This window comes from Vibrio proteolyticus NBRC 13287, from assembly GCF_000467125.1.
Taxonomy (GTDB): Bacteria; Pseudomonadota; Gammaproteobacteria; order Enterobacterales; family Vibrionaceae; genus Vibrio; species Vibrio proteolyticus.
Window position 1 is genome coordinate 57,672 of record NZ_BATJ01000005.1, and the last position, 115,343, is coordinate 173,014.

Here is a 115,343-nt window from a genome sequence, read left to right on the forward strand (position 1 = left end):
TTGATCTCCATAGCCCCCACATTTCCCCCAAAGGTCCTAGTTTTTCCATCACAAGTAATGTCGTCCCCATAACCTGAAGGTAAACGCAGCCCCCCCAAGCCCTGGGCACATGCAAGCTGCCCTTGCGCCCACGTTAAATTTTTACCCGTGGGGTTAGCATTGTAAATATAATCCACCTCGTCAGGATTTAAACGAATGTCATAATAAACAAGATTACCTCGTTGATCCGTTAACCATTCTCCAGACGCTTGCCCAATCGCACTTAAATCAAGAGCACCTGTTTTTGATACTTGTTGCAAAACCAACGGGCGGTTTTTTGAGGATCTCGCCAAGGCATTGGTTGGTGAGTCAGTAAACACTTCCGATGACTGCAAAAAGCTTTCCCATACGGTTAGATCGCTTTTGGTGGGGTTACCAAAATCGCTAGCGGGTACTTTCGTATTTGGATAACCCGGGTTGTTGGGATCTGCCGCCCAATTTGCATAGATAAATTGCTGCCATGCCGTACAATTTGCATTGGTTTGCACCCTCGAAGAAAAACTGCTGGGCAATTGTGCAGTCAACGATACCGGGTTTGTACCAAAGCCTGTACAGGGGTTGGGCACCGTATCAGCTCTGGCCGTTTGCATAATACTGCTAAACATGGCAAGTGTAACGGCAAGCCAATAGAAAAAAGAGGCCCGTATTATGGGCCTAACATGTCGATTGCTCATTACGAAGTTCCTTATAGCACCTGAATCAGAGAAGCCAGAGTTTGTGGCTGTGCGCCAGAATAACTGACTTCAATCGCTCTCAGACCGGGTTCTGCATTTGGCTGCGTAACAATCTCTAGTGACAAAGAGGTGTAAGTGCCAGGTCCCGAGTTTCCTGGAACGGCATAGGTCACGGTGTTTTGGTCCAACACGTTGATTGTGATATTTGGATCACTTGCACCATTATCTGAGCCAGTAAGTACTTTAACCGTCGGATGAGCACCAGAAGGAAGTTTGTTCACTGTCAGTGCTATATTCGAAGTATTACCAAGCTTCACGACGGCTGGCACTATCACACTATTACTCGCCAGTGAAAGCTCTGATCCAGCAGGATTACTTTCGGTAACACGATAATATGCGTCCCATACATGCTGCTGCATGGCTTGCAACGGTGCGCCAGCGGCAGACGGACCGGTACAAGGTACTTGAGACGGTTTTTCGGTAGCACTCAGTGGCCTTGCAAACAGACCAATGTTAATTTGCTCGGATATTTGAGAGCCCCATTGAATGGGCTCGTTATTGATCTCGATGTCTTCCAGTGTCAGCGTGGGATCCATTGCCAACCAAGACGAAGGAATTTGGCAAATAGCGTGGAGAATAAGATTGCCTGGGAAAGGTGAGCCAGTAACGGGGTCTTGGACAGAAACGTTCCCTCTGACAACCTGCCAAACGTCGGAAGCTTTCGCATCAACTGGTACATTGATGCCTTTCTGTATTCTGTTTGAGAATGTCCATGAGTCTAAACTTTCGGGTTGTTGAATATACAAGCCAAAAGGGTTAGCCAAGTTCACTTTGAAGTACTGATCAAGCATGAACTGTCCGCCCACGATTTGGTTTACTGTTTGACCAATATGTGGGTCGCTATGGCGATACGCTTGGCCAAATTGCCCACAACAAAGAAGCGCTTGTTGGTTGCTATTACCACTCTCATATTGTGGTGTCGAAAATCCAGCCAGGCCAATTTCCGTTTGTAGCGTGTTTGGTGTGCTAGTTAAATGCATAACCCCACCATTCATATTCGTGCTTTGGCGGTTCGAAATAGGGCTGTTATTCCATATATTCAGTGGGTTATAAACAGGGTGACCACTTACGGGATCTATTACCGGATGGTTATTTTCATCTTTAAGCGTTAAATCATCAACGGTCACAGTAATGCAACTGCTGGACGGCGCATCAAAGTTGAGGGTTTCTTGATAGATACTCGCCACCGATTCTGGGCTCACAGACCAAAGCGCATGCCAGTATTCTGGGTTTTCACACGCAAAATCGACACGGGTGATTTTGCCTTCATCATTCTTTTGTACAGCCCATTCGCAGTATTCGTCTTGCCAGCCACGAGGGCCATAAGGCAGAAATGGATTTAAAGCGCCTTGCCAGTCCGCTTCGGGGCAAAAGATCTTAGGTATATCTTGTATAGCCTGTGATTGACCATCTTTGCTGTAACAGCCAGTGTCACCCAACTCACGTAATTGAGTTAAAGACAGTTTATATGGGTTTGGTGGTTCTACTGGGTTTGATGCCGAGAAGTATTGTTGCAAACGCCCTGGAAATGCATTCCAAGTTACCGGTGCAGATTGTGAGTTGCTGGGAATAGGCGTGGTCGCGGGGTTGTAAAAGTATGCGTCATCGCTTGGGGTTGCTTGCTCGACAAACGCGTATAGGTACGTATTCCAGATTGTATTAAGCCGAGCTTGTAGATCAGGCCTATCACTTAAGTCTTGGACAAAAGAAGGTGTGCTAAAAGTAAAACCAATCGAGCTTTCATTTGCGCTGTATGATTTAGTGTCAGTCATCGTAAATTTCCTTATAGGTGAGTCGCACTACGCGGTATTTCCAGCGTTACGGACAACACAGCGGCAAGCTGAAAATGGCAAAAACCAATATGAACATCATTTCATATAATGTAGTGGTCGAATTACGATTTGACTATTAATTTGGGTGATATTTCAGTATGCATTTGCTAAGTCGCACCTATGCGTTTCTTTTTGTTTATATAAATTACGCAACCATATCCTTGGTATGGCCCAATATGTCTCAATTTCGGCGAAAAACAGCGGATATAAGACGGTGCAACCCTCGCCTACGGTGGCGGCGCGGTATTAACAGAAATCGGCAGTTACAAGCAAAGCAGCTACGGTCGCGATAAACCTCTTGATGCACTGGAAAAATACACCGAAATCAAATCCACCTGGATAGAGTTTGACTAAACTAAGGCGTACAAAAAACTGTATGCTTGTCGCAGCACAATTGTACGGGAGGGCTAACTCGCATTTGGACAAAAATCGTTTAGTGGTATTTCTAAATTAGCAATTAATGAATTATTTTGTATAAGGTAAACATAGCAAGTTGATACGCCTTCTAGCAGTGCGCACTTTGCGTCATTATGTATAATCCTTGGTGGCATATGACATATCGCAATAATACTCCTTTTCGGAGTATTGACAGTGAAGTATCACTAGATGACCAAGAATTACATTTTTCGTGAATTTGAGTGCGGCTTGGCACGCGAGCAGACAGCAGAACTTTGTTTTAAAAGTGTGAGAACAGTCACTGAGTGGGATAGGGGCAAACCAATACCTCCTGAATGCAAACGTCTCATGTGAATGTTTAATGGGAAAGAGTTATCATATCTGCCTATGTGGGAAGGCTTCAGAGTATCGAATGGGAAGCTTCAAGTGCCTAATGGTAAATTTATTAGTCCGCAGGAAATAATTACAGGCATAGCGTTCTTGGAAATTGGGGCAGATTTAGAAAATAAGATAAAATGTGAAGTATTGAAATATGCTAGATTGATTTCTAAATTAAAACCATAAATAAAAGGGCTCGTTGAGCCCTTTGATACCATTCAACTTGCTCTAATATGCTTTCCCTTTCTGGGAGAATTTTGTTGTATGAAAAGTTTTACTTTATTGAAGCTTTCATTTGCAGATGTACAAATTTCATTGAAGTCAAAATAGATAGGGCTTATAGACATTGAGTTCCATACTTGAATCAAATAACGTTTAAACTCCAAGGCTCGCTTGTATCGGCTATCTATTGCTAAGGATTCAACATTATATGCAACTCTTTCGCGAGTTTCCTTATAAAATATAGGAGTATCAAAGACCATTGCGTCCAAGTATGCGAATTCACCTAACCATCGACTAATGTGATATACACCGATTGTTGTTACGCGGAAACTTTGTGGCATGTCACCAAACAAAATATTTCCTTCATCTTCTTCGAAGGTCACTCTCAATGATGTCTCGATTAATTTTTTATTGGTTGCTCGCCTAAGGGCGTTTTCTATTTGCTCTACAGAATAACCGTTGTCTTGCATCTCATTTATTAAGGTTGTTGTCTGACAAAATCCATCTTTATTAAGGTGTGACCCATTATGGTTCAAATATGAAATTATCAAAGGGACTAGAAAATGTTCATTTTGGTCTGGAACCGAAACGTCTAGTACATTCATTGATAAAGATGTCTCTGGACTAAAATGCGAGTAATCACCAAGAAGAGCCTGCTTAGTGAATTCATGAAGGGGTATACGATAGCTACCTTCACTTTCTTGTAAATCAATAATTTTTGCCGCTTCTACATTCGGTGAACCAATAAAACTTGTAACAAATTCGATTACAGAGCGTATATTACCACCAGTAATGTTGGTCAGAAATTCATTTATATCTTTGTTGCTATGTAAGGAATTTACTAAAACATCTAAGAATACTGCCAAGTTCTCAGATCTCACGTTACCATAATCAACATTAACTTCTTGGCCTCTGGCTAACCGAGATGCATACCTTAAGCGTTTGGATACAACATCTTCTACTTTAGGTGGGAGTATCGTAAAAATCTTATGAGGGTAAGCGTTTAAAGCTCCCGCACGTTTAGATTTGTAAAAAGTTTGAGGTCTTACAGACAGGAAAACTGTGGCTTTCCATTCTTTTGCAAGTTCTTGAGCGATAATAAAAGCCTGCTGTTGAATATCAAATTCACGCTGATCGGCATTATCGATACAAATAATTACTTGCTTGTTGTGTTTCTTGGCTATTCTTTCTATTGATTCTTTTATGTGGTTTCTCTTGTTACTTTGCAATTCATCAAGCTTTTCGTCCAACTTGTCATTATACTTATCAACATTTGAGTCCTTATATTTCCCCCAAATACCCTCGTCGAATATGGCTATGTTTGATTTATATATATCTTTAATGAAGTCAATGTTGTAAATGTTTATTCCGTACTCATCTAAAAGTTGTTTGTTTATTTGGTCGAGAACCAAATTGTTAATGTCCGTATCAAGTGTTGCGTTGGAACCCAAATCTATATACACATAAATGATCTTTTAAATTCATTATAGGCGCTATTGTGGTATAGGTTTTTAATAAATGATGTTTTACCAACACCTACATCGCCTATTAAAACTATAGGACGTCTTGATAATGCCTCCGCTAGAATTTCAGGCGTAAAATTACTACCTTTCTTCGACGATACAGGCGTTGTAGACGGTTGTTGCTCGGTGTTAGAAAAGATTGATGAATAGCGAGCTTCTAATATATTTTTACTAAGTAAGGAATATCGATTAAGTACGCCACTTTCACAATAGCATTTTTTATAGAAGTCCTTTTCCAATTCTGGATTGTCTACAACATCTTGGATAAATAGCTCTGATAGTTGTCGCAAATTTATCTGTATATCACTTGGATATCTTATTTTAGGATAGTCTATAAGTTTCGTAGATAATTTTGATGGTAGAGACGTGTCACCAATGGTAAGTTTTCGTATAAGGCGCTTGTCATCTACGCCATGTCTAGACAGGCAGTTCCACGCTTCATTGAAATTGTCATACATGTGCAATAGAGAAGTGAATATCAATGCGCTTCCTTCATCTACATTTATACCATCGATGCGAGTGCCTAAAAATGCGACATACTGATGGCCATTCGTAACCACGGCGATAGGAACGCCGCGTCTAGCACAATAGTTTGCAGCTTGTTCCATCGCAGATTTTAAATTCGGGCTTGCTTGATATAGGGTTTGAATAGGAAGAGTGGAGTTTGATGAAATGCCAGCGGGTATTTCAAATCCGATACCTTCTCTTTTTGCTTCAACAATGACCCGACGTGGGTGGCCAAGTTCATAATCAGTGAAACCGTTACTGGACTTATGATGCTCAACTTCTATGAAATCTTCCCAATCAAGACATTCTTTCAAAACCGTATCAATGATATGGAATCTTGTCTGGGCTTCGTTCATATTTGATTCTGATTCGTTGGCTATGAGTTCGCCCAATCGTCTCTTTGCATCGTGTAGTGATAACATAGTATTACCTGCTAGCCATTGTTTTACTTACATAAGTAAAACATCATATACCCCTAGGCTCATAGGGGTTAGCTGAATTTTTGAGCAATCTCAAAAATTCAGAGGTGTATCACCAGCGCAGACAAGAATCGTACATGTTTTAAACGCCTAATCACGGGGGTCACACAGCGAGCAGCATTAGAAAAATGGATAACTTTTAATAGGGCAAAAGTGCATGAACAGTATTTGAATGAGTAAAAGATCTAACGCATAAAGGGGCAAAACCGAGTTATCAACTTAAACTTACCAACCTATCATTTCATCCCACATCACTACGCAATATAGGACATCAAAATCAAAGACAAAGCGCGAGTATCGATTATTTACATATCGTGAATAATGTTCGAAACACAGCGACGCGACGCCGCCATGTATGAAAGCAAGGGTTAAAATGTGGGAGGAGTGGAAGCGCTGATCAGCTCGCATTCGAGGCGACTTTTGTTACGGAAACGGTGCGGCTTACGGGTTTCGAAGTAGTATGAATCACCAGCTTTCAGCACCCGGGTTTGGTTGCCAACCGTGATTTCGATTTCGCCGCGTAAGATAACACCGCCCTCTTCGCCGTCGTGCTGCATAAAATCGGTTCCGGTATCGGCGCCTGGCGGATAAATCTCACGCATGATGGCGAGTTGCCGCCCTTCCCTTTTGGCGCCCACCAGCCACAGTTGGAGGCTGCCATCACCGAGGTCGGTCAATTGTTCCGGGGAGAAGAAGATTTCATCGTGCTGCGTTTCGACATCCAGCGTGAAGAACTCGCCCATGGAGATCGGAATCGCATCGAGTATTTTTTTCAATGAACCCACCGATGGGTTAACCTGATTTTGTTCGATCTGAGAGATCATGGAGTTGGTCACTCCGCTGCGTTTAGCCAGCTCCCGCTGTGATAAGCCACGCATGGTACGTATTGTTTTCAGCTGTTTTCCCACATCCATGTCTCTATCCATGCTGCTACCTTCTCGTTGTTATTCGCGCCCCAGATGCCGGGCAAAAGGGGCGCGTATTGTTATTGTATGTCGATGACTGGCCTTGCCCGTAAGCTATTGAAGACCCATCTTTATCTCCTGCAAGCGGCGTTTCTCGGCTTTTGCCATCACCCACCAGGCTATAAACGTAGCACAGGATACCGCCAGAATGATCAGCGTCGCCAATGCGTTGATTTTCGGGCTCACCCCCAAACGCACACTAGAGAATACCACCATCGGCAAGGTCGTCGCGCTCGGACCGGACACAAAACTTGCGATCACCAGATCATCCAGTGACAGTGTAAACGCCAGCAACCAGCCCGCCACGATCGCCGGAGCAATGCTGGGTAGTGTGATTTGGAAAAACACTTTCCAGGGCGGTGCGCCCAGATCCATGGCCGCTTCTTCAATTGAGCGATCAACCTCTTGCAAACGCGAACTGACCACCACCGTGACGTACGCGGTACAGAAGGTCACATGCGCAATCCAGATGGTCATCATCCCGCGGTGGCTGAACAGGTCAAACACTTGCCCGAGTGCGATAAACAACAGCAACAGCGATAACCCGGTAATGACTTCCGGCATGACCAATGGTGCGGTGATCATAAACGCAAAGCCAGTTTCACCGCGGAACTTGCCAAAGCGGTTTAACACAAACGCGGCGATGGTACCGAGCACCACCGCAGCGCTCGCCGACAAAAAACCAATCAGCAGGCTCAGTTTTACCCCGCCCATCAACAAGTCATCTTGCAGCAGTTCGAAGTACCATTTTACCGAAAACCCAGACCAGACCGTCACCAGGCGGTTTTCATTGAACGAGTAGATAATCAGGATCAGGATCGGTAGATACAGAAAGGTCAGACCGGCTCCGAGAATCACCCATTTCCATCGGGTGTTGTAAACGGGAATACTGTTCATCCTTGTGCCTCCAGCTCACGTTTCTGATAGCGATGGAACCACAGGATCGGCACCATCAGGATAAGCAACATCACCGTTGCCACGGCCGAAGCGACTGGCCAGTCTCGGTTGTTGAAAAACTCCTGCCACAAGACTTTACCGATCAGAATCGAATCCGGACCGCCGAGCAATTCAGGAATCACAAACTCACCCACCGCTGGTATGAACACCAGCATGGAGCCGGCGATGATACCCGCACGGGTCAGCGGCACCAGAATACTGAACAGCGTGGTAAACGGCTTAGCGCCTAAGTCGCTGGCCGCTTCAATCAATGAGTAATCCACTCGCATCAAAGCGGTATACAGAGGCAATACCATAAACGGCAGATAGGTGTACACAATTCCAATGTACACCGCCCAGTCGGTGTGCAAGATGCGCAGTGGCTCATCGAGAATACCGAAAGTCATCAACATGTTATTAAGCAGACCATTGTTTTTCAGTATCCCGATCCAGGCGTAGACGCGGATCAAAAAACTGGTCCAGGACGGCAATATGATCAGCATCAGCAGAACATTACGTGTCGATGGTTTGGAATGCACGATGGCCCAGGCGAGCGGAAAACCGATCAGCAGACACAGTAACGTTGACACCAGAGCAATCCGGATGGAGTGCAGGTATGAGGAAATGTACAGATCATCTTCAAACAGATACTGATAGTTACCAATATTGAGTAGCAGGCGAATTTGTTGTTCTGCGTAAGTGACCAGCTCTGAATAGGGTGGAATGGAGATCTGCGCCTCCGCAAAACTGATCTTAAGTACAATCAGAAACGGCAGCATAAAGAACAACATCAACCAGCCATACGGCACGGCCAGAAGCAGGCATTTTGGCGTGGGAATAATACGCCAAATTTTGAGTTTGGCTGGTTTCTTCATATCTTCAGTACCACGCAACTTTCCATGTCCCAACACAGATTGACTTTCTGCTCCCAGGTTGGCATGCCTTTACGCAGCCGCGACGTATTCTGTAACGTGGCGGTCACCAGCTTGCCCGACGCCAGACGCACATGATAAATGGACTGATTGCCCATATAAGCGATGTCTTCCACCACCCCACTGCAACTGTTGGCGCCGTGATGAATGTTGTCGCACAGCGTCATTTTTTCCGGGCGAACCGCAATCATCACCGGAATACCCGGCGCACCGGAAATGCCATGATTCACAAAGATAGGCTGAGGCAGATCCGGGCTGCGTACAGAAGATTGGTCGTTCTGGTTGGTCTCCAGCGTTCCTTCAAAGATATTCACTTTGCCGATGAAGCTGGCGGCAAACTTCGAGTTCGGGTGCTCGTACACGTCGGTTGGCGAGCCAATCTGGACAAACTGCCCTTTGTTCATGATCGCAATACGACTAGCCATGGTCATCGCTTCTTCCTGATCGTGCGTTACCATCACGCAGGTCACCCCGACCCGTTCAAGAATATCGACTACTTCAAGCTGCATCTTCTCACGCAGGTTTTTATCCAGCGCCCCCATAGGTTCATCCAAGAGCAGCAATTTGGGCTTTTTCGCCAAGCTGCGCGCCAGTGCGACCCGTTGACGCTGACCACCCGACAACTGATGAGGCTTACGTTTGGCGTAATCCGCCATATGGACCAGATCGAGCATCTGCTTGACCGTCGCTTCGATCTCTTTGGCGGGTAAGCCGTCTTGCTTGAGGCCGAACGCGATGTTGCCGGCAACCGTCATATGCGGGAATAGCGCGTACGACTGGAACATCATGTTCACCGGACGGCGATAAGGGGGAATATCGGCCAAGTCTTCACCATCGAGAATGATCTGTCCGGCGGTGGGTTGTTCAAAACCGGCTAACATGCGCAATAAAGTGGATTTACCACACCCTGATGCGCCCAGCAGCGCGAAAATTTCGCCCTGATTAATGGTCAGGTCCACGGCGTCAACAGCAAGGTGGCCATCAAAATCTTTGGTCAGCCCGCGTATCTCCAGCAGCGGTTTCGGCGTCTTTGGCTCAGAATAATTATGAGAAAGGTCGGTATCGATTGACATCACTGTCATGCTGATCTCCAAAACAAAAACGGCGACCAATAACAGGTCGCCAAATTGTGCTGATTAGTCTTTAACGAAGTCTGTCCATGCACGAGTCAGTACACGAGACGTTTTGTGAGGCAAAGGCTTAGAGCTGTAAAGTTTCTCTTGCGTTGCCTCGTCTGGGTAGATGCCCGGATCGTCCAAAATGTCTGCTTCAACAAACTCACGCGACGGCGGGTTCGGGTTGGCGTACCAAACGTAGTTGCTGATTTCAGCAATCACTTCCGGACGCAGCAGAAAATCGATGAACTTGTGCGCATTTTCCGGGTGTCTGGCGTCACGAGGAATCGCCATCAGATCGAACCAGGCCAGCGCGCCTTCTTTGGGAATCGAGTACGCCACTTCAACGCCGTTGTCCGCTTCTGCTGCGCGGTCTGAGGCTTGCAGTACATCGCCCGACCAGCCTATAGCGACACAAATATCACCGTTGGCAAGATCATTGATGTACTGAGACGAGTGGAAGTACGTCACGTACGGACGAATCTGCTTAAGCAGCGCCAGTGCGTCTTTCTTGTAGTCATTCGGATCGGTACTGTTGGGATCTTTGCCGAGATAGTTCAGCGCCGCTGACATGATTTCAGTCGGCGCATTCAAAAAGCCCACCCCGCATTTCGACAGCTTTGCCATGTTCTCCGGTTTGAACACCAGATCCCAGCTGTTGACGGGTGCGTCTTCACCCAGAGCAGCTTTCACTTTCGCTACGTTGTAACCAAGACCGGTAGTCCCCCACAGGTAAGGTATCGCATAGTTGTTATCCGGGTCGACCGAATCCGCGAGGATCTTCATCAGGCGAGGATCCAGGTTGGCGTAGTTAGTGAGCTTGCTCTTATCCAGTTTCTGGAAAGCGCCCGCTTGCGCCTGTCTGCCAAGGAATGAATCACTCGGTACCACCAGGTCAAACCCTGTGTTGCCTGACAAGATTTTCGCTTCCAGCACTTCGTTGGAGTCGAACACGTCGTACACCACTTTGATGCCGGTTTCCTTTTCAAACTTGGCAATGGTGTCTTCTGCAATATAATCAGACCAGTTGTAAATGTTGAGTACCTTATCCTCCGCAGCAAGCGATGTTATCGGGCTCAGCCCTATCGTCATCCCTAACGCTACCCCAAAGTAAGCTTTTAGTTTTCCCATGTGGATCTCCGTTTCCTCTTCTTTGCTTTGGTGTTGTCCTCGTCAACTACTGCTGAACGTCGGCGAGCGTTTTATCCAGTGCGAGTTTTGCCAGATCAACCAGTTGGTCGATCTCTTCCTTGCTGATCACCAGCGGTGGTGAACAAATCATCGAGTCGCCGACCGCACGCAGCACTACGCCACTGGCAAAACAGTGTTCGCGGCAGCGGGTGCCAACATCGATCTCTTTGGCAAAGCGGGCGTGTGTGGCTTTGTCTTTCACCAGTTCTATCGCCCCGACTAAGCCTTTGCTGCGCGCTTCCCCGACTAAAGGATGCTCAGCCAACTCAGCCCAGCGGCTGGCAAAATAAGGGGCAATCTCTTCTCTAACGCGGCTGACAATATTGAGACGTTGCATCTCTTTGATATTGGCAATAGCAACCGCACAGGCCGCAGGGTGGCCTGAATAGGTAAAGCCATGGGCGAACTCGGTATCTGCATCCGTGAGCACCTCGGCAACATGGTCACGCACCATAACACCGCCCAACGGCAGGTAACCGGACGTAATGCCTTTCGCCATGCACATCAAATCCGGTCTGATGTTGTATGTTTGGCTGGCAAACCATTCACCGGTTCGGCCGAAACCACAAATGACTTCATCAACCACCAACAGAATGTCGTATTTGTCACAAATGCGCTGAATCTCAGGCCAGTAGCTGTCTGGTGGAATGATCACGCCACCGGCGCCCTGGATAGGCTCAGCAATAAAGGCCGCCACATTGTCTTCACCCAACTCAAGAATTTTCGCTTCCAGTTGGCGTGCGCGCTCAAGACCAAACTCGTTGGCATCCATACCCTGACCTTCACCGAAGTGATACGGTTGATCGATATGGACAATGTTCGGTAGAGGTAAGCCACCCTGCGCATGCATAAACGCCATGCCACCTAAACTGGCACCAGCCATGGTACTGCCGTGATAGGCATTTTTGCGACTGATGATGGTTTGTTTGGAGAGTTTGCCTTTGCTGGCCCAGTAATGGCGAACCATACGCACCACTGTGTCATTACACTCAGAGCCGGAGCCTGTAAAGAAAACATGATTCATGCCTTCTGGCGTGATTTCCGCCAGCAGCGTCGACAGCTCAACCGCCGGTGGATGGGTGGTCTGGAAAAACAGGTTGTAATAAGGCAGTTGGTGTAACTGCTCGGTCGCCGCATCAATCAGCGGCTGACAGTCGTAGCCCATGTTCACACACCACAAGCCCGCCATACCATCCAGAATCCGGTTGTCGTTTTCGTCATAAATGTACACGCCTTTCGCGCGCTTGATGACACGAGAACCTTTTTGATTCAGTGCTTTAAAGTTAGTAAACGGGTGCAGGCAGTGTGCACTGTCTTGTTCAATCCATTTAGACATAGTTTTTTCCCATCTGACATTTAAATCAATTTTCTATTTAAACATTGAGCAGTAAGAACTCACGTTCCCAGGAGCTGATCACCTGGAAGAAGGTTTTGTATTCTTTACGTTTGATGGCAACGTAAGCGGATACAAAGCGGTCCCCAAGAATTTCACGCAGTTCGTCGCAGCTCTCCAGCAACATCAGCGCCTCTTCTAAGGTGTGAGGCAGTGAATATGGCCCGGTACTCACGTCCTCCGTGCACTTTTCAGTCGGCTTTAGCTTCTCTTTCATACCGAGATAACCACAAGCCAGTGTCAGCGCCATCGCCAGATAAGGGTTGGCGTCAGCGCCGGCATAACGGTTTTCTATCCGGCGTGATTCTTGGTCGGAAACTGGCACGCGCAATCCGACCGTGCGATTGTCTTCACCCCACGCCACGTTGGTAGGCGCCGATTCACCAAACACCAGACGGCGATACGAGTTCACGTTTGGCGCAAAAAAGGCAATCGCCGCGGGCGTATACTTCTGCATGCCTGCGATGTAATTCAGAAACAGTTCGCTGTTGGAACCATCTTCATTGGCAAACAGGTTTTTGCCGCCTTTATCGACCAGGCTCTGGTGAATGTGCATTGCACTGCCCGGCTCATCTTCCATCGGTTTTGCCATAAAGGTGGCGTACACGTCGTGACGCAGCGCCGCTTCACGCACCGTGCGTTTGAACAGAAACACCTGATCCGCCAGGTCGAGAGGTTGGCCGTGGTCGAAATTCAGTTCCATCTGCGCCGCGCCGGATTCGTGCACCAGCGTATCTACGTCGAGCCCCTGCATTTCGCAGTAGTCGTACATGTCCTCAAAGATGGGGTCGAACTCGTTAACCGCGTCAATACTGAACGACTGACGCGCGGTTTCCGGGCGGCCATTGCGGCCGACAGGCGGCTCCAGCGGGTAATCCCAGTCGAGGTTCTTTTTGACCAGAAAAAATTCCAGCTCAGGTGCCACTATCGGCTGCCAGCCTTCTTTCTCGTACAGGCTCAGTACGCGTCTTAATACCGCACGCGGAGAAATTTCCACTGGGTCGCCTTCCACTGTCAGGCAATCGTGAATCACCTGAGCTGTTGGGTCTTTGGTCCAGGGGACAAATCGGATTGTGTTCGGATCCGGTTCCAGCGTCATGTCCTTCTCAGTCAGATCGATCATGCTTTCATCGTCTGGCCAATCTCCGGTCACGGTCTGGAAAAAAACCACTTCGGGAAGACGCATGCCCCCCTCCCGAAGAAATTTTTTCGCTGGCATGATTTTCCCTCTCGCATTACCAGTCATGTCCGGAAACAGACACTCAACCTCCGTAATTCGATTCTCTTCAATCCATTTCTTAATCGTTTCCATAAATCCTTCTTTGTTCAGCTATTGGCGTTTTGTGTGTAAAACTGGCTTCACTTTGTTGGACTACCCTGTTTGGGTATCCACCCTGTGGTTAAAAGAACACTAACGTTCTGACTTTAGGTGAATAAATCTGAAAATCGCGTCTTTTCGGCCCAGGTCGACAATGACGAAAATATCACTATCTGATAATTAGCATTGGCCTCAACCTGTTTAAAAGTCAACCGAGCATGTTAAATATTTTGTAATTAATGGGACTTAAATTAACATTTTAGTTACATTGGTGTTGTAATTTACTAAACATCAGGTATATGGTTAAAAAGCAAGCAATGTCGTCTGCAAGCTCTTCGGAGCCTTATAAAACAAGGAAATGTTTTACGTTAGCGTGGAGGAAGCACTGTGGGTTTAACGAATATTGCCGAGCAAACCGACAATATAAATCACTTGATCAGTAAACATGATCAACGTGTGATTGAACGATTTATCGAACAACACCCAGATGTAACAACCGTGGATTTGATCCTGTTTGACATGAACGGTGTCGTCCGCGGCAAACGCATCAATACACCTCAACTGGGCAAAGTCGTCGAGCAAGGTATTTGCCTGCCGGCTTCCGTATTTGCGCTCGATATTTGTGGTGAAACCGTCGAAGAAACCGGATTGGGTTTTGAAAAAGGAGATGGTGACTGCATCTGCAAACTGGTGCCAGACTCGCTGCAACTGATCCCCTGGCAGGAAAACAGTGCTCAAGCCATTGTCACTATGTATGAACCCGACGGACAGCAGCCGTTTTTCGCCGACCCTCGCCATGTTCTCACTCAGCAACTGGAGAAGCTGCAACAAAGCTGCTATCAGCCTTGTGTGGCGGTTGAGCTTGAGTTTTATCTTCAGGATCAGCAATCCGATGAGGCGGGCAATCCTCAGCCTCCAATTATGCCACTCAGTGGCGATCGCATGACTCAAACCCAGGTTTATTCTCTGGAAGAGCTGGATGAGTTCAAAGCTTTTCTGGATGAGGTGATTTCCGCATGTCACGAGCAAGGCATTCCCGCTGAGAACATCAGTGCGGAATACGCTCCGGGACAATTTGAAGTCAACCTTAAGCACACCACCGATGTGTTACTGGCGTGTGACCAGGCCATGTTGCTAAAACGTGTGGTGCGTTCCGTTGCCAAAAAGCATGGCTTCTACGCTAACTTTATGGCCAAACCCTACACCGACTATGCTGGCAACGGATGCCACATCCACATCAGTTTACTGGATGAAAGCGGATTGAATGTATTTGGCAGTGATGAAAAGCAGTTACTGCACGCCGTTGCCGGGACACTGAATCACCTGGAAGAGTGCATGGCGGTATTTGCGCCGAATGCCAACTCTTATCGCCGCTTGCAACCAAACATGTTTGTGCCACTGCATGCCACATGGGGCTGGGATAACCGCACCGTCGCCGTTCGGATCCCCGCCAGCGGAGAAAGCGACAAACGGATCGAGCACCGCCTATCAGGTGCCGACGTGAACCCTTACCTCACTGTGGCAGTTCTGCTGGCATCTATATTAGACGGAATTGAGCAACAGTCTCAGGCTCCCGAGCCGATCGATGGCGACGCAACCCTACTCGATCTACCGAGCTTACCTATCTCCTGGGATGGCGCGTTGCAGGCATTTGCCGCCAGTGAGTTCTTACGCAAGAGCCTGGGCGAAGAGTTTTGTAAAGTGTATCTTGCCGCCAAAAAACACGAACAGGAGCGTTTTTCAGCTCAGGTATCACCACTGGAATACCAGTGGTATCTCTAAACACCCACCCAACACCATAAAGAAAGGACGCCAACATGAGAGTGAAGCACACCAATTCTTACTACGCGGCATCGAAAAATCAGAGTTTTGAGTTTCCCGAACTTCAGGGGGAGCATACCGCCGATGTGTGTGTGATTGGTTCAGGCATCACGGGAACAACGGCGGCTCTGGAACTGGCCAATCGTGGCTTTAAAGTGATTGTGCTCGAGGCAAACCGGGTTGGCTGGGGCGCCTCAGGACGCAGTGGCGGTCAAGCGATATTTGGCTGGGCAGCCGATCAGCATAAACTGGAAAAAATGGTTGGCTTTTCAGATGCCAAAAAGCTGTGGGATATTTCTGTCGAGGCACTGGCCCTGACCAAAGAGAACATTCGCAAGTACAACATTGACTGTGACTGGCGTGATGGTATGGCTCATCTGGCGATGAAGCCGCGTCAGGATCAGGAGTTGCAGGAATGGCACGACGATCTGCATCAACGCTACGGCTATGAATCGCTGAAAATGTGGGATAAGCAACAGGTTCGTGACAACATTGCCAGTGACAAATACACCTCAGGTCTGTTTGACAGCAACAGCGGCCATCTGCACCCGCTCAACTACACACTCGGCTTGGTCAGAGCCGCCAGTGAGGCTGGCGCTTTGTTTTATGAAGCCAGCAAAGTACATAAAATTGAGCACGGTGAGACCGCTACACTGCACACTCAGGCCGGCACAGTTAAAGCCAAACATGTGATCCTTGCCTGTAACGCTTATATGGAAGGGCTGGAAAGCTCGCTTGAAAACAAGGTCATGCCGGTGGGCACATACATCTGCGCGACTGAGCCACTTGGCGAGGAGGCAACCGCTGCATTAATGAAAAACCATATCGCAGCCTGTGATATTAACTTTGTGCTCGATTACTACCGTTGTTCAGGCGACTATCGCATGCTGTTTGGCGGCCGGGTCAGTTACTCTGGTATGGAGCCACTCAATCTGGAAAAAGCCATGCGCGCCCGCATGCTGGATATTTTCCCGCAGCTGGATCACGCCAAAATCGATTTCGCCTGGGGGGGTAATGTCGCCATTACTATGAATAGGGCTCCGCATTTTGGCCGTCTGAAACCCAACGTCTACTTTGCCCAGGGATTCTCCGGACACGGTATTGCAGCAACCGGAATGGCCGGAACGTTGATGGCAGAGTGTGTCGCCACTACCGCAGAGCGCTTTGCCATTTTTGATAAGATCCCACACCTGCCATTTCCCGGTGGCCGATTACTCCGCACGCCAGCACTGGTGCTTGCGATGTCTTACTACCGTGTGAGAGACATGCTGTAAGCGGTTATACCCATGCACGTCGATTAGAGACCACCTGCTATCACAGGTGGTTTTTTTGTTGTTGCCAATTCTGCAGTCGCAGTAAACGCTGACGGCTCGATATGTCAAAAGGCTGTATCATCCGGCTCACCAAATAGTGAACCATTGATTATCCATACTATTAATATTATGTGCGCATTTATATACAAACCAGATAGTTATAGGAACTCTTTTTGTTTCAAACAGTTATCTCTTTCTCATTAAATGCAGTCTCTCAGCAGTGCTTTTTAGCAAATTTTTGTCATTTTTTTGCCCTGATAATGTGCCAGCTTTCTTTTTCTCACTAGTGAATGCTTTCAGGTTTTTTGCAGACTCTATGAAATATCCAGTACTTTCATCTGAATTTTAAGGGTGTAATTTTTCCTTTACTCTCCGAAATTTAACAATTTCGCGCACATTTTAACACTTTAGTTACACTTACATTGACTGGGTATACCGAGATTCATCACTGGATAGTGTGGCATAGGCAGCAGTATAAGATGCCGCATTGATGATTCGCAGGACAGAATGTTGAAGTCGTCGTTATCGCGAATACCGTTCCTACTATGTTCTCCGGTATTACCTGTGCATTGACAAGTGATCAACTGTCTCAATCGTCAGACAGCATCAAAAGGAGCTTGAGATGAACGTTCAGGCATTACCCATGCATCGGTTTATCGACCATCAGGGAGAACCTGTTGGAACGCTGCCAGCCTGGGCAGATTTACCTACCCTGACCAACTTTTATCGTGACATGGTACTCACCCGTACCTACGACTATAAGGCCGTCGCACTACAACGTACCGGTAAACTTGGTACCTATCCTTCCCATTTGGGTGCGGAAGCCGTCGGCATTGCTGTTGGTCACGCATTGCACAAGGATGACGTGTTCATTCCTTATTATCGCGATATGCCCGCCATGTGGGTACGCGGTATCCCGATGGAAAAAAACATGCAGTACTGGGGCGGCGACGAACGCGGTAGCGACTTTTATCCGGTTGACTTATCCGACCCTGGAAACGTGACATCGTCACAAGAGCACTGCCGGGACTTGCCTTTCTGCGTACCGATCGCGACCCAATGTACTCATGCCGTCGGTGTGGCCGCTGCATTGAAAATAGAGGGACAACACCACGCAGCGCTGGTCACTTGTGGCGACGGTGCGACTTCGAAAGGAGATTTTCTTGAGTCGATCAACTGTGCCGGAGCATGGAATATTCCGCTAGTCTTTGTGGTGAACAATAACCAGTGGGCGATCTCCGTTCCCCGCCGCTTACAGTGCGCCGCCGATTTCTTGTCTGAAAAAGCCAAAGGAGCTGGTATTCCAGGCATGACCGTTGACGGTAATGATGTCGTCGCCATGTACGATGCTATTCACACAGCGATGGAACGCGCCCGCAAAGGGAAAGGTTCAACATTAATCGAGGCGGTCAGCTATCGCCTTAGCGATCACACGACCGCCGACGATGCCAGCCGCTATCGCAGTGAAGATGAGCTGCAACAAGCGTGGCAGTACGAACCCGTGAAGCGCCTCAAAGCGTACCTGATGGCTCAGGGTGCCTGGTCAGAGCAAGAAGAATCCGAATGGGAAGTGCACTGTAAACAACTGGTGGAACAGGCCGTAGAGCGCTACCTGAACTTAGCGCCTCAGGCGCCTGAGTCGGCTTTTGATTATCTTTACGAAACCTTACCGGCTGAGCTGCACCCGCAGCGGGACGAATTGATTAATAAAGCAATGCGCATGCAAGGAGGCAAACATGGCTGAGATGACTCTAGTCGAAGCGGTCAACCTCGCTTTGCATCATGAAATGGAACACGACAATCATGTGATCGTGCTGGGGGAAGATGTCGGCGATAACGGCGGTGTCTTCCGTGCCACCGTTGACCTGAAAGAAAAATTCGGCCTCAAGCGTGTGATTGATACACCACTGGCCGAAGCCCTGATTGGCGGTGTGGCAGTCGGGATGGCAAGCCAAGGGCTGCGCCCTGTAGCAGAATTCCAGTTCCAGGGGTTTGTTTTCCCGGCCATGGAACATCTGATGTGTCATGCGGCGCGTCTGCGTAACCGCACTCGTGGACGTCTGACCTGTCCTGCCGTCTTTCGTGCCCCTTATGGCGGTGGGATCCACGCGCCGGAACACCACTCAGAGAGTATTGAAGCGTTGTTTGCTCACGTTCCTGGTTTTAAGGTCGTGGTGCCCTCTTCGCCACAGCGGGCTTATGGCCTGCTGCTGGCTGCAATTCGCAGCAACGATCCGGTGATGTTCTTCGAACCTAAACGTATCTACCGCACCGTAAAATCGGAAGTGAGTGACAGCGGTATCGCATTACCACTGGATACCTGCTTTACCTTGCGCAAAGGACGCGATCTGACGCTGGTTACCTGGGGAGCCAGTGTGGTTGAGTCTTTACAAGCAGCGAAAACGCTCTCTTCTCAAGGGATAGAAGTTGAAGTGATCGACCTCGCCAGTATTAAACCCATCGACACCGCCACTATTTTCCGCTCACTGGAAAAGACCGGCCGCCTTCTGGTGGTTCATGAAGCGAGTAAAACCTGTGGTGTTGGCTCAGAGATTCTCGCTCGTACCGCCGAGCACGCAATGTGTTTACTTAAAGCGCCACCACGACGTGTGACTGGTATGGATACCGTTATGCCCTATTATAAAAATGAGGATTACTTCATGATTCAGCAAGACGACATTGTCAACGCGGCACGAGAACTAGTGGAGGGTTGGAAATGAAATCTTTTATGCTCCCTGACCTCGGTGAAGGGCTTGCCGAGTCGGAAATTGTTAGCTGGCACGTCAATGTTGGCGACACTGTAAAAGTGGACCAAATTGTCCTGACGGTCGAAACAGCCAAAGCCACCGTCGATGTCCCCGCCCCCTACAGCGGTAAGATTGTCAGCCGCCACGGTGAGGAAGGCGATGTGATCAACATCGGTGCCTTGTTGCTCGAAATCGAAGAGTCCGGCAGCAGTGCTTCAGCACAATCCACACGCAAAAAAGAAGATGCTGCCACGGTAGTGGGCAGTGTCTCTCACCAGTCACATCAGGTAGACGTCGATGACTTCTGGGTTGGCGGCGATCACAATACCTCCTCGGAAGCTCTGCTTTCCGCTATGCCTTCTGCCCGATTACTGGCGCAAAAGCTGGGGGTCGATCTGCATAAAACCCACGGCAGCGGCCCGAACGGTTTGATCACCGATGCCGATGTATACAGTGAAGCCGATAAACAGCTTCCGGGTACTGAAGTACTAAAAGGTGCACGACGCACTATGGTCAGCACCATGGCGGAGTCTCACCACAATGTCGCCGCCGTAACGATCACCGAAGAAGCGTTGCTGGTGAACTGGCAACCGCGCGAAGACATCTCTGCCCGTTTGATTCACGCCATCGTCTACGCCTGTGAACAAGAACCGGCAATGAACGCCTGGTTTGACGCAGAAACCATGACGCGCTGCGTTCACAGCACAGTGAACATCGGGATTGCCGTTGATAGCTCGCACGGTTTGTATGTACCAGTACTGCGTCACGCAGACAAATACAGCTCGCAAGGGGTGCGTGACTGGCTGAACGAAACGGTAGAGGGCATTCGCGAGCGCCGCGTTGGCCGCGAACAACTGCAACACGCCACCATCACTCTGTCGAACTTCGGTGCGATTGCGGGCATTTTTGCGACACCAGTGGTCTCTCCTCCGCAAGTGGCCATCGTCGGTGCAGGGCGTATTCTTGAGCGCGTGATCATGCGTGACGGCCAGCCAGTTCCTGCCAAGGTGATGCCGTTGTCCATTACATTCGACCACAGAGCCTGTACGGGTGGTGAAGCGGCACGTTTCGCGAAAGCCATGGTCGAGCACCTGCAAAAAGAAATGACCTCATAGTGCAAGAAACGAGCAACAAAAAGTAAAAAGCGGCGATTTCGCCGCTTTTCATTTGTCTTCTTATTTGATGTATGTGGTATCGAAACGCCGCTTCGATACACACGTTACCTTCAAACAGACTCAATCAGCGCAGGCATGATCTCAAACAGATCGCCCACTAAACCGTAGTCTGCCACCTGAAAAATAGGCGCATCCGGGTCGCTGTTGATTGCCACGATCACTTTCGAATCTTTCATCCCTGCCAGATGCTGTATTGCCCCAGAAATACCAACGGCAATATACAGTTCGGGCGCGACGATTTTCCCGGTTTGCCCCACCTGTAGATCATTGGAGACAAATCCGGCGTCCACCGCCGCGCGGGATGCGCCAATCGCACCACCCAGTTTGTCGGCCAGTTGTTCCACCAGTGCAAAACTCTCTTTGCTGCCCAGCCCTCGTCCACCTGAAACCACCACGCGAGCGGCTGGCAGTTCAGGACGAGCACTCTCTGTTTTCTGCACATTCACAAACTCAGCGAGGCCTGGATCCGGTTCGATGGTGATGGTGTGCTCTTCAGCCAGTTCACCTGAGGCCACTTGCAAGGCATCAAAAGCCGAGCTGCGCACCGTCATGACTTTCACCGAATCGTCCGAACGTACCCGCGCCAACGCATTCCCGGCATACACCGGACGCACCACCACATCGGGTGATTCAATGGCGACGATATCCGATAGTTGTCCGACATTCAGTAACGCGGCCACTCTTGGCATCACATTCTTGCCAAAAGTAGTCGCGGCGGCGATCAGGTGCGTAAACGCCTTACCTTCTCTGGCAATCAACAGCGACAGCGATTCCGCCAGTGGGTGTTGATATAATTCATCATCGGCGACCAACACCTGTTTAATGCCCTCCAGGCGCTGAATCTGTTCGACCACAGAGTGGCATTGATGACCAGCCACCAGAACTGAAATACCATCTGTAGCCTTGAGATCTAAAGCGGCTTTCAGTGCGCGCAACGTGTCGACGGATACGCTGCTATTGTCGTGCTCGGCGACCACCAGCACGGATACTTGATTCACATCCATTGTTGTCTCCTGCTTCATCGCTTACAGCACTTTGGCTTCGTTCTTTAGTTTGTCCACCAGCTCGGCCACGCTGTCCACCATGATCCCAGCCTGACGTGCCGGTGGGGTCATCACCTCCAGTACCTGCTGTGAGCTCGACACCGTGATGCCCAGATCGTCTGCCGTCATCACCTCAAGCGGTTTCCGCTTCGCTTTCATAATATTGGGCAATGACGCATAACGCGGTTCGTTCAAACGTAAATCCGTGCTTATGATCGCCGGAAGTGACAACTTGACGGTTTCCAGCCCGCCATCCACTTCACGCGTCACCAGCGCGGTGTCTCCTTCCACTTTTACCTGCGAAGCAAAGGTGCCCAGTGCCAGTCCCGTCAGTGCCGACAACATCTGCGCAACCTGGTTGTTGTCAGTATCTATCGACTGTTTACCCAGCAAGACCAGACCATGTGACTCTTGACTCATCACAGCCTGCAGTAGCTTAGCGGCGGTTAAAGGTTGAGGGGCCTGCGCCACGTCAATGTGCAGAGCACGATCCGCACCCAGCGCCAGTGCCGCGCGCAGTTGCTCCTGACAACTGGAATCGCCAATGGACACCACGGTCACTTCGTCTGCGATCCCCGCTTCTTTCAGGCGCACCGCTTCTTCTACTGCTATTTCACAAAACGGATTCATCGCCATTTTGACGTTGTTGGTTTCCACACCAGAGCCGTCACTCTTGACCCTGATCTTTACGTAAGGGTCAATCACGCGCTTTATTGCGACTAAAACTTTCACACAGCCTCCTCACTTATCTTAGAGACGCTGCTCAGGTCATTTATAATATATTGATCTGACTGGATAACAGCTGAATATCCTGACCTGAGCGCTACGGGTTAAGTAAGCGTTAAATATAGAAATAGTTTGCCAGATCGATCTTATCTTTGAGCTTAGTTGAGTTTACGTTTACGTCAACTGGACTATATTTATGATTAAAATCGTTGCGTAGAGACAGGTTTACACCATGGAAAGAGAATCAATGGAATTTGATGTCGTCATCGTCGGGGCTGGCCCGGCGGGATTGTCGGCGGCTTGCAAACTGGCACAGCTTAACCGTGACTCAGGCGGAGAGTTATCGATATGCGTTGTAGAAAAAGGGGCGGAAGTCGGCTCACACATTATCTCAGGAGCCCTATTTGAAACGACGGCTCTCGATGAACTGTTTCCCGACTGGCAAAGCATGAATGCCCCACTGCAAACCCGGGTCAAGCAAGATGAGTTTTTGTACCTCACCACAGAAAACAACCACGTAGTGGTGCCCGGTTTCGCGACTCCTGAACCGATGAAAAACAGTGAAGACAATTATGTGATTAGCCTGGCTGATCTGTGCCGCTGGCTTTCGGAACAAGCAAGCGAGCTGGGTGTCGAGATCTTCCCTGGCTTTCCTGCGGCTAACGTCAACATTGATGCCAACGGCGCGGTCAGCGGCATCACCACCACTGACATGGGGCTGGATAAAAACGGACAGCCTAAAAGCAACTTCGAACCTGGAATTAACCTCAATGCCAAGTACACCATTTTTGCTGAAGGCTCGCGTGGGCACTTAGGTAAACAGCTGATTGAACATTATCACCTTGATGCAGGCAAACAGCCACAGCACTACGCCATCGGTTTGAAAGAGATCTGGGAAGTGCCGAACGCCTCACCCGGACAGGTCATTCACGCTGCAGGCTGGCCTCTGCGCGAAGAACAAGCCACCGGTGGCAGCTTTCTTTATCATCTGGACGACAAACATATCGCGGTCGGCCTGATTGTCGATCTTAACTACCGCAATCCTTACCTCAGCCCGTTTGATGAGTTCCAGCGCCTCAAGCATCACCCCGTTTTTCGTCAGCATCTCAAAGACGGCCAACGCATTGCGTACGGAGCTCGGGCCATCACCAAAGGCGGATTGTCTTCGTTGCCAAAACAGCAGTTCCCCGGAGGGGTGCTGGTCGGTTGTGATGCTGGCACGCTGAATGGTGCAAAGATCAAAGGGAATCACACCGCAATGAAATCCGGTATGCTGGCCGCAGAGGCAGTGTATGACGCTCTGGAAGCCGGTCACGTCCACTCTGAACCGGATTATCAGGGCAAATTTGAAGCGTCATGGTTATACCAGGAGTTACACAGCACCCGTAACTTTGTCCCTGCTATTCATAAGTTTGGCAGCCTGTGTGGCGGCGCGTTGGCGGCATTCGAGCATAACTTCTGGAAACCCGTATTCAAACACTCGTTTCCACGCACGCTAACCGATAAACGCCCTGATCATTCCAAGCTTATGGAAAAAAACCAGTTTCAACCGATTGAGTACCCTAAACCAGATGGCATCCTCAGTTTTGACAAACCCTCGTCGGTGTACCTGTCCGGCACTCAGCATGAGGAGAATCAACCTTGTCACTTGGTGCTCAGTGATCCAAATATCCCGGTCGATTCCAATCTTCCGCGGTTTGATGAACCGGCTCAGCGTTACTGCCCGGCGGGCGTGTACGAAATCGTCATGCACGACAATGCGCCGGCGCTGCAGATTAATGCCGCTAACTGCGTACACTGTAAAACCTGCGACATTAAAGATCCGGCGCAAAACATCAACTGGGTGCCACCGGAAGGCGGTGGCGGGCCGAATTATCAGAGCATGTAAACGCGATCAAAAAAGCCTCTCAATTGAGAGGCTTTTTTCTGGGTAAGCCAGACAACATCAGTTCGGCTGTTTGCTTAACACGCGGTCAATGTCCGCCGCGCTATGACGTTCTGGCACCTGCTCCCACTCCTCTCCCCATGAGCGGTTAACGATGCGACCACGCTTTACAGCCTCACGTTCTGCGATCTCTTTTGCCCAGCGCAGAACGTTAGGATAGCTTTCCACATCCAGAAATTCTGCCGCATCGTAGGCGTTGCCCAAAGCCACGTTTCCATACCAGGACCAAATCGCAATATCAGCAATACTGTACTCATCACCCGCCACGTAATGGGTTTTCGCCAGTTGTTTATCCAACACATCCAATTGACGCTTGGCTTCCATCGCAAAACGGTTGATCGGGTATTCAAACTTCTCAGGTGCGTAGGCATAGAAATGGCCAAAACCACCACCGAGGTATGGCGCAGAGCCTTGCAGCCAGAACAACCAGTTCATCACCCGGGTGCGAGCGGTCAGTTCTGTCGGCAGCAAGTGACCAAACTTTTCCCCCAGATAGAACAGGATATTGCCAGATTCGAACACATTTACAGGCTCGTCACCTGAGCGGTCGACCATAGCAGGGATTTTCGAGTTTGGATTGACATCAACAAAACCTGAACCAAACTGGTCCCCTTCACCGATACGGATCAGATAGGCATCGTACTCGGCTTCTTTCACCCCAAGAGCCAACAGCTCTTCCAGCATGATCGTGACTTTCTGACCGTTCGGCGTGCCCATTGAGTAGAGCTGAATAGGATGTTGGCCGACGGGCAGTTCCTGTTCATGTCTGGCACCTGAATCCGGGCGGTTGATGCTCGCCCACTGACCGCCGTTCTCAGTATCCATCTTCCAGACTTTTGGTGGTGTGTATTCGTTTGCCATCGTTTTTCCTTATCTGTTTTAGGGATCGACTTAATCTATATCTGGGCAAAATTGCTAGATAAAACCCCCACCTCATCATTTGGTTAGAACAAACGGTTATGGGTAGGGATATGAAGATATAAGACAGGCGCAGACCGGCTTTTCTTTCGCGAAAAAGCCGACGACAAGATGTATTTAGTTTGGGCCGCACATGTTAGTTAATTGCTGAATCATCTGGCGCTGGGTGATGACGCCTTTATAGCGTCCTTCTTCCACTACCACCACAGGTAAACTGAGCCGGTTGCTGCGCACAAGTTCGATCAATTCTGACATCGGCATGCTCTTTTCAACTCTGGGGAAATGCACATTCATGACTCCCGCTACAGGTTTGTTCCAGATCGCCGCTTCTTTCGAGGTTTCGAGTTTGGTGCCCATGGCTGGCGTCAGATGCAGGTTAAGTGTCGGGCGGTCGATCAAACCAACACACTCTCCCCGATTGATCACCGGCAGCACCTCAGCTTCCAACGAGCGCTGATACTCGTATGCAAGTGAAATTGGTTCTCCCGGATCCATATGAGGTAGATTTTTTTCGGCCAGCGCCATCACATCCGCTCCTCCTGAGGCATCTCCACACGCAGGTTCGTCATAATTGCAATGCGTAACTAACTTAATCCGCTCGTGTACCTCCGCCAATGAGCGTTTCAGCTCATCCATTTCCAGCGGATGGGAAAAAACATAACCTTGCATATAATCCACGCCAAGGTAAGCCAATAACTGAGCTTCTTCGAGCGTTTCAACCCCTTCTGCAATCACTTCGATGTGGTATTTGTGGCACAACTGAATCAGGAGTTTAACCACCTGATGATGGGTTCCGGACTCGCTGAAATTTCGGAAGAAACTGCGGCTGATTCTGAGCAGATCAAAACACCCCGACTCCAGATAATAGGCAATGTCAAACCCCATGCCCATGTCATCCAGCGCTACTCGTGTCCCCTTATCTTTGAGTCTGGGTAGGACTTCCCGAAATTCAAACGGCTTTGAGTTGGGTTTGAGTTCATTCACATCAATCACGATCTGTGACATATCCAGATCCACCGACGTGGCAAGGAATTCAACAAAATCAAATAATAAGCCGATATTTTCACTGGTGTTGGGCGACAGATTGACGTTGATAAAGTTACCTTCTTCACGCAGCTGACTGACAAAATCGGTAAAACTCTTCTGGTACACCATCAGGTCGATTTCAGACACCAGATCCAGCTCTTCGGCGATGCCAATCATCTCTCGGGTATCGGCTTTGAGTTGTTCTGTTGATGGAAAGCGACACAGCGCCTCATAACCTGCGATCTGCCAGGTTCTGGCATTGATAATGGGCTGATAAGTCACGCGCAGTGCACTGTTTCGGATCACCTGTTGGAGATAGTTCTCCAACACACGCTCGCGTTTAAGTTGGGCTTGTAACGTCGTGCTAAAAAAGCACAGGTGCTGCGTACCATCATCACCAGTGTTAGACATCGTCGCCTGTATCGCGTGAACCACAGCGCTGGCAACCGTATCACTGTCATGACCAAGCGCGGAAATGCCAATGCAGCATTTTTTCGCAGCCTGATGCGCTTTCGGACTGTAGGCCATGAGTTCATCGAAGAAATTTTTGATCACCTGACACATCTGGCGAAACTGATTCTGGCCAGAAAAGGAAGGTTCGCACAGCGAGGCAAGGTAAAGATTACTTTGCACTTTAGCGAATAAGCGCACGCATTTCAGTGACAGCGCCCGACTCTCAAACTTTTCCACATCAGAGGCATCGGCGCTGAACTTAAATGCCACCACCAGATTCAGGCAGCGGTATTTCATGTCTTTGATTTGCGCTTCAGCCGACGCAATAAACGAATCTTTCGAGTGGAGCTGATACTTATCAACGGATCCGGTGTTAGATACGAGCTTTTCCATGTGCTACTCCTGCTCAACCGCTCAACTGAAGCCATTACACTATAAGTTTAATATGACACTTTAAGTTTAATGGCAGAACCCAACCTTTGCGAAATCAGTGGCATAATTAAACGACAAAACGGGCTATAACTATCGTGACGCAGCGCTCTTTTTGACCAATAGGTTTTTCGCCATTTATGCAGAGCACTGCGCGTGCGCCTTCCCTCTGCTTGTGATATCGCGATGCTTAACGTAACGCCTTGATTTCATGACAAGGCTGATGCGCAAGAAATCCTGTCACTACGGCCGCGACCTGTTGTTTGATCTCTGGCTTGCCGTAGTCGGACATGTCCATATGTTTCGAATCCGGGATGGTGACAATGCATCCGTCATATTGCTGTTGCTCGTTGTCACTGAGCAATACCTCTGCCGCGGTCGGATACTCCGTCGCACGCAGTGACAATACCCGTACATCTGAACGTTTCGGCAAGCTGACCCGTCGGTGGTCGAGTGTGATCACCGCAGAAACATAAGGCTGGTTTTCGTTGGCCAGCCACGCGGAAATATCACCGCCGTTAGAGTGACCGATCAACGTGAGATGATCAAATTGGTACTCTGGAAATTTTTTGGCTAACTCACGTTGCAGGTAGTCCAGTGTTTGTGCTCCTCTACGCCAGTTTTCGATCCGGGTTTGATACAGGTCGCCCGTCCGCGATAGCGGCGGATCATTCTCTAGCTCATGATCGACAGCAACGGTCAGATACCCCTGAGTATTCAGTGGCTCAGAAAGAAATTGATACTGCTGATAAGGCACCCGATACCCTGCGCTGATAACGGCCACCGGACACGGTGAGGTCACCAGGCAAGATGATGGGTCAGTCGGATAGCCGATGGTCACAGGAATTACACGCTCTCGTTGACCATCTATTATATTGAGTGTGTCCGCCTGTGTTGCGAACGCTGCCAGAGTCAGCAGCAAACCTGCGAATGTACGCATGCCTTACCTATATAGTTAATGATCTATCAACAGATCAGTATTTGAGTTGGTTGTCCTCAAGCCACTGTTCCCAGTTGGTTATACCGAACTTTTTCTTGGCCGAAAAGACGTCCAGCGCAAGCAACAATCCGGTCGCGACACCAAAAAACAGTGATGAATAACACTGTCCGAGTGTGATCCCCTGCAACTGCCAGACGGACAAGAACATGATCACTCCCCATGACACCGTCCCGAGCACGCTCTGCCACAAAAACAGCTTCCACGGCGATTCAAATAATCTTGGCCGATACTGTTTGCCCGGAATACTCGCCAACCAACACGGATAGGGCCTGACAAGGCGCTCACTGACACCTTTGATCTTGAGATATTCCTGAATAAATTCACTTTTTTGCATATAGTCACCTCGATAGAACAGGATTCTAACGGGCAGCCTTGAACAACAAAGCGCATATACTGAAATTTGTGAAGTTCTATCCAGTGATCGTTCTGTGTATCAACAATCGAAACACTGTGTCAGGTTAGGTGCTGTTCAACTAGGAGACATCACCTCACAATCAGCGCTGACGGTTGTACTCCGCCGCCCTGCGAATCAGTGACTGAAATGCCAGAGCATCTAATTCACCACCTTCAGCAATATCAATCGCCCGGCGAGCTTTGCCCTCCAGACTGGCATTAAACAGTTGCTGAGGATCGTCAATAGCAGCACCATTGAGAAATGTCAGTTTGACTTTCTCCTTATAGGATTCTCCGGTACAGATCATGCCGTCTTGTGACCAGACAATCACGCCCAGTGGATTACTGGGTTTTATCCATTTACACTCTTCTTTAACCTCAGGAAGCGCTTCGTGAATCAGCGTCCTCAATTGGCTAAGACATTCGCCGCGCCAATCACCGAGTGAAGCAATCTTGGTATCCACACTGCTGGCATACCGATTAGAACCAGAATCATTTTGCATTACGCTTTCCCCTCTGTCTCAACCTGGTAGTGGTAACCTATCGTCTGCGCAATAACCTGAAAGCCATACTTCGTGACAATCGGACGGCTCATATCGGACGCATCGATGATCAAATATCGTTTTCCGCGCGCTTTTGCCTCAGCAATACGTGCATTCAACATCGCGGTGTAATAGCCCTGCCCACGAAACGCTTCCAGTGTGCTGCCACCCCAAATCCCGCCAAATGGACTGTTTGGCGTAAAGATGATCCACGCCGATGCAACCGGTGTTCCTTCCACATACACCACGTAGATCGAGATCATCTCTGGTGACAGTCGCTTCATATTCAGCAAATACGCAAACTGGCCATCGAAGTTCTGTCCCCAAACCTGCTCCTGAACGGTAATGGCATCGCGTATGCCACCTTCTTCGGTGACGTCCGTCACGGTGATGCTCTGGGGAGGCACGGATGGCACGAGTAATAAGTCCAGAGCCATGAATGTTTCTGCTTCGGCCGGCACAAAACCGTGCTCGATTAACCGCATACCTATGTCTGAGGGAGAATCCGTCGAATAGGTCTTCCACTCAAAATTACGTTTACAACGGGTAAAAAACTCAATTTCCTGCTGAATGAACGGCCCGGCTTGGTGTGAAGAAAAATCAAAAAAAGAAATGAAACTGCCGTATTCCGTATCCGAGACAAACTTAACCAAGTGTGGTGCAACAATGATCTCACCACCCGCTGGCGTTAATTGCCGACGCTCAAACTGGTTATATGCCTGCATGATCTGCGCTGTATCCATTAATGGGAACTCCCTTTCACACCAATTCTCGGCCTCAGTTTAATACATCACTGCTCTGACTCTGCCATCAGCTTGTGAAACGCATGTAAGTTCTGATCTTTAAATAACATCGTCCAGGCTTCTAACACTGGCTGAGTGTAGACATTCAGTTTGCGGAAAATTTCGACGGCAAACTCGATAGGAGCGACACCGCCCGCCGTTATGATCAAATCAGAACTGACAGCCGGTTGCTGCCGATAATGAGCGCTGCCCTGATAGCCGGTCATCTCCAGATACGCAGCGGCGTTACTGGTGTGTGGCACATTGTCGAGTAAACCTTTCTTCGCCAGCGCTACCGTCGCGCCACAAATGGCGGCGACCGGAACGCCCTCTGCCACACACTGAACGGCTTTGTCGGCAAAATCAGAGATCCCGTCAGATTCAGCGCTATCTCCGCCCGGAAGGATCAGCATTTTCGCCTGTTTGATTTGCAAGTCGTCTAAGCAGAGATCGGGCAGAATCCGAATTCCACCTTTGGTGGTGGCCGGCTCTAAAGTGCGCCCCACCGTTTTGACTGTAATACTGCCAGGATGCTGCTGAAACTCTTTGGAGTTGAGATGAGCCATGACATAACCGTACTCCCAGTCGGCCATAGTGTCGTACACTGCCAAATAAACTGTTCCGCTTTCCATTGCGTTTTCCTTGTTGAATTGGGCCAAAGTGAGGGCCAAAACAGCCCTCTTCGTATGACTGGCTTTTATGATATCGATTGAGTATCGATTCGCCCAGCGATATTTTACTGCCCATCACAAACACAAAAACGCTGACCAGACAGATCAGCGTTTTGCGTCACTCATCGTGAGAGCAAAGCTACATCCTCATGCCACCATCCACTTCCAGAACACGCCCGGTAAAGTAGTCGTTTTCAAAAATGTACTTTGCCGCGTGGGCAATTTCAGCCGCCTCGCCCATTCGGCCGACCGGAATCATTTTCTGTAAACGCTCGATCGCCTCAGGTTTGAGTTGGTTTGCCATTGCGGTATGCACCACCCCGGGGGCGATGGCCGCCGCCCGAATGCCATAGCGAGACAGTTCCTTCGCCCAGGTCGTGGCCATGGTCGCCACGGCAGCTTTCGACGCAGCGTAGTTTGTCTGGCCGATGTTCCCTGCCCGGGCAACGCTGGAGATGTTAATGATGACACCTTTGCGCTGGGTTGCAATCATACGCGCGGCGGCTTCCCGACCACAAAGAAAGGTGCCATTCACGTTGACTTGCATGACGGTATTAAACTGCTCCAGCGGCATCTTAGTCATTTCACCATCTTTCACTTTGATCAACATGCCATCGCGCAAGATACCTGCGTTGTTAATTAAGCCGTCCAACTGACCAAAGTCCGCGACAATTTCATCGAACACTTGCTCAACCTGGCTTTCATCCGTTACATCGACCGGATAAATATTGGCTTTGACACTGAGCATATGACATTGCTCCTGAGTACGTCGCAGACCCTCTTCATTCACATCCAACAGCGCCAACTGCGCCCCCTCGTGCGCCAGAGTAATCGCCATCATCTGACCCAATCCCTGGCCGGCGCCGGTAATCGCAATAACACTTTCATTCAGATTCATTTGTGCTCTCCCTGTTTTGCCCGGTAAAACTCAAACAGGCTCGAGAAATCCAGTTCGTCGTTGCCGTTGGCATTGTGCATTGCGTACAGATTGCGCGCCAGCGCTCCCATTGGAATCGACGACTGACTTTTCAGCGCCGCCTCCATACCAAGCCCCAGATCTTTTAACATCAATTTACTCATGAAGCCGGGTTGATACTGATGGCTTGCCGGTGCGTTCTCCATAACGCCGGGGCACGGGTTATACAATTCCAACGCCCAGTTACGCCCGGAGCTTTGCAGCATGATGTTGGACAAAACGGTCGGATCAAGACCATTTTCTATTCCGAGGTTCAACGCTTCACAGGTTCCCGACATCAGAATACCCAGCATCAGATTGTTGCAGATCTTCGACATCTGACCATCACCCGCTTTCCCGGCATGGAAGATATTCTTACCCATATGGCGTAAGATCGCTTCTGCTTCAGAAAACGCCGAATCGGTACCGCCGACAATAAACGTCAGCGTGCCGGCCTGCGCGCCAGCCACCCCCCCAGAAACAGGGGCATCCACAAAATCCAGTCCTTTCTTTTCAGCCTCTGCCGCAACAATGCGGGCCGATTCCGGATCGATGGTGGATGAATCAATCAGGAACGTATGCTCACTCACCAGATTCAGTAACCCGACGCCACCGGAATGATCACCCAGATAGACGGATCGAACATGCTGACCGGCAGGTAGCATGGTGACGACCACATCGACCCCCTGCACGACCTCTTCCAGTGTGGTGGCAGATTCCGCCCCCCAAGATTCCAGCGCCGCAACCGCCGCGCTATTGAGGTCAAACACCCGGACCGGATGGCCTGCCGAAAGCAGGTTCTGAGCCATCGGTGCGCCCATATTACCCAGACCGATAAATGCAATTTTCTTCATTTCGTGCCTCCTGGCTGAAAAATTAGATGTTTTGACCCAATTGACTCAAGGGATGAGTTTCCGGCGTCCACAACGAAGTAAACAAGGTGTCTATTACACTGCGTTCTACATCATCAATGGACTTGTACATCCAGTCGGGTTGGCCATCTTTATCAATGAGTCTGGCGCGTACGCCTTCCTTAAACTCGCCCAATACCGCACTGCGCACCGACAGCGTCAGTTCCTGACGAAAACAATCCGGCAGAGATAACGAGTGACATTGTGTCACTTGGCGATGGCAGATGTGAGCTGTGATCGGGCTGCCCTCTGCAAAGGTTTTTTTCGCCGCGGCGAGCCAGTGGCTGTCGCCTTCAATCATCATGATATTGTCCTGGATGATACCGAGATCCGAGGCACTGCTTGCACTGATGATCTGTTCACGAAATGGTTTGAGCTGGCTAACCGGCATGTTATCAATGAACTGACGCGACAAACTCTCAAGAATATCGGTCACCACTGCGTGTTGGTTCGCACCACATTGCCAGACATAGTTTTGCAGGCTTTCGAGTAATGGGTCTTTGTGCTCCGCCAGTAAAAAGTGATCGGCAAGATGAATATCCAACGCATCCGAGGCGTTCACTACCGCGCCAGTCAGGCCGAGGAACAATCCAATCCCTGGCTCCAACCGGTTGAGAAACCAGGTACCGCCGACATCAGGGTACAATCCGATACTGATTTCTGGCATTGCGAGCCGCGATTTGGGCGTCACGACTTTGTGGCTGGAGGCCATAAACAGCCCCATGCCCCCCCCCATGACAATGCCGTCTCCCCAGGCGATCACTGGCTTCTTATATGTGTGAATCAGATAATCGGTTTGATACTCAACGCTGAAATAGCGGGTACAAAACTCTTCAATGATGGCTTTGGGCTCTTCACACATCACCTGATGCATCGTGCGAACGTCCCCACCCGCGCAAAACGCTTTTTCTCCGCTACCGAGCAGAACCACGCACACAATCTGTTTGTCGTCCTGCCACTTTTCCAACTGAGCCTTGAGCTGCACCAGCATGTTGAGCGTAAGTGCATTGAGCGACTGTGGATTATCCAGCGTTGCCACCCCAACTCTGAATTCTCCCTGGCTGCATTGCAGCTCTGCGAAACTGACTTGATCAGTCATACGACCTCCTGAAAGCTGTCTGCTTGTTCTTGTCCTGATGTAAACAGCCTCTGGCTATCTGTTTTTCCACACCGGCTTACGTTTTTGCAAGAATGCCTGAACCCCTTCCGTTTGATCTTCGGTATCAAACAATCGGACAAACAACTCGCGCTCTTTTACCAGACCCTGGCCTTGCGATTCGTAACGGTTGTTCTGGATTAATGTCTTGCAAGCGCTGACCGACGACGGTGATTGACTGGCAACGGATTCCGCCAGTGCTACGGCTACATCTAACGCTTGACCTTTAGGCACCACTTCTTCGACCAGCCGAATGGCGAGCGCTTTGTGTGCGTTAACCTGTTCGCCACACAAAATGATGCGTTTCGCCCAGCCTTCTCCGACTAACGCCGTGAGATTCTGTGTTCCGCCCGCACAGGGCAGCAAACCAACTTTCGCTTCAGGAAGCGCCATCATTGCTTGTTCTTCCGCTATACGGATATCGCACGCCAGCGCCACCTCAAGCCCACCTCCCATCGCGTAGCCGTTGATCGCCGCAATAGAAACGCCACGAAACCCTGACAAAGTTTCAAAAGCCTGACCAAAAGTGTGCGCCATTTCAGACGCGACCGTTTTATCGCCGTCAGCAAACAGCTTCAGATCGGCTCCGGCTGAAAAAAACTTCTCGCCCTGGCCGGTGATCACCAGTGCGTACACCTCTCTATTTTCATTGAGACATTCCACCAATTGTTTCAGCTCATTGAGGCTTTGCGCCGTCCAGGTGTTGGCCGGTGGATTATTGATGGTGACAATAGCAACATGATTCTGAATCTGGGACTGAATCGTCTGCTCAGTATATTGTGACATCGTGTTATCCCTTCTGACGTTATAAGATTTCAGCTTCATCCGTGAGTAAGCGACGGGCAATAATGAGACGCATAATTTCATTGGTACCTTCCAGAATCTGGTGCACACGCACATCGCGGAAGTAGCGCTCCATCGGGTATTCACGGATATAACCATAGCCGCCATAGAGCTGTAGCGCCTCATCACACACTTTGAACCCGACGTCTGTCGCAAAGCGTTTGGCCATGGCGCAATACGCCGTCGCCTGAGGATCGCCCCGATCCAGCTTACTGGCGGCGTAACGTACCATCTGACGTGCGGCTACCAACTCGGTCGCCATGTCCGCTAACTTGAACTGCAAGCCTTGAAACTGAGCCAGGTTTTTACCGAACTGTTTGCGCTCCTGCATATATTGCGTGGCATGATTCAATGCCTGTTGCGCCGTGCCAACCGAGCAGGTGGCGATATTGATGCGTCCGCCATCCAGCCCTTTCATCGCGAACGTAAAGCCTTGCCCTTCTTCGCCCATCAGATGGCTGGCGGGAATTTTCACATTATCGAACGTAATCGCTCGGGTCGGCTGACTGTTCCATCCCATTTTAGGCTCTCTGCGGCCGTACGTGATGCCTTCCGCATTCGCCGGGACCACAAAGGCAGAAATGCCTTTCGGTGACGCATCTCCGGTCCGCGCCATCACGACCAACACGTCGGTATCACCAGCGCCAGAGATGAACGTCTTCGCGCCATTGAGGACATAACCATCACCTTCTTTGCGGGCTGATGTGGTCAACGAGGCGGCGTCGGATCCGGCGTTCGGTTCAGTCAGACAATATGATCCCAACCATTCACCCGTAACCAATTTAGGACAGATATCGTCTTTCACTTCTGGCGTCGCAAAGCTGGCGATCATCCAGGTCACCATGTTGTGTATGGTCATAAATGCCGTGGTCGATGTGCATCCCATGGCCAACTGCTCAAACACAATAGAAGCATCCAGCCGGCTCAACGCCAGCCCCCCTTGTTCCTCCGGGGTATACAAGCTCAAAAAACCGAGTTCCCCCGCTTCTCTGAGTACGTCTTTAGGGAAAATATGCTGTTCATCCCATTCAGCCGCCATTGGGCTGAGCCGTTCTGTGGCAAACTGGCGCGCCGTGTCGGCAAACGCGCGCTGATCTTCATTCAGTTCAAAATCCATATGTTGCTCCGCTGTAAGCGCAATCCTGTTTCAGTACTTATTGCAAGTGAATCGTCAGATTGGGTCCGGATGGAATGTCATCCTCGAACCAGCGCGACGTGACGGTTTTGGTCTCGGTGTAAAAACGTACCGCCTGCTTGCCATACGCATGCAAATCACCATAAAAACTGCCGCGCCATCCGGTGAAAGAGAAAAAGGGCAATGGCACCGGGATCGGTACGTTGATACCGACCTGACCTACCTGAATGTTGTGTTGATATTTGCGCGCCGCAGCGCCACTGGCGGTAAAAATGGACGTACCGTTGCCGTATGGATTGCGGTTGACCAACTCAATGGCGTCTTCCAGGCTGTCGACTTCAATACACACCAGCACCGGACCGAAAATTTCCTGCTGATAAATCGACATCTCTGTCGTCACACCACGAAACAGCGTCGGCCCTACCCAGTTACCGTTTGGCAAACCTTCCACAACACACTCACTGCCGTCGAGTTCGCAGACTGCGCCCTGATCTTTCCCTTCCTGTATCAGTTTGAGGACGCGTTCGCGCGCCTGTTGACTAATGAGTGGTCCATACGCTGCGTGCTTGTCGTCCCAGCGACCCGGTTTCATTTTGGCCATGGTCGTTTTCAGATCCGGAATCCAATCTTTGGCACCATCCACAAACACCGCGACTGAAATCGCCATACAGCGCTGTCCGGCAGCGCCGACCGACGCCCCCACCAGGTTATTGATCACCTGCTCTTTGTTGGCATCCGGCATGATCACCATGTGATTTTTTGCCCCGGCAAACGCCTGCACACGCTTAAAGTTTTGAGTGCCCGTCTGGTAGATATAGCGGGCAACAGGCACCGAACCGACAAAAGAAATTGCCCGAATGTCCGGATGCTCAAGCAAATAATCGACCTGCTCCTTACGGCCGTGAACCACCTGGAGTACCCCTTCAGGTGCGCCCGCCCGCTCAAACAATTGCGCAAGACGAATCGAGGTGAGTGGTACCTGTTCAGAGGGCTTCAGCACAAATGTGTTGCCGCAGGCAATCGCCAGCGGAAACATCCACAGCGGAATCATGGCCGGAAAATTGAACGGCGTGATACCACAACACACCCCCAGCGGCTGGGTTATCGAATAGGTGTCGATGTCTGTCGCGACATTCTCGACCATTTCGCCCATCATGTTGGATGCGATGTTGCCCGCCTGCTCGACAACTTCAATGCCCCGCCAGACATCCCCTTTAGCATCGGCGATGGTTTTGCCGGTTTCCTGTGACAGCAAGGTCGCCAGTTCTTCGTGATGCTCTTTGAGCAGATGTTGATAGCGCAGCATCAAACGGGCGCGCTCCGGTACGGCCACGTTTTTCCACGTTTCAAACACGGTCGCCGCATTGCGGATGGCTTCTTCCATCTCGCTCTGGGTGGCACACGGCAATTTCGCAATGGCTTCGTTGGTCGCCGGGTTGGTCACCTCAACCCATTCCGTCGCCTGAGACTGACGAAACTCACCACCAATAAACAGGGGAACTGACTCAATCATAACTGGATCCTTATTCGTCCATGTTGGCCGACCTGTACCACGTGGCCGGTACTCGTTTCATTTACAGGGGAATTTCTATGCCGACTGCCGTCGCTTCACCGCCGCCAATGCAGAGCGAAGCCACACCACGCATGACTTTTTTCTTGGTTGGGTCGCCGTCTGTTCCCAGCGACTGCAATTGACGCAAACTGTGGATCAGAGAGACCAGAATACGGGCGCCACTGGCGCCTATCGGATGGCCGAGTGCACATGCGCCGCCTTTGACGTTGACTTTGTCTTCGTCCAGAGCCAGGTGTTGCACCGCGATCTGCGCCACGACCGCAAAAGCTTCGTTGATCTCCCAGAGATCCACTTCATCCACCGACCAGTCCAGTTCGGACAGCAAGTGTTCAATGGCGTACACTGGTGCCAGAGTAAATTCAGCCGGTTTGCGGGCATGGGTCGCGTGCCCTTTGATGATGGCTAAAGGTTCCAGCCCGTGATGCATGGCGGTTTCCGCGTCCATGACCACCAGCGCGGCCGCGCCGTCCGCAATGGCGCTGGAATTGGCTGGTGTGATGGTACCGTTGGCAGCGAACGCCGGACGTAACGTGGGTATTTTTTCAGGCTTAATCGATTGGGGATGTTCGTCATAATCGAGCAGAATTTGCGAGCCCGACTTGGCATCACTGACATCAACCGGCGCCATTTCGTCCACAAACAGGTGCTGACGCTGCGCATCCATTGCACGCGATGCCGATTTCAGTGCCCACTCATCCATCTGCTCTCTGGTGAAGTGGAGACGATAAGCGATTTGCTGCGCGTAAACCCCCATCAGCTCTCCCTCATAAGCATCTTGCAGCCCATCGAGAAACATATGATCGTAGGTGGTTTTATGCCCCATGCGCATCCCGCCGCGCGCTTCTTTCAGCAAATACGGCGCATTGGTCATGCTTTCCATTCCGCCGGCTATCACGCAGTGGGTTGAGCCCGCTCTAATCAAATCGTGGGCCAGCATGACCGCTTTCATGCCCGAGCCGCAGACCTTATTCAGCGTGGTACAACCGACCGATTGAGGTAAACCCGCCCCTAATGCGGCTTGGCGCGCAGGGGCCTGACCACACCCGGCAGGCAATACGCAGCCCATCAGCACTTCACTGACCATTTCCGGAGGTAACGTTATTGAATCCATCGCCGCTTTGATGGCATGTTGCCCCAGTTGCGGTGATGAGAATGCGCTCAGTTTTCCCTGAAAGCGCCCTATCGGCGTCCTTTTTGCCGACACAATCCATATGGTGTTTTCCATGACCCGTCCTCATTGGCGAACGTTGGGTTCACAGCACCGGGATCATTACTCAGGCTTTACCACTCAATACAACAGACCGGCATTTCGCCGATACAAGCCTGGACTGCAATCGCATGCGACCATGAATCCACACTGTGATTTCTTGACGTTTACGTAAGCATAGCACTAACATTTACGTAAACGTAAAGAAACAGACTGACAACATTTAAATCTCTTGTCTGAATGAGTGTCAGCAGATTTGAACACGTTTTAAATTTTCGTCGCCACACAGCTGGAGGGCATGATCAGGTGGAAACGTATAAAATCAGTGAACTGGCCAAAGAGTTCGATATCACGACCAGAAGCATCCGTTTCTATGAGGATATGGACCTGATCCACCCAACCCGTCAAGGCAAAATCAGGATCTATCAACGGCGCGACAAAATTCGCCTGAAACTGATCCTTCGCGGCAAGCGGCTGGGGTTTTCTCTGGCTGAAATCCGCGAATTGTTTGAGCTTTACGACACCAATCAATGTGACACCCAGCTACTGAAAATGCTGTCCATCATCGATGAGAAACAGGCGACGTTACAACGGCAGATGGATGACATCAATGTGGTAATGAGTGAACTCAATGCTGCCAGGGAGCGCTGTCATCAGGCGCTCAACCGTTCCGAATCGGGCTGAACTTCCGCCGGAAAACATGAAGCCGTTCTTTTAAAGATTCATACAGCCCAGTAATCATCAACAAGCACAACCCAAGAGCATCCGGCCATACGCCGATGCTCTCAGGAGGCGTTATGAAAGTGGATTACCAACCGCTGAACTTTGGTCTTGGGGAAACCATCGACCTGCTCAGAGAACACGTCAATGCATTCGCGGCGCAACACATTGCACCCATCGCCGCTCAGATCGACAAGGATAATCAGTTCCCCAACCCATTGTGGCCATTATTGGGTGAAATGGGGCTGCTCGGCGTCACCGTCAGTGAAACCTACGGCGGTGCTGGAATGGGTTATCTGGCTCACGTCGTCGCAATGGAGGAAATCAGCCGAGCCTCGGCCTCTGTCGCGCTCAGTTACGGCGCGCATTCCAACCTGTGCGTCAACCAGATTTTCCGTAACGGTAACGACGAACAAAAAGCCAAATACCTGCCTAAACTGGTTGACGGCACGCACGTCGGTGCACTAGCGATGAGCGAAGCCAACTCTGGCTCCGATGTGGTCAGCATGCAACTTAAAGCGGAACGCACCGAAGGCGGCTATCGGCTAACTGGCAACAAAATGTGGATCACCAATGGCCCGGATGCTGATGTTTTGGTGGTGTACGCCAAGACCGAGCCCCAGGCAAAATCACGAGGTATTACGGCATTTATTATCGAGCGGGGCTTTGCCGGATTCAGTCATGCTCAGAAACTCGACAAACTGGGCATGCGAGGCTCGAACACTTGCGAACTGGTGTTTGATCGCTGCTTTGTGCCAGACGCGAACGTACTCGGTAAGGTTAATCAGGGTGTAGAAGTATTGATGAGCGGTCTCGATTACGAGCGGGTGGTGCTCGCGGCAGGCCCGCTTGGCATCATGCAAGCTTGCATCGATCTTGTTCTGCCTTACATCCATGACCGGAAACAGTTCGGTCAGTCGATCGGCGAGTTTCAGTTGGTGCAGGCAAAAGTTGCCGACATATACACCAGAATGAACGCCGCGCGCGCTTACGTGTACACCGTGGCGGCCGCGTGTGATCGCGGCGAAGTCACTCGTAAAGACGCCGCTGGTGCAATTCTCTACAGCGCCGAACTGGCCACACAAATGGCGCTCGACGCGATTCAGTTGCTGGGAGGTAACGGTTACATCAACGAGTTTGCCGCCGGACGCCTGCTGCGAGACGCCAAGTTGTATGAAATTGGTGCCGGCACTTCCGAGATCAGGCGAATTTTGATTGGCCGGGAACTGTTTGAGCAGTCCCGGTAACGAATAACCCCATTTAATGGCATAGTGGAAAGGACGATTCATGGCCATCATTCAAACCAAAGCCAAGCTGCATGACGACCTGTTTGTCACCAACCAAAAAGTCATGGCTGAACTGGTTGAACAACTGTATTCAGACATCGAAATCATCCGTCAGGGTGGCGGACCTGCCGCGCTGGAACATCAGCGCAAAAAAGGCAAACTTCCGGTACGCGAGCGCATTGCGGCTTTGCTCGACAAAGACAGTGAGTTTCTGGAAATCGGTCAGTTTGCCGCCTGGCGTGTCTACGAGGAATCTGTGCCCTGTGCCGGAGTTGTGGCCGGCATCGGCACCATTGAGGGAATCGAGTGCATGGTGATTGCCAACGATCCGTCAGTCAAAGGTGGCACGTATTATCCACTTACCGTCAAAAAGCACCTTCGTGCTCAGGAGATCGCGCAGCGTTGTCGCCTGCCTTGTGTGTATCTGGTCGACTCAGGTGGTGCCAACTTGCCGCATCAGGCCGAAGTGTTCCCAGACAAAGAACATTTTGGCCGGATCTTTTTTAACCAGGCTCGCATGTCCGCACAGGGCATCCCTCAGATCTCCGTGGTCCTCGGCCTGTGCACTGCAGGCGGAGCCTACATTCCTGCGATGGCTGACGTGTCGATAATCGTCAAAGAGCAAGGCACCATCTTCCTTGCAGGACCTCCTCTGGTCAAAGCCGCTACCGGTGAAATCGTAACCGATGAGGAGCTGGGTGGCGCTGACGTGCATTGCAAAAAATCGGGAGTCGCCGACTATTATGCGCTCAATGAAGAGCATGCACTGACGCTGGCGCGCCAAGCGGTAATCAGCAGCAACGAACTCCCCACAGCCTCTCCCGCTCACGAAGTGTTACCACCACGCTACCCGGCGGAAGACATGTACGGCATCGTTAACGCCAATTTACGTCTCTCTTTTGATGTGCGTGAAATCATTGCTCGCCTGGTGGATGATTCTAACTTTGATGAATTTAAAGCCTTATATGGCACAACACTGGTGTGTGGGTTTGCCCGGCTACATGGTTACCCGATTGGGATCGTCGCCAATAACGGAATTCTGTTTTCCGAGTCTGCACAAAAAGGGGCACATTTTATCGAACTGTGTGCCAAGCGAAAAATTCCGTTGCTGTTTTTACAAAACATCACCGGGTTTATGGTCGGCAAAAAAATGGAATCGGAAGGCATTGCCAAACATGGCGCCAAGCTGGTGATGGCGGTGGCCTGCGCCGATGTGCCTAAATTTACCGTGATTATCGGTGGTTCTTATGGTGCAGGGAACTATGGCATGTGTGGGCGGGCTTACGATCCAACCTTGATCTGGATGTGGCCGAATGCCCGAATCTCGGTGATGGGTGGCGAACAGGCAGCGGGGGTTATGACCCAGGTGAAACGCGAGCGAATGAAACGCAGTGGTGAAAACTGGGACAGCGACGCTGAACAAACCTACCGTCAATCCATGCTGGATCTGTACGAAAATCAGGGGTTACCCCATTACGCCAGTGCACGCTTATGGGACGATGGCATCATTGACCCGAAAGAAACCCGGCGCACACTCGGTTTTGCGCTCAAAGCGGCATCACGAGCCCCGACTCCAGACAGTCAGTTTGGTATTTTCCGCATGTAAGGAGTGAAATATGTCTCGTTCGGAAACGGTAATCCCAACCCCGGAACAGCTTATCTGCACCATTGACAGCAGCGGTATCGCTAAGCTCACGCTGAATCGCACCCGCAAACACAATGCGTTTGACGGAGACATGATCGAAGCGCTACTGACCTGTCTGTCGTCATTAAAAGCCGCTCCAGACGTGCGTTGCCTGATACTCAATGCGAACGGCGCCCACTTTTCAGCCGGTGCCGATCTGCACTGGATGAAATCCATGGCGGGCAAAAGCCAACACGAAAACTTGAGAGATGCCGGTCGGTTGGCCGCCCTAATGCACCAACTCGATACCTTCCCCCACCCGACTATCGCCGTGGTTCATGGTAGCGCTTACGGTGGTGCCTTGGGGTTGATCTGTTGTTGTGACATCGCCATTGCCGAGCAAGATGCACAGTTTTGCTTAAGTGAGGTTAAGCTCGGACTGATCCCGGCCACAATCGGCCCGTATGTGTGCCGAGCTATGGGGGTTCGTCAGGCGCGGCGATTTATGTTAACCGCCGAACGCATCAGTGCAACTACCGCTCTGGATCTGGGATTATTACACAGCGTGGAAGCCGATCACGATGCCCTGCATCTGCAAATGAATTTTCTCATCCAATCTATACTGGCAAATAGCCCTCAAGCGGTTTCGGCAGCTAAACAACTGTGTCAACGTTGTGAAAATCACCCTATCGACCAGGCTTTGATTAACCACACCAGCGACGCGATCGCAGCAATTCGAGTTTCACCAGAAGGACAAGAAGGCCTGAACGCCTTCTTCGACAAACGGCGGCCATACTGGAATAAGGAGAGATGAGATGTCGGAAGAGAGCCTGCTACCAAACGCAGTACGGATAATTGAAGTCGGCGCCCGGGATGGTTTGCAAAATGAAGCGCAGCTCCCAACGGAAATGAAAGTTAAACTGATTGATCAACTCTCGTTAACCGGACTGACGCACATAGAAGCTGGCGCATTTGTCTCGCCGAAACGAGTGCCGCAAATGGCCGATTCCACGCAGGTGTTTAGCCAGATCAAACGCCAGCCGGGGATCACCTACTCAGCGCTGACACCCAACCTGCGAGGGTTCGAACAAGCCGTACAAAGCGGCGCCTCTCAGGTGGCTGTTTTCACCTCGTCGTCAGAAGGTTTCTGCCAGCACAACATTCATTGTTCGATAAGCGAGAGTCTGCAACGTTTTGAACCTGTAATTGAAGCTGCAAAGCGCCAAGGTATTGCGGTGCGGGGTTATTTATCCTGTGTCGCCGACTGTCCGTATGACGGCCCGACCGACCCCGATCAGGTTGCGTCGGTTGCCAAAGCACTGATCGAACTCGGCTGCTATGAGGTGTCACTTGGCGACACGATAGGCACCGGCACGCCTTATCGGATCGCCAAAATGCTGGAAGCAGTAAGACGTTGTGTACCAGCGACCGAGCTGGCGGTGCACTTTCATGACACTTGGGGTCAGGCATTGGCGAATATCTATCAGGCGTTGAACATGGGCATCTCGACGATAGACAGCAGTGTGGCTGGATTAGGAGGCTGCCCTTATGCGCCCGGTGCTTCCGGCAATGTCGCCACAGAAGACGTATTGTACCTGTGCCAGGGGCTTGAGATTGATACCGGTGTCGATCTTCAGGCAGTCGCGCAAGCCGGTTGGATGATCAGCCGGGCATTGAACCGACAGCCTACATCCAAAGTCTCTCTGGCGCTGCGCCATCAGCAACAAAACCCGGTCTGAGGTCACATATTTCGCTGCCCGTGCCCGTTATGATGAAAATCTGTCAGCAGTATCAAGGCCTAAGGATCAACTATGGATACGCCATCCAACGACGCACCAGTTTTTAATGCGGTCGCTTTTCGCAAAAATCTGCACCGTTTCCCTGAGTTGTCGCTGGAAGAGGTGAACACGTCTCAAACCATCGCGCGCGTGCTCAGTTCATTCGGCCTGAAGCCGGTAACCGAAATCGGCGGGCACGGTTTGTTCTGTATTATTGAAGGTGAAGACGAAGGCGAAACCACCTTGATCCGCGCAGACTTTGATGCCCTGCCAATTGAAGAACAGGCACAACATGATCACGTCTCGGCTAACCATGGAGTAATGCATGCTTGTGGTCATGACGGTCACACTACCTCCTTGCTTAAAATCGCGCAGCAGTTAGCCGAGCATCCTCCTAAGTCCGGTCAGGTGGTGTTACTGTTTCAGCCAGCAGAAGAGATCGGCACAGGCGCCGCTTCGATGCTGACGCATCCGGCACTGCGCGACCTGACCGTCGACAACGCCTATGCTTACCACAATCTGCCTGGCTATCCGCTGCACCAGATCGTCGTCAAGACAGACACCTTTGCCTGCGCATCCACTGGTGTATCTATCACACTCACCGGTAAAACTTCACACGCGGCAAGGCCTGAAAATGGGATCAGCCCAACCAACACGATGATGGACATCATGCAACTGCTGCAAGGAATGCCACAACGCTTTCCCGACGCTTTCAGCTTGGTGACTATTGTGCATGCACAGCTGGGCGAAGCGGCGTATGGTGTCTCTCCGGGAGAAGCGAAAGTCATGGCGACAATGCGCAGCGAATGCAATGAAACGTTTCAGGCGATGCAGACGCTGCTGACCGAGGCACTACAAGAGTTCAGAGCACAAAGTGGGTTGGACATTCATGTAGAGTGGGATGAGCCGTTTAACGCAACCGTTAACTCAGCACAGCATGTCTCAATGCTGGTCGAACAAGCAAACCAGCTCGGACTTTCCGTTCATCAACTCGATGAACCGATGCGCTGGTCAGAAGACTTCGCTGAGTTTCTGCTCAAATGGCGCGGCGCGATGTTTTGCATCGGCAGCGGAACACACCATCCGGAACTGCATAACCCGGATTACGACTTTCCAGACGACATTATGGACACAGCAGCATCCCTATTCGTCGCCCTGATCCGACGTCAGCACGGTTTAACCCAAGACTTGTAAACCGGTGCAGTTTAGGCAGGCAACACTTCTTCAATGGCTTCATAAACCAAAACGTCCCCTACACGTTTGCTCTCCATCAACGCCAACGAGTAAACCGGTAGTTCAGCCATCTCGGCCTTGAGTGAATGTACTTTATCACGCAACGTCATGTTTCTTCCTAAAGTAATATGCGGCGTGTACTGGCGCCGCTCTGCATAAAACCCCATGTCGTTTAGCCTGTCCCGCATCCGGTTTTGCAGTGCCATCAGCTCCGCTTGTTGCTGGACACCTAACCACACCAACTGCCGCCCTTTCACCGAAAAAGCGCCAAAATGATCCACCCGAATGCTCTGTGGGCACTGGTCCAACTGATAAAGTACCTCTGTCAGTGTTTTCTTTTCCGTCGGCGTGGCCTCACCAATGAACTCCAGTGTGACGTGGTAGTTTGACTCGCGTGTCAGGCGCCCCTTGATAGCATGGCTGGCCAGCTGTTTCTGATAATGCGTGATGCGTGTTTTGGTGTCGGTATCAAATGTCAGAGCGTAAAACAAACGCATGGCGTTCCTCCTCAATCACTGCCAGCAAATACCCGAGTTATAAGGAAATTATACTCAAACTGAGTCAGGAAGCGATGTTATGGGCTTACGACCCTATATCCTTATTACGTTTAGGCGCCTGCTTGTTCTCACTTTCAGCATATTTAAGCAACGTATTCCTCCGCCTAACGTCAAACTGAAAAAAACGCCCATCCGGCCCCATATTAAACAAAACTTTTTTTCACACCGCCTTGTCCTCTTTTTGAAAAACACCCACCTTAGACGCGTGATTTAACGCCTTAAAACGGCGATTTGAGCCACTTTTAAATCTCTGTTTTTAAAGAAGTTATTTTTGTAGAAAATCAAACACTTGCAATGTTAGTCTGCACGCAACAAAGGAGACAACATGCTTAAAACCGATCTCACGTTTCTTAAACAGGACTTCTCTGGCCAAAATCTTCAGGGCCACACTTTTACGAACTGCCGATTTTATCAATGCAATTTTCGGCGCGCCGATCTTAGAGATACCACGTTTACCGATTGTCGTTTTATCGAAGCACAAGCCATTGAGGGCTGTGACTTCCGTTACGCCAAGTTAAAAGATGCGAGCTTCACCAACTGTATGCTGGCAATGAGTCTTTTCAATGGTGCTGACTGTATGGGGATAGAACTGCGTAAATGCGATCTCAAAGGCGCTAACTTTCAGCAAGCTAATTTTGCCAACCGCATCAACCATACGATGTTCTTTTGTTCTGCATTCATCACCGGATGTAATCTGGCGTACACCAACTTCGAACGGGTGTTACTAGAAAAGTGCGATCTGTTTGAGAATCGCTGGAATGGCGCCAACCTGTCTGGTGCAAATCTGAAAGGTTCCGATTTGTCCCGGGGTGAATTCAGTACCGAGCAATGGGGAAGCTTTAATTTGGAGGAATGCGACCTGACTCATATCGAACTCGAAGGGTTGGATATCCGTCGCGTGTCGCTTCATGGCGTAAAAATTTGTGACTGGCAACAGGCACAACTGCTCGCTCCGCTTGGGCTGATCGTACTCTAATCTCACAATATATTCGGCGAATAGGGAGATACGGGGTAACTCAGCCTGTATCTTCCCATTCCGATTCATGCTCTCCTCACTTCGCCTGCTTTAGCGCCGCGTCAATCGTGCCGTGAATCAGGTTTTCATAGATCTCAGCCTGACCGGCCGGAATCAACTGACGTTGAATCTCTCGGCGTTTATCTGCGTCAAACAGTCGCTCCGCCACCCACCCGGTCAGGTAAAGCGCCGACAAACAACCACCCGCCGTCGCGATGTTGCCGACAATCACCAAAGGTTCGTCTTGCACATCTCCCCCCATTTCCAGCAAGCGATGTTTAGCATCCGGGTGCGTCGTAAGAGGGGCTCCATCCAGCAAACCCAGTTGATGAAGAATGAACGAGCCCGCACAAATCGACCCAATAAGTTGTTTGTCAGGGTTTAACGTCAGTGACACCATAAACTCAGGATTTTCCAGCACAGCCGGAACGCCTTTGTAACCACTGACAAACAACACCACATCTGAATCACACGCTTCGGATACATGCCCATCGGTTTTTACCGTCATTCCCAAAGTAGACGTATGTTCACTGCTTAGCCCCAATACTTTTACACACCAGTCCTTCTTATTGCGACCCAGAATATCCCGCATCAGGAAAAAATCGACATCAGTAAAGTCGTCGAATACGACAATGGATAGTTGATACATACTCACTTCCTTTGGTTATCAATATGCGCACATTATCATAATCAATGTATAACAAACGGTGCGAACGCTCGCAGAACAGGCGCTTATTCGTCGTGGCAACGCATGTTGTGCGAAATCGAACCCACATTCATCTCAGAAGCGATTTCTGCTACAGTGGAAATACACAAATACAGAACTAACATAACTCACTGATATGGAAGAAATATACCTGGCTGGCGGGTGCCTTTGGGGCGTTCAGGAATTTATCAAATACGTTCCTGGCGTGATATCAACCGAAGCAGGCCGAGCCAACGGCGCCTCAAATACGACCCAGGGTAACTACGACGGTTACGCCGAATGCGTGCGGTTAGAGTTCGATCCCACCCTGATCTCAATCGAGCAGTTGATTGAGCACTTGTTTGAAATTATTGACCCATACAGCGTCAATAAACAGGGGCAAGATGTCGGTACCAAATACCGAACAGGCATCTACAGCAACCATGCGGAGCATTTACGATTGGCGACCGCCTACTTAAGCTCGCGTTGCGATGCCGAACGCATTGCCGTGGAGGTCTTGCCACTGAAGAACTACGTCAAAAGCGATACAGAGCACCAACACCGACTGACACGTCATCCGGAAGATCATGCACTTTGCCACATTCCGTGGAATTTACTGCACAAGTATAAAACCGCATCATAGCCACTCTGGTCAACACACCGCCACAATGGTTATAGCCGCGCCAAGTCACACCGTAGAAACTTCCCTTTCGCACTGGCGCGTAACTCCCCGCCGACTCTCAACTCGGCGCTCATCGTATACATGCCGCGCCGCTCGGACTCACATTGTGCGGTGACAATGACCTGCTCTCCCAGTGTGATTGGTCGGTGAAAGCGCACATCCAGTTGTGCTGTTAATGCTGATATGTCACGGTGCAGTATGCAATGCGTCATCGCACCATCCAACAATGCGCTGACAATGCCACCATGCAAAATTCCGTTGTACCCCTGATGATGTGGTGCCACGGTAAATCTCGCCTGAACACCCCGCTCAGCGCCATACTCGTACCGAACACCCAATGAATGCGGGTTGCTCACCGGGTCTGCACACACTGCGCAACCACCATGCGATGCTAAAATGTTACTCATACAAAATCCCACCATGACACAATTTAATTATTAGCATATGCCAATTACATCAAAAGAGGATGACGGAATCTTTGTTTGCAGCCACGATGTCTTTCAGGAAGCCTTAACCAGTTGCTGCTTTAACCAGGTTAACAACGCTCGGTAACGTTTGGTTTGAGCAAAATCGAGCTTGCATACCAGCCAGCCTCACCAGTCTTATAACCGTTGAACTCCATACAGACGACGGCCACATTACTGGTCTGATGGCTGGAGGCTATGGCCTTGTGATGGCTGAACTGGACATCGTTCTTTGAATTGATTGACACACGTGATTACACAACTGATTTATTCGCCAGTGTTTAACCGTCAGTTTGGCAGGCTTGCATCCGTCGCTGCCAATCGTTCAACGCCTCACGCGTATCGATATCAAACGCTGCCCGCTCTATCGGCACTTCCCGCACACGGGTATCACCACGACGCAGTAACTGCCGGGCACCGTGCTCACCATCGAGTCGCTGCAACTGAGCGAAACTGCTGGCCGGAAACAAAGCGGGGACACCTCGTTTTTCGTGATAGAAAGCGCATACGATCTGGTCTGTTGATTCACTTTCCACCAGACGCTGTAAGTCCTCTGCTCGCAGAGCAATCTGGTCAGCAAGTAAAATCAACATGGCGTCAAAGTCCGACGACATTACCTGTGTGGCGTAGGCAATGGATCGCCCTAATCCCTTAGACCAATCTTGGCAGTAAAGCAGTGGCACCGAGTCCAGTTGACCCGCTTTCTGAGCCTGTTCAATGGCATCATGCCAACGGCCGGTGACGACAAACACCGGCCCGATTTGGCTGCCCAATGCCTGTGTCACAACCTGCGATAAGAATGTGTGGCTACCATCTAACGGATGCAGTGGTTTGCAGCCACCAAAGCGTTTACTTTCCCCCGCAGCCATCACCACCACAGCCACTTTCCTGTCGACCATTCCCATTCAGGATGCCGCCCGAAACAAAGGCAGGACATCACTGAGAGAGCGCCCTGTCGCACGAGTCGTCGCGGCCTGACATTCCGCCAGAATAGACAGTGCGATGGTTTCTGGCAGCTCAGCGCCGATATCTAATCCGGCAGGGCCAGATAGCGTAGCCGATAACTCATCGTGCAAAATACCTGCTAGGCTCATCACTTTGTCACGTCGGTTGGTTGGGCCGAGTAACGCCAGATATTTGAGGGGGACCCCCGCCATCGCGGCCAGCGCCTCAGCGTCCAAGCTCACGTTGTGACTCATTAGTATCGCCGCCTGCACATTATGATCACGGCAATGAGCTGGCAATTCACTGGCCTGGCCGCTGAGCCGATGGGCAAGATGGGGAAAGTACTCCATCCGTCCGTTGGCTGGTCTGGGATCCCACAATGTAACCTGCCACCCAAGCAGATGGGCCATCTGCGCGACGGGCCTGGCATCTATGCCACCACCAACGAGCAAGACATGCAGCGGGGCATCTATCGGCGTACACAGCCAGACGCCGTCTTCTTGCTCGATTAATGTGGCTCCCGTACGTTGATGTTCCTCCGGCATCGCTTCAGTCATAAAACGCGCAGCCACGTCTTTTCTCGACACCTTTTGAAAGTAATGGCCTTTGTGGTGCTGCTGCAGTGCCACCAGCACCAAAGGCAAATCAAGATAACCATTTTCGGCCGTCAGGGGCTGCAACAGAATATGAACCGTGCCGCCACAACCAATGCCTAACTGAAAGGCAAGATCGTCTTCGTCGCTGCCGTCGTAGGTCAGTGTGACGGGCGCCTGATTAAGCATCACCTTACGTGCGTGTAGGTGAATATCAGATTCAAGGCACCCTCCACTGAGCATTCCCAATTGGTGTCCGGCGTCACTGAACAGCATCATGGCGCCAGATTTACGATAAGCCGGACCTTCGGTTTTGTACACCGTGCCCAGAACCCAGTTGGCTTCGTCTTTAAGACGAAGCCATTGGGTCAGCAAATACAACAAATGATTGGACATCGTTTTCACCTGTAGTCATTGTGCTGAAAGAGTCAAACTAAACTCAAATCAGAAACAGCTTACGCCGACGCCAGTTTCAGCGGCAGTACATTCAGGCGTTGCCCGGTGATCGCTGCCACGGCATTTGCCACCGCTGGTGCGATTGGCGGCACACCCGGCTCACCGACACCCGTCGGAGCTTCAGCAGAAGGCACAATATGCACCTCAACTTCCGGCATCTGGTTCATTCGTAGTACCTGATAATTGTGGAAGTTCGACTGTTCCACCACTCCACCTTCACCCAGAGTAATCTCACTGATCAAGGTTGGAGACAGACCAAAACCGATCCCGCCTTCCATTTGCGCGGCGATCACATCCGGGTTGACGGCCACACCGCAATCAACCGCACACACCACCTTATCGACGGAAATCTGACCATTTTTCACAGACACCTGCGCCACCTGTGCTACAAACGTACTGAACGATTCATGTACGGCGACGCCCATGCCCGTCCCTTCTGGCAGGCTCTTACCCCATCCTGCTTTCTCGGCGGCCAGTTTGAGCACACCCTGCCAGCGAGGATGTTTGTCCAGTAATTTCATGCGCATTTCAACCGGGTCTTTACCCGCTTTAACCGCCAGCTCATCAATCATAGTTTCGACAGCAAATGCTGTATGGGTACTCCCCACTGAGCGCCACCATTGCACGGTTGGGCCTTCTTTAACCGTGGTAAGTTCAAGCTTCAGATTAGGAATCGCGTATGGATTGTTGGATGCCCCTTCCACTGACGTCGCATCAATTCCGTCTTTGACCATAAACGATTCAAAGGCGGTATTGGCCAGAATCGATTGGCCGACAATATGCTGATGCCAGGCCGTGATGTTGCCTTCAGCATCCAGACCCGCCTGGACGCGATGCACGTACGCCGGACGGTAGTAGCCAACCTGGGTATCGTCTTCCCGGCTCCACACCATCTTCACCGGAATGCCCTTCTTCTGCTTGGCAATCTCAACCGTTTCAATCAGATAATCGGAATGCGGATTCGCTCGACGGCCAAAGCTGCCGCCCGCTAACAACATATGCAATGTGACTTGCTCTGGTTTGATACCCAGCACTTTCGCAATGTTCATCTGATCAACCGTCTGGAACTGTTCGCCATTCCAGATTTCGCATCCCTGATCCGTGACTTGAGCAACGCAGTTCATCGGCTCCATAGGAGAATGCGATAGGAAAGGAAACTCATAGGTCGTATCAATAACGGTCTCAGCCTGCGCCAATGCACCCGCCGCATCGCCATCATTTCGAGCCACAATGCCGTTCTCCTTCGACAGCGTTTTATACTCGGTCATGATTTGCGCTGAGCTCTTAGTGAACGCGCCGCTCTCATCCCAGCTAACTTGCAGCAAGTCGCGGCCTTTTTTTGCACTCCAGTAGTCTTTGGCCAGCACCGCTACGCCTGTGGGAATGGTCAGAACATCCACCACACCCGGAGACGCTTTTGCCGCCGTCGAATCCAGCGTTTTCAGCTTGGCACCGAATTTTGGTGCATGCAGAATCATGGCAGTTAACATCCCGGGGAACTTAATGTCCTGTGTGAAAATCGCCGTTCCGTCATTTTTGCCGATATCTTTGCGGCTGACTTTCTGTTTACCAATAAATACGAATTGCTCGGGCGTTTTTAGCATCACACTGGCTTCATCCGGCATGGGCTGAGCTGCCGCATCCTCAGCCAGTTCACCAAACTGAGCCTTGTTGCTGCCATGAGTAACAACACCCGCTTTCACCTGTATTTCAGATGCAGGCACACCCCAGCGCTTCGCCGCGGCGGCGACTAACATAGCTTTCGCAACCGCGCCAGCGGTACGCATTTGCATGTATGAGTTGGCGATGGCAGTACTGCCGCCGGTGCCTTGCATCGGGCCCCAAAGCGTATTGTTGTAACGTTTGGCATCGGCTGGCGCACCTTCGGCCACCATCTGATCCCAACTCGCATCCAGCTCTTCTGCGACCAAAGTCGTCAGGCCGGTATAAGTACCCTGACCCATTTCAACGTGTTTGATCATCACGGTAACTTTGTTGTCTGTCCCGATACGCACAAACGCATTGGGTTCAAACGGCGCCTTCGCGGCCTCATCCGCGCGAGCATTGAGTGACAAAGGTAAAGAGAACCCCAATGTTAACCCCGCACCGACACCACCCATCAATTTTAGAAATTTACGGCGGCCGGGTACAACCTCATCCACCGCTGATGAAAAGGACATTCTACGCATGATTGTTCACTCCCTTATCAAACGGCTTTGAGTTGCGTTGCTGCGTCTTTAATCGCCTGGCGAATACGCACGTAAGTTGCACAACGACAGATATTGCCCGACATGGCAGCATCAATGTCGGAGTCTGTCGGATTCGGGTTGCTCTCCAGCAGAGCAACCGCAGACATAATTTGCCCCGACTGACAGTAACCACACTGCGGTACCTGCAGTTCATCCCAGGCTTGTTGCACCACTTTTGCGGCACGACTTTCCACGCCTTCTATGGTGGTGATCTTCTGACCAACAGCAGCCTGAATTGGCGTCACACAGGAACGAATCGGCTGACCATTCAAGTGCACAGTGCAAGCGCCGCACTGCGCCATACCGCAGCCGAATTTGGTCCCGGTCATATCAAGATGATCACGAACAGCCCATAGAATGGGCGTGTCTGGCGATGCGTCGATTTCTCTATCGACACCGTTCACATTCAAAGTAACTGACATGGAGCTTCTCCTGCTCTCTTTATATTGAATTGGCGTGCGATATCCCGCTCAGGTGATGGAGATTGCCGCACGTTGTATAGATAGTTTTATTGCTCATCACTAGCTATAGAGAAAATTATAGAAGTACGCGGATGATGTGTTAGACAGAAAATCCAAATTGTTTGCCTAATGTTCCAGAAAACCAAAAAACGTGGCAGAACGACCAATTAGCAAGCATTCTGGCGGCGATGGCGTTGTCATTAAATAAATTGAGGATTTATAAACACAGCACCCCTAGATGCGCGTGGAGCGAGATTTTTATACGTATAAAGAACGAAATACATTCAAATTTGTCATCAACGTCAGAATAATGGCTGCGTCAAAAACACTGAACACATACCTTACTGAAATTATTGACAAAATTTATTTTCATTTAAAGCGTATATGGTTATCGAAAAATGAATCAATAAGTGATACCTTGCACAACTTGCAGTAAAAATATGGATCAATATCACATATACGGACATGGTTTACTTTGGCTACAAAATAATAAATCAAGGTATATCAAACATATGTTTATCAAGAATCTTTCGATAGCGAAAAAGATTTCTTTTTCATTCCTGATCATTGCACTTATTAATATCGTTTTCGGCGTATTTTTATCTTCGGAACTCAAAAGCATCAAAGTTGAGCTGCTTAACTACACCGACGACACGTTACCAGCCGTTGAACGTGTCGACGCCATCAGAGACGATCTTTCCCGCTGGCGACGTTCGCAATTTGTGGTGTACACATTTGATGATCCAGAGAAAATACGCAATCAAATCTCTCGTAACCTTCGTAAACGTCAGGAAATTGCACGTGAATTAGAGTCATACGGTCAAACTGTCTGGCCTGGTGAAGAGCAACAGACCTATCAACAGGTCATGCGCTACCTAGAGACGTACCTGAGCACCATGGACCGATACAACGATACAATGTTGGCCAACGACAAAAGCAAAGCACAACCTATCCTTGCCTCTTCTTTGCCTGCTTTTGAAGCGGTTGATGCTGAACTCGGTAAGTTGATCAAGATCCTGAAACAGGCGATGGACAACAACCGGAATAATATCCTCAAGTCTATCAATGATCTGAGTTCTTCATCCATCATCAGCAATGTGGTGATTCTGCTGATCATGGTCGCAATGACATACCTGTTGACCCGTCTGATCTGTGGGCCATTAAAACTGGTGGTCGAGCAGGCAAACTCCATTGCTACCGGCGATCTGTCCAATGACATTAACCGTCAGGCCATCGGCAACGACGAACTGGGCGAACTGGCTGACGCCACCAGTAAAATGCAGGACGATTTACGTCAGGTAATCGACAATGTGATCGCCGCGGTTACGCAACTGAGCAGTGCCGTTGAGGAAATGACACAAATTTCCGATATTTCCGCGTCGGGGATGAAAGATCAGCAACTGCAAATCACGCACATCGCCACAGCCATGACAGAAATGAAAGCCGCGGTAGAAGACGTTGCCCGTAATACGGAAGAATCCGCCAACCAGGCGAGCGAAGCTAACCAGCGCACCCAACACGGTGTTCAGGTGACTCAGCATATGGTGGATACCATCGAAGACGTCGCCAACGTAATTGGTAATGCCGGTGACACCGTGACGGAACTTGAACTGCAATCGAGTAAGATCAACGTCATCGTTGACGTTATCCGTGATATCGCCGATCAAACCAACCTATTGGCGCTCAACGCAGCGATTGAAGCAGCACGAGCAGGTGACTCTGGCCGCGGCTTTGCTGTGGTTGCCGACGAAGTCAGAACGTTAGCGGGCCGCACGCAGCATTCCACCAGTGAAATTACGACCATCATTGAGCAGTTGCAATCACTGGCAAAAGAAGCCAAATCGGCCACTGAACTCTCACGCAGCAGCATCACCGAATGCGCGCAGCAAGGCGTTCAGTCTAAGCAGTTGATGGGTGAAATCGAACGTTCCATTTCCGACATTTCAGATATGGGCAGCCAGATCGCAACCGCATGTAATCAACAAGATTCCGTTGCCGACGAGTTAAGCCGCAGTATCGAAAACATTCACTTCGCTTCGCAAGAAGTGTCACAAGGCTCACAGCAAACCGCCCAGGCTTGCCGCGAACTAAGCCAGCTCTCTGTCTCACTTCAGGAAGTGATGGGCCGCTTCAAGCTCAAATAACACTTTCGATGCTCCGGCCTGGCCGGAGCATCAACCCAGAGCGATTCCGCTCAATATAGATACCCATTCAAGAAAACCAATACACCTGCGTATGGAGACTTTATGCGCTTTAAAAAAACTTTGCTCTCATTCTCAATTGCCACCGCAACACTTATCGCCATGCCTGCGAACAGCGCCCCACAACACCTAGTCAGTGCGGATATTCAACAAGAAGACATTCAGGCAACGAACGCCTGGCTGGAGATTAACCTCGGGCAGTTTCGTGAGAATATTGAGCAATTTAAGTCTCACATGAACAGCCATACAAAAATTTGTGCTGTGATGAAAGCAGACGCTTACGGCAATGGCATTCAAGGCCTGATGCCAACGATTATTGAACAGCAGATCCCGTGTGTGGCTATCGCCAGCAATGCAGAAGCAAAAGCAGTGCGCGACAGTGGCTTCGAAGGCCAATTGATGCGTGTGCGCTCAGCCAGCCTTGGAGAAATCAAAGACGCTCTTCATCTCAATGTCGAAGAGCTGATCGGCAGCGCGGCGCAAGCCAACGCGCTGACCAAACTGGCTAAGACCTCAGGTCAAACAATCAAAGTTCACCTGTCACTCAACGATGGCGGTATGGGCCGTAATGGCGTTGACATGACCACCGAAGACGGCAAGCAAGAAGCTCAAAAAATCGCCAGCTCTACAGGCATACGCATTGTTGGTATCATGACCCACTTCCCGAACTATGACGCCGATGATGTAAGACGGAAACTGGCGTCGTTTAAAGAGAGTTCTGCGTGGCTGATTGAGCACTCTCCCCTTCAACGCGATGACATTTTGCTGCACGTCGCAAACTCGTACACAGCGTTAAATGTACCAGAAGCACAGCTGGATATGGTGCGCCCGGGTGGCGTTCTGTACGGCGACCTGCCGACCAATCTGGAATACCCTTCGATTGTGTCGTTCAAAACTCGTGTGGCGTCTCTGCATCACCTGCCAGAAAACAGCACCGTTGGCTATGACAGCAGCTTTACCACCACTCAAGAGAGCCTGATGGCTAATATCCCGGTCGGCTACTCTGATGGCTACCCTCGCAAAATGGGCAACAAAGCGGAAGTCATCATCAATGGTCAGCGCGCGCAAGTCGCCGGTGTGGCCTCAATGAACACCACCATGGTCGATGTTTCCAACATCAAAGGAGTCAAGCCTGGTAGTGAAGTCGTACTGTTTGGCAGCTCGAAAGGCCAAACCATCTCTGCCGCAGAAATGGAAAATAGCGCCGAAGTTATCTTCCCGGAGCTTTACACCATTTGGGGCAATGCCAACCCAAGAATCTACGTAAAATAAGTGTTGGGCAGATAAAACAAAGCGAGCCTTTTGGCTCGCTTTATGTTTATTACGCTGTTGCAGGTTCAGATTGAATCTTGTGCTGAATTTGGTGAATACCCAACTTCGACCTGCAAGCTTAATCAGGCTAAACGCGTTCGACTAACCCAAATTTTTTAAAAAAGTCCGATAAATCTAACGTGGCTAAGTCTTTAAACTCACCCGCATCGTAAAAACGTCCTTTACACGTCGGGCAACTTTCAAACCAAATATGCGGCTGCTTTGGATCCACCAGGCGCAATAACTGATTGTTCGGGCACACTGGGCAATTGATACGGTCTATGGCGTTAAAGGCTTTACCCACTTCTTCATCCCCCGAATCAATTACCTCTGCCAGAGGTTTCATTGCTTCGACTTCATAAGCGTCAATCCACAACCCCTTGCACTCAGTACAACGTTCCACATCACCCAACGGGGTTTGCAGCTGTTCGAAATCAGAATGACATTTTGGACACTTCATATTTATTCCTTGTTGATCCAGTTATATTTAATTGAGTAAAGCAAGCAGCGTCAGAACTGTGTATCACCACTGAACATAAGGCATTATACTCATTGTTTTTCTTTGTACGGCGTATAAATAACAAATTAATCATTTAATGAAGAATATCATTATTATGATGCCATCCAAATAACTACTTAACAACATTAACAACCGAATAATCAGATACTTATTACAATTTGATTAGTGTGTGGATACTTGATAAACGTCACATCTACTCATAAGAAACTATTGATTATTTTGAAAATAAACCACCTATCTATTAGTATTTACGAAAAATCATCCCCCCAAAAAAATTAAAAGGTATATGAATGAATCTCAACTGGATTAACAAAATCCTATTTGGGGTGAGCTTGTTATTTATCAGCGCCAGTGCATTGGCAAAACAGCCTCAGGATCCCTACGTAGAATTCGTCAAAATGGACTTTTCTCCAAAGGTTCAAGACCTTGTCGCCCGTGTATTATCTGAGCAGTATTCAGTCTCTCAGTCTTCTATGGAAACGTTTGTAAAAGAAAACGTGTTTACTGAAGAATTAGAGACTGCACTCATAGCGCGTTACCAAGAGGTTGTGACTCGGGATGAAATGACAAAAATGGTTGATATTAAGCGCTCTGACTCTTGTCAAAAGATGCTGACTGACCCAAATATCTTTGAATTCTTATCAACGAACGTCCTTACCCCGGGTGTCACCGATGACCTTTTAGTCTGTCTTGACAAGTTTCATAGCCTGTCAGGTGGTAAAGAAAAGCTCATCAAAATGACTGAGGCAAAATCCGAGATATTCCAACAAATACTTAAGAAGCATCAACCAGCTTTTAAGCAACTGATCAAGCCTGGTTTTATCTTGGCTGTGGCGAAGAAGATGAACGAACAAGCACCTGTTCAGGTCGATGATGCGCAACGTCTGGACAAAGCGACCGTCCTGAATAATACGTTAGAGATTCAATTTACCTATTTAGATACATTCGCTAAAGATGATTGGTTGGATATTGATTCTGAATTACTGAAATCTAATGTTTGCTCAAGCCTGTCAAGCATCCTGGATACTGGCGCATCGATCAGATACGTCTGGTTTAATCTGAACAAAACCTTTATCACATCGAAAACATACCAACCGAAAGACTGTGTTAGCTCTGATAGTTAAGTGAACAAAAAAGCGAACCGTCAGGTTCGCTTTTTTGTTTCAGGCTGACGCTTCATACCGACTCTTTTGCCCGCGCGATGGCCGCTTCAATCGCAGATTTAGCTTGCGGGCTATTTTTCCAACACGTCGTTCTCAACATCGAAGCCACTCTGTCAGCAATCTCGTCTGCGCGATAAGTGGCAAGCTCTGACAGTGAATCAATACCGATCTCCTCGAATCGTTTGACTACCGTCGGCCCCACTCCTTTTACCGCTAACAGCGCTTGTCGTTCTGAATCTGAAAATGCCATATATTCTCCCAAAAACTAGCGTTATCACTGTGTGCCAAATGCTTTCGCAGACGCCATCATGTGGTTGATAGAATCAATTAAACGCTCGGCTTTATCCAAGCGCCGAGTATAGAAACGTTTTACGATATGATGTTCATCATTTTTCAACTGTACTATGTACCAGTCACGTTTGCTGTAAAGCTCTAAACGGGATAATGAGTTGAAGTAGTAACGTGTCGAGACATCCAGTGTTTTAAGGTTTATCGACGAGAACACTAATTGTGAATTCACAACACCACTGCTTAGTGAGTGACCCTTAACCTCAATTCCGTCTGCTAACCCTAAATAGTCTTTAGTAATCACAACGCCTTCTGGCCGATATTTTAACGGCTGTTCCATAACCACCTGTTCGATGATCTTTGCTGCTAATTCATCACTTTGAACTAACTGGGCTGAATATGGAATCGAGGTTGCAGTACAACCACTTAGTAAAAGGAAGGAAAGTAACAAAAAGCGTTGAATCACCTCAAATGCCTCTACTGTGTTCACTCATATACAACTGGTCAGCGCAACGATTTGCTTTCAAAACGCAGGTTATCACTTTTGATCCAAGATGCTCACAACCGGCCACCATTGTGCCACCTCACTCTATATGCAACAACACAAGTATATTAATAGTTAGATGTTTATCATGCTCTTATGCTTTTCAAAACGATGGTAACAAGATCAAAACAGCGAGCCTCTTTGCTCGCCTTTGAACGCGTTTCTGGATGAATTGCAGTAGCTCACAATCACAGACTCTCGAGCCGTTGACCGATTATGTTATCTTCAACAAAACCGCGCCACGTTAATTATAGGAGAATAGTATCAATAACTAACAGGATATGAGACGTAAATTGAGCCATTAACTCTCTAATATAGAGATAAATTATTTATTTTTTGTGAGGTTTTTTCGTTCAAGCTTCTCCATTTTAAGAGGGGACTCTCAATCCTAAACCGATACTTTTGTATTGTACAATAGAGAAAGTCAGCGACTTATCTAGTTGTTTATACTTTATTCATTTATAAAATATGTCATGTAGTGTGGATTAACTTCAACAAAATTCACTTGTTACTATCCCCCTATTGGTAAATAAATTTTCAATATTTTTAATAAAAAGTAGAAAGTGTCGCCATATAGATAAATAGTTTACTAAAGAGGATTTGAAGAGAACCAATGACGTACCGACTATCTATAATTATGTTATCTACTTTTACGTTTTACACCTACGCTTCTGATTTTGACCTTGAAAAATCTAACATTACAAACGAGGATATATTTTCTCCATATATCATTAACTCCAATTCAAACATGGTACCATCTGGCAATTCGGGGAGTTATATAAAGCCTCATAGTATGTCAATTACAGATAGTGGCAAGTACGTACTATTTCATAATACCTTACCTAGAATACCACTTGCGGATGATAGTTTAGATGGTGGATATTTCCTAAAGAACACAGAAACAAACCAAACAACACGATTGGGACAACCAGCAAGTTTAGCTTACAATGTCAAAATGATAAATCCTTCCATGTCCTCTAACGGTAGATACATTGGCTTTACATATACCGAAAACTCGAGGGATTATAACGGCGTCATATGGGACAGATTAGAAGACAAACTACTGAATGCAAAATACCCTGATGAAATGGAAGGAAAATGTATAAATAAGCAAACCCATTTCAACATTTATCCTATTAATGAAAACTTTTCGTATTATGAATATACTTGCGACACAGGAAACAAGTTAAAAAACGATAAAGAAAAAGTCGTCGGAATAACCGACATACAAAACAAATCCTCTAGAGTAATTAACATTGATATAGACGGAGATTTAGCAAACATATGGTTATCTCCATCAAGAGTTATTTCTAACGATGGACGTTATCTAACGTATACATCAACGGAGCAAATGGACATCAATAATATTTATGATGATAAAAATAAAGAAATAGCCATATACCTATATGATAGAATAAAACATAAATCTATAAAAATAAAGTCGAACAAAACAGACTTTATCCATCAACCTAGCAATTTTTATTCATCTATTAGCCCTGATGGAAAGTTCCTGATATATCCGGCAAAAAAACCAGAAAATCCTGAAAAAAACATAGAATTTACAGAAAGTACATACCTATCATTATATAATATTGATACAGGAATTTCTGAATATGTAAAAGGACCAGATGACAAACTTATTCATAGTGTTATGAGCCCAACCATATCAAACAATGGTGAAAGCATCGCTTTCTTATCAAAAAGTGAAGAATATAACACTGCTGTGAGTTATGGCCCTAAAGGTCCTCAGGCATATTATTATGATCGCATCAATGAAAAAATACTCCACGTAAGTATTTCACAAATTACTGGAGAAAGTGTCACTTCATCAGACGCCCTCGTATACGGTAATGGTAAAGGCATCTTATGGGCATCTTCATCAGGTTTAGTAGACCAAAGAGAGAGTGGAACTAAGCATTTATATACTTTAGGAAAGCCTATTATTCCTGAGATATGTAAGCCTTACTTAGATAATTTAGATGTTCGGAGCAATTTACCATTTTGATGGTGAGCTTGATACGTACTATTGAATGAGATTATTGTTTGTTGCTACTACGGCTATTTTAGCCTTAGCGCAACTTGATAAATTCAAGGCCAAAAGAGTCGCTATTAGCGGCTCTTAATTATTATAGAGTTCTAACTTCTCAAGAATAACATATACGTGCAACTGTTTAATATTGTAACTTTCATGATTTGTAATGTATTATGCCCAACTACACAAACTAAGAAATGGACACAAGTCGGATATCTATTTCATTAGAAGTCCACTATCGAATTGATTACTATCGTTATCTGCATGAGATTGTTGCTGAAAAACTCCGGCCGATTTCAGTCAGTGATGAAGCACTGTCGAAAGCTATTTACATTTTCGAAGGTGACTCAGTGACTACCATAGCTTTATCCTAAACGCTTGACTCAAACAGCTTCTTGATAAAAAACCGGAATGTGGAAATGTTTGAAAGGAGAGTTTTGATGGCGGTAAAACATGTGTTGTTTTGTACGCAATAAAGAGGCCACGTCATTTAGCCAAATTGTTATAATACAAAAATGGTCCCCTTAGTCGTCACCATTCAGATGAAACTAACATGCACACCTGTCTGCAGTGTTCAATGCAGAGCATTTAAGACGAAAAAAAGCGAGCACTAAGCTCGCTTTCAAACATATGATTTCAATAACTACTACAGCAGTTCAACTGATTGTCGGGCGATAACGTACTCTTCGTTGGTTGGGATAACCATCGCCACAGCGCCCAGCAGCTCGGATTGAGCAATAATGCCAGCGCTGCCAAAGCGTGCCTCTTCGTTGCCCTTCTCATCTTCCACAAAGCCCAATAGTTTGAGGTTGTTGAGAATTTCGCGGCGAATTGGCAACGAGTTCTCACCGATACCGCCCGTAAAGATGATAGCGTCCAGGCTGTCGAGCGGAATCAGGTATGAACCAATGTATTTAGCAACACGATACGTGAAGACTTCGAACGCCAGTTTCGCGCCCTCATGTCCCTGCTCCATCGCTTCTAGAATCCCACGTGCATCAGACGTCAGGCCCGACACCCCGAGGAAACCTGACTTTTTATTCAGCGCTTCAAACACCTGCTCCTGACTCCAGCCTTTCTTCATCAGAAATTCGATGATCCCAGGATCCAGGTCACCAGAGCGAGTCCCCATCATCAAGCCAGCCAGCGGCGTAAAGCCCATCGACGTGTCAACAGACTGGCCATCGCGTATAGCACATACCGAGGCGCCATTACCCAAGTGGACAGAAATAAAGTTCGATTCCTCAGCCTTCTTGCCCAACATTTTAGCCGCTTCACGGCTGACGTAATAATGGCTAGTGCCGTGGAAACCGTATCGGCGGATCCCATACTGTTCATACAGTTCATGCGCAATTGCACCAGTGAACGCCTTGCGAGGCATAGTTTGGTGGAATGCGGTATCGAACACTGCGAATTGAGGCAGCTCAGGGAACGCCTGCATCGACGCCTGGATACCCTTCGCACCTGCCGGGTTGTGGAGCGGAGCAAGATCAGACAGGCTCTTAATTTCAGCCAGCACCTTATCATCAATACGAACAGTCGAAGTGAATTTTTCCCCGCCATGAACGATACGGTGACCAACGGCAACTATATCTTTGCTGAACCCTAATGTGTCCATCAGGTCAACGATTCGGTTAATGGCGTGCTGGTGGTGATTGTCAGGGGCGGTAATCGCCTCTTCGGTTTTGTCACCGTCGTATTTCCAACTAATCACCGCTTCTGGCAGACCAAAGCATTCGCCAAGCCCACTGATGATGGCGTCACCGGTTTGAGAATCGATCACTGCGAATTTCAGCGAAGAGCTACCAGAGTTGATGACCAGCACGAACTTATTAGACATGAATTATGTATCCTGTTTCAGACTGAGGGTCGAAGTGTTTCACTTCTTGTTTGTATTGATCCATTATTCAATAATTTTTGAATCTTTCAACTTTGTTTTAATTTTTATTTTCTCTCAAACGAAATTTTCTTGATCTACAGCAAGCAGCGATTTTTTTTATCCAATGAAATATATCGGTGATCACAACGAATGCCCGAACGGTATGCCCGGAGTGGCAACAAAAAACGTATCGTTACCACCCCGTTTGATTAGTCCCAGATCAGCACTATGGTTTCACGCCGGGCAAACATTTCCATGTGCTGCTCAAGCACCTGTTTGAGCATTGCCAGTTGCTTGTCGTCTTCCGCTTCACAAAAAATACTCAGCGTGCTGCGCTTCTCATCGACTTCCATTCTGGCCGTACCAACCGGGAAATGAACTATGCCCTGCCATTCGTCCCATTGTGCATGCACTTTACGTGCAAAATGGCGACACAACACCACCAAATACTTACTGACATGTTCAGAGTGAACGTGAGTTTTTGCATGTAACATGATTTTCTCCAAATGCGGTAGCTCAACGCCAAAAGGCTTGCCAAAAAATGGCAAGCCTGAGCCGAAAAAGGATGATTAGAACTGATAAGCCGCTGAGAGCTTGACGTTACGTCCCGGTTCGTAGTCGTCGGTATTAAGACCACGCGCCAGGCCCGTCCGCGAAGCATGTGACACATAGGCCTCGTCAAAAATATTGTCGATTCCAAAAGTGACAGACAAGTTCTGCGCTTGTGAAGGCAACCATTGTACATACAGGTTGTGGACATTGTAGCCGTCTTTGTCTGCGGTTCCTTCCAAAACGTTGTCTTCATCCAGCACCACAATTGAGGTCCAGCCGAAAATGGTATCAATCGAATCCGCCTGATAATCCAGTGTCAGCGCAATGGAGTCGCCCATGTCTGAACTGCGTTCATTCTCCAGAACCGGACCGCCATTGGTTTTGTCTTTGTTATCCGACTTGGCATAAGAAAGCTTCGAATTAAACTGTTTATATCCATAAGAAGCACTGAACTCAAAGCCTTTGTACTCTGCATCCCCTTGGTTGACTATAGTGTAACCAGCCCCGTTCCATTCCTCAGCGTGATAATCGTCAATGTCCGTTCTGAACAGCGTCAGACTAGAACTGATGAAGTGATCATCAATACGTTTGTTAAAGCGCACACCGCCTTGCGTATTCAAACCGGTTTCCGCTTTGATGTTGTCATCCAGATAGGTCGTGGTCTGATAACGGACAAAGGTTTCCAGTAATTCCGGACCTTTAAACAAGCTGCGCGTGCTGGCAAATAAGGTCCAGTCTGAGTTGATATTCCATTCTGTCGCCAGCGCCCAGGTCATATCGTCGAAACTGTCTGTGCCCGTTTCGGCTTCACGTTTGTAGTCGTCAAAACGCAAGCCCGCTGTCACGCTCCAGTTGTCCAGCAGATACACTTTGTCTTCGACAAACACCGCCGTCGAAATTGCGCTCTCATCCATGTATTTCTTGCCACCGTATTTACTGGTGCTGTTTTTGTTCATGTAATCCAGGCCATATGTCACGTGGTTACTCAGGCCAATAAGGCTAACATCCGAATGGAACGTCGCGTTAACCCCGGTATTGCGGTTGGTGGCGGTGTTGCGCGACGCACGCCCCATGCGTTCCCAACCCGTTTTGCTCTCATCACGATCGATTTCGGTTTGACTGCTGTACACCACCACTTTGCCATTGTGATGTTGCTTATTAAGCGCATAACTTAAAGTGACCGTGTCACGGTCATAATCGGTGGGAATCAGCAATTCACCGCTGAGTCCTTCGTTTGCACCACCGTTCATGTCCGGACGCGGGCTGTAATCACCGCTGTCGCGATAAAGGTCATAGGAGAGTTCAAAACGGTGGTCCATTGAAGGTTCAAACCCGATTTTGCCGAGAATGTTGTATACATCACCAGCTGCACCGAAGGTCTCTTCACCATTGCCATCTTTAAAGTTTTTATGTTCAACGTAATGACCATAAATCATGGCGTCGACGCGGTCGCTTAACTGGCCAAAGGCCGTTAGCGATCCCTGTTGGTTGTCATTGGTTGCGTAACCACCAAACACCCGGGCACCAAAACGTTCGTTGTATCGCAACAAATCCTTGGCATTTTTGGTTTCGAAATAGACCGCCCCGCCCAGGCCATTCTGAGTCACGGAGTTGTTGCCAACTTCAACATCGACCGATTTGAGAATGTCCGGATTGAGCGTCAGGTTGCCAATATGATGAAACATATTGGCATGTTGAGATGCCCCATCAAGACGAATATCCAAGTCGGTTTCCCCTAAACCACGAATGTTAATTCGTTGGTTGACCGAGTGAGTACCACCGACATCAACCCCGGGAATATCGCGTAACAAGTCAGACATGTGATCCGCTTGTTTTACCGACATATCTTCCGCCCCCAGTGACTCTGAGTTACTCGAGACTTTGGTTCCCCATACAACGACTTCATCAAACTGAGTGTTTTCCTCTGCAACAGCCGGAGCCGCCAACATCATGCTGATCACTAAACCCAGTAAGGTTCTTTTATGAGGTGTAGTTTTAACCCTTTTCATGAAATTTATCCCACAAATACAAATGATAACAATTCGCAATTATGATAAGTTTCATTACTATTAACGGGAAGATGAATAGGTTATGCGAGATCGCATAGCTGTTATGAAGAAAGCGCAATATGACCAATAGTGAAGTTCGCGGTACTAGACTGCATAAGATCGCCTTGACCAAAAAAGTCCACCATGACGAAAAACAGCTGATCGTCAGTCAGTCGGCCAATGGCAGTAATCCCATTGCTGAAGGGCACTTCTTCTCTTATCAATGCGACCAGGCCTTCGCGTTACATGGTGGTAACAGCTATGAACTGATGAACTCTCAGGTGGTTTCCACGGCACCACCGGCTGTGATTGTCACCCTGTTGTTGGAGGGTAAGCTCGATTTCGGTTACGACGATCTGGCATTCAAACTGGAAGCGGATCAGCGACCGCAAGGCGTTATGGTCAACCTGGCTAAAGCCGCGAATTTTCGCCGGGCACTGCAGGCCAACGTCCATGTCGTCAAAGTGAATATGATGTTTCATCCTCACTGGATTCAGACCAAACTTGGCCTTCCATGCGGCATGGACTGTTTCCTTGAGCATCACAAAAATCATCTGAATATTCGCATGACACCAGAAATCATCCGGCTTGCAGGAGAGCTGATTGCTCTGCCCTCACCGAAAAGTTTTATTGAGCGTATGAAGATGGAGAGCCTCACTTATCAGCTCATGGCGCATATTTGCCAGCAATCCGAAGCCGGAACAATCCATCAGTGTCACTGCGCACAAACGGCAAATCAGTATGGCGAGCTTGAAGACATGATCAGTTACATCGAAACACACCTGAGTGCCCCCCTCAATCTGGAACAACTGGCGCAGCAGTTTTCGATGAGCGTATCGAATCTGCAACGTCGCTTTAAGCAACAACTCGGTATGACAGTGAATCTGTATATTCGTCAGCGGCGGCTGGAGATCGCCAAGCAGCATCTGGAAAGTGGTTTGGTCACGATCACCGAAGCGGCCTACGATGCGGGCTACCAGCACCCGTCCAACTTTACCATCGCCTTTAAAAAAGCATTTGGACAGCCACCCACGGCTTTTGTAAAACTTTGAACTCTTAGCACGGCAGGAGTAGAATCGGGGCAGATATCGCATTGCGGAGAGCAGTATGAACATTGGGGAAGTCGCCAAACTGACCGGTTTATCCAGTAAATCGATTCGTCTTTACGAAGAAAAAGGCTTAATCGCGCCACCACTTCGCAGTGAGTCTGGTTATCGTGAATACTCCAAACTGCAAATTCAGCAGCTCAACCTGATTTCACGCGCGAAAAACGCCGGCTTTTCATTGGCAGAGTGTAAAGACTTCGTGCACCTGGCCGAAGACCCACATCGACAAAGTCGTGATGTGAAAAGCCGGACCGAAGAAAAGCTCAAAGAAATCGAAGTGAAAATCCGCGAATTAACGGAAATTAAAAAACAACTCAAAAACTGGGTATCCGCTTGCCCGGGCGATTCAGGCAGCCAGTGCCCGATTATTGAAGACCTGACCAAATAAAGCAAAACAGCCGCTCAATGAGCGGCTGTTTTTCGTTAATGGTAAGTACACATACGTTTACCGTCCAGCTCTAAAACATTGAACGGCGTTTCGTAGATGTCACTGAGCACCTTCTCGTCAATCACCTCGTCTACACGTCCACCAGCCACCACTTTGCCGTGTTTCAGTGCCAGAATGATGTCTGAGTAACAAGAAGCAAAGTTGATATCGTGAATCACAACCACTACGGCTTTGTTCATCTCGTGCGCCAAACGCTGAATGGTGCGCATGATCTGGAGCGAGTGTTTGATATCGAGATTGTTCAGCGGCTCATCGAGGAAAACGTAGTCAGTGTCCTGAGCAATCACCATCGCAATGAACGCCATTTGTCGCTGGCCGCCACTCAACTCATCCAGGTACTTGTGTTGAATGGCTTGCAGATCCAGATACGCGATTGCCTGTTCGATGATAGATTCATCCTCTGCGGTCAGTTTGCCTTTCGAATATGGGAAACGCCCAAACGAGACCATTTCCCTCACAGTAAAACGCATGGTAATGGTATTGGCCTGGCGTAGCACCGACAGCCGTTTTGCCAACGCCTGGGTGTTCCACTCCGCCAGCTCTTTGCCGTCGATCACCACCGACCCCGCATCTCGGGGAAGCAGTCGGCTCGCCATAGACAATAAGGTACTTTTTCCGGCTCCATTCGGGCCGATAATAGAGGTAACTTTGCCTTTTTCAAAGTTAGCGCTGGCCTCACTCACCACCGCTTGTTGACCAAACATTTTGGTCAGTTTTTCCAGTTTAATCATAACTATAAAATTTTATTGCGGATCAGCATCGATAAGAAATAGACGCCACCGATAAAGTTAATCACGACGCTGAGCGTGGTTGAAAATGCAAACAGGTTTTCGACAATCCATTGCCCACTCAGCAACGCAGCGACCGATAACATTGAACACCCGACCAGCAGAACGCGATGCTGAAAAGCGTTAAAAAACTCACGAGTCAGGTTGGTCACCAACAAACCAAAGAACATAATCGGCCCCACCAAAGCGGTCGAAACGGCAATCAGAATGGCCGATAACATCAGCACCCGTTTAGTTGTGCCTTCCACGTCAACACCCAGACTCACCGCATTGTCTTTATCGAGCCAGAAAACATCCAGCGTCCGGTGCATTCGGTAAAGCAACCCGCTAACCACCACCAGAATCGGCATACACAGATACACCAGATCCACTTTGACGTTGTTAAAGCTGGCAAACATGTTGGCTTGCACCGACGCAAAATCATTCGGATCCATCAGCATGATGAAAAATGACGAAATGTTGGAGAACAACTGACCCAGGATCACGCCCAGAAGCAACAATGCAATCAGGTTACGCTGCTGTTTCTGGAAATAAAACCAGAACAGCACTAACGAGAATCCCAGCATCATTGCCACAGACAAACCGAAGTTAAGGTATGCATTGAGCGCATAAGCACTCATGCCGCCAAAAGTGGCCACCACCAACACCTGTGTAAACAGGTACAGCGCGTCAAAGCCCATAATGCTTGGAGTGAGAATGCGGTTGTTCGTGATGGTCTGAAACGCCATTGACGACAGCGCAATCGCGGTTCCGGCTAACACCATTGCCAAGACTTTAGGCACCCGACGGGACAGAAAATATTGATAGTTATCCGCATTTAAGCCAATGGCAACAAACAGCGTCGCGAACACCAGTGCGATCGCCAGCAGGCCGATAAGTTTGTATTTATCTTGCATGTTGCTGACCTCGCAGGATAAACACGATAAACACTCCGCCGCCGAGGATACTGATGATCATGGAAATCGGCACTTCGTATGGAAAAATCAGCGTTCGGCCAACCAAATCACACACCAGCACAATCAGAGCGCCCAGAATCGCGGTCAACGGAATGTTACGACGTAGATTGTCGCCAAAATAAAGGCTCACTAAATTGGGTACTATCAACCCAAGGAAAGGCAATTGTCCGACAATCATCACTACTGTCGCGGCCATCACCGACACCAGCATCACACCGATTACGAGCACCTGCTGATAGTTCAGCCCCAGATTGATGGCAAAGTCTTTTCCCATCCCCACCGCAGAAATACGAGCCGCATAAAGGTAACTGAACACCGCTACTGGCAAAGCGATGTAGAGCAACTCATAATCGCCCTGAAGCAGGTTGGCAAAATTGGCCACCGCCCACCCGGACAGGTTTTGAATCGCATCGTATTTATAAGCGATAAAGCTGGCTAACGAGTCCACCACATTACCGAAAATTATCCCGATCAACGGCACAAACACGGCGTTTTTGAACTGAACGCGCTGGATAAACTGGACGAACACCAGCGTTCCGGCCATTGCGACCAAAAAGATCAGCCATAATTGATTTCCGTCCCCGAAGATCACCAGACTGAGCACATAACCCAGCATGGCGCACTCAATGGTGCCGGAGGTTGAAGGGGCCGCAAAGCGGTTCTGACTGATCTGCTGCATAATAAGACCAGCAATGCTCAACCCTGCCCCCGCGAGCAATATGGCCAACAAACGTGGAACGCGGCTGTAAACAAGAAGCTGCCACGCGGCAGCTTCTCCCTGAATCAGTTGTGTTACGCTCAACTCTCCGACACCGACAAACAGGGACGCAGCGCTGAGCAACAGCAAAACAAGCAATAACTTTTTCAAAGCTAACCTCTGCTTGAATTTGGCTTACATCATGCCAACAGACTGTTTCACATCGGAGATCATCTGTTCAGTGGCCGTCACACCAGAAATCGCCAGATACCAGGCATTCAGATCCAAAAACGTCATGTGCTTGTTCTGGTAAGCTTTGGTCGCTTTGATCAGGTCATTTTCAAACTCTTCTCGGGTGTGGCTCTTACCTTTGTTGACCAGCTTATCGCGGTCAATGATAAGCAAAGTTGTTGGATCAGCTTTGCGAATGTATTCGTAAGAAACAAGGTCGCCATGACGGCTGGCTTTAATGCCTTCCACGGTTGGTTTAAAACCAAAATCTTTGTAAATAGCAGAGAAGCGAGACTGCTCGCCAAACGTCGTGATGTTGCCCCCCGAGCTCATGACCGTCAGGGCATCAATGTTGTTGTTCTGGTTGTAGCTACGAATCGAGTGAAACTCTTTGTCCAGCGCATCGATTTTTTGCTCCACTTGCTCGCTCTTGCCAAACACCTTACCCAGGTTTCGCCACTGCTCCTGAGTCGATTCCCAGTAGCCTTTTTTATCATCGGCTGCAAAGACAATGGTCGGGGCGATTTTTTTCAGCTCATCAAAGCTGGTAGCCGCACGTGACCCGATGACGATCAAGTCCGGCTTTTGCATGTAGATGGTTTCAAAATCCGGTTCAAACAAACTGCCAGCCGACGCATATTTGCTGTCATCGTACTTCGCCAAATACGCGGGCAGTGTCGTGGCTTTTGCTACCGCGACTGGCTCGACGCCCAGACTGTCTACAGCATCAAGAGCACCGATGCCAATCACGACAACGCGCTGAGGGTTCTGCTCCAGCGTGGTACTGCCCATTTCATGGGTAACGGTCACCGGTGCCGCCGACACTGTGAATGAAGCCAGCACCCCTAACGTGAAGATTCCGAACGAAGTTTTCATGATATACGCCTTATTAATGAGAATCATTATTATTTTGATTAGCGCAATATAGCGGCTATTATACTGCTGATCAACAAGCAATTTATTTTTCTCGCATTGGCATATAATCATTCTTAAGCCATACTTCATAAGGGTTGTAGTTGTACCGGGGTGGTACCATGGATAAAGTAGAGTTTGAGAAACTGCTCACCGAAGTGGATGACCTGACCATCTCTCAAAAAATGGAACTGGTAGAGAAACTAAGATACCAGGGACACCAAATCGATTACTTCAGTGATCTGATTACCCAGGAAGAGCTTGATATGTTGATGGAGCAATCAGACAGCCCATCAAAAAAGAGACAGAGTGAACAGATGAAATAAAAAAGCCAGTCGCAAGACTGGCTTTTTTACGTTCAGAAGAAATCGATGGAATTTCGGCCGCTGTTCTCGTCTCGACTCGGCTTGGACTTCTGCTCTTTTGGCGCGGTTTTACTGTTGGCTTTTTTGCCAGACTTGTCACCTGCCCGTTTGTGCTTTTTCTCTGCAACAGGCTTAGCTGCCTTTGACGCTGGCTGTTTGGCCTTAGGTTCTGGCTCACTTACCGGCGCATCGCACAATACAACGTAGTATTCCTGATTGAATTCAAAGAAATCACCATCGTACAGCTTGCGGCGCTTGCGTGTTTCCAGCTCGCCGTTGACCGCAACATAACCTTCTGCGATGGCATGTTTGGCTTCACCGCCGCCACTCACCAGGTTGGCGATCTTCATTACTTTGTACAGCTCTATCGGCTGAGCAGAAACCTCAATGCCCTCGGCCTCGATTTCAATTTCCTGCTCATGTTGCTCGTTCAATTCTGTTGTCATAACAAACCTGACTTTGTTTTCGTTGCCGCAGTGTACCGCTATTATCAGGCAGGATACAGTTTTCTCAACATACGCCGGCGTGAAAAGCGCGTTGTGCGATTTCTGCCGCCAAACAACCACCACCTTTCTAGCAAGGTATCCGTTTGATACGCTTAAGAGTGCTTATCTGCGAAGCGCTCAACCCGTCAGACAACGGCGGACACCATCGAATCAGGATTGAAACGCCGGTCGGGCTGACACACATTCAAACCACTTTGCTATGTGCGTAAAGCGGTTCAGCACTTCAATGTTCAACCCCTTCATCGCAAACCCGATAAAGATATAGCTTGTGATATCCACGATGGTGAAGTGTTCACCAGCCACATATGAGCTTTCCGCCAAGCGTTGATCCAGTTGTGGCAAGAACGCCTCAACCCTGGCCTTCGATTCTACGCCCCACGCTTCCACACAATGCTCCCGGTCTTTATACATACCTGTCAGGTTGCGAAACGCCTGAAAACCAGCCACCAACCCTTGAAACTCAACCACTCGATGCCACATCTCCACCTGCGCTTTTTCCAGTGCGTTGCGACCAAACAACGCGTGGTCATTCGGAGTCACTTCATCGAAATAACGGCAGATAGCGACACTTTCACATACGGTCGTACCGTCATCCAGTTCCAGCAAAGGCACCTTACCATTCACACACTTGCGTAGAAATTCGTCCGTCAGATTTTCTCCTTCACGCACATTAACCTGAACTCGTGGCACATCAACTCCCAGCTCTCTAAGAAACAGGGAGACGCGTCGGCAACTCGGGGTCATTTCAGTTTCATAAATTTTCATGTCACTTCCTTATATGACTTTTTCAGAACGATCGTTTAGATTACAATCTAGATAATTTCTAAACGTTCAGTCAAGAATTATTTTAGTCAGGAATTCATCTCTGCATGGCACGAAAAAGTAACTTTGACCGGCAAGAAAAACTGCTGGAAGCAATGGAATTGTTTTGGCAACGAGGCTACGCCAATACAGCCATCTCCGATTTGGTCGATACCCTAAAAATCAACCGCTTCAGTCTGTACAACACATTTGGTGACAAGCAGTCGTTGTACTACGAAGCGCTCGATGCGTACCTTAACAGTGTCTCGTTCCCGTCCGCACAAACTTTGGACACTTCCGACGCTGACTGGACAGAGCTGAGAACGTTCCTGATCAGTTTTGCCAAACTACAGCGCCGCCGACCTTGTGGTTGTTTCATGCAAAATGCACTGGTGGAGCATGCTGGCCAGGACGACCAGGTTCTCAGTAAAGGGCATCATCTGTTCGACTTTCTGTTGCAACGCATCGAATGTGCGCTGCACAACGGGCAAAAGAACGCGAAAGTGCGGGACGATCTCTCCTCACATCAGTTGGCCTGCCTGATACTTAACCAGATGCAGGGAATGCGGGTGCTCGGTAAGGCAAAGCGTTACCAGGATCTCGATAATGCGTTAGAATGCCTGCTGTTGTTAGTCGAGAACCCGAACTATGAGCGACATTAAAGCCTACGCCATCCGACTCACCCGAGGGGATGATCTGAAACAGGCAATCCAACGTCTTGTAGTTCAGCGTCACATCCAGGCGGGCAGTATCGCATCTTGCGTGGGCAGTTTATCGCAATTGCATGTGAGACTGGCGGGCGCCGAACAGAACATGCGACGGTGTGAATCTTATGAAATCGTATCACTGATGGGCACACTGACCCCTCAACATCAGCATCTTCACATCAGTGTTTCTGACGTTAACGGTCAGGTATGGGGAGGGCATGTCCTCGACGGATGCCTCATTGATACGACCGCAGAGCTGATCATTCATTATTATCCAGATTACGTTTTTGACAGAGAAGACGATAAGACAACAGGATACAGTGAGCTATCTATCAAAAACGTCAGCTCGCCCCAGTAAATCTCTAAAAATTAAGTTATTTTTTATAAATTGTCGCCTAACTAAAGTACCATGCTTCATAAATGTTTCATCGACAGCCGTTATGTTACTCAGACCTCAAACTTATTTAGTCTATCCAAACAGTAACGCTGATTCCGCAAACTGATACGAAGCGCAAACAGTCACAAGCCTGGTTGGATGGCATTCACTCTTCCACCTGGTTATGTTGGCGAAACTCGACTTAATGGAAACTTCTCCCGTCGTGAGAGACTATTACGATCAAATGATGAAGGACAGCTTCATCAACATTCTGGATGTATTCAATGAAGGCATTTTCTGTGTCAGCGTGCAGAATGAAATGTCCTTCATGAACCCCAATTTCTATCGCCAGTTCGGGCTGGGCACTGAATTTGCCCACATACAGGACTGGCTGGCATTGGTGCACCCAGATGAACGTGATGTCCTTGCCGGGGAAATACATAAGTTGCTGGAAAATCAGGTCAGCCGAATCACCAATCAATATCGGGTACGCCATTTAAGCGGACACTATATCTGGATAGAAGGCACCGCCATACTCAAGCAGCAAAACGGCAAGCGCTTTATTCTGGGGAGTCACCGGAACATTTCCGCTCAGAAGATGATGGAAGAGTATCTGCGTCAGGCGGCGCTAACCGATGTCCCATCCGGACTTGCGAATCAATCAAAACTGACCATAGAACTGGAACGCCTTGCCAGACAAGAAGAAAGCGATTACGCCCTTATCTACATTCAAAATGATGAGATGCGCTTTTACCTCAACCACTACGACACCAAACTGCTCAAACGCATGCTCAACTTCCTGTTGCGCACGCTTAACGATCTCCCTTACGAAGTATCCGAACTGTACCGTTTGCGCACCGAAGATTTTGCTCTTTTGGTCAAAGGGGATCTCTGCGACGACGAGCTGTTGTCTCTGGGTCGACACATCATGTCAAATTATCAGGAAAGCCTGTCGGCCAATAACCTGGCGTACGGCAAAGACATCAGTGTCGGGATCTACCCTCGCGTTGACCGCAAACTTTCCCCGGAAGAGGTCATAAAAATCGCCGCACGCACCTGTCAGTTTGGCCGCGAGCGCAACAGCCATCGCCTGGAGATATACAGCAGTGATACCAGACGTAAAGTGGAGCGCTTTTTCTTCATCGAGCAAGGCCTGAAAAGTGCCATCGTCAATGGTGAGTTGAACGTAAAATTCCAGCCGATCGTGGATGCACAGTCACAGCAAGTGGCCAGTTTTGAAGCATTAGTACGTTGGCGTTCTAAAACCTTCGGAGAAATTTACCCGGATGAGTTCATTCCGGTGGCGGAGAAAAAAGGTCTGATTGTCGACCTCGGCTATGTGGTGTTTGAAAAAGCCTGCAAGTTCATTCACCGTTATCACCTGATGCACAACTGTGATGTCAAAGTGAACGTCAATGTCTCCGTGGTGCAGTTACTGACGCCGCAGTTCCCGGAGCAGGTCAACAATATCGCCACGCGGGCCAATGTTCCTACGCGTAACATCGTGCTGGAGCTGACGGAAACCGTTATTCTTGATAATAACGAGTACGCGCGACGTCAGCTAAAAGAGCTGAAACAATACGGATTTAACCTGTCGCTGGATGACTTTGGCGCCGGCTACAGCTCACTCAACAGCTTTTTCGAGCTGCCCCTGAGCCAAATCAAAATCGATAAAGCGCTGGCCTGGCACTCGCTTAAACATCGGGTATCGTTCGACTATCTCGAATTCATCACCCAACTGTGCCGTACAAATGGCGTAGATGTAGTAATCGAGGGTATTGAAGATGCTCAAATGCAAAAAACGTTTGCCGAGATGGGCGCGACCTACCTGCAAGGATACTGGTTCTCCAAGCCACTGAGTATCGCCAGCGCCAGTCAATTCACCCTATGAGAGGGAGCATCATAGCGCCGACGGCTACCGATAGGGCTGCAGCCAAGTTTTTAGGTTTTCACCGCCATCACCTTAGAACTTGTCACTGCGAAGTCTGCGGTTTTTTCTGAATGCTTTTCACCTAATCACCAAACCGGCAGTGCTGCTAAAAACTGGATAAGCTCACGAGCTGTTGGGTGTATTCCTGTTGCGGATGACTGAACATGGATTGAGTTTCACCCTGCTCAATCACTTCGCCATTACGCATTACAATCGTGTAGTGACAGAGCGATTTAACCACATTCAAATCGTGACTGATAAACAGATAGGTCAACCCGTATTTTTCTTGCAGTGACTTAAGGAGATCCAATACCTGAGCCTGCACGGTGCGGTCAAGTGACGAGGTCGGTTCGTCCAGTAAGATGAACTCGGGCTTGAGAATCAATGCCCGCGCAATCGCAATACGCTGTCGCTGACCACCGGAGAATTCATTCGGATAACGGTGCCGGGTCTGCGGATCCAAATCCACCTCTTCCATCACCTCGCATATCATACGATCGAGCGCATCTTCATCTAATTGCTGGTGATGAACCCGCAAACCTTCACCAATCACCTGAGCAACTGACATTCTCGGATTGAGCGCCGAAAACGGGTCTTGAAATACCACCTGCATTTTACTCCGATACGGCAGCATGCCTTTTCGATCCAATGCCTGCAAATCCGTTCCGGCATAAACGATACTGCCTTCAGATGCGACCAACTTCAGAATTGCCATACCGGTCGTGGATTTTCCTGAGCCACTTTCTCCAACCAGGCCAATGGAGTGGCCTCGCTTTAACTCAAACGCCATGTTTGTCACCGCTTTTACGTGTGACATAACCCGCTTAAATAATCCACCAGTGATCGGGAACCAGACTTTCAGTTGTTCCACGCTCAGCAGCGTTTCATTACCGAATGGGACATCCACCGGCAATCCTCGTGGATCGGAGTTGATCAACTGACGCGTATAGGGATGCTGTGGATCAGAAAACAGAGCCTGACATTCTCCTTGTTCAACCAATTTTCCGTCCTGCATCACCGCCACACGATCCGCGATGCGGCGCACAATCGACAAATCATGGGTAATGAACAACATCGCCATCCCCAACTCTTGTTGCAACGATTTCAACAAATCGAGAATCTGAGCCTGAACCGACACATCCAACGCCGTGGTGGGTTCATCGGCAATCAGCAGCTCTGGTTCATTGATGAGTGCCATGGCAATCATCACCCGTTGCCGCTCGCCACCTGAGAGCTCGTGCGGGTATGCATTGATTTTGACTTTAGGATGGCGGATGCCCACTTTGTCGAGCCAGGTAATCGCTAACGATTCCGCTTTGTTGGTGCGCATGCCGCGGTGAACCGCCAGAGTTTCCACCAACTGCTTGCCAATTTTGTGCAGTGGATTCAACGACACCATTGGCTCTTGAAAGATCATACCAATCCGCCCGCCACGAATACCGCGAAGCTGACGTTCTGAGCACGTGAGCATGTCAACGCCATCAAACTGGATCTGCCCATTCAGATAATGCGCTGATCCTCGGGGCAACAATTTAAGTACCGAGTTGGCCGTCACCGACTTACCCGAGCCGCTCTCCCCAACTAATGCCAGCGTTTCACCCTTATTGATGGAAAAAGAGACCTTGTCTGTTACTTGTTCGATGTTGCTGCTGCGGCCAAAACCAACCGACAGCTCCCGGATTGTTAATACTGTTTTCGTCATCAGGATCTCCCTTGTTGGTGTGGGTCAAACGCATCCCGGACCGCTTCGCCAATAAACACCAGTAGCGTCAGCATCAAAGAAAGCACCATAAACGCTGAAATGCCCAACCAAGGAGCCTGAAGGTTCGCTTTGCCTTGCGCCAGCAGTTCACCCAGCGATGGCGAACCGGCCGGCAATCCAAAACCCAGGAAATCCAGTGAAGTCAGTGTCGTGACAGAGCCGGAAAGAATGAACGGCATCATGGTCAGTGAAGCGACCATGGCATTTGGCAACATATGTCTGAGCATGATGCGTTTGTCATCCACGCCCATTGCCTGCGCGGCTCTCACGTAGTCAAAATTGCGGCAACGCAGAAATTCCGCGCGAACGATACCGACCAAACTCATCCAACTGAACAGCACCATAATGCCCAGCAACCACCAGAAGTTCGGCTCAACAAAACTCGACAAGATGATCAGCAGAAACAAGGTGGGCATTCCCGACCAGATCTCAATAAAACGTTGCCCAAACAGATCCAGCCAGCCCCCGTAGTAACCTTGTGTCGCACCCACCGCAACACCAACCACACTCGATACAATGGTGAGCACGAAACCAAAGAGCACCGAAATACGAAAGCCATAGATAATTCTGGCCAAGACATCCCGACCTTTGTCATCGGTTCCCAGCCAGTTAACGGCATCCGGTGCCGACGGTACTGATCCCTGGATATTGTAATTAATCGTGTCATAACTGAAACGGATCAACGGCCAAACAACAAATCCCTTCTCTTCAATCAGTTCCAGAATATACGGATCCGTGTAATCCGCGGCAATGTCGAATTCGCCGCCAAAATCGGTTTCTGCGTACTCATGAAACACCGGGAAAAACCATTGATTGTCATAGTCGACAAACAGCGGCCGATCGTTAGCAACCAGTTCGGCAAATAAACTGATGATAAACAATACAGAAAAAAACCATAACGACCACCAGCCACGTTTATTGGCACGGAAACGTTGCCAGCGCGCTTCATTTAACGGGTTTCTTCTTCTGGATGACACTAACTTCATTAACGCGCCTCAAAGTCGATGCGAGGATCGACCCATGTGTAAGTCAGATCGGAAATAATACTCAGGATTAATCCCAGCAAAGTCATGATATACAGTGAGCTGAACACAACCGGATAGTCGCGCTGAATCGTCGATTCAAAACCCAGTAGGCCAATGCCTTCGAGCGAAAACATTACTTCGATCAACATAGAACCGGTAAAGAAAATACTGATAAAGGCGCTGGGAAAACCTGCAATAATGATCAACATGGCATTGCGGAAGACATGTTTGTATAAAATGCTGCGCTCATCCAACCCTTTCGCTCTGGCTGTGACAACGTACTGTTTATTGATTTCATCGAGGAAAGAGTTTTTCGTCAACATACTCAGGGTTGCAAATCCGCCAATCACCATCGCCAGGATAGGCAGCGTTAAATGCCAAAAGTAGTCGGCAATCTGCTGATACCAGGTCAGTTGTTCAAAGTTGCCAGACACGAGCCCGCGTAGAGGGAACCAACTGAAATAGTTCCCACTGGCGAACACAATGATCAGGATGATGGCAAACAAAAAGCCCGGAATAGCATAACCGACGATGACCACCGCACTAGACCAGATATCAAATCGCGAGCCGTGGTGGATAGCCTTGAGAATCCCCAAGGGGATGGAGATCAAATAGATAATCAGCGTACTCCACAAGCCAAGAGAGATGGAGACCGGTAAACGCTCCACAATCAGGTCGATGACGTTCCCACCTTTGAACAGACTTTCACCAAAGTTAAAGGTGACGTAATTACTGAGCATGTCCCAGTAACGTTCAAGAATGGGCTTATCAAAGCCGAACTGTTTGCGTATTTCAGCGACCACTTCAGGATCTAACCCGCGAGAACCCTTGTACCCTGTCGGAGAGCCATTGTCGCTGGCCGACGGTAAGTCGACTTCACTACCGCCACCGGCAAAGCGCTCCATGATACCCGAGTTATGCCCTTCTAATTGGGCAATGGCCTGCTCTACCGGCCCACCCGGCGCAATCTGGATAATAAAAAAGTTAATCGTGATGATCGCCCACAACGTGGGGATCACCAATAACAGACGCCTGAATATGTAAGCTGCCATTTATCCCTCTTTTCAGCGACGCTTCTCTGGTAGCTTTTGCGCTTTCTGCTTGTCTACCCACCATGTGTCCACACCGAGGTCGTACTTCGGTATCTCATTAGGGCGACCAAATTTGTCCCACATTGCAACCCGGTACATGCTGGTGTGCCATTGAGGAATGATATAAAAACCCCATTGCAATACCCGATCCAGCGCACGGCCCAAGGTCAGTAGCTTCTCCGGGTCCTGCTGATTTTTCGCAATTTCTTCGGTCAACTTGTCAACCACAGGGCTACGCACACCGGCAGTATTGTACGTGGAATCAATATAATGAGAGTTCCAGATAATCAATAAATTCGGGCTAGGATACGGGTTGGGTGAGTAGGACGACGAGACCATATCGAAATCACGTTCTCGCAGACGCTTGGTGTACTGCGTCGTATCGATAGAACGGATCTTCATGCTGATCCCCATTCGCTGAAGGTTTTTCTGCACCGGTATCGCAATCCGCTCGGTAGTTGGGCTGTAGATCAGCATTTCAAATTCCAGTGGTTCACCTGTTTTCACGTTGGTCATCACTTTGTCTTTCAGTTCCCAGCCCGCTTGCTTGAGCAAGGCAAACGCTTTGCGCATCTGGCTCCGAATCCGGCCACTGCCATCGGTCACCGGCGGCTGATATTCTTCCGTAAACAGTCGCGGCGGCAGTTGGTCTTTAAATGGCTCTAATACGGCGCGTTCACCCGCTCCGGGTGTCCCTTTCGCTTCGTAGTCCGTGTTTTGAAAGTAGCTGCGCGTGCGAGTGTACTGGTCGTAGAACATATTCTTGTTCATCCACTCGAAGTCCATACCATAACTGAGAGCTTCACGAACTCTTGGGTCTTTGAAAACAGGACGTTCGGTATTGAACACAAACCCCATTGCAGCGGCTGGCTGTTGATGCGGGATCTCTTGCTTTTTGATGAAACCTTTATCGAAGTTCACGCCGGTGTAAGACGTTGCCCAGAACTTCGCTGAGGCTTCCTGACGAAAGTCGAATTCTCCGGCTTTAAACGCTTCCAGCATCACTGTGTCATCGCGGTAGTAATCGTATTGAATGCGGGTAAAGTTATTACGCCCCACATTGACTGGCAGGCTTTTCGCCCAATAAGTCTCATCCAGGCCATACGTAACACTCTGGCCTGACTTGTAATCCACAATTTTATATGGGCCGCTGCCCACCGGAGGCGTATTCAGCGGTTCGGCAAAGTTCTTATCTTTCCAGAAGTGTTCTGGCAATACCCGTGTCGACTGCATAAAGCTGAACAGTTTTTCCCGGTTTGGCGTCGCCATATCAATGCGCACCGTGAGCTTGTCTTTCACCGTCACGGACTTGATGTCTTGAAAATAGACCCGATACTGCGGAACTCCTTCCGTCATAAATTTATTGAACGTAAATGCCACATCTTCTGCCGTAATGGGCTCACCGTCCTGAAAACGCGCATCAGGATTGATGTCTATCTCCCCCCACGTGAAATCATCAGAATAACGCACCTTCTTGGCAATCAAGGGGTAATAAGCGTCAATCTCATCGCTGGGTGAAAACATCAGTGAATCGTACAATTCCGCGGTGCGTGCCGCGGCGACGCCTCTTGATGCATAGCGGTTGAAGTTGTCGTACGTACCAATCGCACCAAAGGTGATGCTACCGTATTTCGGGGCATCAGGATTCACGTAGTCAAAATGGGAAAAGTTTTCCGGATACTTCGCTTCTCCAAAGCCGACCAGCCTGGTTGTTTCGACCACGGCGGCACCACTGGCGGCGCTGAGTAACGATATGGATACGCCAAGTACGATGCGATTCATTTTCCCCATCTGGTAATCTCCCTGAACTTCTCTTATCTCTTAAACGGCTTAGACGCGTTTAATATTAATAAATCAATCACTTGAATAAGTATAGAGAAGAATACCAACCTTGAGACCGTTTTTGAAAAACAAATCGAACTTTCTTTTGCTGCGGTTATCTCAACTAAAAATGAGAAGGAGTGACTATGATCGTAACAACAACCCCAAGTGTGGAAGGTAAACGGATTGTGGCTTACAAAGGCGTGATCGCTGGCGAAGCCATTCTTGGTGCGAACTTGTTTAAAGATATGTTCGCGGGTATCCGCGATCTGGTCGGCGGCCGTTCTGGCACGTACGAGCGGGAGCTGCAACGTGCCCGCGAAATTGCGTTTCAGGAACTGGAGCAAAAAGCGCAAGACCTCGGCGCCAATGCCGTGGTTGGTGTCGATATAGATTACGAAGTGCTTGGTCAGGGCAATGGAATGCTGATGGTTTCTGCCAGCGGAACGGCTGTTGTCGTAGACTGAACATGGAACATAAAGCCGCTGAACAGTCAGCGGCTTTATCGTTAAATCATCTCTTTGGCAATCAACTGGAGCAAATACGTTTCTCTCTCGATGCTCATGCCTTTTTTCGGGCTGTCTGCTATGGTCTTTTCGTTATGGGCAATGGCCTCGTGGATGTTCATCCAGACCGCTTTCATGCCGTTTTTTATCTCATAATCTTCATAGCGAGTTTCGCCCAGCTCACGATCAATTTTGCACGTATAACAGTATGAGATCATATGAACAATGTCTGCATTGTCTTTGTACCAGGGACGGAACTCCTCATAGATACCATACGGCTTGATGCTGTGAATGTTGTTCGCCCCGGTTTCCTCTTCCAGCTCGCGGATCATGCCCTCAATGACGTCTTCATCTTCATCAATCCCTCCACCAGGAATGGAGTAATCATGATAACGCTCGGTATAGAGTAAAAGAATGTCTTCTCCATCCACCACAATCGCACGAGCTGCATTGCGCTTGAACACAATCTTATTGTCGAGGTGGTCAATGTCAGGATGGAGTGTGGTTTTGATATGTCGCATAAATCGGAGCCAGAGATTGTCAGAGCGTCGATTATACCTCCGGTTAACCAGATCTCAACCGGAGGCTGCGATGGCGTTTAACAAGCGTGTAAACCTAAACGCATAATATGTTGCGGACCCGCATTACCACCATAGTAAAACGTCTGGGTGTCTTCGAACCCGACTTTCTCGTAGCAATGACGAGCAACCGGATTTTTACAATTCACCGTCAGATACAGCCAGTTAAACGCCGGATAAGTGCTCTGGATAAATGACTTAATAACCGACATCGCTCGGGTGCCCAAACCTTGCCCCTGGAAACGCTGGTCGATAAAGAATGCACGAAACCCAAGTGTTCCCGCTTCGCAAAAATCATACGCATGTTGATAGGTCATATCCGTCAAGAAAAAACCGACCACAGCGCCATCGGCCAGGATCACATTGGGGTGAACTGCCGTGGAAATCAAACACAAAATCTCGTTAATATCGCCAACATACTGCATCTGCTCCTGAGAAACGCTCAAGTCGCAGACCTCTTCATAATGGGAGGGCGTCATTTGTTCAATTTTAATCATTATATTGTCCTTAAGAAGTCAGAACTGCATTCCTTTGCAAGCAGAGAACCGCCCAATACCACTTAACTGGTATTGCCGATAAACCGTACTCCACCATAGAAACGAGGTCATTGAATTTCAAAGGAATTGTTTAAAAATGAGGTGTCGTCACGCAACCGCATCGTCTTGTTACTTGCAATTGGACAAAAAAATGCCACAAACATTCCGTTTGTGGCGTTACATAATTATATGCGTATAAATTGGCGAGGGTCTAATGTTGATATCAGAACCAGAGCGAAAAACTCACGTCTCCAAATCAAATTAAACATCCAGGAAAAGCCCATTGAAAAAATCACTGACACTTTTCCCACTCCTGAAGTCGCAACGTCAGACATAAATAGCTTCAGGAGCGTTTGTATTATGGCTGAGCTACCGGGCGATAACAGGTTGTAAAATACAACTTGACAAATAGCAAAAACATAAGCAATGCGGGTTTTGTCACTGATAAAACCGTTACCAGGATCACTTTATATTCGCGAAATTATCAGTTAAACGAGGCGTAAATCGTCGGTCGATTGGATTTTTATCGATTGACCTTTGTAACTGATCTAGCTGCCTTGACAATAACGCCGGACGAGTTTCAAAATGACCTTCTTTCATCAATTTCCTACGATTAAACCGTTAACATGGATGTACGTGATTTAAATATGGAAATGGCCTCTAAACAGTTTAATGAGGTTATTTCAATCAGTGACAACCGCGTTATCCATCTCGCTTTTTCAAGAATCAATATTGATAACAATCTCGTTAATACCATTTCGACGGATTACGAATGGCATTTAATGTATTGGGATTCCGGTTTGTATCGCAATATTGGTTCGCGTATGCGCAGTGGCATCACAGAGTGGACGGCTTATCGCGATGACAATCACAACAGTTTGATGGCTCAGCGTGGGATCAAATACAAAACCGATTATACGCAATTGTCTCCAGACAATCAGTGTGTCGATATCCTCTCTGTCGCGACCAGCGCCCCTCTGCTGCCGGCAGAGCAGCATCATCTGGCCAGTTTGCGACCGGCATTAGCATTTAAAGCCGACACCATTTGGAAACATTGCCAGACAAAGCCCATCTCCTTAACACAGTCGATTCAATCTGCCCCCAACACACCTCACTCCCTAATTCAACTCAGCTCCGACAAAGATGCGTTTTTATTTGGTGATGTGTGTCTGAGCAGTAAGGAAATGGAAACCATACGCCAGTTACTTGAACTGAAAAGTATCAAAGAGATTGCGTTTTTTCATCATTGCAGCCAACAGGCTGAGCGGAATCGCATTGAAAAAATTAAAGCGAAATTCCGCTGCGAAAACCGACCACTCTCCCACCTGTTCCAACAGCTCAAACTTTATGGAGTGACTGAAGCATGTCTGCATCACTGCACCACGTATCCATCACCTGCCAGTCGTTGACAACAAGTCTGACCTTTTATCAACAATTCGGATTCGAGATAGAAAAGCAGTACCAGGATGACAAGGTCCACATTGTGTTACTCAGTAATCAGACTTCAGCTCGAATAGAACTGTTTCAGTTTCATCATACACCACTCACCGAATACAAAGAGGAGACTTGCTTACCCCATATACAGCGCCGTGGAATCACACATTTTGCGATTTGCGTCAGTGATATCGAAACAACAAAACAACAATTATCTGGCACAGGGAAATGCTCTGAGATATCCCTCGCCAGGCTAGGTGGCTTTAGGTACTTCTTCACGCTGGATCCGGATGGAAATCAGTTGGAGATAATCGAGGAAAACAATGAAACTTAACTGGAAACAGAGATTTGGAGTTGTCTCTGGTAACGTATTCGAATTTTATGACATCGCAGTTTACGCTGCTATTTCTCCATACATCACTAAAATTTTTGAGCAACAAGGCATCAGCGAAGGTGGCATCCTGGTGTGGATCATTTTCGCCCTACGCTTCCTGCTGCGCCCACTCGGTGGCATCGTAGTCGGTAAAATCGCGGATGAACACGGCCGTAAACAGGCGCTGATTTTTACCAGTACCCTAACTGGTATTGCAACCCTGTTGATGGCGTGTCTGCCGGTGGAGTTTTTTGGTCAGTACATCATTTTTGCCTTTTTGATTCTGCAGATGGCACAAGCTTTCAGTTTTGGTGGTGAGTATCCAACCATCATCAACTATCTGTTGGAAAACACCGCAGATAAAGAGCAGTCGCGCATCAGCAGCATGATTGTGGCCAGCTCCATCGTGGGGGTGATCATTTCTGTGGTTGTGGTCGAAATCCTTAACCTGACACTGACCGGCGAGGAAATGCAACAGTACGGCTGGCGTATTCCACTGTTTATTGGCGCGGTGAACATCGCAATGAGCTTCTGGTTCCGGATGCGCTTACCACAACTTAAAGTCGCGACTGTGAAACGCGAGTTCAGTTGGTCATTGTTTACCAATATATTCGTGATTGCCATGGTCGGTGGCGTCGTGTTCTACATCCAAAACCTGTCGAGCAATATCATCAATGATCAGCTGCACATTGAACACTTCAGTTTGTACAACGCTTTGTGTCTGTTCGTTCTCCTGATTGGGACGGGTTGGCTGACCGACAAATTCAGCCACTCCCGACAAATGTTTCAGGTAGGGCTGCTCGGCGCGGTGTTACTGTTTGTACCGTCTTACTATTTGCTCAACAATGGGCAATTGGTCGTACAACTTGGAGCGCTGTTTGTGATTTCGCTGATTTCGGCGTTGATTCTCGGCAATCTGGCCACGATGCTGTTCAAAGAAGCCAATTCTCAAACGCTACCGCTCGGCCTGGGTTATAACGTTGCCCTGTCGATCTTCGGTGGGTTGAGTCCGTTGATCGTACAAGCGCTCTCTTCACAAAGCGTCACGTACGTCGGCTTTTATGCCGCTCTGGCAGCACTACCAGCGTTGGTATTCCATCGATCTAAATTGCTTCAGACGTAATTCCACTCCAAAATAAGAAAGAGCCGCAAAATGCGGCTCTTTCTTATTGCGATCCCAGATACTGTTCGTCCGTGACTTTCTCTTTCCAGATCGCGTTCTGGCCATCTTTTGAGGCGTCACCACCAGATGTGTCATGGCGGCTTCAGGCGTTGCACCATGCCAATGCTCAACACCGGGAGGACACCACACGCTCTCACCTTCAGAAAAGCGAATCACGTTACCATCACGCGTGCCTGTCAGGGCGACTCCGGATGTCACGATGATGTGCTGCCCGGCGGGATGAGAATGCCAGGCACTGCGCGCGCCGGGCTGGAACGTCACATACGCCGCACTATAGTTGGCCACGTCATTTTCCGGATTACCCTTGCGAGCAGTGGTGCTTTAGCCGCAGACTAAACGCCACCGCTTACTCGCAGGCTCCATGCTCCCCGTCATTACCTGTGATAAGTCACATCTGAAATAAAAAAGGAACGTTCAAAGGCAGTGGAAAAACGAATACCCCCCGAAAGATGAACTAGGTTAACGCGTTATATTCTTCATCAGAGACCTGCTCTAACCATTCATTCCTGGCCCCTTCCGCCGGAATCTCTACCGCAACATGCGCAAACCAACTGTCCTTTGCGGCACCATGCCAGTGCTTAGTTCCAGGGGCGATATAAACCACCTTGCCGGGTAACAACTCCTGTGCAGGATGGCCGAATTCCTGATACCAACCTTTCCCTCCGGTTACGAGTAAAATCTGTCCACCTTTATGGTGAATATGCCAGAAATTGCGACAACCAGGCTCAAAGGTCACATTGGCGACAGTAACGCCTTGGAGGTTCAGCAGAGACAGGAAGCTCGTCCCGGTAAAGTAATCGGCATACGCGTCATTTCGTTCACCGAAATCAAAAATACCTTTACCATTAAAGACTCCCGCCTGAAGCTCGCGTGGAATCAGTGTGTTTTCGTCGTTTTTCATCATTGCTCCCGAGTTTTCAAAATCAACACTCTTATGTTTCATGACTGACCGTGTCGTTGGCGTGATACTGTGCCTCAACTTGGCTTCGCGCTGTTCACTGCGGCAGTGGCATTCACGATCTGCACTCTGGCACTGACTGTTGTTTGCACCGTTTACCTCCGACATTTAATAAATAATGAGCTGAAGAATGGTTTGATTTGTCGGCGTGGAGGCCATTATTTCGTACCTTGCTTTTACTTTACGCTTGTCTGTGTCTTACTCGTTAGCCTATTCATTGCTAAAACTTGCCTGATTCTCCAAAGAAATAAGCCCCCCATCACTGCATCTTTAATGTGTGGCTCTCAAAAATACTCATAAGACATTGTATAGATAGACAATAATATTAATGCGCACCTAAGATACCAGCACGCTCAACCTTTCTCGCCGTCAGGCTGAAGGCCTGCACTTGCCTGATTGTCTTTACATATGGAAAATTATTGCTGAAAATAACTGCCAGTTTTTATGCCTTTTGAGCGAATGATGCCCCCAAGGAGTGACCATGTCTGGCCAAAAAAACACAACCGTCAGCGGTGAAAAGCTGATTCGCCAAATAAAGGAATGGACCGGTCAACGCAATCAGTACGATACGGCGATCCCGGGACTAAGACTCAGTCGCTGGACATCACCCACCTTACCCGCCAGTTATTCGCATCACCCTAGTATCTGTCTGATTGCTCAAGGGAAAAAACGCGTCCTCCTTGGGGACGAAAGCTTTGTCTACGACGCCAATCATTTTTTAATTTCAGCAGTAGAACTGCCCATCATCGCCAACATTATGGAGGCGAGTGAAGAGCACCCATATTTGGGACTGATTTTGGAGCTCGATTTACAAGAGATATCTCAGTTGATCGTCGACAGCGAACTTGCTTTCAATCACGATAAGGAAGCTCAAAAAGGCATCGCGGTGGGTACGCTCTCTGAACCTTTAGTGGATGCATTCGTACGTTTGATGGGGTTGCTCGATGAAGAGGAAAACATCAAAATTCTGGCTCCTGTAATTAAGCGCGAGATCTTCTATCGTTTACTGACAACCGAACAAGGCACTCGACTGAATCAGATTGTCACGTCAGGTAGCCATAGCCATCAAGTGTCCAAAGCCATCGACTGGTTAAAGAATAATTTCGTTAAACCATTAAGTGTCAGTGAGTTAGCGTCATACAGCGGCATGAGTAAATCTGCCTTTTATACGCACTTTCGTTCGATGACCTCAATGACGCCACTTCAGTTTCAGAAAAAGCTGCGCCTCAATGAGGCTCGTCGTTTAATGTTGACCGAAAACCTGGATGCCATGGCGACAACGTTTAAAGTCGGTTATGAAAGCCCTTCACAGTTTAGCCGGGAATACAGCCGTATGTTTGGTGCGCCGCCGTCAAAAGATATCAAAGCCTTGAGAAAGTCGGCATCATTTTGACACGGCGCCATTAATAACCAAGCGGCCGACGTTGGGCAATCGCTGTTCAGTTCAGCACATACCTATACAATACATCGACGGCCGTTACGAACAGCTGATTGAGACGGGTAAACCCTCGATTTTCTCCTCTCGAGATTGGAAGAAAAAAGAGAGCTTATAAAAGACGAGCTGTTGACTATTTAGCATTCCAACCTTGATTTTTGATAACATAACGAAGAATAAATGGCTCACGAAATGCACATTGAAGCTCCATTAATTTATCCGTATCACTGTTTTTCATACTTTCTTCTATCTGCAAGCTAAATAGGCAACTTCGATATTTTAATTTGATTTTTACTCTGGGGTTGCAGTGAAAGGAACCTCACCATAAATTCCAAATTGATGACACGTAAACTTACCGCTTATTTCTGTATCGGAAATGTGGTCAATCAATATGTAGTGATCTCCTCTTCCGCTACTCCCTGTGAATGTGCCATCTTTTAAGCGTAAATTTGTTCCTTGTCCTGCCCCCATTTTCAGAATGAGATACCCACTATCACTAAACCTTAACGTCACATCTGTATGACCATCAACAGCCCAATCCGTACTCCTAAGCAAATCACGAGAGGATTCGTCTATGTAGTGGCCTTGGCTTGCATACTTCAGTTCACCGTTAGACGTCAGGTATACAATTTCCTGTCTTCCATCACCATCCAAATCTGAGAGTTCAAAGGATTGAATATCTTCATTTGGCAATATAGTTATTGGATTTGAAAATGAGATATCTTTAGAGAGTGCTTGAGCCGACAACAACGACGCCATTGACAACAATAAGAAGCTTTTTTTCATAGTAGTTTCCCTTTATATACATACTGACTTGCCTAGCCAGCAAATAATTTCCGGGAAATATAAACTTATAACAAACTTTCAGTCAACAAAATTAAACTATTGATATTTAAGTAAATTTATTTAACTTTCAGGAAAAATAGCCGCTAAATGCGGCTCTTAATCATTCGAAAGACCTGGGTAACTCGATTACTTCTCCTTACCGAATACGTTGTTCTCTTGACCTTGTACGCGGATGAAAGTGGTGCGCTTGGTTAGCTCTTTGAGCTTGACTGCACCTACGCAGGCGCAAATTGAACGTACGCCGCCGAGGATATCCTGGATGGTGCCGTGCACACTGCCACGATATGGCAATAGTACGGTTTTTCTTCAACTGCCCGGTAGCCCGCTACGCCGCCAGAGTGCTTGCCCATCGCGCCCTTAGAATACATGCTGTAGAACTTTAGAATAACTAAACTAGCCATTACAAATCAAAAGCTTAAAAAAACAACTTGTATAAAAACCAGTTCAAATGGCGATATTCAGCGCATCATTCGTTCGGCTTTATTTTCAATGTGACCAGCTTGGGGCCAGCTTTCAAAGCAATTTCTGCCATATATTGAGCTTCCGACTTTCCTTAGCCAAGAAGGCACTTCACCTTTTTTGCCCCTCCTGTTATCCATACCAACCGGAAACAAGCGCCCTATGATTTTCAAATGCAGCGTCGAACGTCGGCTTTACTACGATGGTTTCAGCTTGCGCATTAATAAAGAGCCACTCAGCCCACTCGGGTTTGATAACCCCTAAGGTAAATCGAGTTGAGCCAACTCACCATTTTTTGACGCTAACCGAAGACACATCCTGTTGGTGCGGGTGTGAATGTTTCGAGAGCGTGTTGTACTCAAGCCCTTTTTACATAAAAAAACTACTCAAAGTAGTACATTTTTTAAGGGTAAAAGGAGGACTAAATTTTTCTCACATGGTAAGAAATTTGCAAAAATTATCGTTTCTCAATAAATTATTTTTGTATTAAGATAAGACTCTATTTTAGAGTTAGGACCGTTTTGATGAAAGAAACACCTGTTATTTCAAATACCTATGCAACGAACATCTCATCTAAGCACGTTTCATTTCTATGTTTTGTTGTGTGTATTTTATCACTATCTAGTTCTTTGTTTGAGCTATGGATACTTATACAATCATGGTGGTCTGGTGAGGCCTTTACCGATATATATATGGGTTATCTTCAATCTTATCCTGAGTTGGGAAGTTACGATGTTAACTTTAGGTCAACGCGCATATACACCGTTATTTTAGACTACATGAGCTTTATTCCGTATTATACAGCATTAATTTTGTCATCGATTATTTTTTACCGTTTTAGATCTGGTATTTTTTGGGATAAAAAAACATAAATGTTTTAAAGTTAATTGGTATTCTTGTTATTTTTGACTCTTTATTTCAGCCAATTAAAAACACTCTTCAGATCCTAGCGTTTACTATTAATGATGAGCACCCAATTTTCATGTTATTTTTAGGCATTAGTTCAGAAGGAGTAAGAGGCGCCATCGTTGGAATTTCGGTATATACCTTTTCGGTGATATTAAAAAGAGCCAAAAGTTTAGATGATGAATTTAGTTTAATTGTATAGTTTAGTTTTTATGTATAGCTTAGGTTTTATGTATAGTTTAGGTTTTATTTTGTAAGTTGGTCGTTTTATGATTAAAAAGTTTTGTTTTATTATACTGACGTCAGTATTCCTATTTGGATGCTCTAATATTAGCCATCATGGTATGAATGGGGTTTACGGTTCAACAGATGTCAAGTCTGGCCCAAGAATTCATGGAGATGAGAGAAGTAAAGAACAGAGGTATAAAGATTGCCTTTCTCAATCAAAAAATAGTAAGAGAAAATCTGAAAAAATACGTTGCCATGATGATTCACAGCATCCAGAACCTGGATACTGGGGAGTTTCATTCCCTATAACCTTTTAAATTAAAAAGAGCCGCTAAATGCGGCTCTCAATATGATTCGAAATATCCGAGATACTGGATTACTTCTCTTTACCGAATACGTTGTTCTCTTGCTCTTGTACACGGATGAAGGTGGTACGCTTGGTGAGCTCTTTAAGCTTTGCTGCGCCTACGTAGGTACAGGTTGAGCGCACACCACCAAGGATATCAGAGATTGTACCGTGAACACTGCCACGGAATGGCAACAATACGGTTTTACCTTCAGCTGCACGGTACTTGGCAACACCGCCGGAGTGCTTATCCATCGCCGATTGTGAAGACATGCCGTAGAATTTCATGAAGGTTTCACCATCTTGCTCGACAAGTTCACCGCCAGACTCTTCATGGCCAGCCAGCATGCCGCCCAGCATCACGAAATCGGCCCCGCCACCGAAGGCTTTTGACACATCCCCCGCACAAGAACAGCCGCCGTCACCGATGATCATGCCACCCAGGCCGTGCGCTGCATCACCACACTCAATGATGGCGGACAACTGCGGATAACCGACACCGGTTTTCACTCGCGTGGTACACACTGAACCCGGGCCAATGCCAACTTTCACAATATCTGCACCTGCCAGAATCAGTTCTTCGCACATATCGCCGGTCACGACGTTACCAGCTGAGATCACTTTGTCTGGGAAGGCGGCACGTACACGTTCCACGTACTCAACCAAATGTTCAGAGTACCCGTTCGCGATGTCGATACAAATAAAGATCAAGTCATCGGACATCGCCATGATGTCTTGGGTTTTCTGAAAGTCAGCATCTGACGTACCGGTTGATACCATCACATTATTGAGTACGGGGGCGTCTGTGCTTTGCACAAACTCAGCCCAGTCAGCAACGGTGTAGTGTTTATGCACTGCAGTCATCACACCATGCTCGGCCAGTGCTTTGGCCATGTCAAAGCTACCAACCGAATCCATGTTCGCTGCAATAACTGGCACACCAGACCATTGACGGCCACTATGCTTGAATGTAAAATCGCGGGTTAAATTTACTTGAGAACGGCTTTTCAGGGTTGAACGTTTCGGGCGAAACAGGACGTCTTTAAAACCTAACTTAAGTTCTTGTTCGATACGCATTGTGCATTTCCTTGATTCATTAACTGATGTGTCATCGCAGATTGCGTAGTAAAAACGTTGGCAGACGTGTTTACTGTTCTTCGGACACAAAAAAACCGGAGCGTTGGCAGACGCTCCGGTTTTCAGCATTATAGGCTGTGATTTCTTTCGCGCAAGACTCACAAATGCATTTTTTTTGTGCTACCTTAGGAAAGAATCCATACCGCAAATCTCCCTCGTCTTTTCTGGTTTCTTATAGGGATAATATTTCTTTTAAAGATCATCCACTTGAACCCAATCACCTTTCCTAAAGCAACTCAAATGAGTCGATAAAAACGTTTTCCGAAACCGTTTCACTTTGTCGGATAAACCTAACATTGTGACTCACATCACTCCGTTCACGCTGATATCATGATGTCTCACTTTCACTTAAGCGTACAAAAATCACTCTAAACTTGAAAAAGTAACGAAACGCAAAAGCAAATAACTGGCTATTTATTCAGCCAACGATGTAATCACAACGAATTCATGGTTTATTTTTTAATGAGTTAAGTATAGAAATAGCGAAGGCGCAGAAATTTCTCCTTTCTGCTCATCTTCATAGAGAGGAACATTATGATTGATGTAGCATTCTTCAGCTCGAAATCTTACGACGAAGCTTCATTTTCAAAGGTTAATGCTCACTACAAGTTTAACCTCCATTTTCACGATTTTCGGCTGACGACCAAAACGGCCAAAATGGCACAAGGTTGCCAGGTTGTCTGCGCATTTGTTAACGACGATCTCTCCGCTCCGGTTTTGGAGAGTCTTCATGCGCATGGTGTCAGAGTGGTCGCGATGCGCTGCGCTGGCTTTGATAAAGTTGACCAAAGTGCCGCCAAACGTCTGGGCATTCAGGTGGTGCGCGTACCCGCCTACTCACCAGAAGCCGTGGCAGAGCACACCATAGGGTTGATGTTGTGTCTGAACCGTCGTTTTCACAAAGCGTATCAACGTACCCGAGACGCCAACTTCGCATTAGACGGGTTGGTCGGTTTTAACTTCCATGGGAAAACCGTCGGTGTGATTGGCAGCGGTAAAATTGGCCTGGCCACCATGCGTATTCTGAAAGGCCTGGGCATGCACATTCTATGTTACGACCCTTATGAAAATCCGCTGGCCATCGAACTGGGCACGACCTATTGCTCAAAAGAAGCGCTGTTTAAGCAAAGTGATGTGATTACGTTGCACTGCCCGATGTCCGAAGAGAATTATCACCTGCTCAATGAAGAGGCGTTCAATCAGATGAAAGACGGTGTCATGATCGTCAACACCAGCCGTGGTGAATTGCTGGATTCGGTTGCGGCTATCGAAGCATTAAAACGTGGCCGCATTGGCGCTCTGGGTTTGGATGTGTATGACAATGAAAAAGACCTGTTCTTCCAGGACAAATCAAATGACGTGATCGTCGATGACGTATTCCGACGTCTGTCGGCTTGTCATAATGTGCTGTTCACCGGGCACCAGGCATTTCTGACCGAAGACGCACTGCACAATATTGCCGATACCACACTCAGCAACATCGCGCATGTACTGAAAGGTGAGAAATCCGGTAACGAGCTTATCGAACTCGATTAACCACCTCCCTAATGCAGGGGAACAGATCACTGGCCACCAGCCCGCGTTCCCCTGCACTTCCCGCCGCCAGATCGGCGGCACGACTGTGAACATAGACACCTAGTGACGCAGCATCCATCAGCTCATACCCTTGTGCCAGAAAACCAGTGATCACGCCGGTCAAGACATCACCCATACCACCCGTAGCCATGCCGGGATTGCCCACCAAACACACCCGTGTGGTGTAATCGCTGGACACAATCGTTCCTGCACCTTTCAATACACATACACCACTGTATTTTTCCTGCAAAGACTTTGTTGCCTGATAACGATCGGCCTCAATATCAGCGACCGTGCAATCGAGTAATCTTGCCGCTTCCCCGGGATGCGGGGTAATGATGCGATTGTCATCCTGATTCGGGTACATCGCCAGCAGGTTTAACGCATCCGCGTCGAATACTTTTGGTTTATTCTGATGGCTAATATGATCAAACAACGTTTTACTGAAGTTCGTTTGCCCAAGACCCGGTCCAAAACCTATGGCGCTGGCCCAGTGAATCCGGTCACGCATAGTGCACCCCTCCAACCAGTCAGATGCCATGACTTCAGGCATTCTGACCAACAATGGGGTCAGATGCTGTTGTTGTGTCAGTGTCGCTGTTAAGCCACTCCCAGCACGAAGACACGCCTCCGACGCAAGCAAAATTGCGCCGCCCATCCCCAGATCGCCACCGATAAGAACCGAACGACCAAAACGGCCTTTATGCGCGCTCTGACGGCGGGGTTGTAACAGATCATCACAATACGCCGGCGTAATGGCGTACACCGACGGTGAGTTCTGGCAATCAAACACTTCTGCCATTTCCAGACCAGCAAAGTGCATCTGACCTACATAGTCACGCGCCTGCCCCGTCACCAAACCTTGTTTCAGACCAATAAAGCTTATCGTCTGAGTGGCACGCACCGCCGCGCCCAACACTGTCCCTGTATTGGCACACAATCCTGAGGGAACATCGATCGCAATCACTGGGCATTCATAGCTATTGATCATTTGGATAAGCTGGCGAGTCGAACTTCTGACCTGACCACTCAAACCAGTGCCCAACACTGCATCGACTACAACGTCCGGGCTGTAAAACTGTGTATCGTCCGGGCGGATCTTCCCTCCCGCCTGGCAAAATTCATCTCGGGCTAACGCTGCATCACCGCTCACGCGCTCTGGGTCGCCATGATGACAAAGTGTGACGGACAACCCTGCCTGCAATGCAAGCGTTGCGACAATATAGCCGTCCCCACCGTTGTTGCCTCCGCCCGTGTATATCAACAGATGTTGCGCTCTGGGATGGGATTGCCTGAGCAGTTGGAATGCGGCTAGACCAGCCCGCTTCATCAGGGTGTACATTGGAACGCCCGCACTGCGGGCAGCGAGAACTTCTCCGGCTTTAACCTGTTGCGCCGAATAGTAGTGAGCTGGAAGGGACATACGTGCTCCCGTGAACTGCTTAACCGGTATCCTCAGCGTAAACTAAAAAGCCGAGGTTTTCCTCGGCCTTTAGTGCATTTTCGTTAACTCACACACTCTGACATGCAACGTATTCACACTCAGCCACAATCATAAAACGACGATCACAATTGACGATTCACAGACATCAAAGCCTCTGCGGTTGCATCCTGAATAGACAAAAACAGTGACTTAATCTGTCCCGTTGGTGTTCTCATTGGGTTCAGGGTGATGTTCTGGTACATGAAATCGGCTTGCTGCGTCACCGGGCGAACGTTACGGCAACAAAACAGGTACGGCCGTTGTTGCCAACTGATGAAGCTGCGGCAGCCAAGATCGTAAACGGGTTTCGTTTTCAGAATGAACCACTCTCTGGGGATTTCAGGGAAGAGTTCGAACAACGATTTACCGATCGCATCTGCGGAGTGTATCCCGCTATGATGAGTCATAAAACCATTCCACACCTGAACGGTATAGTCCCTGTCGATCACCACTAAACCGAGATCCACATTCTGAACCATGTCCACCATCCAGTGGAACTGCTCAAACTCAGCAGGAAGATTTAACATCAGAAGTCCTCCATCAGATACGCCAGTTTTTTGTCCAGAAGCGGCAAGGATTCATCGACAAACATAAACAGCATGTCACAACGAATCGACGTGTCCGCAATGGTGTAACTGACTTCAAAGGTCATGGTTTTCTTGAAACTGCCTGAGGTCGATTCGATCACCGAATCGATTGAGATATGTTGTCCGAGTAAAACTGGCGGGCTTTGGAAGAAACGCACCTCAGCCTGCTCTCCCAAACCATTCAGGAACGAGCCGACCAAAATATTTGATACGTCCATTAGCAACTCCAGCTCTTGAAGCTCTTCGCTTTCCGCCGGGATTTTCATCAAACGTTTGAGATCCGACACGCTGGAATCGCTGAGTAGCACCAGGGCTTCACCTGCAACACCTTCGCCACTAAAGCCCTGACATACACCGGAGACCTGATCGTTGTCGGCCAGATCGCGCAGCGCCATGTGCAGTTCACTGACTTCAAAGATATTCACATTTGGCAGCGGCAGATTGACGAACACATCAAAATGGCGCGCCAGCGCATCAGCGGCGCGGCCAATCGATACGTTGGCCACTTCCATGTAGATATCACGGCGCCGAAGTACCGGCAATTCAAGCGCTATCGGTGTTATCACCTGCGGGCGACTCTGAGGCTGCACCAATTCACGCAAAACAGCGTTCAGAGCATCTTTATCGATCGGTTTTTGAATAAAGGCTTTGGCACCGAGCGACAGCACTCGCTCTCGTGCTTTAGGCTGGATATCCCCCGACACCACCACCACCGGAACATCCATTCCTCGCTGGCGCATTTCTTCCAGGGTACCGAAACCGTCCAGCTCAGGCATAGTGAGATCGAGAAACATCAAACGGAAATCACGCTGGCCGAGTTGCTCTAGCGCATCAATACCATGAACAGCAAAGGTGATGTCGGCATTCAGAGAGGCGGGCAGTGAACGAGCCATCTGCTTTCTTGCCAGAGCAGAGTCGTCACAAATCAGAACCGGGAAAGACATGCAATCACCTACTTCTACTTATCGTTAGCTATAGTCCGAAGTGTAACAGATCATGCAGTACGCAGAAATGAAGCGAGAGAATAAATCAGCGCTTAACCTCACACCTCAATGAAGAGATAAGCGGTAATAAGCAAAGGATTGAATAACAATCACCAACAACAAAAACGCCTTCCGAAGAAGGCATTTATTCAAATCAGTTGGCCATTTTAATCAAGGATTTACCCATCAGCCATTCCAACTCTTTGCTACTTTGAGAACCAAACTGAGCTTCCGCCAGTTTGTACAGTCTGTCGATGCCGTTTGCCGCAAATTCCTCGGCTTTCTCTGTGGTCACGATATGGTGAAACAGCAAACGCAAAATAGCGATAAACTCTTTGTTATCCAACGCGTTAAGCCAGCTTTGTGCAAAGGCGTCCAGACCGGCATCCATATTGAGGTGCTCGACAAACATTTTGAAGATGCGACCATCAAGAGCGGCGGTAAAGTCCGTTTTCTTTGGAAAGTGGTGGCTAATACCCGTACGAGAGACGCCGGTTTGTTGGCTCAGCGTTGTGTATGACATTTTGTCATAACCCAATCTGAGCAGTTGATCAACAACCGCATCCATGATTTTCTGAATGGTGATTTCAGTATCTTCTTTACTACGCTTTGGCATGGTTAAGACTCTTCTCTCTGTGAATCCACCCGACTCAAACCTTGAGTCAGAAATCTGTTTCGCGTTTAGCCCCGTGATAACGATCCAAGTACGCCTGATTACCTTTTCGGTAACTTCGAATGTGTCTGTGAATCCGACAATGTAGCGAAAACGCTACATTGTGCGATGGAGTCAAACTGATGTTGCATATTTGATCATATTTTTAGGTTGAATTTGCTATGCAACTACGAACTAACATATTTTCGATATATGAATTAATTGCCAGATAATCTTATAAATTATTCATTTAGGCAATTGGCTCTAAGCTGTCCTGACAAAGATATGACGTAAAAAACACCATTTTTTTGAGGTCTGTCACACGTAAAAAGCACCAATAATTGTTATTAATAGGTTAAGAAGTGTCTAATTTAGGATATCATAGTGAGTTTTCTTCCTGACTCTGCACTTCCCTTACTAAATTTGTGGATACCCGGTTATCTTCTCGCTACACTGGAAGCCTTTTCAGGTAAGAGGTAATTGAGATGAGCACTGATCAATTTGAGACTCAGGATGTGTGCGAAGCCTGTGGTTGCGCAGGTGAAATGGGTTTTATCATCAAAGAAGGCGACGAAGTGGCAGAAGTCACCCTGTTTGGCGCCAGTCGTTCTCAACTGGAAGCAGAGTTTGAAAAATACGCCGCACTGGCGAAAGAAGTCTGCCAAAACGTAGAGTTTGAAGTTTCGCCGATGAACGATGCCAGCAACGAGCTCCATGCACGCTTTAAATTTGAAGTTAGCGCCGAGAAACTGATCTTCGAACTCAAAACTCGTTCTCTGTCACGCTAAAACCAGTACAGTCAGCTCACAACAGCGGGATTCCAATACCCGCTTTTGTGATCCCGGCACCGCCACCATGGCGATTTCTCCAATATTGATTGAAGCTCTCGGCCCTCCTGCCGATACTAGGTGTAATGTTACCGCCACTCCTTGATACCTCATGCGTCACTTGTTTGTATTATTTCTGATCTGCTTACCTGCATCCCTGATAGCGGAACCACTCGACAGTTACCGGTTACTGAATCATCTGGACAATTACGGCAACCTGGATCTGCGTAATAAACCGTATACCAGTTTACCGGATGGCCTGGTGGTGAAAGGCAATTTGAACATTGCCAAAACCGCGATCAAGACACTACCAGCCGATATGGACATTCAGGGCAGTCTGGACGCTTCCAACAGCCAACTAAGCCGGATACAAAGCGGGACCAAGATCAAAGGCTATGCAAACTTGCTTGGTTCTCAAGTAAAACAATGGCCACGCGGCGTGCGAGTGGGCGGATATTTGAATTTTACCGACACGCCACTGATCCGACTGCCACCAAGGCTTCGAGTGAAAGGCGATCTGAGCGTGATCAGAACGCCATTGGAGTCATTGCCGGAAGGGTTAACGGTAGACGGAAGCCTGTTTATCGGTGGCTCAAAAATCTCTCAGTTTCCAGACACCATGACGGTAAAAGGCAACATCTATCTCGGCGGCAACCAAATCAGCAAGTGGCCGACAAACTTAACTCTCAATGGCGCGGTTGCCCGTTAACAGAAACAAAAAAGAGATGCCATCGCATCTCTTTTTTATCAGACAATATTTCTGACCGGATTGGCGTAGCTGTCCAGCAGGTACTGATGTGCCCCTTGCGGCAGCTTATCGAGTTTGGCTTGCAGCAGCGCACGAACCTCATCGGTCACGCCTTCATTGCTGCCCGCCGCCAGGTGGTTAATCGGGAACAGTTTGTAATGATCGTGAATTTGGCGATCAATCTCTTTGGCCAGTTCGTCCGGGGTTTCAAAAACTTGATCGATCACATCACCAAATGCCACATGAATACGCCCTTTGTAGCCAACGATACCCTGAATGATGCTTTCGATGTCTTCAAACTCACCCTTTTCGTATTTTCCTTTGGTGGCTTTTTCGAACAGTTCAATGGCCTTAGCCGTATCACACGGATCGTTCTCATACGAAATAGACACCGGAACAATACGCAACGATTTAATGTAGTCAGGGAAAGGCATTTTTTGCTTACGGCCTTCAACATGGAACATCTTCAGGATCGCCGGATCGGTAAAATCGTTGCCATCTTTTGCTCGTCCCTCTTTCTGGGCGATCCAAATTGAATTGCCCGTATCCAGAGAATGCTTAATATAAGACGATAACGTGCCGAGTGCTTTCATCATCTCACGTGGCGCTTTCGCTGAACGTTTTACGATAAAGCTCTTGTTGAGCCGCATCAGTTCAGTGGCACACGGCTTCTTCAGCAAATTATCTCCGATCGCAATACGCACCGTCTTGTGACTACTCTGGTACAGCCCGTAATTCACTAACGCTGGATCCATCGCGATATCACGGTGGTTAGACACAAACAAGTAAGCCGTCTCTTTGTCCAGCTTCTCAAGGCCTGAGTACGTCACCCCTTTGGTGGTCGACTCGATGGTTTGATCCAGATATTTTTTCACTTCTAGCTGTATCGCCTCAACAGACGTCAGTTTCGCCCATTTAAACTTCAGGTAAATCTTGACTATCGGAGACATCAGCGCTTTAAACCATGTAGCATGGTTTGAAAAGCGATGCTGGAGGATGGCGTTGATAAACTCTTCATCGTTAATCAAGCGCTCAATAGCAGCAGGAATTTCATCGTCATTGTAGGGACGAATATCAATATATGGATCGTTATTAGAAGTCATTGTTTACTACATCAAAAAAAAGCTGGCCTATTCTACGCATACTTAGCGGACATAACAGCTAAAGTACTAACAGAATTCTGAAGGTCAGACCAGGGATCTGCAACGATTTCCGTGCTAAGTTTGCAATTTATATGATAATCGTTACCCTTAGCGGCCCAATATGAGAGAGAGCTCTAATGAACTACGCTATTGAACATCAGGTGACACGATATGCGTACCTTGTCACCACGCCTCGTAAAAAAGCCCTCAAACATAGTCTTATTCGCGTAACGGAAGGGCTGATGTTGCTGCGATTGGGGAAAAATGAATACGCTGTCGAAGCTGGTGATTCTGTCTGGATTCCGTTTGATTGTCTGTGCGCTTTGTCCTTTTTTCCGGCCACTAAAATTGAGCGGGTCGACTTTTCCGTGCGAAACACCGATCCATTGCCGAGTCAGGCTGGGTATGTAAAGCAGACCGAACTCAGCAACGCGTTAATGAACAAGTTGGTGCATGCCAAAGTAAAACCCGACGTCGAAGCCGAAATTCTTCAGCTCTTGAAACGTGAAGTCGCCGCGTTTTCTCCGCTGCTCTACACCAGTGAACTGAGTGAAGCCATTTCAAGCTGGGAGCCGGACTCCGACTCATTTTTGTCTCGCAGCCACCAGTTAGTACTGACGATGCGCGAAGCAAAAAAACGCATGCAGTCAGGCGCCAAACCGGAACAGATCGTTGAAGATTTGTTCAACAATAACCTGGAAGAGTTTGAACAGCTCTACCAATTAGTGACTGGCGAAAATTATCAGTAAAAAAGCGCAGCAATTGCTGCGCTTTTTTATGACTCCTGCACCACCAACATCATGCTGCTCACCGGCGCCACATCCAGGCTCAACTTACCCTGTACGGCGGTGTACAACGTATCAGACAGCAGGTCTTTAAGAGTACCGCTTTGAGCAATGTCCACCCTCTGTCCACGTGTGGACTTATTGATGATCACTAACCCTGCTTCTTCTCTGGCAAGCACCAACAAGTCATCATTGGCCTCCAGTACGGTCATGATTTTACCGTGCATCTGATTGTGGAATCGGATACGTGCAAGCATCGCGGGATCTTTCCAGGCATCGACCCAACGAGGTTGACCAACGCGGTTATTGATACCACTGGTATCGAGATCGGTGTATATCAGCGGCACGCCACCATCACGCCCCAAAATGTACGTGTAGGCCAACTGTTCCAGCGCTTCATCCATCACCAAGTTTTCAAACACATCGTTGTTTGGGATGTCATGAGTGATGGCAAACGTCACCGCCCGGTACTTCGCCAATGCCTGCCCAAAACAGTACGGATCCACCAGCGATGTCAGGCTGCCTCCCTCATCCAGAGCATCAAACATGGTCTGAAACAACGGAAAATCGTACGCACCAAGACGAGTCTCAGCCAGGTATGGCTCAAGGAAAATGTCGTATTCCGCTCGCGTGGCTCCACCATCAGTGATGATTTCACCAAAAATGTGCATGTCCCTGGTTATGGTTTCGGTCCAAACGTTTTTCAGATGTTCAATACTCATGTGCTTGGCAGCATCAATTCTGAAACCACGCACGCCCAGCGCTTTGAGTGCCTTAAGGTATTCCTGCTGCTGGACGATGACATGGTGATGAGCACGTAACGTCGGCAGTCCTGGGTCCGTTGCTCCACCGGTTATGCGTCCGTTCTGAACTTGCCACTTATCCTGCCAGTCTTTGATGCCGAACGCTTCGACGAAGTCCTGTTCAGTAAATAGTGGCTGGCTGAGATCGCCAAACAACCGCTGAGACTGATAATAATCCGCTCGCGCCTGATAGTCGGCCATATCCGCCGCGCTTGGGTATTGCAAGTCAAGGCGCAGAGACGACTCATTCGCCATATGGTTGAACACGACATCGGCGTACACACTGATGCCGTGCTTTTCCAGCGCCGCGATCATGTGTTTGAAATCTTGAGTGTTACCAAGCTGGTTGTCGATAACACGATAATCTTGGGGTTGATAACGTTGCCACCATTGCGTGCCCTGCGCAGATGTAAGCGACTTTATAGGCGGTGATACCAGCACCGATTTGTAGCCGCCAGCGCTGATCGCACTGGCTTGCTCAGCGACGCGCTGATAAGGCCAGTCAAAGGCATGTAGAATGACGTCAGTAGCCATAACGTTTTCCATGCATTTCTTCCATTTATCCACGTCCATTCATCTGGACAGGCTTATTATAGAAACGCCTGATTAAAGTCGTTCCCCCTTTTGCGTTTTATCTGTGTATTAGATCAGGGGCGTAGAAATTCACGTCAATACGCGTTAAGTTTATAGTTCGTACAAAAAACAACCAAAGGACTCCCGCGCATTACGCGCATCGACAACCAAGGAGCGGGTATGCCTAAAGTGCAAATTGATATTGTGTCAGACGTTGTATGCCCTTGGTGCATCATAGGATACAAAAGGCTTGAACTGGCACTCAGACAACTTGGCGAGACCTTTGACGCCTCAATTCAGTGGCATCCTTTTGAACTCAACCCCGCCATGGGGCCGAGCGGACAGAATTTACAGCAACACTTAGCTGAAAAGTATGGCGCCTCCAAAGCGATGAGCGATGAGAACCGGAAAACAATTACCCAACTGGGACAAGAAGTGGGGTTTTCGTTCCATTTTGTCGACGACATGCGTATCTACAATACCCGCCAAGCCCATCAACTGTTGATGTGGGCCCGTTCGCAGGACAAACAGTTTGATCTGGAAATGGCTCTATTTGAAGCCTATTTCACCGACAATCGTGACATCAGCCTGCCCGACACTCTATTGGCCATCGCAGAAGAGATTGGGATTGATACTCAAGTCGCCAAGCAGGTTCTGAGCGATCCCGGCTGGGCAGAGACCGTTGCCTCCACCGAGCAACAGTGGCTTGAAGCTGGCATCAGCGCCGTTCCTGCAATTATCATCAACCGCAAACACCTGATTGCCGGTGCCCAGTCTGTAGAGGCTCTCAAGCGCGCCATTGAAGACATTGCACTGCAGATGCACTGACACAAAAAAGCCGACTCAGAGGTCGGCTTTTGCTGATGCAGTGGACTTAATGACGCAGACGACCAATCACACTCCAGCCAGCGACCACAATCAGTCCGGCTAATAAACCAATCAGACCGTTGAGAATAACGGGAATGAACGCGTGAGCCAGTGATACATTCGGCAACTCAAGCAATATCGGTTCAATCAAGTGGTGAATCATTGGTACGTTGTGCACCACGATCCCTCCGCCGACCAAGAACATCGCCGCCGTCCCCACTACGGTGAGGATCTTCATCAGTTTGGGCGCAAATGTGATAAGACTTCGGCCAATGGCAGAACCTACGCCTTTGCCTTGCGCTTTTCTTTCCATATAGAAGCCCAAGTCGTCCAGTTTGACGATACCGGCAACCAGCCCATACACCCCGATAGTCATGATCACTGCAATCAAGCTCACCACCAGGATCTGAGTCGCCATCGCCTGACCTTGCACCGTCCCCAGTGCAATCACGATGATTTCCGCCGATAAAATGAAATCAGTACGGATCGCGCCGGCGATCTTTTTCTTCTCATATTCATCAATCGAAGCATTGGCTAAATTGGCTTCTGCTTCGCTTTCAGAGTGCGCTTCTCCGTGATGAAACAGTTTTTCCAACACCTTTTCAGCGCCTTCAAAACACAGAAACAAACCTCCGAGCAGCAGTAACGGCATGATCAACCACGGCGCAACGGAGCTCATCAATAAGGCTGCGGGAACGAGAATGCACTTGTTGCGAAACGAACCTTTCGCCACCGACCACACCACCGGGATCTCACGTTCCGCGGCAACGCCAGACACCTGCTGCGCATTGAGAGCTAAGTCGTCACCCAGTACACCAGCTGTTTTCTTCGCCGCCACTTTAGACATTAATGCAACATCATCCAACACTGTGGTGATGTCATCCAGAAGAGTTAAAAGGCTTAATCCCGCCATAATCGATTCTCAAAGTATCAGATGTTAGCAAATGTAACATCAGCCGACAGATTCTCAAGGCCTCAATGCCAAGAATTGAACTAAATTTCCGATAGTTACGCTGTTCAGTATTGCTCAGATGGATACCATTTGCTCAATCTTCTAAACACTCTTAAGCTATATGGCTTGAAATAGAACATCACAGAGAAGGTCGCGAAGATGCGTAACGGATATACCTACCCTATCGGCACACCTGGAGAAAAGTGGGGCGACGCTGAACGCCTAGCCTGGCGTGAACACACCACAATCAAACGTGAGTACCAACAGCAAGTGGTGCCTAAAATTCTGGCACTAAAAGACGCCTTTCTGGTCGAACAGTACGGAGCCCTCTCTTATGACCCAGAACGTTATCCTCTGTATTGCATCAAAAGTCGCGATTGGGACGAAAGCAAACCCACAGTGTTGATTACTGGCGGTGTGCATGGTTACGAAACCAGTGGCGTTCATGGTGCGCTCAAGTTTGCTGCGACACAGGCAGACAAATACCTCCCCCACTTTAATCTGGTGATCGCACCTTGTGTCAGCCCTTGGGGTTACGAAACCATCAACCGTTGGAATCCGAATGCGCTGGACCCAAACCGTTCATTCTATGCCGACAGCCCGGCAGAAGAGTCAGCCAATCTGATTCAACTGGTGTCCGAACTGGGTGAGGTGCTGGTCCACATCGACCTGCACGAAACCACGGATACTGACGAAACAGAGTTTCGACCCGCCCTGGCGGCTCGCGATGGCCAAGCATACGTGGCAGGTATGATTCCAGACGGCTTTTACACCGTCGGAGATACCGACAACCCCGTCCCCGAGTTTCAGACAGCCGTTATTGATGCGGTTCGCTTAGTGACTCATATTGCGCCAGCAGACGACAACGGAGAAATCATCGGTTCTACGGTGGTTCAAGAGGGCGTCATTGAGTACCCCATGAAAAAGCTGGGTCTGTGTGGTGGCGTGACGAATTGCCGCTTTGGTACGACAACCGAAGTCTACCCAGACAGCCCAAAGGTCACCGATGAAGAGTGCAACGACGCACAAGTCGCCGCTGTGACTGGTGGGTTGGACTATGTGTTAACGCAGCTCAAATAAACTTACAGCAAGCGATTCTTATACTGCTCCGGGGTCTGCCCGGAGTATTTTTTAAACATCGATATAAACGGACTGGCCTGGTTGTAGCCCAAGGTCAACGCCACCTCTTTGACCGAATGCCCTTTGCGCAGCAATTCCATGGAAAACAGGTAACGCACCCTTAAACGCCATTCAGTAAAACTCATCCCCAACTCAGCCTGACAGTGCCTGGCGAGGGTTCTTTCGGTGGTATGCACCCGCGCCGCCCACTCACTGAGGCTGGTATTGTCAGTCGGGTTTTCCTCGACCGCGGTGAGAATCGTTGACAGGTATTTGTTATCGGTGGACGGCAGGAACTGATGTTGTACATCTTGTGTGGCCAGTTGGTCGAGCAGCACCTGAACCAAACGCACGTCTTCTTCACTTTGAGCGACATTGATGTGCCGGCGACGAAAATCATCAATGATTGCAGAAACAATCGGCGTGACCTTAATTAAACTGGTTTGTTCCGGAAAATGTTGAGTTAACCCTCGAGCGATGTTCAACGAGCAATACTCGATGGGCTTACGGTTATAACTGCAATGTTTGATGCCTGCGGGAACCCAGATCGCCAGATGGGGAGGCGCCAAAAAGCGAGTGTCTTCCGCTTCCATTTCCAAAATACCACCGCTGATCAGTTGCACTTGTCCCCAGGTATGACTGTGAACACGGGTTTCGGTATTCGACAGAAACGCTTCGAAATTCATAAACACGTCTGATGGTGCCTGGTCAATAGATAACGAAGGATGCAGGTGTCTGGCGTTCTTTTTCAAACTTGTCTTCCTATCACGTTCAATGTCTTTTTACAGATACATACAATTATAGCGACGTGACAGACTAGGCTCCATCCATTATTTCGAGATGGGGGTCACATGATCTATCTCTTTCCGTTAATCACTGTGCTCATCTGGGGCGGCAACTCGATTGTCAACAAAATGGCCGCAAGTGCCATTGAGCCCAGTGCCATGAGCTTTTACCGCTGGTTTGTTGCCATGCTGTTGCTGACACCTTTTTGCCTGCCAACGGTTATACGCCAATGGTCAACAATTAAGCCATATCTGACCAAACTGGCTTTTCTGGCGATGCTGGGCATGGTACTGAACCAATCATTGGGATACTACGCAGGCCTGACCACCAGCGCCTCCAATATGTCATTGATCACCTCTTTGGTGCCTTTGCTGAGCGTGTTTTTGAGCCTGCCTTTGCTGGGCAAACCCGTGTCTGCTTTGAGTGTGGTAGGTGGCGTCCTGTCGCTGGCCGGATTGGCCTTCATGCTTGGCCAAGGCGACATCACTTTCTTCCTCCACCAAGACGTCACTGAAGGGGACGCTCTGATGGTTCTGGCCGCAGTGGTCTACGCAGCATATTGCGTACTGCTGAAACGCTGGAAAATGCCCTTGAGCAACTGGACGCTGATATACATGCAAGGACTCTTTGCGGTTGCGATGTTAGCGCCGTTATGGCTGAGCAGTGAACAACTGCTACCCACCCACGAGTCGCTGCCGCTGATCGCGTATGCTTCTGTGATGGCCTCCCTGCTCGCCCCCTGGCTCTGGGTCAAAGCCATTGATGCCATCGGTGCGGATTCAAGCGCCATGTTCATGAACCTGTTGCCAGTGGTGGCGGTGTCTCTGGCTGCCACGTTACTCGGTGAACAGATCCACACTTATCATCTGATGGGCGGATTAATGGTGATCTCAGGTGTGATTCTGGCTCAAGTAAAACTGCGTCGTAAAGCGCTGGCACCTATCGAAAATGCCGGTCAGCTATAACGTATTCATGGTTGCTCCGGCGATATCTGGCGGCTCATCACATAATTCGTCAGGGTAATACCGCCAATCGCTACTTCCTGCTGGCGCTCCACCGCAAAGCCGTTTTTTTCAAAAAACGACTTTGCGGTTTTACTGACATGAGCGTACAGGCGTGCCATATTTTTCTCTTTTGCCCGACGAACAATCTCTTCCATAAGAAACCGACCAACACCGCATTTCTGGTAGTGCACGCTAACAAAGAAGTGGTCAATCAGTCCATCCGCTTGTAAATCTGCGTACCCTGCCAGATGTCCGTCCTCTTCTGCAATGATGGGACGGATGGTGTCTAGGCGCTGTTGCCATGTCTGCATCGAAAAATCGGCCGGTGCCCAGGCATTGCGCTGCGCGTCTGTGTAATCAGCAGCGGTGACCGTATGTACTGTGTGAAAAAACAACGCCCAGCATGCTTTGGCATCACTTGTCTTATAATTGCGAAGTTGCATATCAACAAACTCCTGATTTATTTGAAAATTATGGGCACTCTCTCACTTTGTTATGTAATTCGAGAGAGCACCTGTGACTCAGGGTTTTATCCCGACAGGTTGATATATACTGTCGCCAGAGCTGACAATCACTTCACTGCAATGAATAAGTTACTACGCTTAATCCAAGAAAACCAACGCGTTAACAGCGTTGACGAACTGCAAACTCTGTTGACTTCTATCGGGAACGAGCTGAACCACGAATCGTTTTTATTCGGTCTCTACCTCGAAGAAAGTATGGAAGAAGAAGCGGATGTGCTCAATCTTATCAATCCCCGGGCCTGGAGTGAGCAATACGCCGAAAGTGGCTACGCACATCATGATCCGGTGGCGAGATACTGCATGAATCATGTGCTGCCAATAAACTGGGATCACGTCGATAAAAGTGAGCGTATCGGGCGGGAGATCTTTGAGGAAGCCCGACTGAATGATCTGCGTAAAGGTTTCACCGTCCCTTTCCATGGACTAAACGGTGAGTTTGGCTGCATGAGTTTCGCAACGTCTGACGGCCGTCATTATGACAAAATGGATGAGCAGATCCTACTGGCTCAATTAGTGACGCCATTAATCACAGAAAACATCGCCCACTTTCACCCCCAATTACACAGCACGGCGCCGGCCAGACTTTTAACAGCAAGAGAGCTGCAGTGCCTGACCTGGGCAGCCGAAGGGAAAAGTACCTGGGAAATCGCCGTGATCATCGGCTGTTCAGAGCGTACCGCTAAATTTCACCTCAACAACGCGGCCAAAAAACTCGGGGCCGTCAATCGCTATCAGGCAATCACCAAAGCCATACTGCGCGGCTGCATTCAACCTCAGGTTTGACCTTGCTCTGAAAACCATCACCAGACTCCAAAACCTGTCCAATTGGACAGTATCGGCACAACGGGATTTGTTTTAAGGTTTTATTGTTTTCGGACACCGCCGGGCTATGTCCCGAACGTTGAACGACAAACCCAAAACTATCCATGAGTTGTTGTGAATCAACAAACCCTGGTCACGTCTTGTGACCAGGGATTTTCTTTTTTGTCTGGTGAACATTTTCAGTTCACGACTTCGATATCCGTTTCCGGCACGCAGCAACACGCCAGTGCGATGCCCATGTGACGGTCATTGTCCTGCAAGGCGGGCACATCTGGCTGGTCCACTTTGCCAGACTCCACCGTCACCCGGCACGCGCCGCAAAGCCCTGCTCGGCAACTGTTGGAAATCGGTACACCGGCCGCTTCAGCCTGTTCCAGCAGTGTGGCTTGATTGTTGCCTTCGAAAAGCGTTCCATTGACACTGATTTGCAGCGTTTTGAGCGCTTTAGGTGCGCTGATAGCAACGCCAAAAGCTTCCTGATGATACATAGACTCTGGCAGGCCTTGTTTCAACAACAGATTCTTCGCCTTTTGCATAAATCCGTCTGGGCCACACACAAACACCTGGCGCTGCTCGACGTCTTTAATCTGCTTCAGATGTGACAGGGTCAAACGCCCTTTCAGGCCGAACCAATCCGGTGCAGGCTGCGTCAGCGACAGTACTACTTTGAGCCCAGGATGCTGACGTTCGAGTCCCTCAAGCTCTTGTTTACACGGAATGTCACTTTCCGTGCGGCACTGGTGGTAGAACACAACATCGCGGACCTGATCATGATCGGCCAGATAACGCAACATTGACAGCATAGGCGTCACGCCGCTGCCAGCGGAAAGAAGTAAGATTGGCTGATCGTGCTTCTCGCCGAGGTGGAAGCTGCCACTCGGTGACTCAGCTTCAAGCGTGTCGCCCACCTGCAAATTGTCCAGTAACCAGTTTGACACTCTGCCCGCGTCAATACGCTTGACCGAAATAGCCAGACGTCCGGGACGTGATGGGCTGGACGACAGGGTATAGCGTCGCCCGATGCGCTCTCCACCGATCGCAACCTCAATCGGCAAATGCTGCCCAGGCAGGTATGTCGGTAGTGACTCAGAATCAGGCTCTAGCCAGAATGTCACGAAATCACGGGCAATCTCTTCTCGCTGCACACACGTGAGCGTCATGCGGCTCGGGGAGTGGTCTTCATACTGCTCTTTTTCTTTGTACTCCAGCACTTCAACCGGATCACCGGCATGGATCATCCCTTCATTCAGCGCTATCAGATTCTGGCCAAAAAACACATCACCGCTGCGGTTCGCGCGGAACTGAGATAAGGTTTTCAGTGGCTCTTTAGAGGGTTTAAACGCACCTTTGTCTATATCGACAGTCGTCAGGATGCACCGTGAACACGGCTTGACCGATTCAAATTCGACCTCACCGATACGAATACGTTTCCAACTGTCTTCAACAAAGGGTTCTCCCCCGCTGACGACCAGATTGGTACGAAACTGATCCATCAGATGAGATTCAGAGCTGCGACGATTCAGCTCGTCCAACGAGCCTTCGCTGATCACCAGAACCGGGAAACCATCGGCAAAACTGACGTTATTGCCGACTCGTTCCGGCACGCGATTGGACTGCTCTCCCGTATACAAAAGCTCGACCCGCTGACCAAGTGCGTCACTGAACCAGTCGTCTGCTTCGTCCGTCGTGGTGTAAGCTTCGAAGCTGTCGTTCCAGACTGTAGCGGGCGCAGCTTGGTGTTTAAAATCGGCATAACGTAACTTCAGAGCAGGCTGATCAGGCGCAGTAAAGATAATGCCGTCAGCAGTCAGACTGGACTGAACCTTGACCATATGAGGGTATTTTCTGGCTGTCACCATCACCCCGTCAGAGGTTGCCACCATAAAGCGTCGATCAAACGCAAGTCCTTGTTTTTCTACCCAGGCGGATGAGATGGCAATACCGGCGACGGATTTGACCGGATAGACGTTAATTTGTGTAAGACGAGATGAAGACGACATGGCTAACCTTTGCTCTGATTATTTTTTTGATTCACCATCTTAAACGCCTGTCGAATGAAAGTCATACCTTGCAATCGATTTCGTGCGACATATTCAACCAGAGTCATTTGACAATCCACCTGCTCGGCTATAATTCTGTGTGATCGGAGTGTGGATCCCACACAATGGGTTTCGTCACTTGGCAGTCTACTGCGGTGTCAGTAATCGATAACTCAATAAAATATAAATAAGTTTTGACAGATTCCTGACCTGATAAGATTGCGTGACCGGGATCAAATTTCCGATAATATTGTCAAATTTATGGCGTCTAGTTGTCACTCAATACCGAGGTAAAATAATGAACGATACAAACAAACTGCTGATGATCATCCTGTGTGTCCTGCTCCCACCACTGGCAGTATTCGTCGATAAAGGGCTGGGGAAAGATTTCATCATCAACCTGATTCTCACTTTCTTCTTCTTCGTTCCGGGTATGATTCATGCCCTGTGGCTGATCATGAAATAAGCCGGTTTTTACCACTCCTGCTGATGAATCTGAAAAATAGGATGAAATAGACGCGCAATTCCTCTATCATCCTGTCGCCTAAGCGTAAGCGTTTGCTTTCACAGTTTTCACTTACGTTTAGGCTCCAATCAGTAACTTTTCAATGGTGGGAGCCCTGAATGACTACACTTACGATTACTCGTCCTGACGACTGGCATGTTCATCTTCGCGATGGTGATGTTCTGACCGATACCGTTCGCGATATAAGCCGCTATAATGGCCGCGCACTGATTATGCCAAACACCGTCCCACCAGTTACCAATACCGAATTGGCCATCGCCTACCGCGACCGTATTATGGCTGAGCAGCCAAGTCCCCAATTCCAGCCTCTGATGTCCCTTTACCTCACCGATAACACTTCTCCTGAAGAAATCCGCAAAGCCAAAGCCTCAGGCATTGTCGTGGCCGCCAAGTTATACCCTGCGGGCGCAACCACCAACTCAGATTCAGGAGTGACATCAGCGAAGAGCATCTACCCAGTACTGGAAGCGATGCAAGAAGTGGGCATGCTACTGCTGGTGCATGGGGAAGTGACTACCCACGATGTGGACATTTTTGACCGCGAAAAAGCGTTTTTAGACAACGTGCTGGCTCCGATTGTGAACGATTTCCCGGGCTTAAAAATCGTACTTGAGCACATCACGACAGCTGATGCTGCCAACTTCGTCAAACAGGCGAACGACAATGTTGCCGCCACAATTACCGCCCACCACTTATTGTACAATCGCAACCATATGCTGGTTGGCGGCATTAAACCTCACTTCTACTGCCTGCCCATTCTGAAGCGCAATACCCATCAGAAAGCCCTGATAGAAGCGGCCACCAGTGGCAGTAAAAAATTCTTCCTCGGAACAGACTCTGCGCCGCACGCCAAAGGCCACAAAGAGTCTGCCTGTGGTTGTGCAGGCTCTTACACCGCGCACGCTGCGCTAGAGTTGTATGCTGAAGTCTTTGAACAGGAAGGCAAACTGGCAAATTTAGAAGCGTTCGCCAGCCACAACGGTCCTGACTTCTATGGTTTACCGCGTAATGCGGACACCGTCACCCTGACCAAAGCGCCCTGGACCGTTCCAGAGAGCATGCCCTTTGGCAGCGACATCGTCGTGCCGATTCGCGCCGGTGAACAGATTGATTGGGTCGTGAAATAATCCCATCTTCTAAGCATAAAAAAGACAGCCAATTGGCTGTCTTTTTTATTGATAGAGGCATCATCGCGGATTTAATGAATAGGCGCATCGGTCTTAGCGTAAAACTTGCCGAAATACTGCTCAAGAATTTCAGGCGTCAGTTTGCCTTCCGCTTCGAGTTTTTTCAGTTCAGCCGCAATGGCTTTCTGTTCTTCCAGAGAAGGCAGTTGAACTTCTGGCGTGTCAGATTCCGCTTGCACCATCTCTTCAAGTTCTTTTTCAAAATCGCTCATGATACTTACCTAGTAAAACAAATCTGGGGTGAAGTTTACCTGCTTCACCCCAGTTATGCCAATTTACTGAACGGGTCGATCAGAGTTTGAAACTGCCCACCATACGATCCAGACGTCCGGACAACTCACGCAGCTCAAGGCTCGCTTGTGCCAGCTCTTCCGCGGTACTGGTGGTGGCTTCATTGATGCCATTGATCTCTTCAATGTTCATGTTGATGGTGTGCACTACTGTCGACTGTTCCTCGGTCGCGGTTGCTACCTGAGTATTGCGGTCCGAAATATCATGGATACGCTCAGAAATGTTCAGCAGCACTTGAACCGCTTCATCCGACGCCGATACCCCTTCAAAGGTGACGGCCTTACCCGCTTCCATCGCAGACACCGCATTGTGTGCATCGTTTTGCAACTGATTGATCATTCTCTGGATCTCTTCAGTTGAATCCGCGGTACGGCTAGCCAGATTACGCACTTCATCCGCAACAACCGCGAAACCACGTCCCTGCTCACCCGCACGAGCAGCCTCAATCGCCGCGTTCAACGCCAACAGGTTGGTCTGCTCGGAGATATCGCGAATGACATCCAGTATCGAGCCGATGTCCTGTGTGGTTGACGCCAGTTGCTCAACAACCTGCCCTGTATTTTCAATGTCCGCCGCCAGGCGACTGATGGCGTCTTTGGCTTGTGTCACAACACTCTGCCCTTGCTGGGTGTTGTCTGTCGCTTCATTAGCGGTTTCCGCTGCCGTTGCCGCATTGGTTGCTATCTCACTGATGGTCGCGCCCATTTCATTGATCGCCGCCACCACTTGCAGTGTCTGATCGCGCTGCACCTGACTGTTGTCATGTGTCGTGCTGGCTTTATCCGAAACGCTTTCAGCCGCTTCCTGAAGTGAGTGGCTGGTTGATGCCACCTCTTTCATCGACTCATGAATTTTCTCAATAAAGCCGTTGAAACCGGACGACAGTTGCGCGATCTCGTCACTTCCTTTCACTTCGATGCGCTGAGACAAATCTCCGTCGCCTTTACCCAAATCGGTAAAGCGCTGCGCGATCGCACGGATAGGATTTGCGATACTGTTGGCCAGTAGCAAGCCCATGGCAATAAAGAGCGCAGCTACCACTAAGGTCGTGATCAGCATTTGCTGAGCAACGGCGTTGAGATCTGCGAAGACTTCATCAACCGGCACCATACCGATAACAAACCAGTCCATCGACGGAATGTACTGGCTGGCAACAAATACGTCTTTGCCTTCGTATTCGGTCTCAATCAGGTTAAAGCCTGACTTGTTCAGCAAGGTGCTCGCCTCTCGGCCATACAGGCTATCGATAGAGGCTTTCGCTTTGCTGGCTTCACGGTGAATCTGAACTTCTCCGCCTGCATTGACCAAAAAGACGAATCCGCTGTCTTCGATACGGAAGCCGTTGAGCAGCTTCACCATATCGTCCATCGATTTAGACAGGCCTGACATGCTAAACCCAGACGCGTTCTGGTAGTTAGCGAACATTTTTACGTCACCATTTGCTTCCTGGAACATGCTGACCATCGTCTGCTGACCCGATTGCACAAAACCGTAGAACCACGCATCTTGTTGACGGTTCAGTTTGCGCAGGAAACCGCCCTGGTTCCAGTAGAATGCGGTGTTGCGGTTAGCAACCGATGCGTCATTCAAACCGTACTGATTGCGGATGTTATTCAGTTGCTTGACCAGCAACGTCTCTTCTGCCGGATCGATGTTTTCATCACGGATCACGCGCTTAACGAACTCGTTATTGGCCATCTGCTCCGCAGCAAAAATCAGCTGGCGAACCTGACTGTCCACTTCTTGCCGGATCTGATCGAGCATCGACGGCAATTCGATATCAATGAGACGGTGTTCGAGCACATCACGTGCCTGTTTTTGGGCCATATAACCCACGATGACGGTCGACGCTAAAACTGCGAGCGTAATACCAACAACAACCTTTTGTTTAATACTCATAGAGTTAAATTTGATCATACTGTGCCTTCTGTGTGCAACAAGCGATAAAACTACTCTGTTATCGGCTTTGCGACGTAATGCTTGAGTTTTTTCTGCTGGTTTTTTCTAAGCCAGACAAGTGGTGTGATTTCTCGCCACATTTTTAAGAAATCTTATTTTTCCGAACTGAAACACTTGCAACAATCTGTGCGGTCCCCATTATGTAGAGAACTGATTTTTCGAATAATTTGGACTGTACACTTTACGTCCAACCGGCATAAGTACGACCTGTTTACAGGGAACTTTTTGATAACTTAACTCACTAATTGGAAAAAATTAGGAGATCGACATTGATGAAGTCACAAGCCCTTCAACAACTTCAAGACTACTTAAACGGGCAGGTAATCGGTCAGTCCGAGCTGGTCAAACAGCTGCTGGTTGCACTACTGGCAGATGGCCATATCCTGGTCGAAGGTCCTCCCGGCCTGGCCAAAACACGCGCCGTTAAATCATTGGCAGACTGCATCGAAGGGGACTTTCATCGCATCCAGTTCACACCGGACCTCCTGCCAGCAGACCTGACCGGAACAGACATCTTCCGACCAGAAACAGGCGAATTCACCTTTCAGGCGGGGCCGATTTTTAACTCGCTGATTCTGGCCGACGAAATCAACCGGGCACCCGCCAAAGTACAGGCCGCGATGCTTGAAGCCATGGCCGAAAAACAGATCAC

General features: G+C 48.8%; 109 protein-coding genes and 1 pseudogene (2 of these 110 cut by a window edge). 40 read left to right on the forward strand and 70 right to left on the reverse strand.

All coding sequences use genetic code 11. From position 1 onward, the window contains the following. From VPR01S_RS07660 to VPR01S_RS07710, 11 genes are all read right to left on the reverse strand, one after another. Positions 1 to 713, reverse strand: partial view of a hypothetical protein gene (locus VPR01S_RS07660; protein ID WP_021704736.1) — the beginning only. The gene continues 865 nt to the left of window position 1, outside the view; 713 of the gene's 1,578 nt are visible here — the first part of the coding sequence; it begins with the start codon at positions 711 to 713; its stop codon lies beyond the left edge, outside the window. 11 nt (positions 714 to 724) lie between these two features. Continuing rightward, on the reverse strand, positions 725 to 2,545 hold the full coding sequence (locus tag VPR01S_RS07665) for a DUF8225 domain-containing protein (protein WP_021704737.1): 1,821 nt from the start codon (positions 2,543 to 2,545) through the stop codon (positions 725 to 727). Positions 2,546 to 3,597: 1,052 nt separating this feature from the next. Next, complete coding sequence (locus VPR01S_RS23020) at positions 3,598 to 5,064, reverse strand: hypothetical protein (RefSeq protein ID WP_021704739.1); 1,467 nt, start codon at positions 5,062 to 5,064, stop codon at positions 3,598 to 3,600. After that, on the reverse strand, positions 5,055 to 6,053 hold the full coding sequence (locus VPR01S_RS23025; RefSeq protein ID WP_245580780.1) for a hypothetical protein: 999 nt from the start codon (positions 6,051 to 6,053) through the stop codon (positions 5,055 to 5,057). Before VPR01S_RS23025 ends, VPR01S_RS23020 begins: the two co-directional genes overlap by 10 nt. A gap of 425 nt (positions 6,054 to 6,478) precedes the next feature. Beyond that, positions 6,479 to 7,024 (reverse strand): cupin domain-containing protein, encoded by a 546-nt coding sequence (locus VPR01S_RS07680; protein ID WP_040902420.1) that lies wholly within the window; start codon positions 7,022 to 7,024, stop codon positions 6,479 to 6,481. A gap of 105 nt (positions 7,025 to 7,129) precedes the next feature. Then, positions 7,130 to 7,972 (reverse strand): ABC transporter permease subunit, encoded by an 843-nt coding sequence (locus tag VPR01S_RS07685; protein WP_021704742.1) that lies wholly within the window; start codon positions 7,970 to 7,972, stop codon positions 7,130 to 7,132. Then, positions 7,969 to 8,886 (reverse strand): putrescine ABC transporter permease PotH, encoded by a 918-nt coding sequence (potH, locus tag VPR01S_RS07690; RefSeq protein WP_040902426.1) that lies wholly within the window; start codon positions 8,884 to 8,886, stop codon positions 7,969 to 7,971. The genes VPR01S_RS07685 and potH overlap by 4 nt, the downstream gene beginning before the upstream one ends. Continuing rightward, positions 8,883 to 10,025 (reverse strand): putrescine ABC transporter ATP-binding subunit PotG, encoded by a 1,143-nt coding sequence (potG, locus tag VPR01S_RS07695; protein ID WP_021704744.1) that lies wholly within the window; start codon positions 10,023 to 10,025, stop codon positions 8,883 to 8,885. The genes potH and potG overlap by 4 nt, the downstream gene beginning before the upstream one ends. Positions 10,026 to 10,079: 54 nt before the next feature. Continuing rightward, positions 10,080 to 11,189 carry a polyamine ABC transporter substrate-binding protein gene (locus tag VPR01S_RS07700; RefSeq protein WP_021704745.1) on the reverse strand — a complete coding sequence of 370 codons (1,110 nt, stop codon included), beginning with the start codon at positions 11,187 to 11,189 and terminating at the stop codon, positions 10,080 to 10,082. 46 nt (positions 11,190 to 11,235) lie between these two features. Continuing rightward, a complete protein-coding gene (locus VPR01S_RS07705) occupies positions 11,236 to 12,585 on the reverse strand; it encodes an aspartate aminotransferase family protein (protein ID WP_021704746.1) in 1,350 nt (449 codons plus the stop codon). 37 nt (positions 12,586 to 12,622) lie between these two features. Further along, positions 12,623 to 13,954: a glutamine synthetase family protein gene (locus VPR01S_RS07710; RefSeq protein ID WP_021704747.1), complete on the reverse strand. Its 1,332-nt coding sequence runs from the start codon at positions 13,952 to 13,954 to the stop codon at positions 12,623 to 12,625. A gap of 429 nt (positions 13,955 to 14,383) precedes the next feature. On the opposite strand from VPR01S_RS07710, the gene VPR01S_RS07715 reads away from it, so the two are divergent. The 5 genes from VPR01S_RS07715 to VPR01S_RS07735 all read left to right on the forward strand — a co-directional run bounded on the left by VPR01S_RS07715 (position 14,384) and on the right by VPR01S_RS07735 (position 20,956). Beyond that, positions 14,384 to 15,742 (forward strand): glutamine synthetase family protein, encoded by a 1,359-nt coding sequence (locus VPR01S_RS07715; protein ID WP_425585307.1) that lies wholly within the window; start codon positions 14,384 to 14,386, stop codon positions 15,740 to 15,742. Between the two features lie 35 nt (positions 15,743 to 15,777). Continuing rightward, complete coding sequence (locus VPR01S_RS07720; protein WP_021704749.1) at positions 15,778 to 17,055, forward strand: NAD(P)/FAD-dependent oxidoreductase; 1,278 nt, start codon at positions 15,778 to 15,780, stop codon at positions 17,053 to 17,055. Between the two features lie 661 nt (positions 17,056 to 17,716). After that, positions 17,717 to 18,838 carry a pyruvate dehydrogenase (acetyl-transferring) E1 component subunit alpha gene (gene pdhA / locus VPR01S_RS07725; RefSeq protein WP_021704750.1) on the forward strand — a complete coding sequence of 374 codons (1,122 nt, stop codon included), beginning with the start codon at positions 17,717 to 17,719 and terminating at the stop codon, positions 18,836 to 18,838. Beyond that, positions 18,831 to 19,814, forward strand: coding sequence for an alpha-ketoacid dehydrogenase subunit beta (locus tag VPR01S_RS07730; protein WP_021704751.1), 984 nt, complete (start codon positions 18,831 to 18,833; stop codon positions 19,812 to 19,814). Before pdhA ends, VPR01S_RS07730 begins: the two co-directional genes overlap by 8 nt. Then, positions 19,811 to 20,956: a dihydrolipoamide acetyltransferase family protein gene (locus VPR01S_RS07735; RefSeq protein ID WP_021704752.1), complete on the forward strand. Its 1,146-nt coding sequence runs from the start codon at positions 19,811 to 19,813 to the stop codon at positions 20,954 to 20,956. Before VPR01S_RS07730 ends, VPR01S_RS07735 begins: the two co-directional genes overlap by 4 nt. A 110-nt stretch (positions 20,957 to 21,066) precedes the next feature. Here the strand turns inward: VPR01S_RS07735 and VPR01S_RS07740 are convergent, their stop codons facing one another. Continuing rightward, positions 21,067 to 22,020: an electron transfer flavoprotein subunit alpha/FixB family protein gene (locus VPR01S_RS07740; protein WP_021704753.1), complete on the reverse strand. Its 954-nt coding sequence runs from the start codon at positions 22,018 to 22,020 to the stop codon at positions 21,067 to 21,069. A gap of 21 nt (positions 22,021 to 22,041) precedes the next feature. Then, a complete protein-coding gene (locus VPR01S_RS07745) occupies positions 22,042 to 22,791 on the reverse strand; it encodes an electron transfer flavoprotein subunit beta/FixA family protein (protein WP_021704754.1) in 750 nt (249 codons plus the stop codon). Positions 22,792 to 23,017: 226 nt separating this feature from the next. Here VPR01S_RS07745 and VPR01S_RS07750 point away from each other — a divergent pair, with 226 nt between their 5' ends. Next, on the forward strand, positions 23,018 to 24,673 hold the full coding sequence (locus tag VPR01S_RS07750; RefSeq protein ID WP_040902427.1) for an electron transfer flavoprotein-ubiquinone oxidoreductase: 1,656 nt from the start codon (positions 23,018 to 23,020) through the stop codon (positions 24,671 to 24,673). Positions 24,674 to 24,730: 57 nt separating this feature from the next. Here the strand turns inward: VPR01S_RS07750 and yghU are convergent, their stop codons facing one another. The 14 genes from yghU to VPR01S_RS07820 all read right to left on the reverse strand — a co-directional run bounded on the left by yghU (position 24,731) and on the right by VPR01S_RS07820 (position 38,742). After that, positions 24,731 to 25,591, reverse strand: a complete 861-nt coding sequence (gene yghU / locus VPR01S_RS07755; RefSeq protein WP_021704756.1) for a glutathione-dependent disulfide-bond oxidoreductase — start codon at positions 25,589 to 25,591, stop codon at positions 24,731 to 24,733. 174 nt (positions 25,592 to 25,765) lie between these two features. After that, positions 25,766 to 27,520 (reverse strand): EAL domain-containing protein, encoded by a 1,755-nt coding sequence (locus VPR01S_RS07760; RefSeq protein ID WP_021704757.1) that lies wholly within the window; start codon positions 27,518 to 27,520, stop codon positions 25,766 to 25,768. 226 nt (positions 27,521 to 27,746) lie between these two features. After that, positions 27,747 to 28,496, reverse strand: a complete 750-nt coding sequence (locus VPR01S_RS07765; protein WP_021704758.1) for an alpha/beta hydrolase — start codon at positions 28,494 to 28,496, stop codon at positions 27,747 to 27,749. A 34-nt stretch (positions 28,497 to 28,530) separates the two neighbouring features. Beyond that, positions 28,531 to 28,890: a DUF6404 family protein gene (locus VPR01S_RS07770; RefSeq protein WP_021704759.1), complete on the reverse strand. Its 360-nt coding sequence runs from the start codon at positions 28,888 to 28,890 to the stop codon at positions 28,531 to 28,533. Positions 28,891 to 29,050: 160 nt separating this feature from the next. Continuing rightward, positions 29,051 to 29,452 (reverse strand): DUF1801 domain-containing protein, encoded by a 402-nt coding sequence (locus VPR01S_RS07775; protein WP_021704760.1) that lies wholly within the window; start codon positions 29,450 to 29,452, stop codon positions 29,051 to 29,053. Continuing rightward, complete coding sequence (locus VPR01S_RS07780; RefSeq protein WP_021704761.1) at positions 29,452 to 30,234, reverse strand: GNAT family N-acetyltransferase; 783 nt, start codon at positions 30,232 to 30,234, stop codon at positions 29,452 to 29,454. Before VPR01S_RS07780 ends, VPR01S_RS07775 begins: the two co-directional genes overlap by 1 nt. Before the next feature lie 47 nt (positions 30,235 to 30,281). Further along, positions 30,282 to 30,905 carry a type 1 glutamine amidotransferase family protein gene (locus tag VPR01S_RS07785; protein WP_021704762.1) on the reverse strand — a complete coding sequence of 208 codons (624 nt, stop codon included), beginning with the start codon at positions 30,903 to 30,905 and terminating at the stop codon, positions 30,282 to 30,284. A 178-nt stretch (positions 30,906 to 31,083) separates the two neighbouring features. Continuing rightward, positions 31,084 to 31,842 carry an SDR family oxidoreductase gene (locus VPR01S_RS07790; RefSeq protein WP_021704763.1) on the reverse strand — a complete coding sequence of 253 codons (759 nt, stop codon included), beginning with the start codon at positions 31,840 to 31,842 and terminating at the stop codon, positions 31,084 to 31,086. After that, positions 31,839 to 32,753, reverse strand: coding sequence for a 3-hydroxyisobutyrate dehydrogenase (gene mmsB, locus VPR01S_RS07795; RefSeq protein ID WP_021704764.1), 915 nt, complete (start codon positions 32,751 to 32,753; stop codon positions 31,839 to 31,841). Before mmsB ends, VPR01S_RS07790 begins: the two co-directional genes overlap by 4 nt. Before the next feature lie 22 nt (positions 32,754 to 32,775). Then, positions 32,776 to 33,909 (reverse strand): enoyl-CoA hydratase/isomerase family protein, encoded by a 1,134-nt coding sequence (locus VPR01S_RS07800; RefSeq protein ID WP_021704765.1) that lies wholly within the window; start codon positions 33,907 to 33,909, stop codon positions 32,776 to 32,778. Between the two features lie 54 nt (positions 33,910 to 33,963). After that, complete coding sequence (locus tag VPR01S_RS07805; RefSeq protein ID WP_021704766.1) at positions 33,964 to 34,752, reverse strand: enoyl-CoA hydratase; 789 nt, start codon at positions 34,750 to 34,752, stop codon at positions 33,964 to 33,966. Between the two features lie 19 nt (positions 34,753 to 34,771). After that, a complete protein-coding gene (locus VPR01S_RS07810; RefSeq protein WP_021704767.1) occupies positions 34,772 to 35,926 on the reverse strand; it encodes an acyl-CoA dehydrogenase family protein in 1,155 nt (384 codons plus the stop codon). A 37-nt stretch (positions 35,927 to 35,963) separates the two neighbouring features. After that, positions 35,964 to 37,457: a CoA-acylating methylmalonate-semialdehyde dehydrogenase gene (locus VPR01S_RS07815; RefSeq protein WP_021704768.1), complete on the reverse strand. Its 1,494-nt coding sequence runs from the start codon at positions 37,455 to 37,457 to the stop codon at positions 35,964 to 35,966. A 61-nt stretch (positions 37,458 to 37,518) separates the two neighbouring features. Then, complete coding sequence (locus VPR01S_RS07820; protein ID WP_021704769.1) at positions 37,519 to 38,742, reverse strand: acetyl-CoA C-acyltransferase; 1,224 nt, start codon at positions 38,740 to 38,742, stop codon at positions 37,519 to 37,521. Between the two features lie 288 nt (positions 38,743 to 39,030). Between VPR01S_RS07820 and VPR01S_RS07825 the strand changes: the two genes are divergently transcribed. The 6 genes from VPR01S_RS07825 (at position 39,031) to VPR01S_RS07850 (ending at position 45,326) form a co-directional block, all read left to right on the forward strand. Next, complete coding sequence (locus VPR01S_RS07825; protein WP_021704770.1) at positions 39,031 to 39,408, forward strand: MerR family transcriptional regulator; 378 nt, start codon at positions 39,031 to 39,033, stop codon at positions 39,406 to 39,408. A gap of 113 nt (positions 39,409 to 39,521) precedes the next feature. Next, on the forward strand, positions 39,522 to 40,691 hold the full coding sequence (locus VPR01S_RS07830; protein WP_021704771.1) for an isovaleryl-CoA dehydrogenase: 1,170 nt from the start codon (positions 39,522 to 39,524) through the stop codon (positions 40,689 to 40,691). 40 nt (positions 40,692 to 40,731) lie between these two features. Next, complete coding sequence (locus VPR01S_RS07835) at positions 40,732 to 42,336, forward strand: carboxyl transferase domain-containing protein (RefSeq protein ID WP_021704772.1); 1,605 nt, start codon at positions 40,732 to 40,734, stop codon at positions 42,334 to 42,336. Positions 42,337 to 42,346: 10 nt separating this feature from the next. Then, positions 42,347 to 43,168 carry an enoyl-CoA hydratase-related protein gene (locus VPR01S_RS07840; RefSeq protein ID WP_021704773.1) on the forward strand — a complete coding sequence of 274 codons (822 nt, stop codon included), beginning with the start codon at positions 42,347 to 42,349 and terminating at the stop codon, positions 43,166 to 43,168. Between the two features lies 1 nt (position 43,169). Continuing rightward, complete coding sequence (locus tag VPR01S_RS07845; RefSeq protein ID WP_021704774.1) at positions 43,170 to 44,093, forward strand: hydroxymethylglutaryl-CoA lyase; 924 nt, start codon at positions 43,170 to 43,172, stop codon at positions 44,091 to 44,093. 72 nt (positions 44,094 to 44,165) lie between these two features. After that, complete coding sequence (locus VPR01S_RS07850) at positions 44,166 to 45,326, forward strand: amidohydrolase (RefSeq protein ID WP_021704775.1); 1,161 nt, start codon at positions 44,166 to 44,168, stop codon at positions 45,324 to 45,326. A gap of 11 nt (positions 45,327 to 45,337) precedes the next feature. Here the strand turns inward: VPR01S_RS07850 and thpR are convergent, their stop codons facing one another. Then, entirely contained in the window at positions 45,338 to 45,862 is a 525-nt protein-coding gene (gene thpR, locus VPR01S_RS07855) for an RNA 2',3'-cyclic phosphodiesterase (RefSeq protein WP_021704776.1), read from the reverse strand. A 385-nt stretch (positions 45,863 to 46,247) separates the two neighbouring features. Between thpR and VPR01S_RS07860 the strand changes: the two genes are divergently transcribed. Beyond that, positions 46,248 to 46,898, forward strand: a complete 651-nt coding sequence (locus tag VPR01S_RS07860) for a Qnr family pentapeptide repeat protein (RefSeq protein WP_021704777.1) — start codon at positions 46,248 to 46,250, stop codon at positions 46,896 to 46,898. A gap of 76 nt (positions 46,899 to 46,974) precedes the next feature. Here VPR01S_RS07860 and VPR01S_RS07865 read toward each other — a convergent pair whose 3' ends face one another. After that, positions 46,975 to 47,586: a DJ-1/PfpI family protein gene (locus VPR01S_RS07865; RefSeq protein WP_021704778.1), complete on the reverse strand. Its 612-nt coding sequence runs from the start codon at positions 47,584 to 47,586 to the stop codon at positions 46,975 to 46,977. Between the two features lie 193 nt (positions 47,587 to 47,779). Between VPR01S_RS07865 and VPR01S_RS07870 the strand changes: the two genes are divergently transcribed. Next, positions 47,780 to 48,265, forward strand: coding sequence for a peptide-methionine (S)-S-oxide reductase (locus VPR01S_RS07870; protein WP_021704779.1), 486 nt, complete (start codon positions 47,780 to 47,782; stop codon positions 48,263 to 48,265). 29 nt (positions 48,266 to 48,294) lie between these two features. On the opposite strand, the gene VPR01S_RS07875 is transcribed toward VPR01S_RS07870, so the two are convergent. The 6 genes from VPR01S_RS07875 to VPR01S_RS07895 all read right to left on the reverse strand — a co-directional run bounded on the left by VPR01S_RS07875 (position 48,295) and on the right by VPR01S_RS07895 (position 53,433). Next, positions 48,295 to 48,711, reverse strand: coding sequence for a PaaI family thioesterase (locus tag VPR01S_RS07875; protein WP_021704780.1), 417 nt, complete (start codon positions 48,709 to 48,711; stop codon positions 48,295 to 48,297). Positions 48,712 to 48,839: 128 nt separating this feature from the next. Then, positions 48,840 to 49,016 carry a hypothetical protein gene (locus VPR01S_RS22615; protein WP_156008692.1) on the reverse strand — a complete coding sequence of 59 codons (177 nt, stop codon included), beginning with the start codon at positions 49,014 to 49,016 and terminating at the stop codon, positions 48,840 to 48,842. Between the two features lie 33 nt (positions 49,017 to 49,049). Continuing rightward, complete coding sequence (locus VPR01S_RS07880) at positions 49,050 to 49,667, reverse strand: nucleotidyltransferase family protein (protein WP_040902428.1); 618 nt, start codon at positions 49,665 to 49,667, stop codon at positions 49,050 to 49,052. 6 nt (positions 49,668 to 49,673) lie between these two features. Then, the gene (locus tag VPR01S_RS07885) at positions 49,674 to 50,702 is read right to left on the reverse strand and encodes an XdhC family protein (RefSeq protein ID WP_021704782.1); all 1,029 of its coding nucleotides are present in this window, start codon (positions 50,700 to 50,702) and stop codon (positions 49,674 to 49,676) included. 59 nt (positions 50,703 to 50,761) lie between these two features. Then, positions 50,762 to 52,951 (reverse strand): xanthine dehydrogenase family protein molybdopterin-binding subunit, encoded by a 2,190-nt coding sequence (locus tag VPR01S_RS07890; RefSeq protein WP_021704783.1) that lies wholly within the window; start codon positions 52,949 to 52,951, stop codon positions 50,762 to 50,764. Between the two features lie 17 nt (positions 52,952 to 52,968). Continuing rightward, on the reverse strand, positions 52,969 to 53,433 hold the full coding sequence (locus VPR01S_RS07895) for a (2Fe-2S)-binding protein (RefSeq protein WP_021704784.1): 465 nt from the start codon (positions 53,431 to 53,433) through the stop codon (positions 52,969 to 52,971). 551 nt (positions 53,434 to 53,984) lie between these two features. Here VPR01S_RS07895 and VPR01S_RS07900 point away from each other — a divergent pair. Continuing rightward, entirely contained in the window at positions 53,985 to 55,616 is a 1,632-nt protein-coding gene (locus VPR01S_RS07900; RefSeq protein WP_021704786.1) for a methyl-accepting chemotaxis protein, read from the forward strand. Positions 55,617 to 55,718: 102 nt separating this feature from the next. After that, positions 55,719 to 56,945: an alanine racemase gene (alr, locus tag VPR01S_RS07905; RefSeq protein WP_021704787.1), complete on the forward strand. Its 1,227-nt coding sequence runs from the start codon at positions 55,719 to 55,721 to the stop codon at positions 56,943 to 56,945. A 127-nt stretch (positions 56,946 to 57,072) separates the two neighbouring features. Here alr and VPR01S_RS07910 read toward each other — a convergent pair whose 3' ends face one another. Then, positions 57,073 to 57,444 carry a zf-TFIIB domain-containing protein gene (locus VPR01S_RS07910; protein WP_021704788.1) on the reverse strand — a complete coding sequence of 124 codons (372 nt, stop codon included), beginning with the start codon at positions 57,442 to 57,444 and terminating at the stop codon, positions 57,073 to 57,075. A gap of 350 nt (positions 57,445 to 57,794) precedes the next feature. On the opposite strand from VPR01S_RS07910, the gene VPR01S_RS07915 reads away from it, so the two are divergent. Next, entirely contained in the window at positions 57,795 to 58,628 is an 834-nt protein-coding gene (locus tag VPR01S_RS07915) for a hypothetical protein (protein ID WP_021704789.1), read from the forward strand. 52 nt (positions 58,629 to 58,680) lie between these two features. Here the strand turns inward: VPR01S_RS07915 and VPR01S_RS07920 are convergent, their stop codons facing one another. Then, positions 58,681 to 58,917, reverse strand: a complete 237-nt coding sequence (locus tag VPR01S_RS07920; protein WP_021704790.1) for a hypothetical protein — start codon at positions 58,915 to 58,917, stop codon at positions 58,681 to 58,683. 24 nt (positions 58,918 to 58,941) lie between these two features. Beyond that, positions 58,942 to 59,445 (reverse strand): sensor protein, encoded by a 504-nt coding sequence (locus VPR01S_RS07925; protein WP_245580781.1) that lies wholly within the window; start codon positions 59,443 to 59,445, stop codon positions 58,942 to 58,944. 667 nt (positions 59,446 to 60,112) lie between these two features. On the opposite strand from VPR01S_RS07925, the gene VPR01S_RS07930 reads away from it, so the two are divergent. Continuing rightward, the gene (locus VPR01S_RS07930) at positions 60,113 to 61,504 is read left to right on the forward strand and encodes a TolB-like translocation protein (RefSeq protein WP_021704792.1); all 1,392 of its coding nucleotides are present in this window, start codon (positions 60,113 to 60,115) and stop codon (positions 61,502 to 61,504) included. 673 nt (positions 61,505 to 62,177) lie between these two features. On the opposite strand, the gene VPR01S_RS07935 is transcribed toward VPR01S_RS07930, so the two are convergent. The 3 genes from VPR01S_RS07935 to VPR01S_RS07945 form a co-directional block, all read right to left on the reverse strand. Beyond that, positions 62,178 to 63,371, reverse strand: a complete 1,194-nt coding sequence (locus VPR01S_RS07935) for an acetate/propionate family kinase (protein ID WP_021704794.1) — start codon at positions 63,369 to 63,371, stop codon at positions 62,178 to 62,180. 248 nt (positions 63,372 to 63,619) lie between these two features. Then, complete coding sequence (locus VPR01S_RS07940; protein ID WP_021704795.1) at positions 63,620 to 63,904, reverse strand: DUF2218 domain-containing protein; 285 nt, start codon at positions 63,902 to 63,904, stop codon at positions 63,620 to 63,622. Positions 63,905 to 63,979: 75 nt separating this feature from the next. Continuing rightward, complete coding sequence (locus tag VPR01S_RS07945) at positions 63,980 to 65,971, reverse strand: TonB-dependent siderophore receptor (protein ID WP_021704796.1); 1,992 nt, start codon at positions 65,969 to 65,971, stop codon at positions 63,980 to 63,982. 119 nt (positions 65,972 to 66,090) lie between these two features. Between VPR01S_RS07945 and VPR01S_RS07950 the strand changes: the two genes are divergently transcribed. Then, on the forward strand, positions 66,091 to 67,062 hold the full coding sequence (locus VPR01S_RS07950) for a helix-turn-helix transcriptional regulator (RefSeq protein ID WP_021704797.1): 972 nt from the start codon (positions 66,091 to 66,093) through the stop codon (positions 67,060 to 67,062). A 55-nt stretch (positions 67,063 to 67,117) separates the two neighbouring features. Next, positions 67,118 to 67,504, forward strand: coding sequence for a Cu(I)-responsive transcriptional regulator (cueR, locus tag VPR01S_RS07955; RefSeq protein ID WP_021704798.1), 387 nt, complete (start codon positions 67,118 to 67,120; stop codon positions 67,502 to 67,504). 35 nt (positions 67,505 to 67,539) lie between these two features. On the opposite strand, the gene vctC is transcribed toward cueR, so the two are convergent. Genes vctC through VPR01S_RS07975 form a run of 4 tightly spaced genes read right to left on the reverse strand, consistent with a single transcriptional unit; the run spans position 67,540 to position 71,112 of the window. Further along, entirely contained in the window at positions 67,540 to 68,295 is a 756-nt protein-coding gene (gene vctC, locus VPR01S_RS07960) for an iron chelate ABC transporter ATP-binding protein VctC (RefSeq protein WP_021704799.1), read from the reverse strand. A 2-nt stretch (positions 68,296 to 68,297) separates the two neighbouring features. Beyond that, entirely contained in the window at positions 68,298 to 69,248 is a 951-nt protein-coding gene (gene vctG / locus VPR01S_RS07965) for an iron chelate uptake ABC transporter permease subunit VctG (protein WP_021704800.1), read from the reverse strand. Next, entirely contained in the window at positions 69,238 to 70,176 is a 939-nt protein-coding gene (gene vctD / locus VPR01S_RS07970) for an iron chelate uptake ABC transporter permease subunit VctD (protein ID WP_021704801.1), read from the reverse strand. Before vctD ends, vctG begins: the two co-directional genes overlap by 11 nt. Before the next feature lie 24 nt (positions 70,177 to 70,200). Then, positions 70,201 to 71,112 (reverse strand): siderophore ABC transporter substrate-binding protein, encoded by a 912-nt coding sequence (locus VPR01S_RS07975; RefSeq protein WP_021704802.1) that lies wholly within the window; start codon positions 71,110 to 71,112, stop codon positions 70,201 to 70,203. 158 nt (positions 71,113 to 71,270) lie between these two features. On the opposite strand from VPR01S_RS07975, the gene VPR01S_RS07980 reads away from it, so the two are divergent. Continuing rightward, positions 71,271 to 71,474 carry a hypothetical protein gene (locus VPR01S_RS07980; protein ID WP_040902429.1) on the forward strand — a complete coding sequence of 68 codons (204 nt, stop codon included), beginning with the start codon at positions 71,271 to 71,273 and terminating at the stop codon, positions 71,472 to 71,474. A gap of 32 nt (positions 71,475 to 71,506) precedes the next feature. Here VPR01S_RS07980 and VPR01S_RS07985 read toward each other — a convergent pair whose 3' ends face one another. Together VPR01S_RS07985 and VPR01S_RS07990 are read right to left on the reverse strand one after the other, a co-directional pair. Continuing rightward, entirely contained in the window at positions 71,507 to 71,959 is a 453-nt protein-coding gene (locus VPR01S_RS07985; protein WP_021704804.1) for an RNA-binding S4 domain-containing protein, read from the reverse strand. A gap of 210 nt (positions 71,960 to 72,169) precedes the next feature. After that, positions 72,170 to 72,784: a glutathione S-transferase gene (locus VPR01S_RS07990; RefSeq protein ID WP_021704805.1), complete on the reverse strand. Its 615-nt coding sequence runs from the start codon at positions 72,782 to 72,784 to the stop codon at positions 72,170 to 72,172. Between the two features lie 104 nt (positions 72,785 to 72,888). Here VPR01S_RS07990 and VPR01S_RS07995 point away from each other — a divergent pair, with 104 nt between their 5' ends. From VPR01S_RS07995 to VPR01S_RS08005, 3 genes are all read left to right on the forward strand, one after another. Further along, a complete protein-coding gene (locus VPR01S_RS07995) occupies positions 72,889 to 73,482 on the forward strand; it encodes a TetR/AcrR family transcriptional regulator (RefSeq protein ID WP_021704806.1) in 594 nt (197 codons plus the stop codon). Then, positions 73,469 to 73,885 (forward strand): PPC domain-containing DNA-binding protein, encoded by a 417-nt coding sequence (locus VPR01S_RS08000; protein WP_021704807.1) that lies wholly within the window; start codon positions 73,469 to 73,471, stop codon positions 73,883 to 73,885. Before VPR01S_RS07995 ends, VPR01S_RS08000 begins: the two co-directional genes overlap by 14 nt. A gap of 223 nt (positions 73,886 to 74,108) precedes the next feature. Continuing rightward, complete coding sequence (locus VPR01S_RS08005) at positions 74,109 to 75,794, forward strand: GGDEF domain-containing phosphodiesterase (RefSeq protein ID WP_040902455.1); 1,686 nt, start codon at positions 74,109 to 74,111, stop codon at positions 75,792 to 75,794. Positions 75,795 to 75,939: 145 nt separating this feature from the next. On the opposite strand, the gene yejF is transcribed toward VPR01S_RS08005, so the two are convergent. The 4 genes from yejF to VPR01S_RS08025 are packed head-to-tail and all read right to left on the reverse strand — an operon-like array spanning position 75,940 to position 81,502. Next, the gene (yejF, locus tag VPR01S_RS08010; protein WP_021704809.1) at positions 75,940 to 77,535 is read right to left on the reverse strand and encodes a microcin C ABC transporter ATP-binding protein YejF; all 1,596 of its coding nucleotides are present in this window, start codon (positions 77,533 to 77,535) and stop codon (positions 75,940 to 75,942) included. Next, entirely contained in the window at positions 77,535 to 78,581 is a 1,047-nt protein-coding gene (locus VPR01S_RS08015; protein ID WP_021704810.1) for an ABC transporter permease, read from the reverse strand. Before VPR01S_RS08015 ends, yejF begins: the two co-directional genes overlap by 1 nt. Further along, the gene (locus VPR01S_RS08020; RefSeq protein WP_021704811.1) at positions 78,581 to 79,672 is read right to left on the reverse strand and encodes a microcin C ABC transporter permease YejB; all 1,092 of its coding nucleotides are present in this window, start codon (positions 79,670 to 79,672) and stop codon (positions 78,581 to 78,583) included. Before VPR01S_RS08020 ends, VPR01S_RS08015 begins: the two co-directional genes overlap by 1 nt. 12 nt (positions 79,673 to 79,684) lie before the next feature. Continuing rightward, the gene (locus VPR01S_RS08025) at positions 79,685 to 81,502 is read right to left on the reverse strand and encodes an extracellular solute-binding protein (RefSeq protein WP_021704812.1); all 1,818 of its coding nucleotides are present in this window, start codon (positions 81,500 to 81,502) and stop codon (positions 79,685 to 79,687) included. Between the two features lie 176 nt (positions 81,503 to 81,678). Here VPR01S_RS08025 and VPR01S_RS08030 point away from each other — a divergent pair, with 176 nt between their 5' ends. After that, on the forward strand, positions 81,679 to 81,999 hold the full coding sequence (locus tag VPR01S_RS08030; RefSeq protein ID WP_021704813.1) for a heavy metal-binding domain-containing protein: 321 nt from the start codon (positions 81,679 to 81,681) through the stop codon (positions 81,997 to 81,999). A 41-nt stretch (positions 82,000 to 82,040) separates the two neighbouring features. Here VPR01S_RS08030 and VPR01S_RS08035 read toward each other — a convergent pair whose 3' ends face one another. Together VPR01S_RS08035 and VPR01S_RS08040 are read right to left on the reverse strand one after the other, a co-directional pair. After that, a complete protein-coding gene (locus VPR01S_RS08035; protein ID WP_021704814.1) occupies positions 82,041 to 82,559 on the reverse strand; it encodes an NUDIX hydrolase in 519 nt (172 codons plus the stop codon). A 77-nt stretch (positions 82,560 to 82,636) separates the two neighbouring features. Beyond that, positions 82,637 to 83,113: a GNAT family N-acetyltransferase gene (locus VPR01S_RS08040; RefSeq protein WP_021704815.1), complete on the reverse strand. Its 477-nt coding sequence runs from the start codon at positions 83,111 to 83,113 to the stop codon at positions 82,637 to 82,639. Positions 83,114 to 83,799: 686 nt separating this feature from the next. Between VPR01S_RS08040 and VPR01S_RS21950 the strand changes: the two genes are divergently transcribed. Genes VPR01S_RS21950 through VPR01S_RS08060 form a run of 3 tightly spaced genes read left to right on the forward strand, consistent with a single transcriptional unit; the run spans position 83,800 to position 86,082 of the window. Beyond that, positions 83,800 to 84,561 (forward strand): hypothetical protein, encoded by a 762-nt coding sequence (locus tag VPR01S_RS21950; protein WP_052035735.1) that lies wholly within the window; start codon positions 83,800 to 83,802, stop codon positions 84,559 to 84,561. Further along, positions 84,516 to 84,920 carry a VOC family protein gene (locus tag VPR01S_RS08055; RefSeq protein WP_021704817.1) on the forward strand — a complete coding sequence of 135 codons (405 nt, stop codon included), beginning with the start codon at positions 84,516 to 84,518 and terminating at the stop codon, positions 84,918 to 84,920. The genes VPR01S_RS21950 and VPR01S_RS08055 overlap by 46 nt, the downstream gene beginning before the upstream one ends. Beyond that, complete coding sequence (locus VPR01S_RS08060) at positions 84,910 to 86,082, forward strand: MFS transporter (RefSeq protein WP_021704818.1); 1,173 nt, start codon at positions 84,910 to 84,912, stop codon at positions 86,080 to 86,082. Before VPR01S_RS08055 ends, VPR01S_RS08060 begins: the two co-directional genes overlap by 11 nt. Here VPR01S_RS08060 and VPR01S_RS22100 read toward each other — a convergent pair. Both VPR01S_RS22100 and VPR01S_RS08065 read right to left on the reverse strand, forming a co-directional pair. Continuing rightward, positions 86,038 to 86,427: a cupin domain-containing protein gene (locus tag VPR01S_RS22100; RefSeq protein WP_021704819.1), complete on the reverse strand. Its 390-nt coding sequence runs from the start codon at positions 86,425 to 86,427 to the stop codon at positions 86,038 to 86,040. The genes VPR01S_RS08060 and VPR01S_RS22100 overlap by 45 nt on opposite strands. Positions 86,428 to 86,596: 169 nt before the next feature. After that, a complete protein-coding gene (locus VPR01S_RS08065) occupies positions 86,597 to 87,043 on the reverse strand; it encodes a cupin domain-containing protein (protein WP_021704820.1) in 447 nt (148 codons plus the stop codon). Between the two features lie 538 nt (positions 87,044 to 87,581). Between VPR01S_RS08065 and VPR01S_RS08070 the strand changes: the two genes are divergently transcribed. Then, a complete protein-coding gene (locus tag VPR01S_RS08070; RefSeq protein WP_021704821.1) occupies positions 87,582 to 88,493 on the forward strand; it encodes an AraC family transcriptional regulator in 912 nt (303 codons plus the stop codon). A gap of 333 nt (positions 88,494 to 88,826) precedes the next feature. Here VPR01S_RS08070 and VPR01S_RS08075 read toward each other — a convergent pair whose 3' ends face one another. The 3 genes and pseudogenes from VPR01S_RS08075 to VPR01S_RS08085 form a co-directional block, all read right to left on the reverse strand. Further along, a complete protein-coding gene (locus tag VPR01S_RS08075; RefSeq protein WP_021704822.1) occupies positions 88,827 to 89,321 on the reverse strand; it encodes a hypothetical protein in 495 nt (164 codons plus the stop codon). 186 nt (positions 89,322 to 89,507) lie between these two features. After that, positions 89,508 to 89,764: pseudogene (locus tag VPR01S_RS22105) on the reverse strand (GMP reductase); the annotation flags it as partial. Between the two features lie 1,586 nt (positions 89,765 to 91,350). Further along, entirely contained in the window at positions 91,351 to 92,397 is a 1,047-nt protein-coding gene (locus tag VPR01S_RS08085) for a GMP reductase (protein ID WP_021704826.1), read from the reverse strand. 594 nt (positions 92,398 to 92,991) lie between these two features. Here VPR01S_RS08085 and VPR01S_RS08090 point away from each other — a divergent pair. Continuing rightward, a complete protein-coding gene (locus tag VPR01S_RS08090) occupies positions 92,992 to 93,993 on the forward strand; it encodes a 2-hydroxyacid dehydrogenase (RefSeq protein WP_021704827.1) in 1,002 nt (333 codons plus the stop codon). Here VPR01S_RS08090 and VPR01S_RS08095 read toward each other — a convergent pair. The 4 genes from VPR01S_RS08095 to VPR01S_RS08110 form a co-directional block, all read right to left on the reverse strand. Continuing rightward, a complete protein-coding gene (locus VPR01S_RS08095) occupies positions 93,977 to 95,455 on the reverse strand; it encodes a bifunctional ADP-dependent NAD(P)H-hydrate dehydratase/NAD(P)H-hydrate epimerase (protein ID WP_021704828.1) in 1,479 nt (492 codons plus the stop codon). The two genes, VPR01S_RS08090 and VPR01S_RS08095, sit on opposite strands and share 17 nt — an antisense overlap. A gap of 143 nt (positions 95,456 to 95,598) precedes the next feature. Continuing rightward, positions 95,599 to 96,042, reverse strand: a complete 444-nt coding sequence (locus VPR01S_RS08100; RefSeq protein WP_021704829.1) for a PAS domain-containing protein — start codon at positions 96,040 to 96,042, stop codon at positions 95,599 to 95,601. Continuing rightward, positions 96,042 to 97,046: a response regulator gene (locus tag VPR01S_RS08105; RefSeq protein WP_021704830.1), complete on the reverse strand. Its 1,005-nt coding sequence runs from the start codon at positions 97,044 to 97,046 to the stop codon at positions 96,042 to 96,044. The genes VPR01S_RS08100 and VPR01S_RS08105 overlap by 1 nt, the downstream gene beginning before the upstream one ends. A gap of 193 nt (positions 97,047 to 97,239) precedes the next feature. Next, complete coding sequence (locus VPR01S_RS08110) at positions 97,240 to 97,701, reverse strand: TetR/AcrR family transcriptional regulator (RefSeq protein WP_021704831.1); 462 nt, start codon at positions 97,699 to 97,701, stop codon at positions 97,240 to 97,242. Positions 97,702 to 98,222: 521 nt separating this feature from the next. Here VPR01S_RS08110 and VPR01S_RS08115 point away from each other — a divergent pair. Then, entirely contained in the window at positions 98,223 to 98,525 is a 303-nt protein-coding gene (locus VPR01S_RS08115; protein ID WP_021704832.1) for a DUF406 family protein, read from the forward strand. 151 nt (positions 98,526 to 98,676) lie between these two features. Continuing rightward, positions 98,677 to 99,273 carry a hypothetical protein gene (locus tag VPR01S_RS08120; RefSeq protein WP_021704833.1) on the forward strand — a complete coding sequence of 199 codons (597 nt, stop codon included), beginning with the start codon at positions 98,677 to 98,679 and terminating at the stop codon, positions 99,271 to 99,273. Between the two features lie 38 nt (positions 99,274 to 99,311). Here the strand turns inward: VPR01S_RS08120 and VPR01S_RS08125 are convergent, their stop codons facing one another. After that, positions 99,312 to 100,415, reverse strand: a complete 1,104-nt coding sequence (locus VPR01S_RS08125; RefSeq protein ID WP_021704834.1) for a 1-acyl-sn-glycerol-3-phosphate acyltransferase — start codon at positions 100,413 to 100,415, stop codon at positions 99,312 to 99,314. Positions 100,416 to 100,591: 176 nt separating this feature from the next. Here VPR01S_RS08125 and VPR01S_RS08130 point away from each other — a divergent pair, with 176 nt between their 5' ends. Further along, entirely contained in the window at positions 100,592 to 101,203 is a 612-nt protein-coding gene (locus VPR01S_RS08130) for a hypothetical protein (RefSeq protein WP_021704835.1), read from the forward strand. Between the two features lie 26 nt (positions 101,204 to 101,229). Here the strand turns inward: VPR01S_RS08130 and VPR01S_RS08135 are convergent, their stop codons facing one another. Continuing rightward, positions 101,230 to 102,588, reverse strand: coding sequence for an alpha-amylase family protein (locus tag VPR01S_RS08135; protein WP_021704836.1), 1,359 nt, complete (start codon positions 102,586 to 102,588; stop codon positions 101,230 to 101,232). Between the two features lie 207 nt (positions 102,589 to 102,795). Between VPR01S_RS08135 and VPR01S_RS08140 the strand changes: the two genes are divergently transcribed. After that, a complete protein-coding gene (locus VPR01S_RS08140) occupies positions 102,796 to 103,443 on the forward strand; it encodes a DsbA family oxidoreductase (protein ID WP_021704837.1) in 648 nt (215 codons plus the stop codon). A gap of 46 nt (positions 103,444 to 103,489) precedes the next feature. Here VPR01S_RS08140 and VPR01S_RS08145 read toward each other — a convergent pair whose 3' ends face one another. Next, positions 103,490 to 104,395, reverse strand: coding sequence for a DUF808 domain-containing protein (locus VPR01S_RS08145; RefSeq protein WP_021704838.1), 906 nt, complete (start codon positions 104,393 to 104,395; stop codon positions 103,490 to 103,492). A gap of 198 nt (positions 104,396 to 104,593) precedes the next feature. Between VPR01S_RS08145 and VPR01S_RS08150 the strand changes: the two genes are divergently transcribed. Continuing rightward, positions 104,594 to 105,514, forward strand: coding sequence for a M14 family metallopeptidase (locus VPR01S_RS08150; protein ID WP_021704839.1), 921 nt, complete (start codon positions 104,594 to 104,596; stop codon positions 105,512 to 105,514). 2 nt (positions 105,515 to 105,516) lie between these two features. Here VPR01S_RS08150 and VPR01S_RS08155 read toward each other — a convergent pair whose 3' ends face one another. Beyond that, positions 105,517 to 106,305, reverse strand: a complete 789-nt coding sequence (locus tag VPR01S_RS08155; RefSeq protein ID WP_021704840.1) for an AraC family transcriptional regulator — start codon at positions 106,303 to 106,305, stop codon at positions 105,517 to 105,519. 99 nt (positions 106,306 to 106,404) lie between these two features. Between VPR01S_RS08155 and VPR01S_RS08160 the strand changes: the two genes are divergently transcribed. Then, entirely contained in the window at positions 106,405 to 107,304 is a 900-nt protein-coding gene (locus VPR01S_RS08160) for a DMT family transporter (RefSeq protein WP_021704841.1), read from the forward strand. A gap of 5 nt (positions 107,305 to 107,309) precedes the next feature. On the opposite strand, the gene VPR01S_RS08165 is transcribed toward VPR01S_RS08160, so the two are convergent. Continuing rightward, on the reverse strand, positions 107,310 to 107,786 hold the full coding sequence (locus VPR01S_RS08165; protein ID WP_021704842.1) for a GNAT family N-acetyltransferase: 477 nt from the start codon (positions 107,784 to 107,786) through the stop codon (positions 107,310 to 107,312). Between the two features lie 141 nt (positions 107,787 to 107,927). Here VPR01S_RS08165 and VPR01S_RS08170 point away from each other — a divergent pair, with 141 nt between their 5' ends. After that, positions 107,928 to 108,650 carry a LuxR family transcriptional regulator gene (locus VPR01S_RS08170; protein WP_021704843.1) on the forward strand — a complete coding sequence of 241 codons (723 nt, stop codon included), beginning with the start codon at positions 107,928 to 107,930 and terminating at the stop codon, positions 108,648 to 108,650. Between the two features lie 218 nt (positions 108,651 to 108,868). Here the strand turns inward: VPR01S_RS08170 and VPR01S_RS08175 are convergent, their stop codons facing one another. Continuing rightward, positions 108,869 to 110,689, reverse strand: coding sequence for a hybrid-cluster NAD(P)-dependent oxidoreductase (locus tag VPR01S_RS08175; RefSeq protein ID WP_021704844.1), 1,821 nt, complete (start codon positions 110,687 to 110,689; stop codon positions 108,869 to 108,871). Between the two features lie 337 nt (positions 110,690 to 111,026). Here VPR01S_RS08175 and VPR01S_RS22110 point away from each other — a divergent pair, with 337 nt between their 5' ends. Together VPR01S_RS22110 and pyrC are read left to right on the forward strand one after the other, a co-directional pair. Then, positions 111,027 to 111,194: a YqaE/Pmp3 family membrane protein gene (locus VPR01S_RS22110; protein ID WP_021704845.1), complete on the forward strand. Its 168-nt coding sequence runs from the start codon at positions 111,027 to 111,029 to the stop codon at positions 111,192 to 111,194. Positions 111,195 to 111,352: 158 nt separating this feature from the next. Beyond that, positions 111,353 to 112,381 (forward strand): dihydroorotase, encoded by a 1,029-nt coding sequence (pyrC, locus tag VPR01S_RS08185; protein WP_021704846.1) that lies wholly within the window; start codon positions 111,353 to 111,355, stop codon positions 112,379 to 112,381. A 71-nt stretch (positions 112,382 to 112,452) separates the two neighbouring features. Here the strand turns inward: pyrC and VPR01S_RS08190 are convergent, their stop codons facing one another. Together VPR01S_RS08190 and VPR01S_RS08195 are read right to left on the reverse strand one after the other, a co-directional pair. Next, positions 112,453 to 112,653 (reverse strand): restriction endonuclease subunit S domain-containing protein, encoded by a 201-nt coding sequence (locus tag VPR01S_RS08190; RefSeq protein ID WP_021704847.1) that lies wholly within the window; start codon positions 112,651 to 112,653, stop codon positions 112,453 to 112,455. Positions 112,654 to 112,732: 79 nt separating this feature from the next. After that, positions 112,733 to 114,649 carry a methyl-accepting chemotaxis protein gene (locus VPR01S_RS08195; protein ID WP_021704848.1) on the reverse strand — a complete coding sequence of 639 codons (1,917 nt, stop codon included), beginning with the start codon at positions 114,647 to 114,649 and terminating at the stop codon, positions 112,733 to 112,735. A gap of 314 nt (positions 114,650 to 114,963) precedes the next feature. Here VPR01S_RS08195 and VPR01S_RS08200 point away from each other — a divergent pair, with 314 nt between their 5' ends. Continuing rightward, on the forward strand, positions 114,964 to 115,343 hold the beginning of the coding sequence (locus VPR01S_RS08200) for an AAA family ATPase (protein WP_021704849.1). Its footprint extends 577 nt past the window's final position; only the first 380 of its 957 coding nucleotides appear in the window; its start codon is at positions 114,964 to 114,966; its stop codon lies off the right edge, out of view.

Coding starts and splice junctions, on each gene's coding strand:
- VPR01S_RS07850 (WP_021704775.1), top strand. CDS start 44,166: ATGGATACGCCATCCAACGACGCACCAGTTTTTAATGCGGTCGCTTTT.
- VPR01S_RS07810 (WP_021704767.1), bottom strand. CDS start 35,926: ATGGATTTTGAACTGAATGAAGATCAGCGCGCGTTTGCCGACACGGCG.
- VPR01S_RS07735 (WP_021704752.1), top strand. CDS start 19,811: ATGAAATCTTTTATGCTCCCTGACCTCGGTGAAGGGCTTGCCGAGTCG.
- VPR01S_RS07975 (WP_021704802.1), bottom strand. CDS start 71,112: ATGAAAACTTCGTTCGGAATCTTCACGTTAGGGGTGCTGGCTTCATTC.
- VPR01S_RS07870 (WP_021704779.1), top strand. CDS start 47,780: ATGGAAGAAATATACCTGGCTGGCGGGTGCCTTTGGGGCGTTCAGGAA.
- yghU (WP_021704756.1), bottom strand. CDS start 25,591: ATGGCAAACGAATACACACCACCAAAAGTCTGGAAGATGGATACTGAG.
- VPR01S_RS08145 (WP_021704838.1), bottom strand. CDS start 104,395: ATGGCGGGATTAAGCCTTTTAACTCTTCTGGATGACATCACCACAGTG.
- VPR01S_RS07680 (WP_040902420.1), bottom strand. CDS start 7,024: ATGGATGTGGGAAAACAGCTGAAAACAATACGTACCATGCGTGGCTTA.
- VPR01S_RS08065 (WP_021704820.1), bottom strand. CDS start 87,043: ATGAAAAACGACGAAAACACACTGATTCCACGCGAGCTTCAGGCGGGA.
- VPR01S_RS07760 (WP_021704757.1), bottom strand. CDS start 27,520: ATGGAAAAGCTCGTATCTAACACCGGATCCGTTGATAAGTATCAGCTC.
- VPR01S_RS07995 (WP_021704806.1), top strand. CDS start 72,889: ATGGCACGAAAAAGTAACTTTGACCGGCAAGAAAAACTGCTGGAAGCA.
- potH (WP_040902426.1), bottom strand. CDS start 8,886: ATGAAGAAACCAGCCAAACTCAAAATTTGGCGTATTATTCCCACGCCA.
- VPR01S_RS08150 (WP_021704839.1), top strand. CDS start 104,594: ATGCGTAACGGATATACCTACCCTATCGGCACACCTGGAGAAAAGTGG.
- VPR01S_RS07885 (WP_021704782.1), bottom strand. CDS start 50,702: ATGTCCAATCATTTGTTGTATTTGCTGACCCAATGGCTTCGTCTTAAA.
- VPR01S_RS08165 (WP_021704842.1), bottom strand. CDS start 107,786: ATGCAACTTCGCAATTATAAGACAAGTGATGCCAAAGCATGCTGGGCG.
- VPR01S_RS08100 (WP_021704829.1), bottom strand. CDS start 96,042: ATGTTAAATCTTCCTGCTGAGTTTGAGCAGTTCCACTGGATGGTGGAC.
- VPR01S_RS08125 (WP_021704834.1), bottom strand. CDS start 100,415: ATGACTTCTAATAACGATCCATATATTGATATTCGTCCCTACAATGAC.
- VPR01S_RS07820 (WP_021704769.1), bottom strand. CDS start 38,742: ATGGAAAACACCATATGGATTGTGTCGGCAAAAAGGACGCCGATAGGG.
- VPR01S_RS08190 (WP_021704847.1), bottom strand. CDS start 112,653: ATGAGCGATTTTGAAAAAGAACTTGAAGAGATGGTGCAAGCGGAATCT.
- VPR01S_RS07935 (WP_021704794.1), bottom strand. CDS start 63,371: ATGTCTAATAAGTTCGTGCTGGTCATCAACTCTGGTAGCTCTTCGCTG.
- VPR01S_RS08030 (WP_021704813.1), top strand. CDS start 81,679: ATGATCGTAACAACAACCCCAAGTGTGGAAGGTAAACGGATTGTGGCT.
- VPR01S_RS07835 (WP_021704772.1), top strand. CDS start 40,732: ATGGCCATCATTCAAACCAAAGCCAAGCTGCATGACGACCTGTTTGTC.
- VPR01S_RS07930 (WP_021704792.1), top strand. CDS start 60,113: ATGACGTACCGACTATCTATAATTATGTTATCTACTTTTACGTTTTAC.
- VPR01S_RS08005 (WP_040902455.1), top strand. CDS start 74,109: ATGGAAACTTCTCCCGTCGTGAGAGACTATTACGATCAAATGATGAAG.
- VPR01S_RS07720 (WP_021704749.1), top strand. CDS start 15,778: ATGAGAGTGAAGCACACCAATTCTTACTACGCGGCATCGAAAAATCAG.
- thpR (WP_021704776.1), bottom strand. CDS start 45,862: ATGCGTTTGTTTTACGCTCTGACATTTGATACCGACACCAAAACACGC.
- VPR01S_RS08040 (WP_021704815.1), bottom strand. CDS start 83,113: ATGATTAAAATTGAACAAATGACGCCCTCCCATTATGAAGAGGTCTGC.
- VPR01S_RS07985 (WP_021704804.1), bottom strand. CDS start 71,959: ATGACAACAGAATTGAACGAGCAACATGAGCAGGAAATTGAAATCGAG.
- VPR01S_RS08140 (WP_021704837.1), top strand. CDS start 102,796: ATGCCTAAAGTGCAAATTGATATTGTGTCAGACGTTGTATGCCCTTGG.
- VPR01S_RS07840 (WP_021704773.1), top strand. CDS start 42,347: ATGTCTCGTTCGGAAACGGTAATCCCAACCCCGGAACAGCTTATCTGC.
- VPR01S_RS07710 (WP_021704747.1), bottom strand. CDS start 13,954: ATGGAAACGATTAAGAAATGGATTGAAGAGAATCGAATTACGGAGGTT.
- VPR01S_RS07950 (WP_021704797.1), top strand. CDS start 66,091: ATGACCAATAGTGAAGTTCGCGGTACTAGACTGCATAAGATCGCCTTG.
- VPR01S_RS07860 (WP_021704777.1), top strand. CDS start 46,248: ATGCTTAAAACCGATCTCACGTTTCTTAAACAGGACTTCTCTGGCCAA.
- VPR01S_RS08035 (WP_021704814.1), bottom strand. CDS start 82,559: ATGCGACATATCAAAACCACACTCCATCCTGACATTGACCACCTCGAC.
- VPR01S_RS08160 (WP_021704841.1), top strand. CDS start 106,405: ATGATCTATCTCTTTCCGTTAATCACTGTGCTCATCTGGGGCGGCAAC.
- VPR01S_RS23025 (WP_245580780.1), bottom strand. CDS start 6,053: ATGTTATCACTACACGATGCAAAGAGACGATTGGGCGAACTCATAGCC.
- VPR01S_RS07895 (WP_021704784.1), bottom strand. CDS start 53,433: ATGTCAGTTACTTTGAATGTGAACGGTGTCGATAGAGAAATCGACGCA.
- VPR01S_RS07980 (WP_040902429.1), top strand. CDS start 71,271: ATGGATAAAGTAGAGTTTGAGAAACTGCTCACCGAAGTGGATGACCTG.
- VPR01S_RS07765 (WP_021704758.1), bottom strand. CDS start 28,496: ATGCGTACATTCGCAGGTTTGCTGCTGACTCTGGCAGCGTTCGCAACA.
- VPR01S_RS07805 (WP_021704766.1), bottom strand. CDS start 34,752: ATGTCACAATATACTGAGCAGACGATTCAGTCCCAGATTCAGAATCAT.
- VPR01S_RS21950 (WP_052035735.1), top strand. CDS start 83,800: ATGGAAATGGCCTCTAAACAGTTTAATGAGGTTATTTCAATCAGTGAC.
- VPR01S_RS08085 (WP_021704826.1), bottom strand. CDS start 92,397: ATGCGTATCGAACAAGAACTTAAGTTAGGTTTTAAAGACGTCCTGTTT.
- VPR01S_RS07845 (WP_021704774.1), top strand. CDS start 43,170: ATGTCGGAAGAGAGCCTGCTACCAAACGCAGTACGGATAATTGAAGTC.
- VPR01S_RS07700 (WP_021704745.1), bottom strand. CDS start 11,189: ATGGGAAAACTAAAAGCTTACTTTGGGGTAGCGTTAGGGATGACGATA.
- VPR01S_RS07910 (WP_021704788.1), bottom strand. CDS start 57,444: ATGAAGTGTCCAAAATGTCATTCTGATTTCGAACAGCTGCAAACCCCG.
- VPR01S_RS07730 (WP_021704751.1), top strand. CDS start 18,831: ATGGCTGAGATGACTCTAGTCGAAGCGGTCAACCTCGCTTTGCATCAT.
- VPR01S_RS07945 (WP_021704796.1), bottom strand. CDS start 65,971: ATGAAAAGGGTTAAAACTACACCTCATAAAAGAACCTTACTGGGTTTA.
- VPR01S_RS08020 (WP_021704811.1), bottom strand. CDS start 79,672: ATGGCAGCTTACATATTCAGGCGTCTGTTATTGGTGATCCCCACGTTG.
- potG (WP_021704744.1), bottom strand. CDS start 10,025: ATGACAGTGATGTCAATCGATACCGACCTTTCTCATAATTATTCTGAG.
- VPR01S_RS07865 (WP_021704778.1), bottom strand. CDS start 47,586: ATGTATCAACTATCCATTGTCGTATTCGACGACTTTACTGATGTCGAT.
- VPR01S_RS07740 (WP_021704753.1), bottom strand. CDS start 22,020: ATGGATGTGAATCAAGTATCCGTGCTGGTGGTCGCCGAGCACGACAAT.
- VPR01S_RS07875 (WP_021704780.1), bottom strand. CDS start 48,711: ATGAGTAACATTTTAGCATCGCATGGTGGTTGCGCAGTGTGTGCAGAC.
- cueR (WP_021704798.1), top strand. CDS start 67,118: ATGAACATTGGGGAAGTCGCCAAACTGACCGGTTTATCCAGTAAATCG.
- VPR01S_RS07880 (WP_040902428.1), bottom strand. CDS start 49,667: ATGGTCGACAGGAAAGTGGCTGTGGTGGTGATGGCTGCGGGGGAAAGT.
- VPR01S_RS08105 (WP_021704830.1), bottom strand. CDS start 97,046: ATGTCTTTCCCGGTTCTGATTTGTGACGACTCTGCTCTGGCAAGAAAG.
- VPR01S_RS08090 (WP_021704827.1), top strand. CDS start 92,992: ATGATTGATGTAGCATTCTTCAGCTCGAAATCTTACGACGAAGCTTCA.
- VPR01S_RS08055 (WP_021704817.1), top strand. CDS start 84,516: ATGTCTGCATCACTGCACCACGTATCCATCACCTGCCAGTCGTTGACA.
- VPR01S_RS08135 (WP_021704836.1), bottom strand. CDS start 102,588: ATGGAAAACGTTATGGCTACTGACGTCATTCTACATGCCTTTGACTGG.
- VPR01S_RS07830 (WP_021704771.1), top strand. CDS start 39,522: ATGAAAGTGGATTACCAACCGCTGAACTTTGGTCTTGGGGAAACCATC.
- pyrC (WP_021704846.1), top strand. CDS start 111,353: ATGACTACACTTACGATTACTCGTCCTGACGACTGGCATGTTCATCTT.
- VPR01S_RS08060 (WP_021704818.1), top strand. CDS start 84,910: ATGAAACTTAACTGGAAACAGAGATTTGGAGTTGTCTCTGGTAACGTA.
- VPR01S_RS08075 (WP_021704822.1), bottom strand. CDS start 89,321: ATGAAAAAAAGCTTCTTATTGTTGTCAATGGCGTCGTTGTTGTCGGCT.
- VPR01S_RS07815 (WP_021704768.1), bottom strand. CDS start 37,457: ATGATTGAGTCAGTTCCCCTGTTTATTGGTGGTGAGTTTCGTCAGTCT.
- yejF (WP_021704809.1), bottom strand. CDS start 77,535: ATGACGAAAACAGTATTAACAATCCGGGAGCTGTCGGTTGGTTTTGGC.
- VPR01S_RS07940 (WP_021704795.1), bottom strand. CDS start 63,904: ATGTTACATGCAAAAACTCACGTTCACTCTGAACATGTCAGTAAGTAT.
- VPR01S_RS07790 (WP_021704763.1), bottom strand. CDS start 31,842: ATGAATCTGAATGAAAGTGTTATTGCGATTACCGGCGCCGGCCAGGGA.
- pdhA (WP_021704750.1), top strand. CDS start 17,717: ATGAACGTTCAGGCATTACCCATGCATCGGTTTATCGACCATCAGGGA.
- VPR01S_RS07780 (WP_021704761.1), bottom strand. CDS start 30,234: ATGGATACAGCGCAGATCATGCAGGCATATAACCAGTTTGAGCGTCGG.
- VPR01S_RS07705 (WP_021704746.1), bottom strand. CDS start 12,585: ATGTCTAAATGGATTGAACAAGACAGTGCACACTGCCTGCACCCGTTT.
- VPR01S_RS08115 (WP_021704832.1), top strand. CDS start 98,223: ATGAGCACTGATCAATTTGAGACTCAGGATGTGTGCGAAGCCTGTGGT.
- VPR01S_RS08195 (WP_021704848.1), bottom strand. CDS start 114,649: ATGATCAAATTTAACTCTATGAGTATTAAACAAAAGGTTGTTGTTGGT.
- VPR01S_RS08175 (WP_021704844.1), bottom strand. CDS start 110,689: ATGTCGTCTTCATCTCGTCTTACACAAATTAACGTCTATCCGGTCAAA.
- vctC (WP_021704799.1), bottom strand. CDS start 68,295: ATGATTAAACTGGAAAAACTGACCAAAATGTTTGGTCAACAAGCGGTG.
- vctG (WP_021704800.1), bottom strand. CDS start 69,248: ATGCAAGATAAATACAAACTTATCGGCCTGCTGGCGATCGCACTGGTG.
- VPR01S_RS08070 (WP_021704821.1), top strand. CDS start 87,582: ATGTCTGGCCAAAAAAACACAACCGTCAGCGGTGAAAAGCTGATTCGC.
- VPR01S_RS08025 (WP_021704812.1), bottom strand. CDS start 81,502: ATGGGGAAAATGAATCGCATCGTACTTGGCGTATCCATATCGTTACTC.
- mmsB (WP_021704764.1), bottom strand. CDS start 32,753: ATGAAGAAAATTGCATTTATCGGTCTGGGTAATATGGGCGCACCGATG.
- VPR01S_RS07900 (WP_021704786.1), top strand. CDS start 53,985: ATGTTTATCAAGAATCTTTCGATAGCGAAAAAGATTTCTTTTTCATTC.
- VPR01S_RS07800 (WP_021704765.1), bottom strand. CDS start 33,909: ATGACTGATCAAGTCAGTTTCGCAGAGCTGCAATGCAGCCAGGGAGAA.
- VPR01S_RS08000 (WP_021704807.1), top strand. CDS start 73,469: ATGAGCGACATTAAAGCCTACGCCATCCGACTCACCCGAGGGGATGAT.
- VPR01S_RS07770 (WP_021704759.1), bottom strand. CDS start 28,890: ATGCAAAAAAGTGAATTTATTCAGGAATATCTCAAGATCAAAGGTGTC.
- VPR01S_RS07890 (WP_021704783.1), bottom strand. CDS start 52,951: ATGCGTAGAATGTCCTTTTCATCAGCGGTGGATGAGGTTGTACCCGGC.
- VPR01S_RS08015 (WP_021704810.1), bottom strand. CDS start 78,581: ATGAAGTTAGTGTCATCCAGAAGAAGAAACCCGTTAAATGAAGCGCGC.
- VPR01S_RS08120 (WP_021704833.1), top strand. CDS start 98,677: ATGCGTCACTTGTTTGTATTATTTCTGATCTGCTTACCTGCATCCCTG.
- VPR01S_RS08110 (WP_021704831.1), bottom strand. CDS start 97,701: ATGCCAAAGCGTAGTAAAGAAGATACTGAAATCACCATTCAGAAAATC.
- VPR01S_RS07915 (WP_021704789.1), top strand. CDS start 57,795: ATGAATCTCAACTGGATTAACAAAATCCTATTTGGGGTGAGCTTGTTA.
- VPR01S_RS07920 (WP_021704790.1), bottom strand. CDS start 58,917: ATGGCATTTTCAGATTCAGAACGACAAGCGCTGTTAGCGGTAAAAGGA.
- alr (WP_021704787.1), top strand. CDS start 55,719: ATGCGCTTTAAAAAAACTTTGCTCTCATTCTCAATTGCCACCGCAACA.
- VPR01S_RS08170 (WP_021704843.1), top strand. CDS start 107,928: ATGAATAAGTTACTACGCTTAATCCAAGAAAACCAACGCGTTAACAGC.
- VPR01S_RS08095 (WP_021704828.1), bottom strand. CDS start 95,455: ATGTCCCTTCCAGCTCACTACTATTCGGCGCAACAGGTTAAAGCCGGA.
- VPR01S_RS07750 (WP_040902427.1), top strand. CDS start 23,018: ATGGAAAGAGAATCAATGGAATTTGATGTCGTCATCGTCGGGGCTGGC.
- VPR01S_RS07990 (WP_021704805.1), bottom strand. CDS start 72,784: ATGAAAATTTATGAAACTGAAATGACCCCGAGTTGCCGACGCGTCTCC.
- VPR01S_RS07665 (WP_021704737.1), bottom strand. CDS start 2,545: ATGACTGACACTAAATCATACAGCGCAAATGAAAGCTCGATTGGTTTT.
- VPR01S_RS07785 (WP_021704762.1), bottom strand. CDS start 30,905: ATGGAAAGCGGAACAGTTTATTTGGCAGTGTACGACACTATGGCCGAC.
- VPR01S_RS08130 (WP_021704835.1), top strand. CDS start 100,592: ATGAACTACGCTATTGAACATCAGGTGACACGATATGCGTACCTTGTC.
- VPR01S_RS07685 (WP_021704742.1), bottom strand. CDS start 7,972: ATGAACAGTATTCCCGTTTACAACACCCGATGGAAATGGGTGATTCTC.
- VPR01S_RS22110 (WP_021704845.1), top strand. CDS start 111,027: ATGAACGATACAAACAAACTGCTGATGATCATCCTGTGTGTCCTGCTC.
- VPR01S_RS07775 (WP_021704760.1), bottom strand. CDS start 29,452: ATGCAAAATGATTCTGGTTCTAATCGGTATGCCAGCAGTGTGGATACC.